Below are 94,907 nucleotides of genomic sequence, written 5' to 3' on the forward strand. Positions count from 1 at the left end.
AGATGATTTGAACCTCGGATAATGTCGGGGTGTTACCTGAAACATTCAGCTTGCCGCGCGCGACAGCGGCGCCGAACCCGCCTTCGCCTGCTTCAGCAAAGCTAATGTAAACGAACTTGTTTTTCGCAAAGTCGGGATGGAGAATGACATCACCCAAGCCGCCTTGTCCGCCATAGGCGACTGCGGGTACGCCCGCGACGTCGACAGCGGCACTGTCCTTTTTCCAAAGCTTCAGCTTACCTTTTTTCTCCGTCACCAGCGCATATGGCGTGCCGGGAACGAATGTCATCGCCCAAGGCTCTTCAAAGTCCGCCATCACCGTGACATCGAACGGTTGCGATGCACTATCGGTGGGTGCTGCATCACTCACGGATGGCTGGCAGGCCGCTGCCAAAAAAGACGCGCCAATTAGGAATGATAATTTCGACATGTATAAGTGCTCCTCAAATATCCGCTTAGCGCAGTTGGGTACTGACCGGCTTATATGCAAGAGGCTTGCATATAAGAGAGTTCGGCGCTATACGGCTGTCATCCTTACATTGTGAGAACTTGGAAGGGCTAGCGCCACTAGGGGCTGGCAGCCAGAAGCTTTGCATGCCGTATAGAAAGACTAAATTTGCCTGACCTCAATACACTGACCGCGTTGATCGCACCCGAAGCAGAAGCGCTCGGCTTTGCGCTGGTGCGTGTCGCGTGGTTTGAAACCGGCGGGCAGGGCAGCGACGAGCCAACCTTGCAGGTGATGGCCGAGCGCCCCGATACGCGGCAGCTTGGCATCGATGACTGTGCGGCGTTGTCGCACCGTATATCGGACAAATTTGACGAGCTTGACCCAATTGTCGAAGCGTACAGGCTTGAAGTTAGCTCGCCCGGTATTGACCGTCCATTGACCCGCCTTGCCGATTTTACCGATTGGGCAGGCCATGAGGTTAAGGTTGAGCTGGCAGAACCAATGGATGGCCGCAAGAATATCCGTGGCGATATTGTTGGCGTTGACGGTGACAATATTCATGTCGATGACCGCAAATCCGGACGACTGACATTCGCCTTTTCCAATATGGGCAGCGCCAAGCTGCTCTTGACAGACCGCCTTATTGCGTCGACTGCCCCCATCAACAGCGATGGGGCCGACGAAGTTGAGGCAGACCCCATTCACGACGAAGCACAGGAAGACTAAGAACATGGCTAACACGATTGCCGCGAACAAGGCCGAATTGCTTGCAATTGCCAATGCGGTTGCTGCCGAAAAGATGATCGACAAAGCTATTGTCATTGAGGCGTTGGAAGAAGCCATCCAGCGCGCTGCCCGTGCACGTTACGGCGCAGAAAACGACATTCGCGCGAAACTGGATACGCAGACCGGCGATCTTCGCCTGTGGCGCGTTGTGGAAGTTGTTGAAAACGTCGAAGATTACTTCAAGCAAGTTGACCTGAAGCAAGCAGACAAGTTGCAAAAGGGCGCCGTTGTTGGTGACTTTATTGTTGACCCGCTGCCAGCGGTTGATCTGGGCCGTATCGATGCGCAGTCTGCAAAGCAGGTTATCTTCCAAAAGGTGCGCGATGCAGAGCGCGAGCGTCAGTTTGAAGAGTTTAAGGACCGCACCGGTGAAATCATCACCGGCGTCGTAAAGTCGGTTGAGTTCGGCCATGTTGTTGTCGACCTTGGTCGCGCAGAAGGCGTTATCCGCCGTGACCAGCAAATTCCGCGTGAAGTTGTCCGTGGCGGCGACCGCGTCCGGGCGCTGATTATGAAGGTGCAGCGCGAAAATCGTGGCCCGCAAATCCTGTTGAGCCGTGCGCATCCTGACTTCATGAAGAAGCTGTTTGCGCAGGAAGTTCCTGAAATTTACGACGGCGTCATCGAAATCAAGGCCGCCGCACGTGACCCCGGCAGCCGCGCCAAAATTGGCGTTATCAGCCACGATAGCAGCATCGATCCCGTCGGCGCATGTGTCGGTATGAAGGGCAGCCGCGTTCAGGCCGTCGTTCAGGAAATGCAGGGCGAGAAAATCGACATCATTCCATGGTCGGAAGATACCGCGACGTTCATCGTAAACGCACTGCAGCCTGCGACCGTGAGCCGCGTTGTCATCGATGAAGAAGAAGGTCGCATCGAAGTTGTCGTTCCTGACGATCAGTTGAGCCTTGCCATTGGCCGTCGTGGCCAGAACGTTCGTTTGGCTTCGCAGCTGACCGGCCGTGGTATCGACATCATGACCGAAGCGGAATCGAGCGAAAAGCGTCAGAAAGAATTTGTTGAGCGTTCGGAAATGTTCCAGCAAGAGCTGGATGTGGACGAAACCTTGGCGCAGCTTCTGGTTGCTGAAGGCTTTAGCGAGCTTGAAGAGGTTGCTTATGTCGATCCATCTGAAATCGCTGCCATCGAAGGCTTCGACGAAGGTCTGGCTGAAGAGCTTCAGAGCCGCGCACAAGAAGCGCTTGATCGCCGTGAAGAAGCCAACCGGAATGAACGCCGCGAACTGGGCGTTGACGACGCATTGGCCGAGCTCCCCATTCTGACGGAAGCGATGCTTGTTGTCCTGGGTAAGGCCGGCATCAAGACGCTTGATGATCTCGCTGACTTGGCGACCGACGAACTGATCCAAAAGGCACGTGAGCCGCGCCGCAACGAACGTAGCGACCGCGAAATGCGCCGCAACCGTACGGAAGATAAGGCTGGCGTCTTGGCGGTGTTCGGATTGTCTGAAGAACAGGGCAATGAAATCATCATGGCCGCACGCGCACACTGGTTCGACGACGAAGACAGCGCGCCAGCTTCGGATATCATAGAGGAGGACGCGGTTGCAGCGGACGACTCCCAATGAGAACCGACACTCCCCAATAAGGAAGTGCATATTGTCAGGTGAGCATGGGACTCGTGCCCAGCTCATCCGGCTTGCCCTCGGGCCCGATGGCAGCATCGCGCCTGATCTATTTGCCAAGGCCCCGGGCCGTGGCGCGTGGATTGGTGTATCCGGGGCAGAACTGACAAAGGCGCAGGAAAAGGGCAAGCTTGCTGGCTTGCTGCGCCGCGCCTTCAAAACCGACAAGATTGACATCATTGATGACCTGAGCGGCCGCATCGACCGTGGGCTTGAAAAGGCTTTTCTGGACCGGCTCGGGTTGGAAGCGCGGGCAGGGCACCTTATCTTAGGTGCTGAGAAGATCGACTCTGCATCACGCAGCGGTCAGGTTCGTTTGCTTTTGCATGCGGCCGATGCCAGCGCCGACGGCAGTGGCAAACGCGACCAAGCTTGGCGCGTTGGTGAAGATGCCGAAGGGACCGGCAAGGGTGGTTTGAAGCTGCCTGTCGACCGTGACGCATTGTCTGCAGCGCTTGGACGGTCAAATGCCGTTCATGTCGCATTGATTGACCAAAAAGCGGCAGATAGGGTGATGCATCATCTTGGACGCTGGCTAAATTTCAAAGGATGCAGTAATGCGCCCCTCGATTCCGCAGCTTCGGTTGCGGACGTGCGGGGCCATATTTCTGACGTCTCCGCAATTGACTGAGTAAGGACGGGTTCTGTTTCGATGAGTGATGATACCAACAATAAACCGACATTAACGCGCAAGCCGCTCACTTTGAGCCGCTCGCTCGAGTCTGGTGAAGTCAAACAGACCTTTAGCCATGGCCGCACAAACAAAGTTGTTGTCGAGGTTAAGCGCAAGAAACTCGTCGGTAAGCCCGGTTACGCGCCTGAGGCTGAAGTAGCCGCGCCACCACCACCTCCGCCGCCACCCGCTGCGCCTGTAGCGGCAGCACCTGCGCCGGCCCCGGCTGCACCAGCACCGCGTCCGACGGGCAATGACATGCTGAGCCGTCAAGAGCGTCAGGCAAAGCTGCTTCGCGAAGCTGAAGAAGCGCGTTTGGCCATGCTGGAAGAAAGCAGCCGCCGTGAAGCTGAACAGCGTGCACAGCGCGCCGAAGAAGAGCGTCAGCGCGCGCAAGCCAATCGTGAGGAAGCCGCCGCTCCGCCGCCTCCACCGCCAGCTGCAGCAGCGCCCGTTGAGCCTGAAACATTTGAACCTGCTGCTGAAGAAGCCAGCAAGGATACTGCCGCACCTGCGCCGCGTCGTTTTACGCCTGTTGAAGCGCCCAAGCGTCCTGAGCGCGAGCGTGAAGAGGTTAAGAAGGCTCCAAATCGTCCAACCCGTGGCGCAGCGGATGATCGCCGCCAGTCGGGCAAGCTAACCGTTACCCGCGCGCTTGAGGGCGATGATGGTGCCCGTGCGCGTTCACTCGCTGCGCTGAAGCGTGCGCGTGAAAAGGAAAAGCGTTTGCATGGCGGCGGTAACCGTCAGGCACAGGTGAAGCAGACCCGTGACGTCGTTGTCCCTGAAACAATTACTGTTCAGGAACTGGCCAACCGTATGGCTGAAAAGGGCAGTGACCTGGTCAAGGCACTGTTCAAAATGGGCATGCCCGTCACGATCAACGAGACTATCGACCAAGATACGGCAGAATTGCTCGTCGAGGAGTTTGGCCACAACATCACCCGCGTTTCCGACGCTGACGTCGACATCGTTCATGACGAAGACGTTGATGCCCCAGAAACGTTGAAGGCGCGTCCGCCCGTTGTTACGGTCATGGGCCATGTCGACCATGGTAAGACATCGCTGCTTGACGCCTTGCGCGGCGCAAATGTGGTTTCGGGTGAAGCTGGCGGTATTACGCAGCATATCGGTGCGTATCAGGTGAAGACAAAGGATGGCTCGCTCATCACTTTCCTCGATACCCCGGGCCATGAAGCATTCACGCAAATGCGCCAACGCGGTGCCTCGGTTACCGATATCGTCATTCTGGTGGTTGCGGCCGATGACGGTCTTATGCCGCAGACGATCGAAGCCATTAAGCATGCCAAGGCAGCCAATGTGCCGATGATTGTTGCGATCAACAAGATCGACAAGGAAGGCGCAAACCCGCAGAAGGTGCGTGAACGTCTGCTTGAACATGAAGTCGTTGTCGAAGCGATGGGCGGCGATGTTCAGGACGTGGAAGTCTCCGCGCTCAAGAAAACTGGCTTGGACGACCTGCTCGACAAGTTGGCGCTTCAGGCTGAAGTTATGGAACTCAAGTCCAATCCTGATCGTGCGGCGGAAGCCGTTGTGGTTGAGGCGCAGCTTGATAAGGGCCGCGGCGCGGTTGCGACCGTGCTGGTAAAGCGCGGCACGTTGAAGCGTGGCGATATCTTCGTTGTCGGCGCAGAAAGCGGCAAGGTCCGCGCGCTGATTAATGACAAGGGCCAACAGGTACCCGAAGCGGGCCCGGCAACGCCGGTCGAAGTGCTCGGCCTGACGGGTGTGCCATCTGCTGGTGACGTCTTGACCGTCGTAGAAAACGAAGCGCGTGCCCGCGAAGTTGCCCTGTACCGCAAGGAACAGTCAACGAAGGTGCGTACAGCGCAAGTTACGCCAAATCTTGAAAACCTGTTTGATAATTTGTCCGCCACGCGGGCGAAGGAATATCCTGTCGTCATCAAGGGCGATGTGCAGGGTTCTGTCGAAGCCATTGTGACGGCGCTCAACAATATCTCCACAGACGAGATCAAGGTGCGCGTTCTGTTGGCTGGCGTTGGCGGTATTACGGAATCGGATATGCTGCTTGCTGCCGCGTCCAATGCGCCGCTGATCGGCTTTAACGTGCGTCCGAACAGCAAGGCTGCAGCGCTTGCGAAGCGTGACCGCGTCCGGTTGAAATATTTCGATGTGATTTATCACCTTACGGCAGACATCGCCAAGGAAATGGCGGGCGAGCTTGGTCCGGAAATCATCGAAACCGTTGTTGGCCGCGCAGAGGTCAAGGACGTGTTCAAGTCCGGCAAGCGCGACAAGGCCGCTGGTTTGCTGGTCACCGAAGGCATCATCAAAAAGGGCCTTCATGCACGTCTTACCCGCGAAGACGTTATCGTGTCGAAAACCACGATTGCTTCGCTTCGCCGGTTCAAGGACAATATCGACGAAGTGCGTGCTGGTCTCGAATGTGGTGTCGTGTTGGCGGATACCAACGACGTCAAGGCGGGCGATATGCTCGAGGTCTTTGAAGTCGAGGAACGTGAACGGACGTTGTGAGCTTAGCTCGAACCTGAAAGGGGAGCTGTATGGCCAAACATAACGACACTGGTACCGAGGGCCGTTCCGTGCGGTTGCTGCGCGTTGGCGAACAATTCCGGCACATATTGTCGGAACTGCTCGCGCGCGGCGAAGTGCATGACGATGTTCTTAACAGCCACAGTGTCAGCGTGACCGAAGTGCGGATGTCCCCGGATTTACGCCATGCAACGGCATTCATTAAGCCGCTGCTGGGCGCAAATGAAGAAAAGGTGCTGAAAGCACTGCGCACCAATACGGCGTTTTTCCAAAAGGAAGTCGCCTCGCGGGTGAGCATGAAATATGCGGCGAAGCTGAAATTTCTGGCCGACGATAGCTTCGACCAAGCCACACATATCGAAGGCTTATTGGCGCAGCCCAAGGTGCAACAAGATTTGACCGACGACGCAGAATAATGGCCAAGTTATATTTCTACTACGCGTCAATGAACGCAGGCAAATCGACGACCTTGCTGCAGGCGGCATTCAATTATGGCGAGCGCGGCATGCAGGTGATGCTGTGGACCGCCGCTATTGATGATCGCCCGGGTTTCGGTGCGATCAGCTCGCGCATTGGTCTCGCAGGCGATGCCAGCCGCTTTGAAAGCAACACGGACATCGAAAGCGCAGTCCTTGCCAAACACGCAGAAACGCCGCTCGCGTGCGTGCTGATCGACGAAGCGCAGTTTTTGACCAAAGAGCAGGTTTGGCAGGCTGCAAGCTTAGCCGACAAGGCCGGTATTCCGGTCGTTTGCTATGGCTTGCGCACGGATTTTCAGGGCGAACTTTTTCCCGGCTCCGCTGCATTGCTTGGCATCGCGGACAGCCTGGTTGAATTAAAAGGCGTGTGTGACTGCGGTCGCAAAGCGACGATGAATTTGCGCGTTGATGAGACCGGCAAAGCCGTTGTCGATGGCGCACAAACCGAAATCGGTGGCGATGACCGTTACGTCGCAATGTGCCGAAAGCATTTTAATGAGGCACGCGGCTTAGGCTGACTTTTCATGTGCCGTTCATCCAGAAAGGCATATCGTCGGGCCTATGATGAAAAAAGCCTTGCTCTCATTGTCGGTCGCCGCGGCAATCGCGGCGCCCGCGCATTCCAAAAGGCCGGAGCCCTATGTGTGGCCCGAAGTCGGCGTGGAAACCAAGATCAATTTCCCTAACCAAGGCGCGATCCGCAATTTCGAAGCCGATGGCAATGACGGCATATGGCTGGAGGACCGGCAGCGGCGTTGGTATTATGCTGAGTTGCTTGGTGGATGCCAGGAACTTGATTTCGCGCAAGCGATTGGTTTTGATACGCGCGGTTCGGCGACTTTCGACAGGTTCAGCACGATCGTCGTGGCTGGCGACAAATGCCAATTGGCCAGCCTTGTGACCGCCAAAAAGCCATTGCCCCGCAAAGAGCGCCTAAAGCTCCGCAAGCAAACATTGGCCGCAGGCAGGGAAGCCGCCGCGCCTTCAAATTGACTTGATGCTATGCCGCGCCCTAAAGGGCGGGCATGCATGGCTGGATCATCCTCGATAAACCGCTTGGTCTGGGTTCAACGCAGGCCGTTGCAGCGGTAAAGCGCAACTTGCGATCTGCCGGCTTTGGTAAGGTCAAGGTTGGGCATGGCGGTACGCTTGATCCGCTCGCCACCGGTGTTCTGCCCATCGCATTGGGTGAGGCGACCAAATTATGTGGCCGGATGCTCGACGCGTCCAAGACATATGATTTTACCATCTGCTTTGGGGCAGAGACCAGCGGCCTAGATGCCGAGGGCGAGGTTGTTGCAACTTCGGATGTGCGGCCCACGCTGGAACAGGTGCAGCAAGCACTGGCGCAATTCACAGGGCCGATTGAACAGATCCCACCTGCTTATTCGGCGATCAAAATCGATGGCAAGCGCGCGTATGATCTGGCGCGGGCAGGGGAAGTGGTCGAGATGAAGTCGCGAGGCGTCACGATATACGCGCTTTCGGTCCAGCAGCCGGACGCTCTCCCTCGCAGCGACGCGCTTTTGGGTTCGGTCACACTGACTGCCGACGTTTCCAAAGGCACGTACATACGCAGCTTGGCGCGGGATATTGCATATGCTTTGGGTACTGTCGGCCATGTCTCTATGCTGCGCCGCGTGCGCGCAGGTCCGTTTGCCCTGAATGGCGCGATTTCGCTGGACAAACTCAATGCATTCGGCCAAGGGGCAGCCCAAGAAGACATTATCTTGCCGATAGAGGCAGGGCTGGTCGACATCCCGGCTCTTGATCTCTCCCCGGAACAGGCAAGGGCGATCCAACAGGGTCGCGTCTTGACCGGGATTGCCATGAAAGATGGGCTACATTGGGCGAGGGACGCAGATTTGCGGCCTATTGCACTGGTGGAGAACATCGACGGTGCTTTAAAAACCGTCCGTGGCTTTAACCTAACTCCATGATGTTCGAAGGAAAAATATGTCAATTACTGCAGAACGTAAAGCACAGGTCATCAAAGAGCACGCACGCGAGCCAAATGATACCGGATCACCAGAAGTGCAGGTTGCAATCCTGACTGACCGTATCAACACGCTGACCAGCCACTTTAAAGACCACCACAAGGACAATCATTCGCGTCGTGGTCTTCTTCAGATGGTCAACAAGCGTCGTTCGCTTTTGGATTACCTGAAAAAAATCGATGGCGACCGTTACGCGGCGCTCATCGCGAAGCTCGGCCTTCGTAAGTAAATTTAAAAGCGGCCTCAATCGGGGCCGCTTTTTGCATGGGGGGTCCGGCAATGAGGCTGGACTGCCATGGGGGCTTTGAAATGCCCCGGCCGTTTGCGGATCGGATCATCCGCTCAATTGAGGCCCCGCATCGCATAGGGCATGCGGGTCAAAGGAAAATCTATGTTTAATACGAAAACTGTATCAATCGAGTGGGGCGGACAAACCCTGACACTCGAAACGGGTAAGGTTGCCCGTCAAGCTGACGGCGCTGTTATGGCGTCTTTGGGCGAAACTGTTGTACTTTGCGCGGTTACCGCGGCGAAGTCGGTAAAGGATGGTCAGGATTTCTTCCCATTGACCGTTCACTATCAAGAAAAATATTCGGCAGCTGGCCGTATCCCCGGTGGCTTCTTTAAGCGGGAACGCGGCGCGACTGAAAAGGAAACTTTGGTTTCCCGTTTGATCGACCGTCCATTGCGTCCGTTGTTCCCAGAAGGTTTCTACAACGAAATCAACGCAATTGCACAAGTTCTTAGCTATGACGGCGAGAATGAGCCGGACATTTTGGCGCTTGTTGCAGCATCGGCTGCGATGACCATTTCGGGCGTTCCTTTCATGGGCCCAATCGGCGCAGCACGCGTTGGTTACCTGAACGGCGAATATATCCTGAACCCAACGGATGAGCAGGTTGCAGAAGGTGATCTCGACCTTGTTGTTGCAGCGACATATGACGCCGTGATGATGGTTGAATCCGAAGCCAATGAGCTTTCGGAAGAAGTCATGCTTGGTGCCGTCCTGTTTGCGCATGACGCATGTAAGGAAGTCGTTAAGGCAATCATCAAGCTTGCTGAACAAGCTGCCAAGGATCCTTGGGCAATGGCGGAGCAGGCTGACCTGACCGCTGCGAAGGACAAGCTTAAGAAGCTGATCGGCAAGGATATTGCTGCAGCCTATAAGCTGACCGACAAGTCGGAACGCAGCAACGCGTTGAACGTTGCACGCGCAAAGGCGAAGGAAGCGTTTGTTGATGCCGCGCCTCAGGATCAGCTTGCCGCTGGCAAGTTGATGAAGAAGCTTGAAGCTGAAATCGTTCGCGGCGCCATCCTGAAGGACGGCACCCGTATCGACGGTCGCAGCACCACGCAAATCCGTCCAATCGTCTCGGAAACGCATTTCTTGCCACGCGCACATGGTTCTGCCTTGTTCACACGCGGCGAAACGCAAACCATCGCAACCTGCACCTTGGGCACCAAGGATGCAGAGCAGATGATCGACGGTCTTGGCGGTCTGCATTATGAAAACTTCATGCTGCATTATAACTTCCCACCGTACAGCGTTGGTGAAGTTGGCCGTTTCGGTGCGCCCGGTCGCCGCGAAGTGGGACATGGTAAGCTTGCATGGCGTGCGCTGCACCCCGTGCTGCCAACCAAGGACGAGTTCCCGTACACAATCCGTTTGACCAGCGACATCACAGAGTCGAACGGCTCTTCGTCGATGGCGTCGGTTTGCGGTGGCAGCCTCGCCATGATGGACGCAGGCGTACCTATCAAGCGTCCGGTTTCGGGTATCGCAATGGGTCTTATCCTTGAAGGTAAGGATTTCGCGATCCTTTCGGACATCTTGGGTGATGAAGATCATCTCGGCGATATGGATTTCAAGGTTGCTGGAACGTCAGAAGGCATCACCACGATGCAGATGGACATCAAGATTGCCGGTATTACCCGTGAAATCTTCGAAGCTGCATTGAACCAAGCCAAGGAAGGCCGCGCGCATATCCTTGGTGAAATGGCAAAAGCTTTGGGCGAAGCCCGCGGTGAATTGTCGGCGCACGCACCACGCATCGAAACCATGCAGATCGACAAAGCGAAGATCCGCGACATCATCGGTACCGGTGGTAAGGTTATTCGTGAAATCGTCGCCACCACTGGCGCGAAGGTCGACATCGATGATGAAGGTCTTATCAAGATCTCGTCGTCCGACGTTGCCCAGATCGAAGCCGCACGTAAGTGGATTTCCGGCATCGTTGAAGAAGCTGAAGTCGGCAAAATCTACGACGGCAAGGTCGTCAATCTCGTCGATTTCGGTGCGTTCGTAAACTTCATGGGTGGCAAGGACGGTCTCGTCCACGTCAGCGAAATGCGCAACGAGCGCGTTGAGAAGGTTACCGACGTCGTCAGCGAAGGCATGGACGTTAAGGTCAAGGTTCTTGAAATCGATCCACGTGGCAAGGTTCGCCTTTCCATGCGCGTCGTTGATCAGGAAACCGGTGAAGAACTGGAAGATACACGCCCGCCACGTGAAAAGAGCGAGCGCAGCGATCGTGGTCCCCGTCGTGAAGGCGGCGGTGGCGGACGCGGCGAAGGCCGTGGCGATCGCGGACCGCGTCGTGATGGCGGTCGGGGCGAAGGCCGCGGCGACCGTGGTCCACGCCAAGAGCGTTCAGAAGGCGGAAACAATGGCGGGGGCGATCCCGACCATGTTCCAGCATTCCTGAAGGACTAGGCCCGCGCGGCAAACAGAACATCCTGCAAAAGGATTGGAGAGGAAAAGGGGTCGCTACGGTGGCCCCTTTTTCGTTGTGGGCATTCGCCGCCGTAAATGGGCAAAGCCGGTTGCCCCCGACGCTGTCTCGGCTTCAGTTCATGCCCGATATAGCATCTCGCACTAACATGCGCAAAACCCTTGGCGACGGCCACAAGAGTATCTAAGGACAATCCCATGAACAGAAAAATCCTTGTGTCCGCTGGCCTGCTGGCTTCGGTTTCCATGCTTTCCGGTTGCGCTATGCTTGGCCTTGGCGGCGGCGGTGCAAAGCCGGGTAGCAACACCCGTTATGTCGCACGTGACGTCAACACGTTATATACTGCGGCAAAGGACAAGCTGGATAACAAGCAATATGAAGTTGCTGCCGCTTTGTTTGACGAAGTCGAACGCCAGCATCCATATTCGCCATGGGCGCGCCGCGCGCAGCTGATGAGCGCATTTAGCTATTACATGGCGCAGAAATATAACGAATCGATTCAATCGTCGCGCCGGTTCCTGTCGATCCATCCGGGTAACAAAGATGCGGCTTATGCATATTATCTGATCGCCTTGTCTTATTATGAACAGATGAGCGATGTGACCCACGATCAGAAGATTTCGGAGCAGGCATTGGCCGCATTGGGTGAAGTGCAGCGTCGCTATCCCACTTCGCGCTATTCCGCTGACGCCACGCTGAAAATGGACCTTGTGCGCGATCATTTGGCGGGCAAGGAAATGGAAATCGGCCGTTTCTATCAACGTCGTGCCTTGTGGCTCGCATCCTCTTTGCGTTTCCGCGAAGTTATCGACAAGTTTGATACGACAACGCATACGCCAGAGGCTTTGTACCGCCTGACCGAAAGCTATTTGGCGATGGGCGTGCCTGAAGAGGCGAAGAAAGCTGCGGCCGTGCTGGGTGCCAATTACCCCGGTAGCAAATGGTATCAGCGCGCCTATGACCTGATGCAGAAGAACGCGCCCGCCGCGTAATGACATGCTAACGGGGCTGTCGATCCGCGATGTGGTGCTGATCGAGGCGCTAGACCTTGAATTTGCAAACGGCCTTGGTGTGTTAACCGGGGAGACGGGCGCTGGTAAGTCTATCTTGCTGGACGCTCTGGGCCTTGCACTGGGTGCGCGTGCCGATAGCGGCCTGGTGCGTGCAGGCGCTGATAAAGCGCAAGTGACAGCAAGCTTTGATGCGCCAGCCAATGTGGTCGCGTTGCTTGGCGAAAATGACATTGAAATTGGCGTAGGCGAACCGCTGCTGATCCGCCGTTCGGTCAAGGCCGATGGTGGAAGTAAGGCCTTCATAAATGATCAGCCATGCTCCGCGGCTTTGTTGCGCGATGTCGGCGCATCTTTGGTTGAAATACACGGACAGCATGATGATCGCGGTTTGTTAAATCCGCGCGGACACCGGGCGCTGCTTGACGCCTTTGGTCGATGCGACACCGCAACAGTCGCGGCCAATTTTACGTCATGGCATGAGGCGAAAGTGCGGCTTGATATCGCACGCGAAGCTCTGGAAAATGCGGCGCGCGATCAAGAGTGGCTTGAACATGCGGTGGCTGAACTTGCTGCCTTTAATCCGCAACCGGGCGAGGAAGAGGAACTGGCTGGTGAGCGGTCGGACATGCAAAAGGGCGAACGTATCGCCGAAGATTTGAAGGCTGTGCTCGAAAGCTTTGACGGCCCCAAAAGCGGCCTCGCGCTTATCCGGTCTGCGGCACGCAAGCTTGACCGCTTGGCGGACGCGCATCCATTGCTGGCAGAAGCGCTGACATCACTTGACCGTGCCGTGATTGAGGCAAGCGAAGCTGAGGACAAATTGAATGCGGCTGCGCGGGCGATTGAATATGAACCAGCACGTCTCGATGAAATTGAGGAGCGCCTGTTCGAATTGCGCGCGCTGGCCCGTAAGCACAATGTCGCACCGGACGGCATCATTGCCCTGCAGGAGCGTCTGACGGCGCAGCTTCAGTCCATTGAGGCAGGGGGCGAGGGGCTCGCTCTGTTAGAGGCTGAGGTCGCTGCAAAGCACGCGGCCTATGTCACGTCCGCCACGGCACTGTCGGAGACGCGGCGCGCGTCAGCAGCGAAGCTCGATGCCGCGGTTAAGGTGGAATTGGCGCCGTTAAAGCTGGATGCCGCACAGTTCCGAACATCTGTCGAGCAGCTTCCCGAAGAGCGCTGGGCCGCGTCGGGCATGGACCGCGTCGAGTTTTTGATTTCGACAAATCCCGGCGCGCCATTTGCGCCGCTGGCCAAAATCGCATCGGGCGGCGAACTGTCCCGCTTCATCCTCGCGCTGAAAGTCGCGTTGGCGGAAGAGGGCGGGGCCGCGACGATTATCTTTGATGAAATCGACCGCGGCGTCGGCGGCGCGGTGGCGGCTGCCATTGGTGAGCGGCTTGCGCGCTTGGCCCAACATACGCAGTTGCTGGCGGTCACGCACAGTCCGCAGGTCGCGGCCAAAGGCAAGGCGCATTACTTCATCGCCAAATCCAGCCAAGGGACGGTGACGCGCACGGGCGTCGTCTTGCTGGATCATGAAGCGCGCAGCCAAGAAATCGCCCGGATGCTTTCGGGCGCGGAAGTGACGGACGAAGCGCGCGCGCAAGCAAAACGCCTTTTGGAGGTTGTGTGAAGAAAATAGGTTTGATTTTGGCGTTGTCGCTGACTGGCTGCACGACCACGGAACCCGCTGCCCTGCCGGCCGACGGATTTTTTCGTGAACTTTCCGCGCTGTGCGGCAAGTCATTTGAAGGCAAATTGGCGGCGGGCGACGACAGCGACGCTAGCTTTAATTCCGCCAAGATGCATGCGCACGTCCGCGAATGTTCATCGCGCGAAGTTCGGATCGCATTTGATGTTGGCGAAGATAAATCGCGCACATGGATTATCAGCAGGACAGACACCGGCCTGCGCTTGAAACATCGCCATATGCTAAAGGATGGGACCGAAGACCCTGTATCCCAATATGGCGGCGATACCGTGACGTCTGGCAGCGTCATGCGGCAAGAATTTCCTGTGGATGCTTTTTCCAAAGACATGTTCACCAAAGAAGGCCGTACTGTATCAAATGCCAATGTCTGGGCGTTTGAAGTCATGCCACGACAAGTCCTGACATATGAACTGGCAAGGCCGGGGCGGTTGTTTCGGGTTTCATTTGACCTGACAAAGCCAGTTTCTGGAGCCGGTGAGTGACAGAAGCAGACGCTGCCAATGAGCTTATGCGGTTGGCGAAACAGATTGCCTATCACAACAAGCGCTACCATGCCGAAGACACGCCCGAGATCTCGGACGCGGAATATGATGCGTTGGTGCGGCGCAATAATGAGTTAGAGGCCGCTTTCCCGCATCTCGTGCGCGCCGATAGCCCCAATAAATTGGTTGGCGCGGCTGTAGACGGTTCGGGGCTTAAGAAAATCACGCATGCCAAGCGTATGATGAGCCTCGACAATGCGTTTGAGGCGCAGGATGTCCATGATTTTGTGGCGCGTGTCCGGCGCTTTCTAAACCTCGGCCCCGATGCGGATGTTGCGTTGACGGCGGAGGACAAGATTGACGGCCTTTCGTTGTCGTTGCGTTATGAAAAAGGGCATCTGATTCAGGCCGCAACACGCGGCGACGGCAGCGTCGGGGAGGATGTGACCGCCAATGTCGCCTATATCCCTGACATTCCGCAGCAGTTGCACGGTGATGTGCCCGATATCTTCGAGATACGCGGCGAAGTCTATATGGCCAAGTCTGACTTTGCGGCGATAAACGAAGCGCAAAAGGCGAAGGATGGGAAGCTGTTCGCCAACCCGCGCAATGCGGCGGCGGGATCATTGCGGCAGAAAGATGCCAAGGTTACCGCGTCGCGGCCATTGCGGTTCTTTGCGCATGGATGGGGTGAAGTCAGTGGCTTGCCGGCCGAGACGCAAAGCGGCGTGATGGCGGCCATCGCCGCGTGGGGCGTGCCGGTTTCACCATTGCTCGTCCGCGTGCCGCATAGCGATGATGCGCTGGCCCATTATGCCAGTATCGAACGTCAGCGGGCGGATTTACCCTATGATATTGACGGCGTTGTCTACAAGGTTGACCGGCTTGAATGGCAGGAACGGCTTGGCTTTGTCGCAAAATCCCCGCGCTGGGCGATTGCGCATAAATTTCCCGCTGAACAGGCTGAAACAACGCTTGAGCTTATCGATATTCAGGTCGGACGAACGGGCAAGTTGACGCCCGTGGGTCGCCTGACCCCAGTGACGGTGGGCGGCGTCGTGGTCTCCAACGTAACCCTGCACAACCGCGATGAAATTGCCCGATTGGGTGTGCGCCCCGGGGATCGCATTGTTGTGCAAAGGGCAGGGGACGTTATTCCCCAGATCGTCGAAAACCTGACGCGCGATGCAGAACGCGCGCCTTATACATTTCCGTCGCAATGCCCCGAATGCGGTTCCGAAGCCGTCGCCGAAGAGGGCGAAGTCGATGTGCGTTGCACGGGCGGACTGATTTGCCCCGCCCAGCGCGTCCAGCGGCTGATTCACTTTGTCAGCCGTGGTGCGCTGGATATTGAGGGGCTTGGCGAGAAAACCATTCAAGAGTTTTTCGATTTGGGATGGCTCGAAAGTCCGGCAGATATTTTCCGGTTGAAGGCCCGCCGCGCAGATATTTTATCGCGCGATGGATGGCAGGATAAGTCTGTGGATAACCTGTTGGCAGCGATTGAGGCGAAGCGCGCGCCCGATGGCGCCAAATTGCTCTTTGGCCTCGGGATTCGCCATATTGGTGCGGTCACTGCGCGCGATCTGTTTAAGGCTTTTGGGACGGTACAAGAGGTCGGGAACGTCGGGCTACGTTTGGCGCAGGGTGATGAAGCGGCTGTCGCAGACATTACCGCGATTGACGGCGTTGGCGGCGCGGTTGCCGAGGCACTTGGCGATTTCTTCCACGAACCGCACAATAGGTCGGTGTGGAATGATCTTTTGAGCGAAATCGCGCCGCCCGCTTATGTTTCAAATGTCCGTGAAAGCGCGTGGACGGGCAAAACCATCGTGTTCACTGGAAAGCTTGAAACCATGAGCCGGGATGAGGCGAAGGCCCAAGCGGAAGCACTTGGCGCAAAATCTGCTGGATCGGTGAGTGCAAAGACCGACTTGGTCGTGGCTGGCCCGGGCGCAGGATCGAAGCTGAAACAGGCCACGGCCCTTGGCATTCAAGTCATTGATGAGGCCGAATGGGCCCGCATTGTGGCGGAGGCTTAGCGGGGACTAGCAAGGCCTTGTAGCCTGATGAGATCGCGACCAACGCGGTTGATGCAAAACAGTTTCAAGTGTAACCAATTGCCATGGATAGCTCGAGCCATGTTTATGACGCGCCGCCTGCCGGCGCAAATGCCGATTGGACCGTGCCCCAGAATTGGGACGCCTTTGGCGCTGATGACCATGCGATGTGGGACCGGCTTTTTGCGCGCCAAACCGCGATGCTACCGGGCCGTGCGGCGGACGCGTTTCTGCGCGGGATCGACGTTCTAAAGCTAACACGCCCCGGTATTCCGGATTATCGCGAATTGAACGCGCGTTTGATGGCGGCCACCGGTTGGCAAATCGTTGCCGTGCCGGGCTTGGTTCCCGACGACGTGTTTTTTGACCATCTCGCCAATCGCCGTTTTCCGGCAGGCAATTTTATCCGGACGCCGGAGCAGCTGGATTATCTGCAAGAGCCAGATATTTTCCATGATGTGTTCGGGCATGTGCCCATGTTGGCTGACCCCGTATTCGCCGATTATATGGTGGCTTATGGCAAGGGCGGATTGCGCTCGCTCGGTTTTGGGGCGCTTGACCATCTCGCGCGGCTATATTGGTATACGGTGGAGTTCGGCCTTATTCAGCAGGCCGATGGCTTGCGGATTTACGGCGCGGGAATTGTTTCAAGCTATGCAGAGAGCATTTTTGCGCTGGAGGACCCAAGTCCCAACCGGATCGCATTCGACCTGCTGCGCGTGATGCGTAGCCATTACCGCATTGATGATTTTCAGCAGAACTATTTTGTGGTCTCGAGCATGGAACAGTTGCTTCAGGTGACCGTCGAGACCGATTTCGCGCCATTGTACGAGCGGCTTGAATCATTGCCCGACATATTGGTTGGCGAAACCATTGCCGAAGATGCGCTTGTCACCAAGGGTACGCAGGAATATGTGAAGGGTGCCAGCCGTTACCAGGTTCCAAAGTCACCCGGCGGCTGACTGGTGCGGCCTGACGCGCGCAGCGGTCGTTTCCAGCCATAATTGCGGCGCTTGACGAGCCACAGGCATGGCCAATCGCCCATATCCTTGCGTTTTTGCAGTCGAAAACCGTGCAGGCGATATGCGCGCGTGACGGCTTCTGCCTGTGTATTCAGCAAGCCTGCCAATATCAGCGAGCCACCTTCGCGCAATATCGCCGATAGCGACGGCGCAAGCTCGATTAACGGGCCCGCCAAAATATTGGCGATGACCAAGTCATAAGGTGCGCGGGCGGTGATAAGGTCGTGCGCTGTCCCCGCGGCAACACACAACGCCAACTGGCCCTGCGCAACGCCGCAAGGGACGTTGTTGACCACGGCATTGGCCGCAGTGACATCAATGCTGACGGGGTCGATATCCGATGCCGTCAAATATGCTTTCGGCCACAGCACATGGGCGGCAAAAGCCAGCAGGCCAGTGCCGGTCCCGATGTCGGCAATCAGGTCAAAGCGTTTGCCGGCACGTTTCATTCGGTCGAGCATATCAAGACAGCCGCTGGTCGTTTCATGTCCGCCCGTGCCAAAGGCGCGGCTAGCCTCGATTTGGAACGGGGTTGCGCCGAAAGGCACTGTGCCTTTGTTGGCCATTGTATGGACGTAAAAGCGCCCGGCATGCACCGGCTGAAGCCCTTGTTGGCTCATCACGACCCAATCGGCGTCGGGAAGTTCTTCAACCACCGCCTTTGCGTTGACGGCGCTGGGCAAGCGGATTTGGATGGCGGCGATCACCTGAGCGTTTGGCTTCTCGTTAAAATAGGCTTCAAGCCGCCATTTTTCGTCATTGAAGGCTTCGACTTCGTCCGCAACGATTGTCGGCATGGGTTCCAATGCGGCCAACCACTCATCGTCATTGTGCAGCTCTTCCGCTTCATTGCGGGTGCAGGGCAGGGTAACCTTCCAGTTCATTGTACTGCTTCTTTGGCTAACCGGGCGTCAAGCCGCTCCATGGCTGCTTTCGCATAATTTGCACAGCCTGCAGGGTCGGCGAGAGGTTCCTTGCCCGAAATGCGGTCAAAGAAACGCGATTGCGCGGGGTGCGGGGCAATCAGGACGTCGCATGGTTGTAGCTCAGATACCCGTTTCATGGTCGCCCTTAACACCGCGACATATTCTGGGTGGTCCGTAAATCGGTACGCATCACCAGACACAGCGCCAAGGCTGTCGGCGAAAACAAATTGATGACAGGTCGCACCCTCACATGATTTCCAGGTCCAACTGGTTCCACCCGGGGAATGGCCGGGCGTGGCGATGGCGGTCATTTTTATCGGGCCAAGGGTGATGGTTTCGCCGTCGCGGACGATTTGGTCGACCTTCATGCCCACAAAGGGCGGCAATATTGCCAATTGCGGGTCCGTTGGATCCGAAATACCCGTTTCCAGACTTTTGCGCGCTTCCGCTCGCGCCAGCATGCGGGCACCGGTAATGCTCTTTAGCGCGGCAAGCCCGCCAACATGATCATAATGTTCATGACTGCTGACCAGATATTTTACATCGGTCGGTTGGAAACCAAGGTCGCGGATATTGTCGGCAATGAATGGGGCAGCTTCGGCGGTCGCGCCGTCGATGAGGATATGACCTTTGGGTGACGTGACGAGCAAAGACACGATGCCACATGTGCCCACCATATACACATTCGCGAAAACATGTGCGGGCGGGGTAGGGTCGCTCCAGCCGTCACGGCCGTGGCACTGTGATGCGAGTGTGGCTCCGCTGCTAAGGGGTTTGACCGTTGGCAGCGGCGCGCAGGCCGTCAGTGCCAATGCCAATAGGGCGCCAAGCTTAGCGTACATAGCTCGCGCCATTTATATCCAATACCGCACCGGTCATCGAAGGCGGCGCATCCAGTGCACAGAATTTCACCATCGCCGCGACCTCTTCGGGATCAGCGACCTTGCCGAGCGGAATATCGGCGAGCAGCTTATCGCCGCCGCGGCTTGCGAGATAATCGTCCGCCATGCCGGTCATGGTAAATCCAGGGCATATGGCAAAGGCATAGATTTTTTGCGCAGCGTAAGCGCGGGCAATCGTCTTGGTCATTGCGACCATGCCGGCCTTTGATGCCGCATAATGCCAATGGGCTGGACTATCCCCGCGATGCGCGGCGCGGCTGGCGATGTTGATGATCCTGCCGCTCGCGTTCGATACTTGCCAATGCAGGACGGCGCGGCGGCACAAGTCCGCACTGGCCGTCAGGTTGATCTGCATGGTCCGGTTCCAATTGGCGAGCCATTCCTCGTCCGAGGCCGAAATCGGGTTTTGCTCAAATATCCCGGCATTGTTGATCAACACATCCACACGACCGTCCAGGCGATCAAGCGCTTGCGCCCACAGCCGTTTTGGCGTGGCGGGATCGCTAAGATCACCATCCTTGCTGGACAGTGCCAGCACATTAGTCGTTGCAGGGTCAAAGCTGGCGGCTGCAGCAGCGCCGATGCCGCGTGATGCGCCGGTGATAAGGATATGGGTTTTCATCCGCGCTGCTTTTCACAGCGCCGACAAAATTTCAACCGAAGTTATCGGATGAGGTTTCCAACAAATCGCGTGGCATTGGCTTGAAGCGATGAGATTTTCTCATTTACTTCGCTAAATCCGCCCTCAAGCTGCATGATTTCCGACACCACATTTTCCGTATCGCTGCGGATGGCAGAGATGGTGTTCGACATTAAATCGGCCGCCAGCGCGGTTTCATCAACGGATGCGGTAATCATTGTAACCGTTTGTGCTTGGTCCTCCATCGCCCGCCGGATGCGCTCGGCAGACATGCGCACTTCGTCAACGGTTTCGCGGATGGATGCGTTCGATTCAACCGACGCCTTGGTCGCACTTTGAATGGATGAAATCTTCTGCGCAATTTCGTCGGTTGCCTGCGCTGTTTGATTTGCGAGACTTTTCACTTCCTGTGCGACCACGGCGAAACCGCGGCCCGCATCGCCTGCGCGCGCGGCTTCGATTGTGGCGTTCAACGCCAGCAAGTTGGTTTGCCCGGCGATGTCGCGGATAAGCCCCAATATAGACTCAATGGATTGGGATTGTTCGGACAGTGTATCGGTCGCGACGGCACCCTTCGTTGCCACGGCGGCGGCGCGGTTTGCAACGTCGGCGGCGGTCTCCACTTCTGTTCGTGCATCTTCAATTGCGCGGATGAGGCCTGCGGCCGTCTGGGCTGCTTCGCGCATGGCGACCGCCGATTGTTCAGACGCTGCAGCAACTTCGGATGCCTTGGACAGCATGCCGACCGCCATTTGCGAGCTGCTCGCGGCTTGTTGGCGCAATACGGCGGTGCGGTCTGCAACGTCATGTGCAGCAATGCCAATGTCTGATTCAAACTGCGCCGATTGTTCGCGGCGGCGTGTCACGTTCTGATTGGCGCGATATGACGTATAGCACATCGCCATGATGGACAGTTCCAGACCGGTTGCCGTCAGAACGGCCGCTGCCAGATCCTGATAATCTTCCTGTTCAAAGCCATATATTTCACCAAGCAATTTTAGCGTGAAGCTGTTGACGCGGGTGGACGCTGCATTAACATTCTCGAGTGGAATGCCGCGTTGGCACGAATCCATGATCTGACGGGTGAGAAACTTTGACCATTCAGCGCCTTCGATATCGCTAAGGCGCTTCTCAATAAAGGCCGCTGTTTTGACCCGGGCTTTTTCAACATTTTCGGAATCCTGCATTTCAGGAAACTTGCCCATGTTGATCCAATAATCCCAATAATAGCTGCTAATGTCATATAGCCGGTCTTTTAACAGCTCACCGACTTTGCGGCAGCGGGGCGCAAAGCTTTTGTCTTCGACAAACACATCAATAATCGCCTGAACGTCCGATGGTTCAATGTCCCGTTTCTCTGCCATACTCGCATTCCTGTGTCATGGTCTTCCGCAATGCGGACCGATTTCACATGTTTAAGCGGCAAATGGTTAATAGGCGGTTATTGCTCAACGCCTCCGATGCTCTTGCGCAGATTTTGTGTAAAGTTGTGATTGAACAAATCCATCATCTCAATGCGTGATTCTGACCGTGCAGGCCTTGCGCCACGCCATTAAACGATTAAAGAGCGACGCTTAATACAGGCCGCGCTTAAATGAAGGACGCTGAAATCATGGCGAAAAACCCGAACCGCCCGTTATCACCGCATTTGCAGGTGTATCGCTGGTCACCGCAGATGGCGATTTCGATTTTCCACCGCGCAACAGGATTCATTCTCGCGACGGTAGGAATGATCACCTTGCTTTGGTGGTTGTCGGCGATTGGTGGTGGCGCGGAAAGCTATGCGACCTTCCAAAAATATGTTGTCTCCGCAGGCGAAAGCGCAACCGGGTTTGAAACGGCCGTCAACTGGTTCTTCCGGCTTTTGGGCCTTGCTGTTACCTTCAGCTTTTTCCAGCATCTCGCCTCGGGCATTCGCCACCTCGTTTTGGATATTGGCGCTGGTTACGAATTGAAGACGAACCGGACCTGGGCTTCGGCTGCATTCATTGCGGCCTTTTTTGCAACTGCATTCGTTGTCCTGTTTGTGGCATCGCGCTTTCTTGGAGTTTGATGATGGACAGTAGAACATATATCGGGCGCGTGCGCGGGCTGGGTTCAGCAAAGCATGGCGGCGAACATTGGTTGAAACAGCGCCTGACCGCGATTGGCAATATCTCGCTGACCACGTGGCTCGTCGTCTCACTGCTTCTCATGCCGAATTTTGATCAAGCAACTTTGGCGCAATGGCTGGCTCAGCCAACGGTTGCGGTCCCGATGATATTGATGATCGTCAACATTTTTTCGCACGCGCGCCTTGGTCTTCAGGTTTTGATTGAAGATTATGTGCATGACGAAGGATTGAAGTTTGGCGCAATGGCGCTTCTCAACTTCTATGTCGTCGCGAGCGCCGTGTTCGGCATTTTCGTCGTAGCAAAATTAGCATTTACCGGAGCATCCGCCTGATGTCAGACGCTTACAAGATTATCGACCATACCTATGACACGGTTGTTGTTGGAGCCGGCGGCTCTGGCTTGCGCGCCACGATGGGCAGCGCTGAAGCTGGTTTGAAAACAGCCTGTATCACCAAGGTTTTCCCTACCCGTTCGCATACTGTTGCGGCACAGGGCGGCATTGCGGCGTCGCTTGGCAACAACTCGCCGGACCATTGGACCTGGCACATGTACGACACCGTAAAGGGGTCGGACTGGTTGGGTGACCAAGACGCGATCGAATATATGGTGCGTGAAGCGCCAGCTGCGGTGTATGAGCTTGAGCATGCTGGCGTTCCATTTAGCCGCAATGCCGACGGCACAATTTATCAGCGCCCCTTTGGTGGCCACATGCAGAATATGGGCGAAGGCCCCCCCGTTCAGCGTACGGCCGCAGCGGCCGACCGCACCGGTCACGCCATGTTGCACAGCCTGTATCAGCAGAGCCTGAAATATGACGCGGATTTCTTCATTGAGTATTTCGCACTCGATCTGATTATGGAAAATGGCGAATGCCGCGGCGTTATCGCCATGTGCATGGAAGATGGCACCATTCACCGTTTCAAGAGCCATGCCGTCGTGCTGGCAACTGGCGGATATGGCCGTGCGTATTTCTCCGCAACTTCGGCGCATACCTGCACCGGTGACGGTGGCGGCATGGTGCTGCGCGCCGGGCTTCCGCTTCAGGATATGGAATTCGTGCAATTCCACCCCACCGGCATTTACGGCGCTGGCGTGCTGATTACCGAAGGTGCACGCGGCGAGGGCGGATATCTGACCAACAGCGAAGGTGAGCGCTTCATGGAGCGTTATGCACCGTCGGCTAAGGACTTGGCATCACGCGACGTTGTCAGCCGTTCGATGGCACTTGAAATGCGCGAAGGCCGCGGTGTCGGCCCGCATAAGGACCATATCTACCTACATCTCGACCATATCGATCCCAAGGTTTTGGCGCAGCGTCTGCCCGGCATTACCGAAAGCGGAAAGATTTTCGCTGGCGTCGATCTGACACGCCAACCGCTGCCAGTGACACCAACGGTGCACTACAATATGGGCGGAATTCCCTGCAATTATCATGGTCAGGTGGTCACTAAGGTTGGTGATGATCCTGAAGTCATCGTACCGGGCCTTTACGCGGTTGGCGAAGCAGCATGTGTTTCGGTGCATGGTGCGAACCGGCTTGGATCAAACTCGTTGATCGACTTGGTCGTATTCGGACGGGCAACGGGCTTGCATTTGAAATCGTCATTGACGCCCGGTGCACCGCACAAGGCGCTGCCGAAAGATGCCGCCGATTTGGCGCTGACCCGCGTCGACAAGTTCCGTGCAGCAAAGGGCGGTTCGCCGACTGCGGACATTCGTCTACAAATGCAGCGGACAATGCAAAAGCACGCTGCGGTGTTCCGCGACACAGCACTGCTGGCCGAAGGCGTTACCGAGATGCAAAAGGTCAATCAGCGTCTCGCCGACGTGCACGTCACCGACCGCAGCATGATTTGGAACACCGACCTCATCGAAACGCTGGAGCTCGACAATTTGATGGCGCAGGCCGTCTGCACCATTGAAAGCGCCAACAACCGCAAGGAAAGCCGCGGCGCGCATGCGCATGAGGATTATCCAGAGCGCGATGACGCAAATTGGATGAAGCACACCGCTTCATGGTTTGAAGGTTGGGGCGGTTCCGGCGGCGCGGTGAAAATCGACTACCGCCCAGTGCATGATTATACGCTGACCGACGAGGCAGAGTATATCAAGCCGAAGCCACGCGTTTACTAAGCTCCGCGAAAACGGAGGCTGTTATATCCAGGCTCCGTTTTCGTTTTTCATGATCGAAAACCGAACCGGCGACGATGATTTCGTCTGCTTGCGTGCGCGCCAAAAACGCTTTGACGCCCGCCTTCACAGTGTCAACGGAGCCGATGGCGCTGGCCGATAATATGTCGTTCAACGCTGACGTAAATTGCGGCGGCAGTGACGCCACATAGCCTTCGACCGGCGGCGGCATTTGGCGCGGGTTGCCGGTGCGTAAGGCGATGAAGCTTTGCATGAGCGAGCTCGCCAAAAACTCGGCTTCCGCATCGGTTTCGCCTGCGATAATGTTGAATGCGGCCATCGCATAGGGCTTGTCCAATATAGCGCTTGGCCGGAAATGGCTGCGGTAGATGTGCAAGGCTTCGTCGAGCATTTGCGGCGCAAAATGGCTGGCGAACGCGAAGGGAAGGCCGAGCGCAGCGGCCACTTGCGCGCCGTAGAGGCTGCTGCCCAATATATAGAGCTGCACATTCGCGCCCGCGCCGGGTGTCGCGACGATGCCGGTTTTGCCGTCATCGGCGAAATAGCTTTGTAGTTCCATCACATCGCGCGGGAACGCGTTCGGGTCGCTGTCGAGCGTGCGACGTATTGCTGCGGCAACGCGTTGGTCGCTGCCGGGCGCACGGCCCAATCCAAGGTCGATCCTGCCTGGGTAAAGCGCGTCCAAGGTGCCAAATTGTTCGGCAATGACTAAAGGCGCATGGTTGGGCAACATGATGCCGCCTGAACCAACGCGGATGGATTTGGTCGCTGCGGCAATATGCCCGATGACGACGCTGGTGGCCGCGCTGGCGATGCCGCGCATCCCATGATGTTCGGCAACCCAATAGCGGCTGAAGCCCAGACTTTCGGCGTGGGCCGCAAGGTCTGCGGCATTGGCGAGCGCGCCAGCCACTGAGCCACCTTCGACAACGGGAACAAGGTCAAGCAAAGAGTAATTGGTCATGAACCCTAAATGGGTGTGTTGACGCGTAATGCCAAGCGCAATCGACTATCGGGTGAAGGCGTGTATAAAATGCGGATGATCACCGCGCTGTTCCTTCCCTTTATTATCACCACAATGCTGATTGAACTGACCCCAGGACCGAACATGGCATGGCTTGCATTGACCAGCGCGACGCAAGGGAAGCGGTCGGGTTTCGCTGCGGTCGCGGGAATTGCAACGGGCCTTGCGATTCTTGCGTTGGCTTCGGCAATGGGGCTTGCCGCGCTCGCAGCCCGTTCACCTTTTGCCTTTAGTTTGCTGCGCTACGCAGGTGCGGCCTATTTGCTCTGGCTGGCATGGCAAACATGGGTTGGGGAGCAAGAAGTTGCGACCGGTGAAATAGACACGACGGCCATGGCAGCATGGTTCCGCCATGGCTTGCTGCTAAACTTACTGAACCCAAAGGCCGCGGTGTTTTTTGTCACGGTCCTGCCAGCCTATATCGTAACCAATGCACCGATTGCGCCACAAACCATTCTGCTGTCGGCATGCTATGTTGCCATTGCAACAGCGATGCACCTCGTCATCGTTGCATTGGCGGCGCAAGCGCATGGATGGATGACTGTGGGCAACCGCCGGAACCAAGTGCGCCGCATATTTGCGGTTCTATTGGCGATGGTCGCAATCTGGTTCTTGGTGAGCACCGCCTAACGCTGTTTTCCTGACGTTGCAGGGGCGCGCAAAAGCCTTAGCGATAGCGCAACATAGAGCGGTTAAGCTCCGCGACGGATTTGACACCCATCAACCGCATGTCCCGATCAATTTCGTCGCGCAATTTGCCAACGATACGTTCAACACCCGGTTGGCCGGCTGCGGCCAATGCGTACAGATACAGCCGCCCGCCTGAGCATGCTGTGGCGCCTGCTGCCAGCGCCTTTAATACATGGCTGCCGCGCTGCACGCCGCCGTCGCAGATGATGTCGATTTTACCGCCAACGGCGTCGGCGATTTCGGAAATCTGGTCGAATGGCGACCGCGACCCGTCCAATTGCCGCCCGCCATGGTTGGACACCATGATCGCCGTCGCGCCTATGTCGACAGCCCGCTTTGCATCATCAACGGACATGATACCCTTTAAGCAGAATTCGCCGCCCCAGTCGGACCGGACTTTCTCCGCCATTTTCCAATCCATCGACGTGTCGAGCATAGTATTGAAATATTCGGCCACAGACACCGCGACATTGGTGCCGGCGTCAACATGTGTCTGCAGATTGGGAAGCGCGAATTTCTCCCGGAACATATAGTTCAGCGCCCATGATGGATGGATCGCGTAGCTCAGCACCGATGCAGGCGTGAAGCGTGGGGGTGAGGTGAACCCACTGCGCAGGCAGCGTTCCCGGTTGCCCGATACGATCGTATCGACGGTCAACGCGATGGCATCAAATTTCGCGGCTTTACAGCGTTCGATCATCGACGCGTTCAGGCCTTTGTCTTTGTGGATATAGAGCTGAAACAGCTTGGGCGTCTTGATGCGTTCGCCGACTTCCTCGATGCTGACCGTGGCAAGCGAAGAAATGCCGAACCATGTGTTAAACTGCTGCGCCACAGCGGCAACGGCGCGTTCACCTTGCCAATGGAATAAGCGTTGCAACGCGGTCGGCGATAGCATGAGCGGCATGGCAATGTCTTTGCCCATGACACGCACTTTTGTGTCGATATCTGAAACGCCCGCGAGCACATTGGGCACAAGGTCGCAGTCGTCGAACGCCGAACTGTTGCGACCTTTCGTCCGCTCATCATCGGCTGCGCCGTCGATATAGTTGAAGATAGGTGACGGCAGGCGCGACTTCGCCAGCTGGCGAAAATCGGCGACATTATGACAATCATTCAAACGCATGCAGCGCTTATGACAGGCCTTTTAGATAATTGCACCTATTTGGTCTTGGCATTCTGCCATATTGTCCTGCACCAACATTGCGTTTAGCGATGTATAACGCAAATAATGATCATCCCTAATGCAAAGGCTATCTCCCATGTTCCTCCAAGGCAAAACGGCGCTTATCACTGGTTCAACATCTGGCATTGGTCTGGGTTATGCGCGCGCACTGGCGGCCGAGGGCGCCAATGTGATGATCAACGGTTTTGGTGATGCGGATGCCATTGAAGGCTATGTGGCGGAACTCGCCGCTGCAAGTGGTGGGAAAGCACTCAATTCTGGCGCTGATATGATGAAGCCAGATGAAATCAGGGCGATGGTCGCCGAATGTAGCGAGAAACTGGGATCGCCTGATATTTTGATCAATAATGCGGGTATCCAGCATGTTGCGCCGGTTGATGAATTCCCTGAAGATAAATGGGACGCCATCATGTCGATCATTTTGTCGTCCGCGTTCCATACCACGAAAGCTGCCTTGCCCGCGATGAAGGCAAAGCGGTGGGGCAGGGTCATCAACACCGGTTCGATGCACAGCCTTGTCGCGTCACCGTTTAAGTCGGCGTATAATGCGGCAAAGCACGGCCTTGCGGGCTTTAGCAAAACCGTTGCGCTTGAGGTCGCGACGCAAGGCATAACCGTCAACAATATCTGCCCGGGATATGTGTGGACGTCCTTGGTTGAAAACCAAATTCCCGACACGATGAAGGCACGCGGATTGACGCGCGAACAGGTTATCAACGATGTGTTGCTGGCCAACCAGCCGCAGAAAAAATTTGTTCAGGTTGAACAATTGGCGGCTTTGGCGGTGTTTCTGTGCCGGGATGAGGCCAGCGCGATTACCGGAACGAACCTATCGGTCGATGGTGGCTGGACCGCCCAATAAATCTTGGCTTCTGGGTTAGCGGCCAAAGGGCGCGTTAGTCGCCATCGCCCTCTCGTCTAGGGCAGCTGCGCCCGGCACGGCAAATACCGGCGGTGTATAGCCAATTTTGTTCTTTCGGGGTGTGTCCGGATTTTCTCTGTCTGATCGCGGAGATACGCCAAATGGCAACCCGAAATCAGCTTGAATTGGCCGGCCGTCAATGGTTGGCGCGCCGGTTATAAATTCAACAGAAACCCCCGAATCGAATGGAACAGGCGGCGGGGATGGTGGCGGAGAGGGGAACGGTGCTGTTGGCTCGGGCGGCGGCGCGTTAACTTCCGGGTTCGCTATGTCTGCGGCTTCGCGGGGCGCCACGGGATTGCCCTGCGGAATGACCACGGTGATGAACCCGGTGACCGACAGAACCCCAAGCAACAGTTTTAGAGTATTATCCACGTGCCCCAGCCTGTTTGGTTGCACGGGGGGTATACCAACGGCCTTAAGAAAATATTAGCGACAATGCGTTGGCCCATAGAAAAAACCGCCGACATTCCTGCCGGCGGTTAGGTGTTTTCCTCCCCAGGAAAACTCGTAAAATATAACTGCGGTTATTTGCCGCCTGCGCTCCCCAAACGGTGGTAGAGGCGGGCAAATTTAATCGACTCCGGCTGATCCTTTATCGCTTCCAGATAGTGGACCAAGGCCTGCCTCAAAAGTGTGAGGTCCTCGGTCGACAAAACGGCGCGTGCGCGTGCTGGCTCGCTCATGACTTCACCTTTCTTACGCTGCGTTGCTGAACTGGTTCATGGTGTTGTCTTTACCACCGGCCTTAAGCGCGGCTTCACCAGCGAAATATTCCTTATGTTCGTCGCCAATGTCGGAACCCGACATATTCTGGTGCTTAACACAGGCGATACCTTGGCGGATTTCCTTGCGCTGAACGCCGGCAACATAGCCAAGCATACCCATTTCGCCGAAATAATCCTTCGCCAGATTGTCCGTGCTCAATGCCGCGGTGTGATATGTTGGCAAGGTGATTAGGTGGTGGAAAATGCCCGCACGCTTGGCAGAATCGCGCTGGAAATTCTGGATCCACATGTCGGCTTGGGCGCCCAATTCGGTTTCGTCATATGACGCGCTCATCAGGTTTGCGCGGTCGTAAGCCGACACGTCCTTACCTTCTGCAGCCCAGGCGTCGAACACTTGCTGACGGAAATTGAGCGTCCAGTTGAAGCTTGGCGAGTTGTTATACGCCAATTTGGCGTTGGGAACGACTTCGCGGATACGGTCGACCATGCCGGCAATCTGTTCGATGTGCGGCTTTTCGGTTTCGATCCAGATAAGGTCAGCGCCGTTCTGCAGTGATGTGATGCAATCCAGCACGCAGCGGTCTTCGCCTGTGCCTGAACGGAACTGGAAAAGGTTCGAAGGCAAACGCTTTGGCTTCAAAAGCTTCCCATTGCGGTTCAGGATGACATCGCCATTCTGCGCTGTGCTCGGGTCGATTTCTTCGCAGTCGAGGAAGCTGTTGTACAAGTCGCCAAGGTCGCCAGCTTCTTTCGATACCGCGATCTGCTTGGTAAGGCCTGCACCCAAGGAGTCCGTGCGCGCAACGATGATGCCTTCAGGAACGCCCAGTTCGAGGAACGCGTAGCGGCAGGCCCGAATTTTTTGCAGAAAATCTTCGTGCGGGACGGTAACCTTGCCATCTTGGTGGCCACATTGTTTTTCGTCCGAAACCTGATTTTCGATCTGCAAGGCGCATGCACCCGCTTCGATCATCTTCTTGGCCAGAAGATAGGTCGCCTCGGCATTGCCGAAACCTGCGTCAATGTCCGCGATGATCGGCACGACGTGGGTTTCATGATTTTCGATTTTGGCAAGCGCCTGCGCTTCCTTGGCCGCATCATTAGCTGCGCGTGCGTCATCAAGGTCCTTGAACAGAAGGTTGAGCTCACGGCTGTCTGCCTGACGCAGGAATGTGTAGAGTTCGCCGATCAGGGCAGGGACGCTCGTCTTTTCATGCATCGATTGGTCGGGCAATGGGCCGAACTCGCTGCGTAGGGCCGCAATCATCCAGCCCGACAGATAAAGATAACGCTTTTTGGTTGTGCCGAAATGCTTCTTGATCGAAATCATCTTCTGCTGGGCAATGAACCCGTGCCAGCAACCGAGCGACTGCGTATACTGCGCAGGGTCTGCATCATAAGCCGCCATGTCTTCGCGCATAATTTTTGCGGTGTAGCGCGCAATGTCGAGGCCCGTCTGAAAACGGTTTTGCAACTGCATACGCGCCACGGACTCTGCGCTAATCGAGTCCCAAGTGCCATTGTTCGCGGCTATGTGCGTGCTGTTTTCAGCAATGAGCGACTGGTACGACATTTACAATTCCTTCGGTAACCTGATTTATGCTGCAGTTATGCGGTTGTAATGGTCAAAGGACGAGTCAATTTTGTAATATTTGTTGTGTTATGGTGCGGATAATCTAAGGTTTAATTGTAAATCTGTAATATAACTTACAAGGCACTGCCATGAGTGAACAAAAGCTATTTGCCGGTCATGCCGTCCGCAGAATCCGTCGCGCAAACGGACTGACACAAGGGGCTATGGCTGATGCGCTCGCGATATCGGCGTCTTACCTAAACCTGATTGAGCGCAACCAGCGGCCACTCACGGCCACCTTGTTGCTGAAACTCGCGCAGTCATATGACTTCGACCCACGCACACTGACTGGCACAACCCCCGGCGGCGGCGTTGAGGCCATTCGCCGCCGGTTGAGCGATCCCATGTTTGCCGATTTGTCCGTCGACCGAACACAGGTGGAAGAATGGATTGCCGCCAGCCCTGACGCAGCCGAAGCGTTTGCCCGCGCGTTTGACCGCTTGTCGGGCGGTTCGCATGGCGCGGCGGGCACATTGCAAGGCGGCGCAAGCATTGAACCTGAATCCATCGCATCGGCGCGGCGCGAGATAGAACGCTGGCGCAACCATTTTGCAGATTTGGATTCGCAAGCTGAAAATCTCGCGGATGAGCTGCGTCTTAATAATGCGGACCTGTATGGCGCGATTACTGAACGGCTGCGCGTGAAGCATCAGTTGTCGATACGGATATTGCCGTTCGATGTAATGCCTGACCGATTGCGCCGGTTGGACCTCCATGCCCGGCAATTGCAGTTGTCGGAGCTATTGGATCCGGCAAGCCGCACATTCGCCGCCGCCTTGCAACTTGGTATGTTGGAGGCAAAGGCGGAGGTTGAGGCGCTCGTTTCCGGCGCCTCATTCACCGAACGGGCAGGGGAACGTCTCTACCGACGCCATTTGCACAGCTATTTCGCGGCAGCCGTCATGATGCCTTACGCCCGCTTCCTGCGCGCCTGCGAAGCGACTGGCTATGATCTTATCTTGCTGCAACGCCGGTTTGGGGCGGGTTTTGAACACGTTGTGCACCGCCTAACGACTTTGCAGCGGGTGGGGCAGCGCGGGTTGCCATTTTTCATGCTGCGGATTGATCGGGCCGGGCAGAGCAGTAAGCGTTATGCAGGGGCGAGTGCATCACCGTTGGTGGAGACGGACCGTCGGTGTCCCTTGTGGCACGTGCACAATGTTTTTGCACGACCGGGCACGCTGTTGCCGCATCTGGTTGAGCTGGAGGACAAAAGCCGCTGGTTCACGCTGTCGCGCACGGTGCACCCACAAACGGCTGTGAGTGGCGGCGTTGAAGCTGAATTCGCCATTTGTTTGGGTATCGATGCCAAGCTGGCGGCACCCTTGGCCGCGGCGCGGGGCTGGGATTTAGGGGACGCGGCAGCGACGCCGATCGGATTGGGCTGTCCTGCGTGCACGCGATCGGACTGCCCGCAACGCAGCGCGCCGCCCGCGGGACGCGTGCTTGTTTTCAACGAGCGCGAGCGCGGGTTGTCGCCATTTGCCTTTGATCAACAGGCATAACCATTAAGGCCGGTCGAAAACATAGCCTGCCGACCGAACCGTACGGATAGGGTCTGGACTGCCAACCTGGACAAAGGCTTTGCGCAGGCGACCAACCCATACGTTCACAGTTTTATCGTCAACTATGTCGCCATCTTTGCCGAGAACTCGAATGAGGTGCTGGCGTGAAAAAACGCGATCGGGATTAGCTGCAAAATGGGCCAATAAGCGAAATTCTGTCGGTCCAAGAGGCAGGGATTGGCCGTTATATTGGGCTCTAAAGGTCGCTGTGTCGACGATCAGCCGTCCATGAATATATTTGTGGAGGTCGTGGCCTGCGTTTCGCGCAGACAACTGAAGCGCAAGCCTGCGGCTTAGCGTTTTAGCGTCGAACGGCCCAATGATATAATCGTCTGCGCCGGCGTCCAGCGCGCGCCGCTGGCTGGTTTCGTCTGCATGTTCCAGGACAAGCGTCGTATGACATTGCTGGCCAACGTCGGTGGCTTTTAACTGGCGGCAAAACTCTAGACCGGACTTGTCAGGAAGAATCCAATCAACAAAGCAGAGAATGTTTTGCGTTTCGGGCAGAGATATAATGTCGGACGATCCGGTCAAAAACCGAACGTCTGGGTACTCTGCGGTCATGTCAGCTATCAGTTCCGCATCGCCGCCTGCGATTAATACATAAATATCGTCGTTCATGTTCATCCACCCGGTTCTGCGGATGAGATGCAGATAGCTAATGACAAGTTCGTGACCGTTATGCGTCACTTTGGTGTCGACTTTTTTCTGTAACGTTGGCGTCACCAAAGTGTCGGTGAAGTGTCGCGGGGGTGCAACTCACGACGTCTAGCGACCTCCTTGCAAATGCACCCGGGGCGAATCGAAATGAATTCAAGCGTCCCGACAACGATTAGCAACAGGGATTTATTATGAAGCGCACCGTCTCTCTCCATCTGGTTTCGTTGGCTGCGATCGCCGCTTTCCAGACCACTACGCCCGTATTCGCGGCGGTCGATGACGCTACCCGGCAGGACAATTCCGGCCTGGTCGACATTGTGGTAACGGCGACGAAGCGTGAAACCAATCTACAGGACACGCCGATTGCTATCGCGGTCATGAGCGACGAAGATTTGAAGAAGCGCCAGGTACAAAGCTTGTTGGATCTCGCAGATGGCGGAATACCATCGCTGCGCGTGGCGACATTTGAATCACGTCAAACAGCGCTAACAGTCGGCATGCGGGGTATTGTTCCCGGTGACGCCAATCAACCCGCCCGCGAACAAGGCGTAGGCGTCTATATTGACGGTGTGTATTTGGGGCGCCAGCATGGTCTGAACGCTGGCTTTTGGATGTACAGCGCATTGAGGTTCTGAAAGGTCCGCAAGGAACCTTGTTTGGACGCAATACCGAAGGTGGCGCAGTTAACATTGTCACGCGCGCTCCAACTGGTGAGTTCGGTGGTCGTGCGTCCGCCGGTATGGGCAATTTCGGTGCATATAGCGGCCAGATACGTATCGATCTTCCTGAAGTCGCTGGTTTCGCGTTCAAAATTGACGCCGGTCTGCAACATCAGGATGCAACGACCAAAAACCCATTGGAGGGACAAGTCGGGTGGAATTATTTCCATCGCTATGGCGGTCGGATAGCGGCACGGTGGGAACCGACGAACACGATTACAGCCGATTTTTCGGCCGATCTCGGTCGCGATCAAAACACCGCATTTCTTAGCCAGCTGATCAATTATAATCCCACCAATCGCCCCATTGCGACGCTTGCGCAGATTGTAGCCAACAGCAACCGCCTTCCTTCGGGCTTTGTTGCGCCGCTTCCTTCGTTGTTGAAGGTGCAACCTGACCGCGTTAGCACCGCTGACATCGGCGTGCCGCAACAGCCCAGCGTGGGCAAAACCTTCGGCGTTGTCAGCAACATCAAATGGCGGCCGTTTGACGGTATCGAAATTCGCTCGATTACAGCATGGCGCACCGTCAGCGACCGTCAGTTTGATAATTCCGGCGGTGCTAACCGGACTCCGACATTCCTTCCGAATGCCACGTTCAGCCGCTATAGCCTTGCGACGTTAGACCAACGTCAGTTCAGCCAGGAAATACAAGCTGTCGGTAATACCGATACCGTCGATTATGTTCTGGGCCTCTATTATTTCAATGAACGGGCCAACGACACTGCCCGTACCCCGAATACGAACCGTTGGAATGCCGACGGAACAGCGTTCAGCATTGTTGATCCGGCGACCTATCCACTTGCGGTTACAGCACGTGCGAGCATCGCATTTGCCAAAAGCTACGCCATATATGGGCAGGCTACCTACACGCCCGAACAATTGGAAAGCTTGCATGTGACGGTCGGTGGTCGCATTACGCGTGATGACAAGAACGGACAGTTGTTCACGGTAAATGGTGCATCCACCAACTTCACCTTCGACCAACGCAATACGCGTATTGATCCGTTGGTGACAGTCGCTTGGGATGCCTCAGATGCCGTCAATCTATACGCAAAATATGCGACGGGTTACCGTGCGGGTGGCGCAAGTTCACGTTCTTTGAACTACCGCGCATTCGGCCCTGAGTCCGTAAAGTCTTATGAAATTGGCGCAAAAACCGAATTGTTTGATCGCCTCGTCCGATTGAATCTTGCCGGTTATATCATGGACCGGACCGACAGTCAGGTCGATTTCAACTTCTTCATTCCGCAAACCAATGGGACAGTCCGCAACACGCTGGAAACCGTAAATGCGGAAGGCGTAACCAAGATTAAGGGTATTGAGGCGGACTTGACCGTCAGGCCCACCGACAGCCTGTCTTTCGGTGTATCTTATGCGTACACCGACGTGAAGATTCCACCCGCACGCAATACCGTGCAGGAACAGCTTAACGCGTCGCTGACACCCGCGGTGACTACGCCAGTGTTTCAGGACGTCTATGTCGTATATACACCCAAGCACGCTGTATCAGGGTCGATTGACTTTGAAACACCAGTGGGCGGAGCAGGCGCAGCGGCAAAGCTTCACTTGGACGCCAACTACAGCTCGCCATCCTTCACGTTCGATAATGAAAACGTCAAAAATGAAAAAGCGTTTCTTATGAACGGCCGGCTGTCACTTGCAGACATTCCAATGTCCGGAAATGGCCAGCTGTTAACGGTCGCTTTATGGGCGCGTAACATGTTTAATGAATCGCATATCTATCGTCGTTCAAATGCAAATGGTCCGGTTCTGGGCGATTATGCGAACTTCAATGCGCCGCGCACGATAGGCGTTGAAGCTACCGTCAACTTCTAAGGGTACGTCCCCCAAGACTAAGGGGTGCTGCAGCAATGCCGCACCCTTTTTTTTGACGTGACTGCAGACTGTAAAATTAATCGACACTTTACCATTGCCCGTTAGCAAAGCCGACATGGACGCGGCGCGATGATACGGCTTTTTAGGCATTACATACCTTATGGGGTGCTTTTTCTGGCACTTATCGACCTAGTTCTTCTCGTTGCCGCGGCAGAAACCGCATGGGCTATGCACGCGCATCAGATCGGGATGCAAGTCGGCCATATCGTAGATTATGTTGAGAAGCTTGGCACAAGCGAAGTCGTGCTCGCGTTGGTAGATCGACGAAATGCATTGTGGCTGGATGGTGCACGGTAAATGATTGCGCTGCTTTCATCGGTATCATTATGGGGTCATTTGACGGCGGGCTTCGCATACACTGCGCTCGCGATTTGGTTGATTCACCAATATTCGGTTAAAAACCGTGCCCAAGCGCACTTGATATGCGCCATGGCGCTGACCGCTATGTGGGCATATGTGGCAACGTTCGTCGGGCCATTCAGTCTACCGGCGCAAATGGCAGAAACCGCGCGCAATCTGGCGTGGCTTGGCTTCATGTTTTATCTACTGCGCAGTAGCGACGGTCAGCAGCAGCCGCGCACAATCAACATGATTTATGCTGCGCTCTTATTTGTATTAATCTCGCAGCCGATTTTTGATGCTTTGGCCGGGGGCCTCGTTATCGGAAGCCAAGGGGCGGCATATGCGATGCAATCCGCCATATTGATGCGTATGATTTTCGGCGCCGGTGCGCTGGTCTTGGTCCACAACCTGTATTCGGTATCTGCACCCGGAACGCGTTCGGGCATGAGCCTACCTATGGCTGCTTTGGCGGCGATGTGGACGTTTGATCTCAATCTTTACACGATCAGCTATTTGACATCCGAAATCTCGGCGGAGCTTGTGTCAGCGCGCGGTTTAGCATCGGCGTTGTTGGCACCGATATTCGTGATAGCCACGCTGCGTAACAGTGACTGGCGCCTCCAACTGTCGCGCACGGTCGCATTTCATTCCGCGTCTCTGCTTGCCATTGGCGCATATTTGATAGCGATGGTTGTCCTTGCGTCAGCCATCGAAATAATCGGCGGTACATATGCTGGCCTTGCCCAACTGACCTTGATATTTGGCATGTCGATTTCGGCGCTGTTGATCCTGCCCTCGGGGCGCTTCAAGGCATGGCTGAACGTCATTATCGTGAAAAATTTTTTCCAGCATCGTTATGATTATCGGTCGGAATGGATGCGCTTTGCAGACACCATTGGTTTCCCGTCGCACGATGCAGCGCCATTTTATGAACGAGTCATCAAATCGCTGGCCGATATCTTTGACAGCCCGGGCGGGCTCATATTTGTGCCCAACGATGAAGGGCGGCTAACGCTGCAAGCGCGATGGAACTGGTCAACAGCGCAGATCCCCGCAAGCTGTGTAACGTCTCAGACGATGCCCTTTTTTGAATCGACTGGGTATATCTTGGCAATGGATGATGTGCGGGCGGGAAAAGACGTTCGCTGTGACCCTCGGGCCGTGCCGCAATGGCTATATGACGAGGATCGCGCATGGGCGGTCGTCCCTCTCGTGCATTTCGGAAAGCTTGCTGGCCTTGCTGTGTTATCGCGGCCACGCCTTCCGCGTGCTCTCGATTGGGAAGATCTGGATATGCTGCGGGTTGTTGGGCGGCAGCTGGCCAGCTATCTGGCCGAGGCGGCAAGCCAGCAAGCGCTTGCGGAAAATCGTCAATTCGAACAATTCAACCGGCGCTTTGCGTTCGTGATGCATGACATCAAAAATCTGGTGAGCCAGTTAAGCATATTGGCGCGCAATGCTGAAAAGCATGCGGATAAGCCGGAATTTCAAGCGGACATGGTCGACACATTACGATCTTCGGTCGACAAGATGAATGAGTTATTGGCGCGACTTTCCCAGCACAACAAAACCAAACATAATCCGCCCATCGCCGTTGATATTGGTGAGACGGTTATGAATGCGGTGCACAACACCCGGCTTGTTTATCCGGTCGAGGTGCAGCTTGCGCGCGGGTTATTCGTATTAGCTGATCCATCGCGTGTTGAAACTATCATTGGCCATCTCGTGCAAAACGCGATTGAGGCGACACCCGACGGAGCGCCTGTAAAAATCACATGCAGAGCGCAGGGCAACCAAGCGGCGGTGAACATAATCGACACAGGTATAGGGATGTCCGAAAGCTTCATTGCCGACCAGCTGTTCAAACCGTTTGAGTCCACTAAAAAAAGTGGTTTTGGCATTGGCGCTTACGAGGCCCGCGCCTTGGCGCTGTCCATGGGCGGCAATCTGCGGGTGAACAGCAGACCGGGCAAGGGCACAGTCTTCACGCTGCTGTTGCCCTCGGTCATCGCACATAGCGACAGCGCCTCACACCAGGAACCAGCATAAATGACCGAACACCGGCAAAAGCTACTCATTGTGGAAGATGACCTTGGTCTTCAGAAGCAGCTCAAATGGTCGTATGAAGGGTTTGACGTCTTTTGCGCGTCCAATCGCGAAGACGCGCTGACCTTACTGCGTGCGGAAGAGCCTGATGTGGTCACGCTAGACCTCGGACTGCCGCCTGATCCCGATGGCGTTACCGAAGGCTTCGCCGCCCTCGACGAAATGTTGAAACTGAAGCCTGATACGAAAATCATTGTCGCCTCGGGACATGGCGCACGCGAGAGCGCGCTGCAGGCTATTTCGGCTGGTGCTTGGGATTTTTATCATAAGCCCTTGGATATTGACGAGCTTCACCTGATCGTTCGGCGGGCATTTCATGTGCGTGAGCTGGAGGTGCAGAACGCATTGTTGCAGCAACCCGATAGCGACGGTGCGTTGTTGCTGGGAACAATACTCACAGCATCGCCGGAGATGGTGAAGGTCGCACGTACCATAGAGCGGATAGCCCCAGCCGATATCTCGGTTTTGCTGCTGGGTGCCAGCGGCACGGGAAAGGAATTGCTGGCGCGCGGTTTGCACAATGCCAGCGGTCGGCGCGATAAGCCATTCGTCGCCATAAATTGTGGCGCAATACCTGATAATTTGCTGGAATCCGAATTGTTCGGGCATGAAAAAGGTGCGTTTACCGGCGCTGTTAAAACGACCGAGGGCAAGATTGAGCTGGCACATGGCGGAACGCTCTTTTTGGATGAAGTGGGCGACATCCCGTTAGCGCTGCAGGTAAAACTGCTTCGTTTTCTTCAGGAGCGCAATATTGAGCGTATTGGAGGCCGCAAAGCTATTCCCATTGATGTCCGTGTGGTCTGTGCCACACATCGCAATCTCAGCGAGATGATATCGGATCAAACTTTCCGCGATGATTTGTTTTACAGATTGGCGGAAGTCACCATCAATATTCCACCGCTTACCGCGCGCACGGGGGACGCAATTTTGTTGGCCAAGCATTTCGTAAGCAAATTTGCGCGCGAGATGAACCCGACGATTAAAGGCATGTCGACCGGCGCATTAGCCGCGATTGATGTTTGGAAGTGGCCGGGAAATGTCCGCGAACTTGAAAACCGCATAAAGCGGGCTGTTATCATGGCAGAGGGAAAATTCGTTACGGCGGATGACCTCGACTTTAGCGACGGGGATGAAGACGATCTGTTGCTCAACTTGAAGGCTGCGCGCGAGGCATCTGACCGCAAGGCGATTAAAAGGGCTGTTGCGCGGACAGAAGGCAATATTTCTAGCGCAGCGAAGTTACTGGGGATTAGCCGTCCGACGCTGTACGATCTGTTGAAGCAGTATGATCTGCATGTGTAGTGGGATGATAATAAAGCAAAAGCTGCGGTAAAAAAGTCAGCTAAGCGCCAGTAATTCGGCCGGATCGATACCGGCACGCTGCATTTGGGCTTTTACGTCAGGCCAAATATTGTGCATGAAATTGTCGCGCTCGAAACTGCGAAGCTTCGAAATCGCACCATTCGCAACAAACAAACCGACACCGCGCTTGACGTCCACGAGCCCGCTGTCCTGAAAAAGCTGATAGGCTTTAGCGACCGTCAACGGGTTTGCGCCTTGGTCAGCAGCAAATGCGCGAACCGAAGGCAACATGTCGCCTTCCTTATACGCACCGTCCAAAATGGCGGCGGCAATCACATCGCGCAATTTCAAATATACGGGTTTAACGTCGTTTTTCATTACGTGCTTACTGCCATAATACAGTAGGTCGCGTCAAGGCAGCACTTTTACGGCCATTGCCGAATGATATGCGACGGGTCGGGGCGTGGCCGCTCTTCAAGAGGCAGGGCCGGCGACCCCATGAAGAATAGCCCGGCAATTTGTTCGTCGCCGGTGCAAATCGCTTTGCGCACGCTGTCGTCGTAGGTCGCCCATCCGGTAATCCAGCTTCCGACAAAGCCATGTGCGTGGGCTGCATGCAGCAGGTTCATGCCGACTGCGCCAACGCTAAGTTGCTGTTCCCATGAAGGAATTTTTGCGCTTGGCTGGGGCGCATATATCAACAGAACCAACGTTGGAGCCATGCGCGATGGTGATACCGCCGCGCCAATTTGCGCAGGCCGTGCATCGGGATTGGCAGCGGTGAAGGCATGGGTGAGGAGTTCAGCAAAGGCGCTGCGGTCGGTGATCGCGACAAAACGCCACGGAAATAGCTTGCCATGGTCGGGGGTGCGCATAGCGGTCTGCAATATGCGGTTAAGTGTGGCTTGGTCGGGGCCGGGGTCCACCATATCGCGTGGTTTGCCGGACCGGCGGGTTTCGAGATAGCGCGTTACGGAGGAGAGGTCGTTGAACATTCTACTCCCATCGACGAATTTTGACGGTATCCGCAATTAAATTCTTCACACGCGCAATTTTTTCGGTAGGTTCGCCGCCAATCGTTCCTTTCAATGGAATATCAAACATAACAGAAATGAGGGGTTTCGCTCGATGGCGACATCATATGCGCAAGATGGAGATGCAGCAGGGACATTCCTTGGCCATCCCAAAGGTCTTTTCGTTCTATTCTTTGCCGAAATGTGGGAGCGCTTTTCCTATTATGGAATGCGCGCACTGCTGATTTTTTATCTGACAAAGCATTGGCTTTTTTCAGATGAAAAATCGGGTGTCATTTATGGCGCTTACACGGCGTTGGTATATATCACGCCGGTACTTGGCGGCTATTTGGCGGACCGATGGCTCGGACAACGAAAGGCGGTAACCTATGGCGCTGTATTGTTGACCTTTGGGCATCTGCTCATGGGCTTTGAAGGCACGGGCGGACAGGATGCTGCCTCGTTGAACATCTTCTGGCTCGCGTTGGCGTTCATTATCGTGGGATCGGGCTTTTTGAAGGCCAATATTTCCGTGATTGTCGGGCAACTCTACCCACGCACCGACGTGCGCCGCGACGGTGCATATACCATTTTCTACATGGGCATTAACTTGGGCGCCGCGCTCGGTTCACTATTGTGCGGCTATTTGGGCGAAACCTATGGCTGGTCTTATGGCTTCGGCGCAGCGGGCGTTGGCATGCTTCTCGGTCTGGTTGTCTTTATCGTCTTTAAACCTTTGTTGCTTGGCCGTGGTGAACCTTCCAACCCGGACGCTTTGGCAAAGCCTGTCATGGGCATTAAATTTGAATGGCTGTTATATGTTGTTGGCTTGGTGGCTGTGGTCATTTGCTGGTGGCTTGTACAAAATCAGGCTGTCGTTGGAACGTTGCTCGGCATCGCCGGTGCCACTCTGGTTGCTTATGTTTTGTGGACCGCCGTTCGTAAACTTGAACCCCATGACCGTGACCGCATTTTCGCGGCGATGTTCCTGATTATTGGTTCGATCCTGTTCTGGGCCTTGTTTGAACAAGCTGGATCGTCGCTTAATCTGTTTACGGACCGCCATGTCGATCGTGCAGGTGTTCCCGCATCAGTGTTCCAGTCGTTGAACGCCATTTACATCGTCCTGCTTGCGCCGCTGTTTGCGTGGCTTTGGACGGCGCTTGGCCGCAAGGGACTTGAACCTTCTGCACCGGCGAAGTTCGGTCTGGGCATTGTGCAACTCGGAATTGGTTTCCTCGTTCTGGTCGCAGGTTCTGCAGCCGCGGGCGCGGACAGCATGGTTCCTGTGTTGTTCATTTTCCTGATCTACCTGTTCCACACAACCGGCGAATTGTGCCTGTCGCCCGTGGGGCTTAGCGCCATGAACCGCCTCGCGCCTGCGCATCTTGCGTCGTTGATCATGGGAACATGGTTCTTCGCATCGGCTACCGGTAACTTCGCAGCGGGCCTCATCGCCTCTGCAACGGGTTCGGAAGCTGCATCGGGTGAAGGTGCTGGCCGCGAAGTCGTCATGGCTGTGTATAGCCAAATCGGCTGGATCGCGATTGGCGTCGGTGTTGCGGTTGTCGTAATTTCGCCGCTTATCAAGAAACTGATGCACCTCGACACCTTGCGTGATGACGGGCATCTTGAAGGTCAGGCATAAGCAGGCGAGGCTGCTGCCGCTGGCATTCGCCCCACAAACTGGAGTTAAGTGATGGCAAAGTTTAATGCATTGCGCAGCGCATATCTTGTGCTGCCGCTGGCTCTTATGGCCTGTTCAAACGCGGAAGGCCCAAAGACGGCTTCCGCTGCGCCTGTTGCAAATCCGGCGGAAAAGGCACCGGTGCCGTTCCCGTCGACATATAAGGCGTATCCCGGCGTTGCGACCGCCATCCGTAATGTCACCATTTACGATGGCGAAGGTGGCAAAATCGAAAATGGCGTTGTCTTCATTTCGGGCGGTAAGATTAGCAGCGTCGGCGGGCCGGACACTGTTATACCTTCGGGTACGGTTGTTGTGGACGGTGCAGGCAAGTTTGTAACACCAGGCATAATCGATATTCACTCGCACCTCGGCGATTATCCCACGCCATCGGTGGAAGCCCATAGCGACGGGAACGAAGCGACATCGCCGACTACCCCCGAAGTTTGGGCGGAACACAGCGTGTGGCCACAGGATCCGGGCTTTAGCCGCGCACTCACCAATGGTGGCATAACCGCGCTTCAGATTTTGCCCGGCTCGGCTAACCTGATGGGTGGCCGATCTGTGGTGCTGAAAAATGTCTATGCGCGCACGGTGCAGGGCATGAAGTTCCCGGGTGCGCCGTACGGTATGAAAATGGCCTGCGGCGAAAATCCGAAGCGTGTGTATGGCAGCAAGGGGCGCATGCCTTCAACCCGCATGGGCAACATCGCCGTCAATCGTCAGACATGGATTAAGGCGCAGGATTACAAGAAAAAGCGGGACAGCGGCAAGGAATATACCCGCGATCTCGGGCTTGAAACGCTTGCTGGTGTTCTGGATGGCGACATCTCGATCCAAAACCACTGCTATCGCGCGGACGAAATGGCGCTCGTTCTCGATATGGCGAAGGAATTTGGCTACAAAGTCTCGACATTCCACCACGCCGTTGAGAGTTACAAAATCGCTGATTTGTTGCGCGACAATGGCGTGTGTTCCGCCGTTTGGGCGGACTGGTGGGGTTTCAAGATGGAAGCCTATGACGCAATCCCTGAAAATGCCGCGATATTGCACAACACGGGCGCGTGCGTGATCATTCACTCGGATGATGAAAACCAGATTCAGCGTTTGAACCAAGAGGCGGCAAAGGCGCAGGCCGATGGTCGCAGAATGGGCATCAATATCAGCGATGCTGAAGTCATTAAGTGGCTGACATATAACCCAGCCAAGGCGCTTGGCATTTCGGACAACACCGGCAGTTTAAAGCCCGGTAAAATGGCCGATCTGGTGTTGTGGAATGGCAATCCGCTGAGCGTATACGCGCGTCCAGACAAGGTCTGGATCGACGGCGCGTTGATGTTTGATGCAAGCAACCCCAAAATACGTCCGGTCAGCGACTTTGAGCTTGGCCAACCCGGTGAAGGAGATGTGAAATGAGGCATTTCCTCTATGCTGCTGCCGCGCTTGCGGCTTTTGCGACACCCGTTTCGGCTGAAACCATAGCCATTACCGGCGGCCGCGTCGTCATCGGCGATGGCAGTGCACCCATTGATGGCGGCACTGTGGTCGTGCGTGATGGCGTTGTCGTTGCTGCTGGTACCGGCGTTGCAGTTCCGTCGGGCGCACGTCGCATCGACGCTTCAGGCAAATGGGTAACCCCTGGCGTTTTCGCTGGCTTTACCCGTTTGGGCCTCGCTGAAGTCGATGCCGTTAACGGCACGAACGACAAAAGTGGTGGTCGCAGCGGTTTTTCCGCAGCCATTGACGTTGCACCTGCAATTGATCCGTTCCGGTCGCCATTTGCGGTTAACCGTTCCGCCGGCGTAACGCGCGCAGTCGTGGCACCTGAAGGTGCTGCTTCTATTTTTGCAGGGCAGGGCGCCATTGCGGATCTGGGTGCGGACAGTAATCCGGTTACCAAGGCACGTGCGTTTCAGTTTGCCGAATTCGGTGAGGAGGGGGCGGATGCCGCTGGCGGAAGCCGTGCTGGAACGCATCTGCATTTCCGCGCGATGTTGCGCGAAGCGCAGGATTATGCCGCAGGGCGTGGTACCTTTGATGATGACTTGCTAAAGGCAGAAGACGCCAAGGCGTTGTTGTCTGTGCTTCGCGGCGAAACGCGTCTTTTGATCCATGTCGAAGGCGCAAATGATATGCTTCGGCTCATTGAGCTGAAACGCGACTTCCCATCGATCAAAATGGTATTTGTTGGTGTTAGCGAAGGATGGCGGGTGGCACCGCAACTGGCGCAAGCCCGTATTCCCGTTATCGCGTCGGCTTTGAACGATTTGCCAGCATCGTTTGAAATGCTGGGCGCCACGCAGAGCAATATCGGTCGCATGAAAGATGCCGGTGTGCAGGTTGCCATCGGCATGATCAATGACCGGGATTCGCACCAATTGCGGTACACGACGCAATATGCAGGCAATATCGTAAGCCTTGAGCGCGTGCCCGGTGCGACTGGCCTGACATGGGATGAGGCATTTGCAGCCATCAGCTCGGTTCCTGCAGATATCATGGGTGTTGGTGACCGTTTGGGTAGCCTCAAGGCCGGCAAAGCCGCTGACGTCGTTGTTTGGGATGGCGATCCGCTTGAGCTGTCCTCTGCGCCGACGACAGTGATCATCGACGGTGTCGAACAGCCATTGGGCAATCGCCAAAACCGACTGCGTGACCGCTATGCGCGGCCAACAGAAGGCAATTTGCCAAAGGCATATGATCGTTGACGTAATGGTCTGCTATTGAGCGAACACATCCGGGGGCGGGAGTAGAGGTTATGAGCGAATATGTGTTATTGGCTGCCGCCGCCATATTGTTTGTCGGTAGCCATTTCCTCATGTCGCATCCTTGGCGCGCGGATATGGTCAGGAGATTCGGTGCAAACGGGTTTCTGGGGCTTTATTCGCTCGTCTCGTTCGCGACATTTGGCTGGATGCTTTTTGAATTTGGGCGAGTAGCAAAAGGTGATGTGCTGTGGCCAGCGCGTGACGGCGTGTGGATGGCTGCAAGCGTGCTGACTTTGGTCGCCGCAGTTTTGTTTTCCGGATCGTTCATTCGCAATCCGTCATTGCCGGGTGTGCCCGACGCTATGGCGGGGCAAGCACCCTTTGGCGTGTTCAAGGCTACCCGTCACCCGATGATGTGGGGCTTTGCACTGTGGGGCATTGCACATATTTTGGTAGCGCCGAGGATCGACAATTTCATTTTTGCCGGAAGCTTGGTTTTCCTCGCGCTGGTGGGCTCCAAGGCGCAGGAAATCAAGAAACGCAAGCTTATTGGCGCCGAATGGGACGCGTGGCTGCGCAGGACGCATTTTGCCATCCACCCCGTGGCTTTGTTCCAAGTCGGGATCGGTCCGTGGGTTGCGGGGATAATCCTCTGGGCCGCCGCAACTTGGGCGCACCCATATTGGAATGTCGCTGGCGCTGGCTTGTTCCGGTGGTTCAGCTTTTAAAGCCGAACCATCCGCATGCCACGTTCACCGTAACGCGGACCTGCTGTCCCGCCACGCGGAGCTGCTAAATCGAGCTTGGCAAGATCGTCGGCATCAAGCGTAACATCAACGGCTTTCGCGCTATCCTCCATTGTCACGCGGCGCTTAAAGCCGGGGATCGGAACAATGTCGGTGCCTTGCGCCAATATCCATGCCAGCGCGATTTGCGCGTGTGATGCATTGTGCTTGGCCGCAATTTCACCCACGACGTCGACAATAGCCAGGTTGGCAGCAAAGTTATCACCCTGAAACCGTGGGTCTTGCCGCCGCCAATCATTCTCGGGCAGTTCGTCAAGGCTACGGAATGAACCGGTCAGGAAGCCGCGACCCAATGGCGAATAAGGCACAAAGCCTATGCCAAGTTCGCGGCAGGTTGGCAGGATTTCGTCTTCGATATCGCGTTCCCACAGCGAATATTCACTTTGCAGGGCAGAGATCGGCGCAACTGCCGCTGCACGGCGGAGCGTTTCGGGGCCTGCTTCGGACAGGCCGATATGCTTGATTTTGCCTTCGGTGATTAAATCCGCCATTGCGCCAACGGTCTCTTCGATCGGCACAGCAGGGTCGACGCGGTGCTGGTAATAAAGATCAAGGCAGTCGATGCCCAAGCGCTTCAACGTGCCTTCGACAGCTGATTTTGCATTGGTTGCAGAGCCATCCACGCCGACGATATTTCCGCCGTCGAATTTGAAACCGAATTTGCTGGCGATAACCAACCCGTCGCGTTTGCCTCTGATAGCTTCGCCGACCAGTTCTTCATTCTGGAACGGGCCATAAATTTGCGCCGTGTCGAAAAAGGTGATGCCCATGTCGATCGCGCGATGGATCGTTTTGATCGCCTCATCGGGATCGGCATCTTCACCATAAGTGATGTTGCCGCCTTTGATCATCGGCATACAACCGACGCCAATGGCGGAGACTTTCAGGCCGTGGTCAAGTTCACGATATTGCATGGGCGTTTTCCTTTTCGGGGGCTTCAATGACGGTAGCGAGCGCAACATCCATCTGCACATTGCCCGTTGTCCGGAAAATATCCGGCAGTGTTTCGACCGCGATTAACAAGGCGAGTGGTTCCACGGGAATGCCAAGCGCAATACATATTGGCGCGATTGAGGTCACAAAGCTGACCGTTCCGGGAAGACTTACCGCGCCCATTGACGTCAGTGCGGCGATAAAAATTGCGGCACCATAATCGAACGCGTCAAGCTTTATGCCAAACCAGTTTGCAACATAAAGCGCGACGGCAAGGTTCATTGCAGGGCCCGTGGCACGCAACAATGCCACCGCCATCGGCAGCACAAGGCCTGCAGTGGACTCTCGAACGCCCAACGCTTCTGACTTCTTCAACATCAACGGAAGGCTGGCCAACGAAGACTGCGTCGAAACGGCAAAGGCTTGAACAGGAGCAATCTGACGGGCAAAATCGCGCAAGCGCACTTTGCCGGCAAAAACCGCAATTGGATAAGCAAACGCGCCGACGATAATGCCGACGATGGAGACCGTGACGATATAATGCGCAACGGCGCCCAACGCGGCCAATCCAGATCGCGCGCCAACGACAAATGCCAAAGCAAACACACCGATGGGTGCGAGCTTTAGCACCCATTCGATCACGAGGATCATCGCGTCGGCAAGCGCGCTGAAAAATCCAGCCATGTGCGCCCGCGGCTCTTGCGCAAGGCGCGTTACGGCAAAGGCAAAGACGAGCGTGAAAATCAGAAGTGGCAAGATGGAGTCACTTGCGGCTGCTGAAATCGGATTGGTTGGCACCAACGCAACGACGAAATCGCGCAAACTGGGTTGTTCAGCTACCGCTGGCGCCGTTGTCAGCGCCGACCGTAAAGCGTCCGCACTTTCTTGTGGCATGGGCCAAAGTGAAAGCACCATTGGCGTCAACAGTGCGCCCAACGCAGCCGACATGAACATCATCACGACTATCCAGCTGATGGTGCGCGCTGCCATCGGCCCGGCCCGCGCGGCTTCCGCGCTTTTGACTATTCCAGTTATCACCAATGCGACCACCAACGGAACAACAGTCATGCGCAGGCCGTTGAGCCATAATGTTCCTACAATATCGAGGATCAAATCCAGCTTTTCGCCAGCGGCAGAGAACTGCGCGGTCACGAAAATGCCGAGGGCAAGGCCAATAACAAGGGCGATAAGAATACGGGTAGCGTTTGACATAGGATCGGGTCTTGCCAGCCCATCGCTCCCTATGCAAGGGAGAGGCTTAGCAGCGTGGAAATTCACAATGTGAACCGCAGAACGGCAGGAAGCAAAATGGCGCGCAAATATTTCGGGACGGATGGCATCAGAGGTCGCACCAATACGGGCGCGATGACACCGGAAATGGCGATGAAGGTTGGGCAAGCCGCAGGCACCCACTTCTTGCGCGGTGGGCATAAGCACCGGGTCGTCATCGGGAAAGATACGCGCTTATCGGGCTATATGATCGAAAACGCGCTCGTGGCTGGATTTACGAGCGTGGGCATGGATGTCGTCCAGTTCGGTCCGATTCCGACCCCCGCCGTTGCGCTTCTGACGCGGTCCATGCGCGCAGACCTTGGCGTGATGATCTCTGCCAGCCATAATCCTTATGAAGACAATGGCATCAAGCTGTTTGGACCTGATGGATATAAATTATCGGATGCCGATGAGCTGGCGATTGAGGCATTGCTGGGCGAAAAGCTGACGCTTGCTGATGCCCCCGATATTGGCCGCGCACGCCGTATCGAAGACAGCCGTGGACGGTATATCCATGCGGTGAAGGCGTCGGTGCCGGAACATATCCGTTTCGATGGACTACATGTCGTGCTCGATTGCGCAAATGGAGCAGCATATCAGGTCGCACCAACGGCCATTTGGGAGCTGGGTGCTAAGGTCACCTCCATCGGCGTTGAACCGAATGGCAAGAACATCAACGACAAGGTTGGGTCAACGCATGTTGCGACGCTTCAGGAAACCGTTGTTGCTTCGGGCGCGGATATCGGGATTGCGCTTGACGGTGATGCCGACCGGTTGATCGTTGTCGACGAACATGGCCAAGTGGTCGACGGTGACCAGATCATGGCTTTGCTTGGCTGTGCCATGAGCCGCGCAGGCAAACTTGCGGGCGATGGTATCGTTGCGACGGTGATGTCCAATCTCGGGCTAGAGCGCTATTTGGAGAGCCAGCATTTAAAGCTCATCCGCGCAAAAGTCGGTGACCGTTATGTCCTCGAAGAAATGCGCAAGCACGGCATCAACGTTGGTGGCGAACAATCTGGGCATATGATCCTTTTGGACCACGCGACCACGGGTGACGGTACGATTGCTGCGCTTCAAGTATTGGCGCAGCTGGTCGAAAGCGGGAAACCAGCCAGTGAAGTGCTGCACCTGTTTGATCCGGTGCCACAGCTTTTGAAGAATGTCCGCTTTTCAGGCGGGAAGCCGTTGGAGGATGCGCGCGTTCAGCAGGTGATCGCCGATGCTGAAGCCGAATTGGCTGGCACAGGCAGGCTGGTCATTCGCCCGTCGGGCACTGAACCCGTCATCCGTGTGATGGCGGAGGGCGATGATGCTGCACAGGTCGAGCGGATCGTTGACGGCATATGCGACGCTGTGAGGGCAGCTGCGGCCTGATGCCTCAAAATACACCCGCGCGCGTTCTAATCATCGCTGGGTCCGACAGCGGCGGCGGCGCCGGTATTCAGGCGGATATCAAGACGGTAACCATGCTCGGCGCGCATGCGATGACTGCGATTACGGCAATCACTGCGCAGAACACGCTAGGTGTCGATGCGGTGCATATGGTGCCAACGCAGATGGTCATCGACCAGATCGCCGCCGTCGTGAGCGATATTGGCGTGGATGCCGTAAAAATCGGTATGATTGGCAATGCGGCCACGGCACATGCCGTTGCGGACAGCCTTTCGCAGCTGTCATGTCCGATCATATTCGACCCCGTCATGGTGGCAACGAGTGGCGCTGTGCTGGCGGATGCCGATACCATCTCCGCATTTGAACGGCTTATGCGGCTTTCGACACTGACGACGCCCAATCTGCCCGAACTGCAGGCGCTCGGCGGGAAGGATAGCTTGCTGGAGCGGCGCATATCGTTGCTTATCAAAGGCGGGCATGCGGATGGCGACCAGATTGTCGATGAACTGCACCTCGCGCCGGGCCACAACGAAAGCTGGAGTGACGCGCGGATTGAAACACGCAGCACGCACGGAACCGGTTGCACTTTGGCCACGGCCATAGCGACGGGGTTGGGGCAGGGCATGGAGCTTATCCCTGCCATTGAACGTGCGCGCGTGTTCGTGCGTTTGGCGCTACTCGACGCGCCGGCCCTTGGCCAAGGTCATGGGCCGATGGGGCACCAAGCTGTACGCGAAGATGCGATGGTTGCCGGGCCGTCGCTCAATCAGGTCACCGTTGGTTGCCGCAATTATGCGGCCTCTGTTGATTTTTACAAAGCACTCGGTCTTCAACAGATCGTCGATAGCCCTGACAACGGCTACGCGCGGTTTGAAATGCCCAATGGCGTTACCTTTTCGATCCACCAACATGATGACTGCGCGACATCGACCGTGGTGTATTTTGAAAGCAAGCGGTTGGATGCATGGGTGACCGAACTCACCAGCCAAGGATATATTTTCGAACAAATGCCGCAGGACGAAAGCTGGGGTTGGCGCGAGGCGCGGTTGCTTGATCCTGCCGGGAATATGGTGTGTCTATATCATGCGGGCGAGAACCGGCGATATCCGGCCTGGCGCATATGATATTTGGTGTCGACGAGGCGGGGCGCGGGCCACTTGCGGGGCCAGTGGTGGCTGCCGCAGTATTATTATGCAAACCGCGCCCGTCTGGATTGGATGACAGCAAGAAACTCAGCGCCGCGCGCCGTGCCGCGTTGGAAGAAACCATCAAGCGCCGGTGCCAATGGGCGGTGGGCATTGTGGATGTTGATGACATCGACCGGTTGAACATATTCGGCGCGACGATGTTGGCGATGACGCGCGCGGTTGAGGGCTTGTGTGCTAAGATCGGGTGCGATCCAACGGAAGTGCTGGTCGATGGCAATATGACGCCGTCGGGCCGTCGGCCCGAATGGCGGTGGAATGCGCGGGCCATTGTGGGCGGCGATGCCCTTGAGCCTTGCATTTCTGCGGCATCCATCATCGCGAAAGAACATCGTGACCGGATGATGTGCGAAGCGGCGCAGCAGCATCAACATTATGGTTGGGAACGGAACAAGGGATATGGAACGCCCGACCATTTGGCCGCTTTGCGTCTGCACGGGCCAACGCCGCTGCACCGCAAAAGCTTCGCGCCCGTGTCACAAATGCTTTTGCTGTGAGTTTTTTGTGTCAGTGAGTCATTCGGGCAACACCACTACCGGTTGAGTCCCGTGGGAATCGCAAGACTCCATATCTTGTGCCGGACTCCTTTCGTTCCATATAAATGGCCTTAGATCGTGCGACTCGCGATGAATCCTTATGTTATGAACGTCCTTGACCTTGCCCCCGCGCTGACTCATCGCAGTTTCATTCAGTTTTGAGGAGTGAGCCGTGGGCGTCATCGAGAAAATCAGACCAGCAGTAAAGTCGAAGCCGGTTGAGGTCCATGACCTGCCGCGGAACCAGATTTTGCGGATGGACTGCATCGAAGCCATGCGTTCGTTGCCCGATTGCTCCATCGACATGGTGTTCGCTGACCCGCCCTATAATCTTCAGCTCGGCGGAGATTTGCTGCGTCCTGACAACAGCAAGGTCGACGCCGTAAATGACGAGTGGGACAAGTTTGCCAGCTTTGCCATTTACGACAAGTTTACACGCGAATGGCTTGCCGAGGCGCGCCGCATTTTGAAACCCGATGGTTCTTTGTGGGTGATCGGCAGCTATCACAATATTTTCCGTGTCGGTACCGCTGTGCAAGATGCCGGATACTGGATTTTGAACGATATCGTCTGGCGCAAGTCCAACCCGATGCCCAATTTCAAAGGCACGCGCTTCACCAACGCCCATGAGACGCTAATCTGGGCATCGAAAAGCGAGAAGTCGAAATACACATTCAACTATCGCGCAATGAAGACGTTGAATGATGAGCTTCAGATGCGTTCCGACTGGTTGATCCCCATTTGCGGCGGACAAGAACGGTTGAAGCGCAATGGTACCAAGGCGCACCCAACGCAAAAGCCAGAAGCACTGCTGTACCGCATATTGCTCGCTTGCACGAAACCCGGCGACGTCGTGCTTGATCCGTTTTTCGGCACAGGCACAACTGGCGCGGTTGCGCGCCGTTTGGGTCGTGACTGGATTGGTTGTGAACGCGAATCTGTTTATTGCGAAGTCGCTGAAGAGCGTATCGCCGTCTCACTGCCGTTGGACGAAAGCGCCATCAAAACCATGCAGTCGCCAAAGTCTGCACCAAAGGTCGCCTTTGGCCAATTGGTTGAGGCGGGTTATCTGAACCCCGGCACAAAAATCTTTGACCGGAAGCGCAATTTTGAAGCCGTTGTTCGTGCGGATGGGTCGATCCTGTGCGGGGCCGTTGATGGCTCCATCCACAAGGTTGGTTCGACCATTCAAAATGCACCGAGCTGCAATGGATGGACATACTGGCATTATGCCGCAGCTGACGGCGCGTTGAAGCCGATTGACGATTTGCGTCAGACCTATTTGCTCGCCACGGAACCATGAACAAAATCTATCTTCGTCCCACCGGCTTTGTGGAAAGCCCCCAGCGGCACGAAGGTGAATGCTTGCGGCTCGCGGGCCATATGCTGTGGTTCTCGCAATTTGAAGTTATCCAGCGAACCGCATCGTCAACGCAGCGGCAGATGGTATCCGTCCGCCAATGGAACAAATTTGCGGACGCACTTCCTGACGAGGAGCGCCAAAAGGCGGCCATATTATTCGAACGCATCACTGCGGCCCGGCCAGCATTGCACATGGGAACGCGGACCATCAGGCTGGATCAGCCGCATGTGATGGGCATCATTAACGCCACGCCCGATAGCTTCTCTGACGGGGGGAAGAATGTTGACGTTGATGTCGCCGCCGAAGCTGCCTTCGCGATGTTGAGCGCGGGGGCTTCGATTATTGACATTGGTGGTGAATCCACACGCCCCGGCGCGCCACTGGTGTGGGAAGGTGATGAACTTGCCCGCGTGGAGCCGCTCATCCACCGATTGTCGGGGGCAGGGACTGCGGTTTCCATCGATACGCGTAAAGCCTCGGTTATGGAGGGCGCGGTTCGCGCTGGCGCGGCGATGATTAACGATATTTCTGCGTTGCTATATGACGATCAGGCGCTTGAAGTCGCACGTGTCAGCGACGTTCCCGTTGTTCTGATGCACGCGCCTAGCCAGAGCAGTGACCCGCATAAAAACGGTGTCTATGACGATGTTGTTTGCGATGTATTTGACTGGCTTGAACAACGCATCGCCGACGTCGAAGCGTCGGGCATAAAACGCGACAAAATACTTGTCGATCCGGGCATTGGCTTTGGAAAGTCGCTGACCGAAAATCTCGCGATCATTAACAATCTGTCTGTCTACCATGGATTGGGCTGCGCGATATTGTTTGGCGCGAGCAGGAAGCGTTTGATCGGTGCACTGTCCAATGAATCGGATGCGCAACACCGCTTGGGTGGCTCCATTTTTCTGGCGATGAAGGCGGTGGAACAAGGCGCGCATATCATTCGGGTGCATGATGCCGCCGAAACGGTTCAAGCCGTGCAGGTATGGCGCGGACTGCGCGATGCGGCGTTGACCGCAAGTGTCTAAGCTACCGTTATTTAGCTGTCTTGTTGACAGGGACACCGTGACGCAACAGTTTATGTTCAGGGAGGAACCAAGATGCTCTTGAAATATATAGTTGGTTACATCGCCACCGGGCTTGCGTTCGCGATGATCGACAGCATTTGGTTGCGCAATATGTACACGCGCCTTTACCAGCCAGAGATTGGTGAGCTGCTGATGAAGGGCGGCTTCCGCATGGGGCCGGCCATCATATTCTATATCTTATACATATTGGGCATGATGATCTTTGCCGTGGGGCCTGCGCTGCATTCGGGCAAATGGCAGACCGCATTGCTGTGGGGCGCGATGCTCGGCTTCTTTTGCTATATGACCTATGATCTGACAAACTTTGCCACGTTGAAAGTGTGGAGCACCAAAGTCACCATACTCGACATCATCTGGGGCACGTTTTTGACAGGTTCGACGTCGCTTGCTGGATTTTGGATTACACAGGCGTTGCTCGGCAAAAGCACCTAAGCCGCGTCGCTGATCCCAAGGTCGGCGAGCTTGCGGTACAGGGTCGAACGTCCAATGCCGAGGCGGCGGGCGACTTCGGTCATTCTGCCGCGATAATGCCCTATCGCCAGCCGGATAACGTCCGCTTCGATTTCTTCGAGCGGACGCATATTCCCGTCGTTTTCGTACAGCGTCACGCCGATGCCATCATTGGTGCCGGCACCGCCCGATCCACCATTGTCGGGAACGCCAACGGCCGCCGATATCTGCGGAAATTCTTCGGGTGTAAGCGCGTCGCGTTCGCACAGGACCGCGGCGCGGAACAGCGCGCTTTGCAGCTGGCGGACATTACCCGGCCATTCATATCCGCGCAGCATCGTCAATGCCTCATCAGTGATGCCAAGGCTGCGAAGCCCGGGCTGGCTTGCCATGCGTCCAAGAAAATGACGGGCAAGCGCGGGTATGTCTGACGTCCGCTCGCGCAAAGGCGGAATCGTCAGCTGCACCACATTCAATCGATAATATAGGTCTTCGCGAAATTGACCGTCAGCCAATTTGTTCGCCAATGATGCGTTGCTGGCCGACAAAATACGGACATCAATGCGATAGCTATGCGCAGCACCCAGTGGAGAAATTTCACCTTGGGTGAGCAGGCGCACCAGCCTAATCTGCGTTTCCGGGGGCAGCAAATCCACCTCATCCAGAAATACCGTCCCGCCCTCAGCCTGCTGAAATATACCGATGCGGCGGTCAAAGGCGCCCGCGAACGCGTCTTTTTCATGGCCGAACAATAAAGAGTCGAGCAGATTGGATGCAATCGCGCCGCAATTGACCTTTAGATAAGGAAGCTTCGCGCGCGGGCTTGCGGCTTGAATGGCGTCGGCAACGACCTCTTTGCCAACCCCATGCTCGCCTTCGATGAAGATCGGCGCACGGCTGCGCGCGGCCTTTGCGGCAATCGCAAGCGCTGTGCGCAATGCTGGCGCGGAGCCGATGATTTCTTCGAACGCCAATGGTTGGGTGATTTTCTCGGTCAGCGGGTGAAGTTCACCCAATTCTTTGCTTTTGTCCGCCGCCATGGTCAGCGCGGCAATCAGGCGTTCGGGGGCAACGGGCTTGATGATATAGTCAGAGGCACCGGCGCGCATGGCATCGATGGCCGCTTCGTTCGAGCCGATGGATGTCATCAAAAGGATCGGGAGTGCAGGGCGTCGCGATTTAAGTTCGGAAATCAGCGAGGCAGAATCCGCCCCCGGGACCCATTGATCCAAGATGATAGCGTCCAACATCATGCCATCTTGCGTGCCAAGCATCGCGATCGCGGTTTCTGCATCACGTGCAAAAACCGTTCTCCATCCGGCGCGTGATGCGATAGCCGACACCAACCTGCATTGGGCAGGCTCATCATCGACAAGCATCAACAATCTGGTTTCTTGTTCCTGCATTCACTGTCCGCCAATGTTCATGGACAGCCGTGATAAGACAAATGGGTAAAGACCCGATTAAGCAGTGCATGTATTTTCTTTGCCCATGCCGCTTGAGCATTGGAAAATCACAAGTTAAGGCTGCAACGTAATAAAAGTTTATATGGAGGCTGTTTTGGCACAAGATCACGATTTGGGACCTGCAAAAGAAACCTATGCCGGTTTCATCGCATTGTTCAAATGGGGCACTGTAGTTGCCGTTGTTGCCACCGCTTTGGTGGTCCTCATCATCGCTAGCCGCGCGGCTTAAGTGGTAAAGATCGCTGTACTGAAAGAGACCGCTCCGGGCGAAACGCGGGTTTCCGCATCGCCCGAAACGGTGAAAAAATTCATCGCATTGGGGGCATCGGTCTCCGTCGAGAATGACGCCGGGGCCACGGCCTCTATCGGTAACAGCGATTATGAAAGCGCGGGCGCTTCAGTCGGAAGCTTGTCTTCGGTTCTGAAGGACGCTGACATCATCCTTGGCGTTCAGGGGCCTGACCCCAAGGCCTTGGTCGGCATGAAGGCCGGTGCTTGGCTGGTTGCGGGACTTGATCCATTTGGTCAGCGGTCCCGTGTTGACGCCTATGCCAAGGCCGGCGTGGATGCGCTTGCCATGGAATTCATGCCGCGCATCACGCGCGCACAGTCGATGGACATATTGTCGTCGCAGTCGAACCTTTCGGGTTACAAGGCCGTGATCGAAGCTGCGTCGATATACGGCCGCGCCTTTCCAATGATGATGACCGCTGCTGGCACGGTAAGTGCAGCCAAGGCGTTCATCATGGGGGTTGGTGTTGCCGGGCTTCAAGCCATTGCAACAGCCCGCCGTTTGGGTGCGCAGGTTTCGGCGACCGACGTTCGTTCCGCGACGAAAGAACAGATCGAATCGCTCGGTGCCAAGGCAATCTTCGTTGAGAATGTCGCCGGTATCGAAGGTGAAGGCGCCGGCGGCTATGCAACCGAAATGTCCGACGAATATAAAGCGGCGCAGGCCGAGCTGGTTTCCGCACATATCGCGAAGCAAGATATCGTAATTACGACCGCGTTAATCCCCGGTCGTCCCGCACCGCGGCTTATCTCGGATGCGCAGATTGCGACAATGAAGCCGGGTTCGGTGATATTCGACCTTGCGGTCGCGCAAGGTGGAAATGTCGAAGGTTCAAAGCCCGACGAGATTGTCGTTAAGCACGGCGTCAAAATTGTCGGCTATTCCAACACACCAGCGCATTTGGCCGCGGATACATCCGCACTGTTTTCGCGCAATTTGTACAACTTCCTATCCGCATTTTGGGACAAGGACGCGGGCAGGCCCGTACTACCTGATGACGACGAAATTACCGCAGCCATTCGCCTGACCAAAGATGGCAAGGTCGTGAATGATCGCCTGTTGGCGTAAGGGGGCACCATGGACTTTATTTCAATTTTATCCATCTTCGTGATGGCGTGTTTCGTGGGCTATTATGTCGTTTGGTCGGTTACACCGGCACTGCATACGCCGTTGATGGCGGTTACGAACGCAATTTCTTCGGTCATCATTGTGGGCGCGCTGATCGCATCGGCAGCGGGTGGTTCGCCGACCGCGAAATGGCTGGGTCTGATTGCGGTTGCGCTCGCAAGCGTGAATATCTTCGGTGGCTTTGCGGTTACCGCACGCATGCTCGCAATGTACAAGAAAAAGGAGCGTTAAGTTGGAACATGCTGCTCCTCCCGCATGGGTGATGCTCGCGTATTTGATATCGGGCGTCTTTTTCATTCTGGCTTTGCGCGGGCTTTCGTCGCCGGCCACATCACAACAGGGCAACCGGTTCGGTATGGCCGGTATGCTGATTGCCGTTGTGACGACCTTGGTCACGCATGAAGTCGCGTCATTGCCTGAAATTTTGGGTGCGATTTTTATCGGTGGCGGGATCGGTTGGGTGACTGCACGCAAAATTGCGATGACGGATATGCCGCAACTGGTTGCCGCGTTTCACAGCCTTGTCGGTATGGCCGCAGTCCTTGTTGCCGCTGCCGCGTTTTTGAACCCTGAAGCTTTCGGCATCAATGGCGCGGACGGCCTGATAAACCCCGTCAGCCGCGTTGAAATGGGCTTGGGCATCGCGATCGGTGCGATTACATTCTCGGGTTCGGTAATCGCGTTCCTGAAGCTCGCGGGGAAAATGTCCGGTGCGCCGATCATGTTGCCTATGCGACATGTGATCAATCTGGGCACGCTGACGGCGATCTTGGGTCTCATCGGCTACTTCACGGTTGATCAAAGCCCGTGGATATTCTGGACGATTACGGCACTCGCATTTGTGATCGGCTTCTTGCTTATCATTCCAATCGGCGGCGCGGACATGCCTGTCGTGGTGTCAATGCTGAACAGCTATTCGGGCTGGGCAGCAGCGGCCATGGGCTTCACGTTGCATAATACAGCAATGATCATCACCGGCGCTTTGGTTGGCTCGTCTGGCGCGATTTTGTCGTACATCATGTGCAAGGCCATGAACCGCAGTTTCATTAGCGTTATCGCTGGCGGCTTTGGTGCAGAGGCAGCCGCCACCGGTGGCCCTGCGAAAGAGCAGCGCCCATGGAAGCGCGGTTCCGCCGAAGATGCTGCCTATATGATGCAGCAGGCCGAAAGCGTCATCATTGTCCCCGGTTACGGCATGGCGGTTGCACAGGCGCAGCATATCTTGCGCGAAATGGCCGATGTACTGAAGAAGCAAGGCGTTTCCGTGAAATACGCCATTCACCCGGTCGCCGGACGCATGCCCGGGCATATGAACGTGCTGCTGGCCGAAGCGCAGGTACCTTATGATGAGGTATTCGAGCTTGAGGACATCAACAGCGAATTTGCGCAAACCGATGTTGCGTTCATCATCGGTGCGAATGACGTTGTTAACCCGGCGGCGAAAACCGACAAGACATCGCCCATTTACGGCATGCCCGTTTTTGATGTCGACAAGGCAAAGACCGTGTTCTTCGTAAAGCGCTCAATGGGCGGTGTGGGCTACGCCGGCGTCGACAATGACGTGTTCTACATGGACCAAACGATGATGCTTCTGGCTGATGCCAAGAAGATGTGCGAAGACATCGTCAAAGCCTTGCAGCACTAGGTCACTTCACGCTATCGACGAACAAAGGCCGCCCTGAGCAATCTTGGGGCGGTATTTGTTTCATGTCAGGGGTAGCGAATATGCGTAAACTGGGGTTGATCGGCGGACTGAGCTGGTATTCGACCGAACTTTATTACGCCCGCATCAATAAACAGGTGCTTCGCCGGACAAACGGCACGTGCAACGCGCCTTTGCTGATCGAGAGCCTCAATTTCTGTGATGTCGGCAAAGCGAGCACGGATGAAGACTGGGCCCATGTTGCAGACGTGCTCACCGCCTCTGCCCAACGTTTGGAGCAAGCAGGCGCCACCGCCATCCTCATCTGTGCCAACAGCATGCATAAAGTGTTCGACACGGTTGCTGCGGCGGTGTCCATTCCTCTCATCCATATCGCAGATGCGGTGGGTGCCAAGATGAAGGCGGACGCCGTGCAATCGGCTGCATTGCTGGGAACTGCAAATGTCATGGCCGAAAACTGGTATCGTCAGCGCCTCGTAAAACATGGTGTATCGTTGCTGCCCGCCGAAATGGATGACGTGAAAGAACTGGACCGCATCATATATGACGAGTTGATGCACGGCGTCGTAAAGCGGGATTCGGAGCGGACATTGAAAACGCTCATCACCGAAATCGACCAAGAAGGCATCAAGGCGGTTGTGCTGGGATGCACCGAATTGAGCATGATCATCGACACCAAAGCCAATGTTTTGCCGATCTATGACAGCACAGAAATCCACGCCGACGCTGGCGTTGATTGGATACTGAACACCCAATCCTAATCCCGCTTGCAATTATCATTCTCTAAGGCATGTTGCGCCGATGAGGATAAGAGAGCTGCTATTCGTTGGCGCTGCATTTTGCGCGCTCGTTCAACCTGCTTCGGCAAAGACCATCGCCGTCTCGCCCGGTGAAGGCGCGCAGGAGCGTTTGCAAGAGGCGCTGATAGCTGCGGAGCCGGGTGACGTTGTCGAGCTTGCCGCCGGGCGTTTCAAGCTGTCTGACGGGCTGTCGCTTGACGTCAACAAGGTGACGGTAAAAGGGCAGGGCGGTTCAGTAACCATCCTTGATTTCTCCGGTCAGCAAGGCGCAGGCGAAGGATTGTTGGTAACCTCCGATGACGTTGTGCTGAAAGACTTTGCCGTGGAGAACAGCAAGGGCGATGGCATCAAGTCAAAGGGTGCGGACCGCATCGTCTATCACAAATTGCGCGTGGAATGGACGGGCGGACCATTGGCCACCAATGGCGCATATGGGATCTATCCTGTCGAAAGCAAAGATGTCCTGATTGACTCGGTATTTGTGCGCGGCGCGTCGGATGCGGGCATTTATGTCGGGCAGTCGCGCAATATCGTGGTGCGCCATTCAACGGCGGTTGAAAATGTCGCGGGCATTGAAATCGAAAACAGCTTCGACGCGGATGTTCATGATAATATCGCGACCCGCAATACAGGCGGCGTTTTGGTATTCGACCTACCCAATTTGCCGCAAATGGGCGGACATAATGTCCGGATATTTGGCAATATCATTGTCAACAACATGACCCCGAATTTCGCGCCGAAGGGGAATATCGTGGCCAACGTCCCAACCGGAACGGGCGTCATGGTCATGGCCAACCGCAGAGTTGAAATTTTTGACAATGTCATTGGCGAAAACGGCACGACCAACATCATGATCGTTGGCTATCGTTTTCCTTTTCAGGATCCCAAATATGACCCGTTACCCCGCGAGGTCAGCATCTGGGACAACCAACATAGCCGGGCGGGGTGGGACCCCAAGTTTCGCGGCGGCACCGAAATTGCAGCCGCCATGGGCGGAAGCTTCCCAGCGATATTCTGGGACGGCGCTGGTGGATCCGAATATACGCCGGTCATTCAGGACGACGTCCCCGCGCTATCGCTTGGGCTGAAAGACATTGCCGCCGACACCGCAATGGCGCAACCGGCACCATTGGCCCGTGCAACATCGCGGCCTGCCAGATTGCCCGCGATCATTATGCCCGAAGCAATGGAAGCTGCCATCCGCTAATGCGTTTTGTAGTGCCGTTTGTGCTGGCTTTTGCAGCCGCCGTGGCAACGTCGGCTGCGTCGGATGATCCGGCAGCTATTGCCATTGCTGGTCCGCAAAATCCGGCGACTTTATCGGCTTTCGGATTTTTCGATGGCGGCGCAGAACGGCCATCGCCCCGACTGATACCTTATGAACTGCGTACCCCGCTGTTCAGCGATTATGCCGCAAAACAACGCTTCATCTATGTGCCCGAGGGCACCCAAATTGGTGCGGATGCCGACGGCAAACTGATCTTCCCGGTCGGTAGCGCCCTTATCAAAAGCTTCGGTTATCCGGCAAAGTCGGGTGGTCTGAATGTCATTGAAACCCGGGTCTTGTTGCATCAGGCGCAGGGCTGGGTTGCCTTGCCCTATGTGTGGCGTGCGGATGGTAAAGATGCGGATTTACGCGTTGGCGGTACAAGGGTGCCGGTTACGTTCGCCCATGGTGGCAATGATCTGTCGGTAAATTACAGCGTGCCGAACAAGAACCAGTGCAAGCAATGCCACTCGGCGGCAGGAAATATCATGCCGATAGGGCCAGTATGGCAAAATATGGCGTTTCCACGGGCGGCCGACGCACGCGCTATCGTAAAGGCAGTGCCTTCGCTGGCGCGGCTTCAGCCATATCCGAAATGGGATGACAGCCGCACGGGGTCATTGGAAGACAGGGCGCGACAATATCTAAAGGTGAATTGCGGCCACTGTCATGCACCCCAAGGCTCCGCAAGCAATAGCGGCCTGTTTCTGGATGGTTCTGCGACAGGCGCTGCGGCACTAGGTATCGGCAAAAGGCCAGTCGCGGCGGGCAGGGCAAGCGGCGATCTTGATTTCATCATCGCACCCGGTCAGCCCGACCAGTCCATTTTGATAAAACGCATGGAAAGCACTGATCCGGGCATCGCGATGCCAGAGCTTGGGCGCTCAACGGTGCATGAAGAGGGCGTGGAATTGTTACGGCAATGGATCGCCGCCATGCCGTCCAATACTCACTGACGCATTAAGCGCTTTAACTTATACTGGTTGCCATCCCAACCTTCAAACACCGCGCCAATGCCGGGGTGGCTGACCGGCCCTTGTTCGCGGTCTGGCAGCAAATTTTGCTGGCTAACATACGCGATATAGCTGCTTTCGGCATTTTCCGCGAACAGGTGATAAAATGGCTGATTTTTGATCGGCCGAATGGGTTCGGGTATTGATTCATACCACTCGTCGCTGTTGGCGAACACCGGATCGATGTCGAAAACAACACCGCGAAAGTCAAAAATGCGGTGGCGGACCACATCACCGATGGAAAATGCGGCTTCAGCTTGTTCGGGAAGAGGAATTTGTGACGTCATGAGACTAATATCATGCCTAATGCCCTGCAAATCAACCTTCAGTCTTGGCAAAGCGAAAAACATCAGTTAATGGCCCCGCTCTGTCATCAGGACGCGCCGGTTTGCCGGCAACGACCAGTCCTAATGATTTGCGGAGAGATGGCTGAGTGGTCGAAAGCACCGCACTCGAAATGCGGCGTGCCGGTGACGGTACCTAGGGTTCGAATCCCTATCTCTCCGCCACATTTTTAAAAAGCCTAGGAAGCCCGCAAACCCTTGTCTAGTAACGGGTTTGTGACTACTCAACTAGTACAGTTGGGTGGTACAGAGGGGGTGTCAGAGCTTGTCTAGAACAACGGGGCTGCAACGTAGGCAAGGTGGTATTTACTATCTGCGTAGGGCTGTGCCGCAGGATTTGCGGGTGAACTTTGGACGCAGGGAAATAGTTCGTTCCTTGCGTACGGCTAATCATGCAGAAGCTCGAAGCGCGTTCGCACGCGAATGGCACTCGCTTGATGACGAATTCAACCAAGTTCGCGAAGCTAACGTCCAGAGATCAGAGGGTGCAGCCCTTACAGCCGAACAATTGGATGCTATGACGGCGTCGTACTTTGCGGATTTGGATAGGCGCTTAGGCGAGCAGTTAGGGGAGTACTCTCCCGATGACATTGGCGAATACGTTCAGCTGCTACGGCAGGAAATAGATGATCATCGCGTTTCAAATGACGAATGTCGGCACGTTCAACCTGTAGCGGTGCAACTGTTGCAAAATGCCTATCGCTCGGATTTGTTAGGGCAGCCAAGCTTTTGGACGCTTTGTCATCGCCTGAATGACGCATACATTGAGGCGCTAGAAAGGCAGTGCCACCGTGTGAGCGGTCGTCGGGAGCCCATTCCATTGTTTACTTGGCTCGAAGGAGGGGGGCGGTCGAATAATCCCAGCGTAACCCCACGTAGGGGGGTGGGTGTTCAATCTCGGTCTGGGTCCGGTATAACTCTTGCCGCTGTTATTGAGGCTCATGATAGCGATCCCAGCCGTAGGGCTAATGAACGGACCAGAACCCATAACGCAACTGCGATGCGTGCTCTGACTGAAGTAGTGGGACCTGAAACGCCTATCGCGGACGTTACGCGCTCCCATGTGATAGCGGTGAGAGATTTGCTTTTGCGGACGCCCTCTAATGCCACCCAACGCTATCCGGGTCTAACGCTAGAAGCTGCCGCTGAACATGAGGCCCAGCAAGCCAACTCGAGGACGCTGGACCGAAGCACCGTTAACACCCAAATTAATTGGGTAACAGGACTTTTTGCATTTGCAGTTCGGGAGCAGTTTGTAGCCAGTAACCCGGCCCAACGTCTTTCGCTTCCGTTGATAGGCGATAGAACCAATAAGCGCGAAGTTTGGAAACCGGAAGAGCTCAACCTTCTCTTTGGCCAACCGATTTACTCTGGCTGTCAGGATGGCGACCGCAATTGGAAAAATCCCGGGAACGCTCGTCCGCGGCAAGGACGCTTTTGGGTACCCCTTTTATGCCTATTTCAGGGACTACGCATGAACGAGGCATGCCGCCTCTACGCAGATGATTTATCGAACGAAGGTGATATTTGGATACTACGTATTGCTCACAATCCAGAGCGCAATCAGAGGGTCAAGAATGATACGACTGCCAGCGTTCCACTGCACCCTATGCTCGTTAAGCTCGGTTTCCCATCCTTCGCACAGCAGAACGGGTCGGAACTCTTTCCCGAATTGAGGCTCGACCGAAATGGCTACGCCTCAAACTACTTCTCTAAGTGGTTCGCGGCGCTGCAGAAGGCGGCTGGCGTTCGCAGGAAAGGACTATATTTCCACTCGTTCAGACATAACTTCAGGGACGCGCTCAGACAGGCGAGGGTGCCTATGGACCGTTCTCACGCACTAGGGCGATGGTCTGACGGCGGAAGTGCTGCTGAGCGGTATGGCGAAGGTTTTCGCCCTATTGATCTTGCTCAGGACATTTCGCTTGTTGAGTATCCGGGGCTGGACATACGACATCTTATCGCCGAACACTTTTAAAGTATTACGAATGGGGTGGGGGCCTCTATAGAGTGCAACGAACGAGCACGTTTTCAAAGTATCCGAACACCGTCTGCAATGCAGTTTGCAACGGGTTGCAAATTCCATGATCACACTAGGTGATTTTGGACGGCCAACCGTCACTGCGGATTCAGCACAAATCGACAAGCTTGTCCTTCGTACTACCGGCAGCATCAGGTGGCTTTCATCCAGCGTGCTGGGCGGTGCGCCGGTCTCTGAACTTGTGGGCTGGCTGGTGGGGCGGCGTTCGATCTTTGGGCGAAGGATGGCACGACACTTTAGGCTTGTTCGGTCCAATCGGTTTGACGCTACTCGGCTTACGCTGGCCGACCTCCCATCGGGAGAAGAGTGGTGCTTTGGGGTAGACCTCCAGCTGCATCCCCCTCGAGCGAGCGCACCCGATGTTGTGGGATACACTTTGATTGTTACGCTTAACCCGACGCGTCAGCTTGCGGCGACGGATGGACGCACGCCACGTATAGGAGCGATTGATTCCCTAAGATCATCGCAATCCGGAGGAGGAGCTAGTTGGACGGCGTCCAACGTGCTTCCCGAACGAATTGCAATGCACCCCGTTGCAGATTGGCACTGGGTGGATGCTGCTCGCGACGTTGCAGATGACACCATGGCATTCGTGACAGAGCAGCTTTTTGGCGATGGGGTGGGCAACACCCCCGAGCGGTTATGGGAAGTAAATACTTCTCCCATTACCATTTCGGAGATTGAGTGCTTCTGGGAATTTCGCGACGCGCAACCACGTCAGACAGTGCAACAACTATGCGGTGCGTTTACAGGAGGTGGCGCGGTAAGTGCCGCAAATCGCTACACCGTTAGCTATGAGGGCATGTCCTTATCGCTCCGCTCCCGCATTCGCCAATCCGTTGAGGCGGTGCTTTATCCGAAGAATGATGAAAGAGTCAGATTAGAGGTACGCTATGGACAGGTTTCCCGCGCCGGGCTCCGTTTGAGCGAACTGAACTTGCATGACAAGTTTCGTGTTATCGCAGATGACGCGGCCGCGAGAGCAGGGGTAGTCCTGCGGACGGTGGCGCCGTACTTCAGGGCATCATCGCAGCGTGCCAGCCCAATTCGATATGCAGAGTTGGCGGGGGAGATTGCATATGTAGTAGGAGGGCAGCCGCGTCGCATTACCGACGTAATGACCGAGCTCCTCTTAAGAGGCGGGATTACTGCTGGGGATGGACATCTTCTCTCCCTGAACGAAGCTGCAAGACTTGTGCGTGCGAATGTCTTAGCCCGCCGAAGGATGTCTCGAAGCAGGCACGGGCGTTCTTTTCAACTAGGCTATTACTTCTTACCTTTATGCCGAACTGAGCCTCTGGCTTCGTCAACTCCTTGATCCGTTTATCGTGATACTCGTTTTCTTCTACCCTAGGGAGAGATTGCATTCTGTTCGATTGGTGTTACATAAGCAGCAACGTCCGTTGTTGTTAATGTTACAATTATCGTGCAACGGGGTGCAAAATCAGCGGGTGCTCATCAACATCTGTATCATGCTGATCACTTATTCGGTCGTGCGGCAACGCTAGCCGAACCCCGGTCCTGAAGGCTCCCGTCTGCGGAGATATGGGCGCAAAAGATTCGGTTAGGTGGAGCTCTGACAAACCCGCATCATAATAGGGGCGTGGTCGAAAATATGAGTGAGAGCGTAACTACGACTGCGCATCTCGTCGCCTCATGTCGCGCCATCGATCCGGAACGGTACGGAGTGTACTCGCCCACCGTTTTTCCTTTGCTAGATCGTCCTTGTTGGCTGTAATTCATATCGATCAATGTTGGGAAACAGCCATTGCTGTTAGCCAAAGTTGATGGTCGTTTTTCCACTAGCGAATGCAGACTGTTGACGACTTAGCACGTTACAAGTTGACTTTCCGGATCGTCCAACATTACTGCTTATGTCGCGAACAACCAGCGTCCGCTGTCAGCAGGGTATGACATAACCTCAATTGACCGACGTTGGGGGCAAAGCTGCCGTTCGGCACTTGGGTATTTGCTCGTACCGTATACAAAACCCGAGCCGCTGGGCATGATAGGACTTTGTGCAACGGGTTTCAAAATGCCTCGGTCAGAATGGTCTAGGAAGAGTTCGGAGCATATTACAATTTTGACCTAGGAACACATAAAAGGGTTGGTTGCAGAATACGACCTGTTGCTCTCGGAAGTCCGTCTGACGGGGAGGGGCGGTCGAAAACTCTTACCGAACGTTGGCGTGCCCCCTGCTGTGATATGTCCCATCCGCTGCGACCGCAAATTCGTTGCTGCGCCAACGTACCATCGGGGAGCAAGTCATCGGTATCGGCCGGCGGAGTGTCCACTCGGTCAGTGTGCCATTCGACCTAGCTTTTTGCAACCACTGGCAAAATCCGGTTACGTAGAAGTCGTCCCGCGTTGGCGGTAGTCAGGGAACGAAGCGTGACCAGTAAAAATCAAAATGCAATTATCATAAATCGAACTTAAGTTCGGTCTGTCGTGACCCAACTAGGTCGATTTGCGTGAGTAGTGAAGCAAGAGGCGACAAAGAATTATCAGTTTTCAAAACACGCAGAATATGCTATAGAAATTGCTATAGAATGTGCGAAAAGGTTGTATATAAAACATTGTTTTATATTGATCTTTATCAATAGGCTCGTTTCCAGCCCCGCCACGATGCAAAGAAGCTAAATTTCTGCATTATATAAGTCTTCTTGCGAAAATTGATAACGTTACGACATTTTGCTCTGTGAGGATTTGCTATTTTCTGCGATCCATGAATAACAAGACTGATAGTGTAACCGAAAGTTTAATGCGTCGGTCTTGGCTAACCCCATCAACGTTGTGCCCCAAAATAGCGGAGGCGTCCCACAAGGGTCTTGTTTTTCGATCGCTTATGGCTCGAAGTGGCATCGCAGCCATAGGGCCTGGGAAACTTAAGTGCCGTTTTTCACCGCGCACCTAGCGTCGTTCGGCTGACCGTTTACGCTAAGCCGTAACGCGGGAAATGGGCCAAAAGCCGACTGAATGCTGCGTGTGACGAAAAAACAGAAAACGACCTTTTCCACCAACCGAGCCACCGAGCCCTTCGTCAACACTTTGAGCGAACAGACGAAAGTACGAAAAGACACAATTGTTAACTTTACCCAATACAAAATTGGGTCACTATATTAATTATGGGTAAAATAACGTTGAAGGGTATCTTGCCGTGAGGGCACAATTCGTTGGCGTCGTCGTCTTGGCGATGACAGGCCTGTCTGCTCAGGCCGTGCCACTTGCGCGGCAGCCCTTGCCTCATCAAGTAAGTTGTGTTGTGTTGCCGGGCCAACAGGTCATGGTCGCTAGTTCATCGCCTGGAATCGTCCGGGCAGTTTTGGTCCAGCGCGGGCAATTTGTGCGTAAAGGACAGCCCTTGCTGCGGGTTGGTTCTGAGATGGAATCTGCGCAAAAGCGCTTGGCAGCCACGAAGGCGGAAGCGGCCCGCCGGAAGCTGCAACGTTTTTCCGAGGCTATAGAACAGCAACTTATTTCTGAACTTGAACGTGACCAGCTGGAAGCTGAGTCTCGGCTTGCCCAACAGGAATTTGAAATCGCTAGCCGTGCTGTTCAGCAGAAAACGACCCTCAGCCCCATTTCTGGGGTGGTCGCCAATCGCAAGGTTGAGCCGGGTCAATATGTAGGCACAGAGCCCGCATTCGAACTGGCGTCGCTTGATCCGTTACGGGTTGAGCTGGTGTTTAAGGGTAAAGCGTTTGGGACGGTTCGCCGAGGAAGCAAGGTCAACGTCATGTTGGGCGCCCCGGTGCAAGGCGTTCGGCAAGGGACTGTGACAATTGTTGACCGATCCCTCGACGCCCGCAGCGGCACATTCGGAGTTCGGATTTTGCTGCCAAACCCTAGGTTGAAAATTCCATCTGGGGTTCAGTGTAAAGCATCGACGTAACTCCACCAGTTAGGGCTCTCGGGGCGATGCCATGTGTTCGCGTAAGCTTTTTAGTTTTGGGACGATTTAGGGGGAATAAGTGATGGTAAAGCGAGTGGCTTTTGCTGCCGCGCGGGCGATGCTAGCGGCCAGTGCGACGTTAGTTCTGGCCAACGCCCATGCCGTCCATGCTGAAACGCTCATGGATGTCGTGCAGTCAGCCCAAGAAAACGATCCTGAATACCGGGCTGCACGTTTTCAGAACCAGGCCGACGCTGAGGCGACACGTCAAGCGTGGGCGCGTTTCAAGCCGCAGGTACGTGCATCGGCTGCAACAAACCTGACGCGTCAGGAAATCATAAGCAGCGACAATTCAGTTTATGACATCGGCAAAAATAGTTATCCCGATTATGGTTATGAGGTCCGGATCGACCAATCCCTGTTCGATTTTCAGAATTGGGCTGGCCTCCGTGCCGCACGAACTCTGCGTCGCCAATCAAGTGCGCAGTTTGAAGTCGCCAAACAGGATTTATTGCTGCGGGTAGTCGAGCGTTATTTTACGTTGCTTGCAGCGCAGGAAGCTGCATCGGCAGCACGCGCAGAAGTTCGCGCGATTGACGCGCATGTGAAGCTTGTATCTAGCAAATATGCGCGCGGGGCGGTGCGATATGCCGAGCTGCTCGACGTACAGGCGCGGTACCAGATGGTCTTGGCGAAACAAATTCAGACAGAATCTGGGATTCGGGATGCGGCAATTGCGATTAAGGAAGTTACGGGAGTTTACCCCGGCAGTCTCGATGACTTGTCTGATGCGATGACAGTTGCCACCGTTACGCCAGATGAGCCGCAACATTGGGTTGATCTGGCCGTGCAGAATAACCCGCGAATTATTGCCGCAGCACATGCCGCGCGGCGGGGTGATCAGCTAATCGCCGTCGAAAAGGCTGCCGGATATCCCACGCTCAATCTTCAGATGTTTCATGATCGGCGCAAGACCGAAGGTTCGTTATTCGGCGGCGGCAGCGACATCAGCCAGCTAGGCGCACGAGTCCGGTTGGACGTTCCCATTTCAGCGGGTGGACAAGTTCGCTCTCGCGTCAATGAAGCGCGCGCGCTTTACGAAAAGGCCGTAGCGGAATCAGTGCGGACATCCCGTGGTGTCGAGCGGCAGACACTTTTGTCGATCGACAGCATCAATACAGCCGCCGCACGTGTTGGGGCGCTTAAGGCTTCGTTGGACGCTCAAGAAAAGGTTGTTCAGCAATTAAATGCGGCATTCCGTGCAGGCGTTTCTGCGTCGGTCGATTATCTTGATTCCGAACGGGACTTATTCCAAGCGCGCGCCGAATATTTGCGGGCTCGCTACGATTTCGCCCTGAACACGGTTCGGCTTAGGCACGCCCTCGGGTTGCTTTCGATCGATGATATCGCTGAGCTCTCCGGGAAAATGGCACCCGTGGCTCCGAGCGACGGCGGTTAAAAAGCCTTGTCGGTTCCACTCCCTTCTGTTCAAGCTTATGGGTATGCGGACCATTTAACTGCGTTTGTTCGTGGCGTTGCTAACGCAGCCGGCGTTGAGAAGTCAGTGAAGGCAACCCCTGGAGGCGTGGAATCGGACCGGTTTCTGCTGTCTTGGGCCGCGGACGGCGCGGGGAGTGGGGACCTTCTGAATCTTTTCGACGACCTCGCCTTGCCCGGCGAGGCTCAGGATGAAATTGTTGCGGACATTCCAACCGGTGCATTTTTTCACCTTGGGTATGAAGGTGCCGCAGCGCCTAGGGTCAAATTTTATTGCGAACATAAATCGGCGGTCGCTGCATCCCGAATGACGCTTTACACCGCGTGGAAATGGCGTCCGCAGGCCCCCCATGTGGTTTCTGTCGACGAATATCGGGAACGCCGCGTTGAATCACAGCAGGCGGCCGAAGAAACCATTCTTGCGACCTTTGGCGGCAAAGCAGGCGAAATCGAACAAGGATTTCTGGACGTCTTGAAGCAGTGCGCGGCAAGCGGCGAAATCCCACTGCTGCTTGACGTGCGCCGCCGGGGTGGCGGGCGGAACTCTTTTGATATGCGCTGCTATGGCTCGCAGCTTCGCGTGCATAACATTTCTACTCTAATTGACTCTGCCGATCGCGAGCTGGAATGCCGGGGGCAGTTCGCGCAGGCGCTCGAGGCGCATGCCGACGCTGAGTTGGGGCATATTGCAGGCGGTATCGATGACGACGGCACGGCGTTTTTGACGATCTATTATGGGGCGAGGGCCCTGTCATGACATTGGCGCTGAGCGACTTTCCGATCGAACGGATGCGAGCCGACGACCCATTCCGTGATTTTTGTCTGTGGGATTATGTTCCACCCCGGCCGCCAGCAGCAGACGCCATAAGTGGCGTAAACCTGCTCTACGCGGCTGCGGCCATATCGGATAGTGCCCACGACTATCGGGATCTAGCAGCTACTCTGCGACGATCGGTCGGATCATTCCGGACGGTGTGGGGGGTAAAGTGGCACAGCGGCATAGCATCGGCTGAATTTTATTTTTACGACTACGCTCGGACCGACCGTGCGGTACCATTTAAACATATCGCTGCTGCGTTCGCGCCTGTCGCGAACGTGACTATATGCCCGAGCGAGGCGTTGCCGTATTTCATGGCATCCATCGAAGTGCCCTTCGCTGTTCCGGCGCATCGCCCTGAGGTCCGTGCTATCGACATTTATGTGGGGAATCCGGACGAATCCGGGATCAGTTCGGGGCTCTGCTATGAGGTTACCGAAGACGCAATCCAGTTCAAGAATCTGTATTACTTCTTCGATGCGCGTAGTGACTGGGATTCCGTTCTGGCAAAGGCTGCATGTTCTGCACACGTGCCGCTGGGATCCGTGCGGGCCGAAGCTGTTTTCCCGGATTGGTTACGTGAAGCACGCGTCGTCGTGGTCGCGAATAAGCGGCTCACCGATGGAGTATATTTTTCCGGCATCAGCGTCGATGCGCTGATCCAGTTTATGGAGCAGTTTGCCTATCCGGGTGAGCTAATCAGCTTCGCCCGGGAAACCCGCGATCGATTGGCCCATCTCTTGTTTGACGTGGGTTATGATTACCGGGTGGAGAACGGCCGCGTCGTTTTTGGCAAAAGTAGTATCTACAATGTATTGTGACCAAGGCTCTTTCGATGCGCGCTGGCCACAGCGTAGTTGGGCGGACAGCCGGAACTACATATCGTGTACAATGGAGTTTCGCTGCAATTTTGCCTGCACCCATTGCATGATCGAAGACACAATGGATTGGCTCGAGCCCCAATCTGAAGCAGCCTTTGCGGAATTGTTGGAGCGCAACGCGTCAGAACGAAAGTGGGATGGTATCATCCTGACTGGGTCGGAAATTACGCTCAACCGAAACCTGCCTGACATGGCAAGGCGCGCACGAGACGCGGGCTTCGCGCATGTGCGTATCCAGACTCACGGTATGCATTTGGCAAATCCCGCCTTTGCTCAGCGTTTGATCGACGCCGGCGTGGATGAATTTTTTATCAGCGTAACGGCAGGGGACCATGAAACCCACGACGCCATTACCGGTCGGCCTGGTTCGTTTGAGAAAATTCTTGCGGGCATGGCGATCATAGATGCGTATGACGTTGTGATCATCACAAATACTGTGCTTACCGCCAACAGTTTTCGCAGTGCGCCGGCGCTCGTCGATCGATTGGCGGGGCTAAAGCGCCTGCGGCAAATGGAATTCTGGAATTATTGGCCGATGGCCGAAACCGATCGGAAGAGCCTGCTGATCCGTTTCCCCGATCTTATACCTGTGTTGAAGAACGCAATCGAACGCGCCCACGCCTATGGCCGTCGGGTAGAAGTCAAAAACGTCCCGGAATGCCTGCTGGGCGCTTATCAAGAGTGCTTAGTGAACGATCAGCCCGAGTTGATGATCGATCCGCGGTTTTGGGGTGAGTTTGGCCGCAACGGATTTGACCAATGCGTGCATCGAAACCAATGCGCTTCCAAGCAATGCTTGGGAGTGGGAACAGCTTATGCACAACGGTTCGGTTGGGAAGCTGACATCCTTGCGCCCCTTACCGAACACAACCATTTCAACAGTCGAGAAAACAATGAAAAAACTTCTTATTTATAATGACGTTAAGCCGGTCGTCCGCCGGCAACATGCCAATCTTTCGTTGAAAAAGGGAACGACGTTTGAGTTCGCGCGCGAGACAAACGCGGTGCCGCTGGTGATAGCCGAATTTGGCCGGGCGAGCCAGGATTTCGCAATCGTTTTTACCGCGACCGATGAAGGCGTGATACCAACGGCGGTTCTTGGTGTGCGTAACAACGAAAACGCATTCGTTGCAGAGGATGGCGCTTGGCAGGCTTCTTATGTACCGGCCTTTATCCGTCGCTATCCCTTTGTATTTGCGTCGGATGGTAACTCCACAACGTTCACGTTGATGATCGACGAGAAATATTCGGGATTTAATGAGGAAAACCGGGGCGAGCGGCTTTTTGACTCAGACGGCGAAAATACTGGGTTTCTTGATCAAACTCTGGCGTTTCTTAAGGACTATCAAACGCACTTTGAGCGCACCCGCGCCTTTGGTGAGAAATTGGCCGAACTCGATCTGCTGGAAGCTGTCGAAGCGCGCCTGCCCATGCCGGATGATCCCGAGCGTCGCCTAACAGGCTTTAAGGTTGTAAACCGCGATAAGCTAAAAACGTTGTCTGATGACGTGTTGGCGCAACTTGTGCGCGACGATTTCCTGGAACTGATCTTCCTACACCTGTTCTCGCTCAACAATTTGACGAAATTGCACGGCAGACTTCTTGATGATGTCGGTGAAGAGATTGCTCCACCGTTGGAGAAGGCACCGCCGAGTCCGAAAGCGAGAGGAAAGAAGGCTTCGGCCTGATCGCCACATGATTACAGAGGCGGAAAATATATGAAGCGGGCGTTGCGGAATTTTTGGTCCCCACAGCCGACCGAGGGAGGGGAGACTTTCTCGCCCTTGTCGGTGCGCGATGTGCTTGCACGGTTCGCACGCCGAGCTCCGCCTGCTGTAGTTCCAGCTCTTCGTCCTGACCGTTTCCGCCTTGAGAGCCTTGAAGCGCGATTACTAATGTCGGCATCGCCTCTGGTTATACCGGAGGCGGCCAATGGCGGTGCCACGTCGTCCCAAATTCGGCTTATCAAAAACGATCCTGTCGATGGGAAGGACTATATTCAGGTCGTCAATCTCGGCAATAACGCCGTAATTGGTCAGTTTGATGCCTCGGTAACGAGCGTTATCGATGTCACGGGTACGTCTGGCAATGACACGCTGACGATTGATGGTTCGTTGGCCGCCTACAGCAAAAGCCTCACGGTCAACTTCGATGGTGGATCCGGAACCGATACCCTTAACGGAGCCTCTGCGGATACAAGCTGGGCACTCAGTGGGAACAAATCAGGCTCGGCGACAATCCGGCATGGCGGCGATACGGGTACCGAATATGCCCTCACCATTCAGTTCACGAACATCTCCGCGATTTCAGGGTCCACCGGCAGCGATCGTCTTACCGGGCCAGCTGGAAAGCAGACTTGGACGATCAAGGATGCAGGAGCCGTTGACCTAGCTGGCATATCCACAAGTGGCATCGATGTATTGATCGGCGGCCCGACCGACGCGCTGGATTTCTCGGCACTGAAAATCGGCGTTACGGTTGATTTGAGCGCCAATTCGGCGACCGGGTTTGACTACATCTCCGGCTTTGCCGATATCACCGGCACTGAGCAGGCCGATAACCTTTACGGCAACTCTTCGGCCAACAAAATTGATGCCTTGGGCGGTGACGATGTCATTGGCGGACGTGGCAGCACAAGCGCCAAGGATAATTTGATAGGTGGCGCGGGCGTTAATACGCTGGTCGAAGACGGCGATTTTGATCTAGCGCTCACCAATAGCAGTGCAACATTCACTGACGCGGTGACCCGGGTCACATCGATTTCCGATATTTCGGGCTTTAGCTCTGCAGTGATTTACGGCGGGCAATCGGCCAACATCATAGACGCCCGGGGTTTCACATTAGGGGGTGTGACCCTTTACGGGGGTGGTGGGAACGATACGCTTTACGGAACGGCCCAATCTGACCGACTTAGCGGTGGTTCTGGCACCGATATTATCAGTGGCGGTTCGGGCGGTACGGACGTGCTGTTTGAAACGCGCGCGGCCAACATCGTGTTGACCAACACTAGCCTAGCAGTCGGTAGTGGCGAGGTTGATACAATTTCCGGCATTGGTAGTGCCGAACTTGCCGTTGCCGGAAACGTACATTTGCTGAGTTTTGCTGGGGTCACCGGTGGGACATATCGGTTATCAGTTGATGGCATAGAGACAGATGCCTTGGCGTATGATGCGACGGCGGCGCAGATCCAAGCGTCGCTCGCATCGCTTCCGACCGTTGGCCGAGATAATGTGCGCGTTACCGGCACACAGGGTGCCTGGTCCATCTTGCTAGAAGGTAGAGCAGCAAATGGCCTAGCATCCCCGATCTCGATTGTGTCCAGCCTCACCGGCGGCACTGCTTCCGTGGAAATGGGTGCGCCCAGCGGTTATGCGATCGACGCGAGTGCGTTTACCTTAGGCGGCGTTACGCTTGTTGGCGGCGAGGGGGCGGATACTTTAATAGGCGGCTCCGGCAACGACCTGCTGCGCGGTAATGGCGGAGCAGACACCATCAAAGGCGGTGCCGGAACTGATACACTAAGTGAATTCGGGTTCCGCCGGATTGTCGTCAGTGCTCAGAACGAGGTGCAGCGCCTGGAACTGCAGAATGCGACTAGCGGGACGTTCAAGCTTTCATATGCGGGGCAAACCACTGGCGATATCGCCTTTGATGCGAGCGCAGCGATCATCCAAGCAGCGCTGCAAGGCCTTTCCACCATTGGCGCCGGTAATGTTCTCGTTTCTGTTGCTGCTCCTTCGGGGAATGAGACCGCCTTTGCCTTGACTTTTACCGGTGCCTTGGCGGCCAACAACGTGGCTGCCATCGCGGTCACTAATTCGCTCAACGTCGATGCGACAGTTTCGGTTTCTACACAGGTTCAGGGCGGAGGCAGCGTCGAACTCGGACAGGGTCTGAACACCATACAGACATTGTCGACGGTCGGAGCCACCAGCGGCACCTTCACAATTTCGCTGATTGGCGAAACTTCGACGCCGTTAAATTACAACGCCACCTCGGTACAGATTGAAGCCGCTCTTGCCCGGCTTTCCAGCATCGGCATGAACAATGTGCAGGTCACGGCAGGGCAAGCGTCTGGGACGTTTGTTATTAAATTCATCGGGCGCCTTTCGGGGTCGAGCGTCGATCTGCTTACGATTAGCAGTTCCGTCAACGGCACTGCCCCGTCAATTCAACTGACGCAGGTCGGCACTCCCACTTTTTATAGTCTCGACGGCATTGAAACGGTCGACCTGACCGGGTCGCGCGGGGGCGATTTGCTAGACGTCTCGCGTTTTGCGGGCACTGCGACAATTAGGGGGTCCGACGGCGACGACGTCTTAATTGCCGGCGGCGGAAATTCGCAGTTAGTTGGGGGTACCGGCGACGATCGCCTGATCCTTGGCGCGGGGACTGCAGTTGTTGACGGCGGCTATGGGGTGGACACGCTCGTTGCTTCGGGCACCGCCATTACCCTTACGAATACCACTCTCACCGTCAGCGGCACGGCGTCGACACTTGCGGGTATCGATCGGGCCGAACTGATCGGTACCAGCGGCAACGATAGCATTAATGCGTCCGCTTTTAATGGCCGCAGCAAAAGCACCGCCCTATACTCTATTATCGGCGGCGAAGCTGTGTTGGCGAAGACCGAAGCCAACCCATCGGGTGCTGACATTGTCATCAGGCTGAAAGATGGCAGTGTGATCAACGTGGATTTGTCCGGTGCGCGCATAATCGGAGAAGTCGAGACGTTGCTCGCCTCAGCGGTTGGAACCAAGGCTCGGATACAGTTCTCGGAAGAAATCGGTGCCTTTACGACGACCGACCTTACGACTGGTGCAGGCACGACGTCTATTTCAGACTATGTCGTGGCAGGTACAGGAGAAACATCTGGCATCGCCGCTGCGCTCGGCCTGACAGCTTCCGTTTCCACACCCGTGTTGGGGCTCGGTGTTGTCATCAACGCTGGGGGTGGCGCTGACACCATCGTCGGCTCGTCTAGTGACGATATTATTACCGTACGAGCGGCTGGTACCGTGTCAGGTGGCGGTGGGGCTGACCACGTTATTGTCACGGATATTGTCGCAGCGTCTGCGACGCTTTCGGGTACTGCGGCCGCCAGCACGGTAACTGCAGGTACTTCCAGCCTTGGCCTAACCGCAATTCAGCACGTAGAACTAGTAGGTGCAGCGGGCGCCCAAACACTAGATGCATCATCATTTTCGGGAACGGCGACTCTCGCAGGCAGTGGCGGCGCTGACATCCTGAAAGGTGGTACTGGCGCGAATGTTTATCGAATAGATGTTTCAGGGCTCGCGGCCTCCGAACAAGTGACTGTCACAGCGCAGGCGACCGCCGTACGCAACGATGCGTTGATGGTTAATTTTAACCAAAATGTTACCAATAGCCTGATGCAAAAGGTGGTCTGGGACGGCGCCGCCGGCGGATACCGCTTGAGCGACGGGAGAGGGCTAAACGTTACAGAAAACCTCCACAGCTATGGAAAAGACCTGTCGCTGGAATCGGCTGAAGGTACTGTCACCATCAGCACCGGGGCGGTGATTACGACCGCTTTGAATGGTAAGGTTGGCGATCTGTCGATCACCGCGCGCAACGTTAATATTACCGGCGGTGCAAAGTTGGACACCAGCCTGGCCGCCGGGATCGGAGTGGCGACTGATGCACAGCTAGCCACCGCCGGCAACATCACCATAAAGGCAAGAGCAGGCAATCCGCCGTCGTATCAAGGCTTCTGGAACGCAAAATATCTCGACGCGAAAGTTTCCATCGGCGATGCTGCTATAAGCGGCAAGACGATCTTTATTCAGAGTGATACGACGCCTGGGACCTACGTTTCATCTGAGGCGACATCTTCCTTGTTCGGCGATTTGCTTGGCGGGCCAGTCGCTAGTTACACCAACGGAATGATGGCGTTGATGGAGAAAGTCTCAATCTTCTCCGCCATCGACAAGGTAACTTCAGTTTCTACCGTTGAAATCTTGGCGGGGGCCAAGATCCGTGGCGTAGATTTGACGGCAATTGCGACCACACAAACCAGCGCAGGCAGCAAGCCGTTCGCATTGGTGATTGGTGGTACCACTGCTGTTATCGATTCCAAAGCCGAGCTTACGGTTGCTGGCGATATACGGGTCACGCGTGACGCGGTCTTGCAAGCCCGCGGCGAAAACACAGCCAATGTCGTTGCTGGAAGCATACCATTCAAAGGCATAGCAATTTCGGCAGCTGTTTCGCTTGTCACATCCAATGTTACTGCGTCAGTCACGTCGTTAGCGAAGATAGACGTGGGCAGAGATTTCACGCTTTCGGCGGATACTTTAAATCGTACGTTCACAATGTCGCGGGCCTATGTCACCAATATAGGGACGTTGGCGCTTTCCGCTGCCGTACAACTTGAAGAGAATATAACGCGCGCGACCCTTGATGGTAATGTAACTGTTGGTCGCGATCTTTCAGTACAATCCTCATTCGAGCGCAGCGGCGTGCCTACCAGCCGTTTCGGTATTGATCCCGGCGAAAGCGAGGGAATTAGTTCGGAAGCCATTATCGGCAGGTCTACTGGCGATGTTCTTGATGATACATCTAAACTGATCAACACTAAATTGCTGGAGGCGACCGGAGCGAAGGGTGTCATTGATGCCGTCGTCGACAAGATCAAGATCTTCCTCGGGTTCGATCCAAAAGCTGCTCCTACAGCCCCGAGTTTTGCAGGCGCGGGCAGCGTGGCCTTCTCAAGTAAAGTCGACACGACGATTGCTGAGCTTGGCAATGGTACGGCAGCGAACGAAGCCGTGCGGTCCGTAATTGTTGTTCAAGGCAATGTTTCCGTTACCGCCACAACGGAGGACCAGCCCAATGTAACATCCGGCTCGAGCATTTCGCCCGTGCCGCTTTCGGAAGATCTGGCGGGGGACTTTTACAAGAAGAATGATCCCGCGTCCGCTTCCGCTGCTACGGCAAACAAGCAAACGGCTGGGTCGCTTGCCTTTGCCTACGCTGCCGATACCCTGACGGCAAAAGCATATATCAATTCTGACGTTACAGTTGATGCAGCAAAGACTATTGATGTCAACGCGCACGCAAACAATGCGGTCAACATCAAATCCATGTTTGGCGCGGAAGCCTATGCCAAATTTGCAGGGCTCAGCGTCACCAACGCGGATTTTCTGAGCACCCAGACCGGCGCCAAGGTAGACCAGGGAAAAATTGTCCAGGTCGGTGGACTTTATTACGCTTATACAGGCACAGCAGCTCAGACTACCCTTGGTTCTGGCACCAACTACACCGATAAGACGAATTGGACGCTTGTCACACAGATGATGCGACCTGACTTTTTCTCCAGCCAAATCGGGAAAGAAGTTGTAAAGGATCAAACGGTGCAAGTAGCCGCCGGTCACAAGGGCGGTGGCGATGTTGGCCTGTTTTACCGGTACATTGGCGCCGCGCCCAAATACACCCTCACGGCCGATACCGACTATTCCAACACAACATTGTTCAAGGCTGTTGAAGGCGTTTACAAAGAGGCGCTCTCTGGTCTGTTCGATGTCCTTGGAAATTATTTAAATAGCGATGGTGGTCTTAGAACGCTTTTCAGCGATTGGTCACAGGCTACTGCGAGCGGCGCTTCCAAAGTCGGCGTCGCACTTTCGGGATCGTTCTTCCAAGTTGAAACTAACGCAGAAGCGGTGATCCGCAATGGTGCGCGGGTTAATAAGACTGTGGGATTTGCACCTACGGATTCCGATGTCCGTGTGAATGCGCTCAATACCAATCAAATTGTCAACTTCCTTGGCACAATCGAGACGCCAGGTGTGGGGAGCGATTCCAGCAAATTCAGCCTCAGCCTTGAACCAGGCATCCTCGGCAAAAATGCGTGGAACAAGGATAACGCCGCAGCAAACGGCGTTGGCGCAGTGTTCGGCTATTACAAACTTAAGAGCGATGCGCTCGCTGAAATCGAGAGTGGCGCATCAGTCTACGCCGACAGTTTGAACGTTACGAGCCACAATGATGTCTTCGACCTGACATTCGGCGCGGCCGGTGGTCCAGCCGGAAACATCGGTTTCAATGGCGCAGGTGTCTATCATGTAGTCGACAATAGCTCTATTGCTCGGATTGGCGCCGATGCAGACATCACCGTGGGCTCGGGCCATGTGACAGACACCGATATCACGTCGCCATCGCTTAATATTAAGGCGACCGACAAGGTTTTTTCAATCGCCTTTGCAGGTGCAGTGACCACTGCTGGAAACACGGGCGTTGGCGCGTCCTTCACGTTTAACGATATTAAGCGGAACACGCGTGCCGGAATCGGCAACGGAACTGTGCTGGGTACATCGAACGCGCCTCTCGCCGTTGGTGGTGACATCAGTATCGCTGCCGTAAATAGCGGCTTTGTTGGCGGGTTCGCTGTCTCCGGTTCCAGTGTATCGTCGAAGCCTGATGCCGCCGAACCAGCTTCGACAACCGCAGGTTCGCCGAGCGGAACGGGGCTGACAAACAAGGATGGCACCTCGGTTTCCGATGTGGGTAATTTGTCCAATGGGACCACCACAGTGGCAACAAAGCTGGACGAGGGAAATACTACCTCGGCTGGTTCCACACAGACACCATCGGCTGGCGCTGCGCCTAAGACAGGCGGATCAGGTATCGGCATTTCTGGCGCCGTCACCGTCAATATGATGCGTGACAATGCAGAGGCGACGGTTTGGGCTGCTCGTGCGTTAACCGCCTCCGCTTTGAACATTACCGCATCAAACAACACGTCAGCGGCGTCGGTCGCCGGCTCTGTTGCCTATGCTAATGCAGGCGCTGGCAAGACATCAGTAGGAATTGCCGGTGCCGCGGCGGTCAACCTTTCTGAAGGCACCACCGCGGCGTTTGTCGCCGCGATGGCGTCGATTCAGGTCAGTAAACTGGGCGTCCTGGCTGATCGCTCAGGTGTGATCGTCACGCTGGCAGCGGGCGGAGCGGGCGCGCCCGGACGCAATGGTTATGCGGTTGCAGGCTCTGTTGCCGTCGCACAGATGCGCAACACCGTTACCGCCGAGGTGCGCGATGTTGTGAATCTTACCACAACCGGCACGATCTCGATCGAAGCACAAAATAGGCTTACTAATGTGCTGGTGGCCGGTGCTGCAGCTGTTGGCGGCAAAGTTGGCATTGGTCTGGGCGTAGCTGTTGGGCTGATCGACGATAGCGTAACGGCTCGGTTAAGCGGTTCTTCGGTCAGCCACGGGGGCGACGTAACGGTCAAAGCAACGAACGATGCCCAAACAGTGTCCGTTGCCGCTGCCGCTGGCATTGCTTCGGGTACCGACAATGCAGTGGGGCTAGCGGGAACATTTTCGGTCAATATCGTTGAGTCCGATACGGCAGCTGAAATTATTAATTCCACGCTGAGCAATAGCAGCACAACAGATGGCGACATCATCGTCAACGCAACCGACAGTCAGGGTATCGTGTCGTTCTCGGGCGCTTTCGCTTTCGGCCGTACCGTCGGCTTCGGCGCAGCTATGTCGCTAAATTTCCTGACAATGACCACCAATGCGACTGTGCGTGGTAGCACCACCGGCGACAGCACCAAAAAGGCGCAGTCGCTTTCGGTAAAAGCGCGAACGGATGGTGCAATCGTCGCGATCGCGGCTAGTGGTGCAGGTGGCGAAAAAGCGGGTCTTGCAGGATCGGTTGCGCTGACCAGGTCAAACGGTACGACCCAAGCCAGCGTGACCGATGGCTCCGTCCTGCGTACACGCGGTGCGATATTGGTCGATGCCTCTGAAGGCTATAGCGCATTCGCATTTGCAGGTACCGGGGCATTATCCAAAACCACAGCGGTCGGAGCAAGCGTCGCGATCAATATACTTACCGATACGGTTCGCGCCCGCGTGTCAGCTTCCACTCTGGATTCGTCTGCAGGCGCTGCTACTGTCCAAGCACAAGCCGACAATGTGCTCAACGGTGTTGCGATTGCAGGTGCCGGAGGAAAACAATTTGCCCTTGGCGCATCCGTTGTCGTTAACACATTCGGTGGGACGCTTGAGGCACTGGTTGAAGCGGCGAATGTCGCTGGATCCTTGCAGGGGTCGTCGGTCACAGGTCGGACGGGTGCCAGCGTTAAGGCCATTGATGACACGACTATAAACGGTGTCGCGGGCGGACTTGCAGTGTCCAATGAGATTGCTGCCGGGGCTGCTGTAGTGACCAATCTGATGTCCGCCGCAGTGCGGGCGAAGGTGTCAGGATCAGTGCTAGAGTCGAGCGATGGCGCAGCTTTGGTTCAGGCAACTACCAATGATGATCTCGTTGGTGCAGCTTTGGGAGGTGCGCTTGCTAATTCTGTAGCCCTAGCCGGTTCCGTGGTTGTGAACACTTTCAGTGGTTCGGTTGAGGCACAAGCCGTGGGGGTCGCCAATGGGGCCTCCATCTTGGGTGCCACAGTTCGAGGCAAGACCGGCGCAACGGTTAAGGCTAGCGATGATACGACAATCACTGGCGCCGCGGGCGGTCTCGCAGCGAGCGGCAAGGTTGCAGTGGGCGCAGGCGTCGTCACCAACGTGATGTCCGGCTCGGTTCGTGCCATTGCAGCGGGCGCGACGGTTGAATCGAGCGATGGTTCCGTCACAATCGAGGCGACCACCAATGATGATATAATCGGTGTTTCCTTAGGCGGCGCTGGCGCAGGGAATTATGCCGCTGGCGGATCAGTGGTGGTCAACACATTTAGTGGCACGGTGGAAGCGCTTGCGAAGACCGTGGCAAATGGCTCAGCCGTGCAGGGTTCAGAGGTGCGCGGTAAAACCGGCGTCACGATCAAGGCCAATGACGATACGGCGATAACGGGGACCGCTGGCGTAGTGGCTGCTGGCGGCACCGGTGCGTTCGGCGCGGCGGTTGTTACGAATCTCATGTCAGGCACCGTACGGGCGGGGGCAGGCGGATCGACCGTGGTGTCCGGCAGTGGCGCAGTGGTCATTCAGGCGCTCACCAATGATGACATCAACGGGATTGCCGTTGGCGGGGCAGCAGCGGGTAACACTGCAATAGCTGGTTCGGTGGTAGTGAACACCTTTAGCGGAACATTAGAGGCGCTGGCGCTTGCCGAGGGTGGACTGGCTTCATCGATAAGCGGCCAGACAGGCGTCACAATCAGCGCCGCTGACGATTCTGCAATCCTTGGCTTCACAGGTGTCGGCGCCGGCGGCGGAACTGGCGCCGTCGGAGCCGCCAGCTCGACCAACGTCATGTCAGGCAACATCCGCGCCAAATTGGCTGGATCCGCTGCGACTTCGGCGGCGGGCACTGTTTCCATTAAGGCCTCAGCGAATGATGAACTGATCGGCGTGGCTGTAGGTGCTGCTGTGGCCGGAACTGGTGCACTTCAAGGTGCCGTTACTACCAACATTATGAGTGGTGCAATTGAGGCTCTGGTCGCTTCGGGGGCCACGGTCACCGGACAGGCTGGCGTGTCTGTCGAAGCTGCGGATTCTACAGCCAGCATCGTCGTCGCGGGCGCTGGAGCCGGTTCAGGCAATGCCGCGGTTGGCGCAGCCGTTGGTGTCACGAAGCTGGACAAGGCAATTAAGGCCAATATCGATTCAAGTAGCGTCACGTCGGCAGCGGGGGCGATTGTGGTTCGTGCCGGATTTGAACGGCCAACCGATAGCGCCAATCAAATCAATCTTGCGTCACGAGGTGTAACCGATCTGCCGTCTGCGGTGGATACGAATGTTCAGATCGTCAATGTTACAGTTGCGGGATCGGGTGCCGGCACCTCGGCTTTTGGGGCTGCTGTATCGCTAAACTGGCTCCGCAATACAGTCGAGGCCTCAGTCACCGGCGGCAGTTCGGTAATCGCGCATGGGAATGTAGCGGTTGAGGCGAAGAATAAGGCCTCAATGACATCGGTCGCGGTCGGCGTTGCTGTTGGTGGTACCAATGCCGCGGGCGCGGCATTGTCTTATAACTTTATCGGCGGGGATCCCGGTGATCCAACGAGGAACATTGCAGTAGACCGCAATGCTCCGACGACGGGGCAGATCATTGCGAAAATCGATGGCGCCAGTACGGTAGTAACGTCTCAGACGGGATCCGTGACCGTCGGTGCGCATTCCATTGCCAAAATGCTCAACGTTACGGTCGGCGCTGCGGGTTCTGGCACGAACGCTTTGGCCGGGTCGTTTTCGATCAACTTCATGAAGGAGGACGTGGACGCGTCGGTCCGCGGCGGCGCGCGGGTAACGGGTTTTGGTGACGTCATCGTCGAGGCAAGCGATGCGCCAATCCTTTTGGCAGTGGCGGGCGCCGCTGCGGGTGCCGGTACTGTAGCTGCAGGCATTGCGAGTGTTGTCGCCGACGTGCGCTCGAACGTGGTTGCACGCGTCGAAGGCGCGAACACGCGCGTTAGTGCGACGACCGGAAACGTTACGGTCCGTGCGGACCTGTTGAATAACGCTGATCTTCCCGGCAAAACATCCGGGATCGGATCAGCGGTTGCCCCAACGGCAGGCAATGCAAGTGCTAATCCGTTTGACACCCAAATCTGGTCACTTGCGGTTGGCGGCGCCGGTGCGGGCACTGCTGCTGCGGCGGGTTCGCTCTCGCTTAATTGGCTTCGCGTAACGGTCGATGCACATGTCGCCTCGGGTGCAACTGTTACTGCCGCACAAAGGGTCGTCGTTCACGCGCAGGATACATCGCGCATCAGTTCGATCGCTGGCGGCATTGCCGTGGGCGGTACTATGGGTCTGGGCGCTGCGGTTTCGTACAACTATCTTGGCGGAAATCCCGATGATCCGGCATCGAGCGATACCAATGTCACCAAGGCTTATGTATCTGGCGCCACCGTCAACGCCTCTAGCCTGCTGGTCGAAGCGCTTTCCACCGGTGCAATCAGCGCATATGCGGTTTCGATCACTGGATCTGGAACGTTTGCCGGTGCGGGTTCGCTGTCGCTGAACTGGACCCGCAAAACCGTCGATGCCTATGTTTCAGATGGAGCTGCTGTCAATCTTAGCGCGGCCGCGACGATAACAGCGCAAGACGGCTCAACAATTTCAAGCGGCGCTGGGCAAGGTGGCATTGCAGGCAACGTAGCCATTGGTGCGGCAGTGGCCTATAATGAAATCGCCAACTCGGTGCGCGGACGTGTCCTGAGCGGCGCCGACATCATTGTGTCCGGCGCAGCCAACGTAACCATAGAGGCCGCATCACAATCGACAATCACTTCCGTTGCGGCGGGCGTTTCTGGAGGCGGCACCGCTGCGCTAGCTGGTTCTTCCGTGGCGAATTTGGTGGCGAATACGGTAGAGGCAATCGTTAGCGGCACCGGCACAACGGTCTCGACACTCGGTAGCATGCTGGTTGGTGCGCGATCAAATAACAGTTTTCAAATAAACGGTGGAACGATCGCAGTTTCAGGCATGTTGGGTGCCGGTGGCACCGCAATGGTCAATCAGGATAAGAGCAATACGAAGGCATCAATCAACAGTGATGCCGCTGTTACCGCGCTTGGCGGTAGTACGATGACCGTAGCACGCTGGACGAATGATAATGCCGGAACTGAGGCAGTCCAAACAGGCTTTGCCGGCCTTGCAGTCGTCGCAACCAGCAAGGAAACTATCAACACTACCGCAGTGACGGCGGCGGTAAGTGGCGCGGTCGGCGTTGGCTTAAATGCGATTGTTAACACATTGAGTGGCACAACGCTGGCCGAGATTAACGATTCTGCCGTCAACGTGGCCAACCAAGGCAAGGACGTCGCCGTTCGCGCCTACCACAAGGCAAGCATCCTCAGTGCGTCAGGGACGGCGGGCATTGGTATGAGCACCGCTGGTATTGGCGCGGCGGTTGATACCAACATTATCGATCACAATACCACCGCACGCATCGTTGATGGTGACAGTGCAACGGATGTCGATGCAATTTTCGGGGGTAACGTAGAAGTGACAGCACTCTCTCGTGAGAGCGTCACTGACTATGTGGTGGGCGTCGCCGCTGGGCTCTGGGCCGGTATTGGTGGGGGTAGTTCGGTTTATCGCAGCACATCTGATACCAAAGCGCTGGTTGAGAGCGCCCGTGTGACATCAAAGGGCGCAGTAACCGTGGGCGCCGATGCTCGCGGGACAGCGGAATCGACGGTTATGGTGGTAGCTGGCGGCGCCGTAGGAGCCGGAGGCAGCGTTGGCATCGCGCTTATTGAGCGCGAGGTGACTAGCGCAGTGCGTGGTTCCCAGGTCGTCGCTGACGGAACCGTCGCAATTACCGCCAATGAAAGGCAAACGCTGGATGCTATAGTCGGTTCGGCGGCTGGCGGAGCGGGCGCATTGGCCGGTGCGGTTACAGTTGCTTCGACTGGCTCAACGATCACAGCTGAAATAGCGGCCAGCGGTGGAACTAATTCGACGGTAACAGCAGGTGATGACGTTACTGTGCAGGCGGACAGCACGATTGAGCTTAACCGCAATAAGGCTGCTGCAGCAACCGGCGCCGTTGCGATTGGTGGGAGCGGTTTTGGCGCCTCTGTTGAGGTTCTGATAGTCAAGCCTGCGACCGTGGCTCGTATTGCAAATGGCGAGACCGTGACTGCCGCTGATACCGTGACAGTCGATGCGAATGCTTCGCGCAATATCGATTCCACCGTCGTGGCGTTTGCGGGCGGCCTCGGATCATCGCTTGGCGGCGCGGTGTCTGTAATCAACGTTGGATCAGGCATGGGCGAGAAAGGCAGCGATCTTACCGCGAACCTGAACTCGGGCGTAACGAGTGAGGGCGGAAAGTCCGAAGGCCTTACTGACCGGGCCGATGCTGGTGTCACCGGTATGAACAACGATGCAGTCGGTCAACGCGCGAGCCAGGCTGGTGGTGGCGTTACGTTCAGCTTGGCAAAAGATGACGTCGCGCGTGATACCTCGGCTTATATTGGGGCCAACGCTGTTGTTACAGCTGGACGCGGCGTTTCGACGGGCGACATCCTTGTTAAAGCTGACGAAACGATTGACATCGATAGCAAGACTGGTGCGGTTGCTTTGAGCTGGAGTGGCGCCGCTGCTGGCGGTGCTGTCACTATCGTTAACGTTAATAGCGCGCTTACATCATATGTCGGTGAAGGCTCCACTCTGGAAACTAGCGACGCGATAGAAGTTGGCGCTACATTGTCATCTACAGGTGATTTTGCAGCCTATGGTGGCGCCGCCGGAGCAGTCGGTTTGGGTGCGCAGGTAGTTGTAATTACAGATAGCTCGGCCCAGTCCGCTTACCTTGCCGATGGTGCCTCCGTGACCAACGGTGTAAAAGTGGAAAAAGCTAGTAGCGTCGGTGTAAAAGCGCAGGCGACGCGGGACTATGAATTACAGGCCAAGGGCGCTTCGGCCGGACTTCTGGCGGCCGGTGCTGCCATTGCAACCTTGGATGTGACGGGCAACACTCAAGCCTATATTGGTTCTTATGCCACTATCGGTAGGGCAGGTGTTAACGGACCCACCGTTGGAACCGTGACTGTGCTCGCAACCAGCAACATTTCCGCGTCCACCGATGTACTTGCGGTTGCGGCGGGTATTGGCGCCGGCCAAGGGAATGAGTCCCGGATCACAGTAAGCGGCAGCGTAAAGGCCTGGATTGGCAATAACGCCGTTGTTACGGCTAGCGGTGCGGTCAATGTGACGGCGTCGATGACGCCAAAACTTAGTACGCAAGGCCTTGGGGTGAGCGCTGCCGGGCTGGCAGTTGGCGTTTCATTATCTAAAATTGTCGCGACGCCGACTATCGTAGCTTCGCTGGGCACGCCGACAGATGTTTCATCAGCCAATCCATATGGACTGAACAATTCCCTTGCGACGGGCGCCCCGGTAACGGTGACCGCTGGTAGCGTATCGGTCGATGCTCAATTGATCCGGCCAGCTAATGATGCCTACACCGCGGATTCCAATGCTACGGGTGCCGTCGGCGCGCTAATCGGCGTGAATGCCACAGTATCCGATGTAACGTTGGCCGCGTTGGTTAGCGGTTTCATTGGCGGCGGCAGCACCTTGAATGTTAATGGTGCAGTTTCCGTTGTTGCGCGCAATGATCCCCGCAATCGTGCGCGCGGCACAGCGGTGGTAGGTGCGTTGATTGCAGCTGGCGCTGTCAAATCGACCATAAGCACTACGACCGACACCTATGCTTTCGTAGGCGGCAGCGCGAATATTGTCGCGCAGTCGCTGCGCCTTGATGCGGCAAGCACGCCTGATAGCATGGTTGAAGCGGTTGCGGGCAGTGGCGGCGTTTATGCAGGAGCAGGCGCCGGAGCGAATATCACTGCCGTTGGGCAAACTAAGGCACTGCTGCTTGCTACAGGCGGGTCCAGCAGGATCACATTGCTGGGCGGTGCGGGTTCCTTGTCTTTGCAGGCGACTGCAAACCACACCGTCAATGCTAAGATTAAAACAGCATCAGGCGGTCTGTATTCTGGCAGCGGTGCTGAACAGATCAACAGCGTGACCTCCGACGTGGTCGCGGGGACCGCGGCAGGGACGCAAGGCGCGCATGTCATCATCGACGCCCTCTCTGCAACGGTGCAGGCAGGAAATACCATCACCAAGCCTGATATCGGCACCAACGTCAGCGGTACCACCGTCGGCGCGATTACCGCGGCTGGAGCGAGATCGAAGACGACGTTCGATTTCGAGACGATCGCGACCATCGGTGCTTATACCGATCTTGAATTGGTTGCGCCGCTCTCGCTACGCAACACCTTGTCAGATACGCAGGGCAGCATTGCATCGGCACTTCAGGCATTTGGTTTACGGACACTTCCGACCAGTGCTGACCGTAACACGGACGCTAGCTTGCGCTCCGCACTCAGCGCAATCGAGTCCGCCGTAACAGGTGTTGCCAACAGCAGCACCGTTGCCAACGCTTTGAATACTGCGCTTGCCTCGCTCACGTCGGCCCGCACGCAGTTAGTTGCCGTTCGCCCCACCGAGCAAACGATCATCGCTCGGATTGATGCGGCAATTGCTGCAGTCAAGGCGGCTCAAGTTCGCTTGTCCGCTGGTAATCCAGACGGTGACCCAGGTAATTTGGTGGTTTCCGCACGTAATGCTTTAGACGTTCACGACAAAGTTGCGCTGCTTGCCGGGGGGGCAATTGCGGGCGGTGGAATCACTTCCACAATAGACGACATCCAGAATTTGGCGAAGGTCCAAATTGGCGACGGCGCCAGCGTGGTGAGTGCAGGCGGCATAACGTTGAAGGCAAATGGCGGCGGCACCGCGGTTGCTAAGGTCGATCTCGATACTTACGGCGCGGCCAGCGTTGGTGTAGCTGAATCCACAGCGGACATCGATCCCGTCAACACAATATCGATTGAAGGCAGTGCGATCGTCACATCGCAGGATAATTTCTTCCTGCTGGCTGGTGACAATGAAAATTATGTACGAGACGCTTATACAATCGAGGCCACGACAGATAGCGTTGCGGGCAGCTTAATTCCGCTTAACTTGATAGATGCTCAAGCTCATATCGAGCAGACCAACACGGTAACAGTTGCAGCGCAAGCGCAGTTGAAGACCGGCGGTAACTTTTACGTCTTTGCCGAAAGCGATGGCTTCGCTAATCTGAGGGGGCAGGCCAAGGGCACCAGCTGGCTCACCGCAGCGGCAGGTGCCATCGATTCTATTCTGGGCGGCGGTGGCGCGGAAGTTTACGATGGCGCATCCTCCTCCAAGGCCACTTCCACAGTGCGTATCGACGGTTCTCTGACGACCGGCATCGGACGTGTTAAAGGGCTTGATATCACTGGCTACAACGCGGCAGCAGGTACGGTCACCGTTGCACCAATCGCACTAATTGAAGATGTGCGTCTGGTTAACGGCAAATCGTTTGATAATACCCCGCTGACGCTTTCGAATGTTGTGATCACCGTCGCGCCCGCCGACAACTATACTGGCGTATTTACCAGCGAGACCGCTTACGACATCTACGGACCGAACGGACTTAAAGTAGGGTCCGGCCAGATTGGTCAGGTGTTTAATGTTGCTGGCGTTATGTCGTTCAAAATCGACGGCGTTGCCGCGAAGGATGACAAGTTCACACTCGCGCCGTCTTCTGCGATCAGCCACCGGGTTGAACGTCGGCTGCTTGAATCGAGCCTAGAACTTCAGTGGCGCAGCGCACAGGCGTCGCTTGCTGAATTCCAGAGCACGGGTAACACCACGCTCATAAATTATTATACAGGTGAAATCGCACGCTTGCGCGGCGAAATGCTCGCTCAAGGGATCCTTACGGCCGCGGATCCAGACCATCCTATCCGGCAATATGGCGTTGTAGTTAGTGTAAATCCCGTCACGGCCACGGCCGGTGTCATCGATATTCGCGCGCGGGTTCTTGCAGGCGCCAGCACGGGGCAGTTAAATGCGCCGAGCGACGCACAGGTTGTAATTACCAACAACACACCTGTGTCGCTCGATTTTTCGGCGATCACTATTCCGGCTTCAACAGGCGGTGTAACGCTCAACGGCGCCCAGATTCCACAGAATACTGCCTTTTTGGGCAAGTTTTCGACCAATCCGGTTAATCAGGTCGACAACACAGCCATTGCGACAAAACCCCGTATCGTAATTAGCACTATTATTGATGATCTTGCTTATCCGTCCTACCCTGCACCGAACATTACGTTTAATGGTGCGGTTTATAATCCCACGGGTGAAGTGAACATCACTGGCACAGGAAAAAGTTTCGGTGCTGTTCTAAAAAATGCAACCTTCGTTTCTAACAGCGAAAATCTCCAAACAAGCGGTAGCCTGATCATTTCAGGTTTGACGAGCTATTCTGTTGCGGGCGAGATTTATACGGCATTTAATGCAAGGACCAGTGGCGGTGTATCGGCGCTGAGCGCGGATGCCGGCAAGACAATGGCCCAAACCGTCAAATCGATACTTGATAATAACTACAAGGGTATCTCACTTTACGCTGCGGATATATCGATTAAGGCGCAGTATATTAACATAAACGGCGCCATGCAGAGCGGCCGCGATACGCTGACGTTGACGCTGGGTATCCCTGTCGCGGATGAAATTCGTTCGATAATCTCCAGCGGCGCAGCGGGCTTGCAAAAGCTGACCTCGTTCAACAACACCGACTTTACCGTTTATTTTGACACGTCGATGCGGCGAATAGTGGTAATGCCGGTAGCTACTTCAGGCGGTAAGATTGAGCTACAAGGTACAATCGTGTCGCCAGGTAACGGCAACATCAAGGTCCTTGGCGGCTACAGTACCATTTCGGTTATCAACAACACACCTTATGATATGGTCGTCAACGATGTTGATGCGTCCAAACAGGGTGCTGGCAAACTAGTCATCGCCGATTTGGGGCAAGGCTGGCAGAAGACAAGCAACGTCACAGGCAGCAACGGCAGTCAGACAATCACGGTGGCGACTTGGGCGGGCGCTGTAACCAATCCCGTTCGGATGCGTGTATATAGTTCAGAGGGTGCGTTTAAAGGCTATGCGTGGGTGACCGGCGTTAGCACGGTTTCTAACGGCTATGCCCTAACGGTTAACACTGGAACGACGATAGGTTCGGGGACTAATCCTCCTAAAACTGGCAATGCCTCCACGATTACTGTGGTCAACGGCGATTATGTGGTCGCTGGCATCTACTCGACCGTTTATTCGTACGAAAATGGAAAGGTGAAGACTGAAATCACCAACGGGTTTGGCGAAACATCGACTCCGGTGGTGGACGCAGTGAGCACATATGCACCATCATCGCTGTTTCGTTATGGGTGGTCTGTCGCGCAGGATTATCGTGTTCAGGCTTACAAAACCTTTGGCCAGTCGAACTGGTTAGGCATTGACGCGCTCGCGAAGGACCCGAGCGACGTCAGTTGGGGCGTTACCCAGCCGATCGGCGTAGCTAGAATTTCGGGCAGCGGACCCTATTTCTATGCTTCGCAAGATACCTCGGCTTATACCCATACCCTTAACACCTATAACAGCGCTACTGTCGACACCTACCGGGTCTCGAGCTGGACGGAGAGTAGCTGGTACGGAAAGAAAACTTATTACGAAACTTGGGTTAGGGAACAGAACAAACAGGACGTACACACCCATACGATCCGGGTGAACGAGCCCATCAAAATCGAATTTACCGGCAGCGCTACCCCAGCCGTTTCCCTCTCATCGACAGTTACCGGTAAGGACATATTGTTGAGCGGTTCGGTCAATGCCGGGGTCGGCAGCGCAAATATTGTTTCGGGCGGCGACATCCTCGTGCTTAGCGACCGCGCGGGGGTTGTTGGTAACTCGATTGCTTTAAGTGCAAATGGCAATATCGGTAGTCCACCTGCCAAGCGGCCGGACGAAGTTACCCCGAGCGCGTCTACCATCAGCGCGGCGGCGCTTCAGATCAAGCAGGTTGCCAATACCGCGGGATCTGTGGGTACACTGGATATCACAACCACCGGGGGCGGCATCATCAACGTTGCCAGCAAGGAGTCCGCTTTGCGCGTTGGCCGTATCGTGGCCAACGGTGGGGCGAGCGTTTTCCTGACCGCGAAAGGCGCGATCACCGCAGCTGGAAACGCACAGTCTAATGATATAACAGGCGGTGCACTAACGCTGACGTCGCAGACTGGCAGCATTGGGACGAGCAGTAATAGTATTCGACTGGGACGCAGCAGCCTTGTGTTATCGGCCAATCCCACTGCGGACATGGTAAAAATCAACGCAGACACGGGGATTTTTATCCAGCAAGTGAGCGGCAATCTTAACCTTTACAACGCCACCAGCCGGACGGGTAATATCCGGATTGACGTCGCTTCCGGAGCGTTGATCGACGCGAATACCAATCAGGTAGAAGATACGCGCACCATTGAAGAATTGCGTTCAGGATACTGGACCACTCTGCAAATGACTGGGCAGGCGGCGCAAGAAAAAATCGCATCTTCCATCAAAAGCTTTGAGTCTGCCCGTACGCGCGAATATGAGACATATTGGTCTATCCGCAACAGTTTCGGGGGGACTTACTCTGATACTCAGGTTGTAACGCTAACGACGCAGCAAAGGGCTGATTACAGAGAAGCGCTGCGCTCCGAAAGGCAGGCGGATGGCACGCCGCTCACGGAGCAACAAATAGACGCGCGGCTTGACACGATTGAGCTGCAACAGACAGCGGAATACCAACGCTTACATCAGCTCTATGGTGACGCGCCGCAGTATGTTTCTTCGTACAGATATGTTGCCACTGCTGACCAGCGTGCGGCCATAACGAGTTCGATCCGTGTGTGGACCGAGGATGAACTGCTGAACATGATCGGGACTGGTCTGCTCAAGCCCGTGACTGACACGCAAACCGTTATTGAGGATGCGAATGTCGATACCGCCGGAAATATCTGGCTAAAGGCGTCTGGAGCAAAGGGCACCATCGGTTCTACCGCCCGCGATCCGATGATCATCTCCCTGACGAAAGACCCGGTTACTAACAGGGTCAATTTCAGCCCGGACGAACGCATTGCGTTGGCCGCTGCCGAACGTTCGGACGTTAGTTTTCTTACGAGCAATCTCGTAGAAATGCAGGTCGAGATTAATCGCACAACATCCTCCATCACACGGACCGATGGTGGGACGTGGAGTGGATATCGCCCAGGATCTTGGGTGATGGTCAGCGGCTATTCCGTAAACGAGACTGTCAACGCACAATATTATCAAGTCGGTTCCGTTACCAACAATGGCTGGACTATCATTCTTGCGCCCACAGATATCTGGAATTCGGGCATTTTGCCTGCCCAGCTACAAGCGAACGAAGCGGGCGTAACGCTCAAATTTGCGACGGTAGCGCTCGGCCCTAGCGATAACGGGTATCTGGCGTCCATCGACACAGCCGAACTTTCATTCAATAAAGACGCAAGGACGATATCCCGCGTTGATAACACCAGTTGGAGCGGCTTTGCCGTCGGTGACCGGCTGTGGTTAGGTGCGGAAACGACCAATAAGACAATTGGCTCCGACTATCTCACTATCACCGCAATTAGCGGAGATAATAAGACCGTTACTGTGGCGGCGGCTTCGGAAGAGGACTCGATCGGTGGCTTGAAGAGCACGGAAACGGTTGCGGCGGTTCGGCTGTCGCGTGTTCTAAACGCTAACATTCTCAACATCGCAGTCGACTTCCGCAATGATGTGGACATCAATGCTCAAGGTACTTTTGGTTTTGAATCAGCTGGTACGGCGTTCATCGGGTCGGAACGCGACATCCGATTAGTTAGCTCGACCTCGGGTGGAGAAACACGCCTAAAAACGAGCGGCTCGATCGTTGCGGACACAGCATTAACCGTTTTAACGAGCCGCGGAAACTTAGTACTTGAGGCCGCAGACGGCAAAATTGGCTATGCTGTGGCGCAAGGCAGTTTGCAGCCACTCAAGCTCGATATTGCAAACGGGGGTGCCCGCAACAACACCCTGACGGCGCGTGCGGGCGATGCCATCAATCTCGAGCAGACCACGGGTAACCTTTATCTGGAGGGCGTGTATTCGGCGACCGGAACCGTTGAGCTGACGGCGAATGACGCTACAACTAGCGATCCCGCCAGCAAGAGTGCGTCAATCCTTGACGGGACGGGCACTGACTATACCAAGATCGAAGCCAATGGTATCTCGCTGCGAGCGCCGAACGGTTCGATCGGTACAGCGAGCAACGCTCTGGAAACTAACCTAAGAGCCGGAATGCTCAGCGCCACCGCGCAGCGTGACGTTTACCTGATTGAAGTAGAGGGCGACCTGACATTGGGTGCCATCGATGTAACAAACGGTGATGCCCATGTAAAAGCTGCGGGGTCGATATTGAATGGTACGCCCGGCCTAACAGGCTTCAATATTCGGGCCAATTCGATTTATCTGACCTCGCTGGGCGGTGATATTGGTGCTGTAAGTCCAAATGCCGGGATTGAGAATTATTTGCGCATAGACAGTGCCCGTAACGGTTCGGGTTCCGTTACCATCACGGCTGACGTTGGCAATGTGCGGTTAGTTGAAACTAGTGGAGACCTGAACCTTGCGGCCGTTTCGGCTCAGCTCGGCAACGTGTATTTGGTTTCGTTCGGCAGCATTCTCAACGGAGCGCCGCAGGGAACTCAGGTCCTTCTGTCTGGCCATGTCAGCTTGGTTGCAACGGAAGGGATCGGCACGGAGAGCAAATATATATCTTCGCGTATTCAGTCCGTCGAAGCCAAGTCGCTTAATAGTAAGGTATGGCTAGAAAATTATGGCCGCCTAGTCGTTAGCAACTCAGGAATTACGTCAGACCGGGGCGTTTCACTCGTCGCACACAGCCCGCTCGAAATAACGGCATCCATAGTAGTCACCAGTGGCGACATCACGCTTGTCGCTGAAGACAACACGACAAACACGGGTACGGGCGCTGCTGAAACCACCGGTGATGACAATATCTCCATCGCTTCGAATATCATCCTCCATGCGTTCACAGGATCAATTTTCCTCGATGCCGGCGATAATGTGAGCATTGGCTCGGGAGCCTTGCTTGTTGCCAGCATCGGTCGGATCGTGATCGTCGGCAACAAGGGCGATGCTGACCAGCGCGGCACCACGATCGACATAAAAGGCGAATTGAATGCCGGCGGCGGAGTTCTAATTTCTGCAAGTGACTATGCGGACGTCGTCAACATCGGCGACAGGATTGTGGCGGGTCAAATTTCCGTCAACATGGGTACGGTTGCGTCAGCTGGCCAAAGCGATGCACTGACAGCCACAGGCGGATGGGAAACACGAAGCGGCAGCCTGTCCCTTGGATCGGGTGCGCAGGCGCGTACGCTGACATTCTCGGGAACGGGTGGCATGACCGTCACATCGGGATCTGGCTCGGACAGCCTGACGACGGGCGGTGCTTGGTTGGCGAGCGGCGCGATTGCGGTCAACCTTGGCGATGGCGACAATGCTGCGACCTTTGGCAACACGGTGACAGGTTCTGAGATCGGCGTCACTACAGGGCTGGGTACGGATTATCTGACCGCGATGGCAGCTTGGCGTTCGACCGTTGGCAACGTCACGGTCAATATGGACGACGGGGCCAACACGATTGATCTGCGTGCCTCTGTTACTGCAGCGACGAGCCTGTCGCTGTCGACGGGATCTGGGTTGGACAGCCTGACCGCTGTGGATAGCCTGACCGCTGGTGGTGCGCTTTCGATAAGCCTTGGCGCAGGCGTTAACACAGCGGTGCTGAACGGCGCGCTGAACGGCGGGACGATCAG

68 protein-coding genes, 1 tRNA gene and 1 pseudogene (1 of these 70 running past the window's edge) are annotated in these 94,907 nt (G+C 55.6%); 53 read left to right on the forward strand and 17 right to left on the reverse strand.

Annotated features, from left to right (window positions below; translation table 11 throughout):
* Nucleotides 1-430, reverse strand: partial view of a PQQ-dependent sugar dehydrogenase gene (locus tag GGR91_RS04420; protein ID WP_183940432.1) — the start only. Its footprint begins 704 nt before the window's first position; 430 of the gene's 1,134 nt are visible here — the first part of the coding sequence; it begins with the start codon at nucleotides 428-430; its stop codon lies off the left edge, out of view.
* 186 nt (nucleotides 431-616) lie between these two features.
* Here GGR91_RS04420 and rimP point away from each other — a divergent pair, with 186 nt between their 5' ends.
* The 15 genes from rimP (at nucleotide 617) to phhA (ending at nucleotide 17,532) form a co-directional block, all read left to right on the forward strand.
* Nucleotides 617-1,177, forward strand: a complete 561-nt coding sequence (gene rimP, locus GGR91_RS04425) for a ribosome maturation protein RimP (protein WP_183940434.1) — start codon at nucleotides 617-619, stop codon at nucleotides 1,175-1,177.
* Between the two features lie 4 nt (nucleotides 1,178-1,181).
* The gene (nusA, locus tag GGR91_RS04430; protein ID WP_183940436.1) at nucleotides 1,182-2,825 is read left to right on the forward strand and encodes a transcription termination factor NusA; all 1,644 of its coding nucleotides are present in this window, start codon (nucleotides 1,182-1,184) and stop codon (nucleotides 2,823-2,825) included.
* Nucleotides 2,826-2,856: 31 nt separating this feature from the next.
* A complete protein-coding gene (locus GGR91_RS04435; RefSeq protein ID WP_246337045.1) occupies nucleotides 2,857-3,513 on the forward strand; it encodes a DUF448 domain-containing protein in 657 nt (218 codons plus the stop codon).
* Nucleotides 3,514-3,534: 21 nt separating this feature from the next.
* Entirely contained in the window at nucleotides 3,535-6,072 is a 2,538-nt protein-coding gene (infB, locus tag GGR91_RS04440; protein WP_183940440.1) for a translation initiation factor IF-2, read from the forward strand.
* A gap of 29 nt (nucleotides 6,073-6,101) precedes the next feature.
* Complete coding sequence (gene rbfA, locus GGR91_RS04445; RefSeq protein ID WP_183940442.1) at nucleotides 6,102-6,506, forward strand: 30S ribosome-binding factor RbfA; 405 nt, start codon at nucleotides 6,102-6,104, stop codon at nucleotides 6,504-6,506.
* Nucleotides 6,506-7,087 (forward strand): thymidine kinase, encoded by a 582-nt coding sequence (locus tag GGR91_RS04450; protein ID WP_183940444.1) that lies wholly within the window; start codon nucleotides 6,506-6,508, stop codon nucleotides 7,085-7,087. The genes rbfA and GGR91_RS04450 overlap by 1 nt, the downstream gene beginning before the upstream one ends.
* Nucleotides 7,088-7,130: 43 nt before the next feature.
* Nucleotides 7,131-7,562: a DUF6491 family protein gene (locus tag GGR91_RS04455; protein WP_183940445.1), complete on the forward strand. Its 432-nt coding sequence runs from the start codon at nucleotides 7,131-7,133 to the stop codon at nucleotides 7,560-7,562.
* A gap of 32 nt (nucleotides 7,563-7,594) precedes the next feature.
* A complete protein-coding gene (gene truB, locus GGR91_RS04460; RefSeq protein WP_183940449.1) occupies nucleotides 7,595-8,509 on the forward strand; it encodes a tRNA pseudouridine(55) synthase TruB in 915 nt (304 codons plus the stop codon).
* 16 nt (nucleotides 8,510-8,525) lie between these two features.
* Nucleotides 8,526-8,795, forward strand: coding sequence for a 30S ribosomal protein S15 (rpsO, locus tag GGR91_RS04465; protein WP_183940457.1), 270 nt, complete (start codon nucleotides 8,526-8,528; stop codon nucleotides 8,793-8,795).
* Nucleotides 8,796-8,957: 162 nt separating this feature from the next.
* Nucleotides 8,958-11,279, forward strand: coding sequence for a polyribonucleotide nucleotidyltransferase (gene pnp / locus GGR91_RS04470; RefSeq protein ID WP_183940459.1), 2,322 nt, complete (start codon nucleotides 8,958-8,960; stop codon nucleotides 11,277-11,279).
* A 216-nt stretch (nucleotides 11,280-11,495) separates the two neighbouring features.
* The gene (locus GGR91_RS04475) at nucleotides 11,496-12,290 is read left to right on the forward strand and encodes an outer membrane protein assembly factor BamD (RefSeq protein WP_183940461.1); all 795 of its coding nucleotides are present in this window, start codon (nucleotides 11,496-11,498) and stop codon (nucleotides 12,288-12,290) included.
* A 4-nt stretch (nucleotides 12,291-12,294) separates the two neighbouring features.
* The gene (recN, locus tag GGR91_RS04480) at nucleotides 12,295-13,950 is read left to right on the forward strand and encodes a DNA repair protein RecN (RefSeq protein WP_183940463.1); all 1,656 of its coding nucleotides are present in this window, start codon (nucleotides 12,295-12,297) and stop codon (nucleotides 13,948-13,950) included.
* Nucleotides 13,947-14,510: a hypothetical protein gene (locus tag GGR91_RS04485; protein WP_183940465.1), complete on the forward strand. Its 564-nt coding sequence runs from the start codon at nucleotides 13,947-13,949 to the stop codon at nucleotides 14,508-14,510. Before recN ends, GGR91_RS04485 begins: the two co-directional genes overlap by 4 nt.
* Before the next feature lie 26 nt (nucleotides 14,511-14,536).
* Complete coding sequence (gene ligA / locus GGR91_RS04490; RefSeq protein ID WP_183941552.1) at nucleotides 14,537-16,552, forward strand: NAD-dependent DNA ligase LigA; 2,016 nt, start codon at nucleotides 14,537-14,539, stop codon at nucleotides 16,550-16,552.
* 83 nt (nucleotides 16,553-16,635) lie between these two features.
* On the forward strand, nucleotides 16,636-17,532 hold the full coding sequence (phhA, locus tag GGR91_RS04495) for a phenylalanine 4-monooxygenase (RefSeq protein ID WP_183940467.1): 897 nt from the start codon (nucleotides 16,636-16,638) through the stop codon (nucleotides 17,530-17,532).
* Here the strand turns inward: phhA and GGR91_RS04500 are convergent.
* From GGR91_RS04500 to GGR91_RS04515, 4 genes are read right to left on the reverse strand one after another with little or no spacing between them, the layout of a single operon-like run.
* Nucleotides 17,502-18,476 carry a 50S ribosomal protein L11 methyltransferase gene (locus GGR91_RS04500; protein WP_183940470.1) on the reverse strand — a complete coding sequence of 325 codons (975 nt, stop codon included), beginning with the start codon at nucleotides 18,474-18,476 and terminating at the stop codon, nucleotides 17,502-17,504. The genes phhA and GGR91_RS04500 overlap by 31 nt on opposite strands.
* A complete protein-coding gene (gene bla, locus GGR91_RS04505) occupies nucleotides 18,473-19,360 on the reverse strand; it encodes a subclass B3 metallo-beta-lactamase (protein ID WP_183940472.1) in 888 nt (295 codons plus the stop codon). The genes GGR91_RS04500 and bla overlap by 4 nt, the downstream gene beginning before the upstream one ends.
* On the reverse strand, nucleotides 19,350-20,042 hold the full coding sequence (locus tag GGR91_RS04510; RefSeq protein WP_183940475.1) for an SDR family NAD(P)-dependent oxidoreductase: 693 nt from the start codon (nucleotides 20,040-20,042) through the stop codon (nucleotides 19,350-19,352). Before GGR91_RS04510 ends, bla begins: the two co-directional genes overlap by 11 nt.
* A 41-nt stretch (nucleotides 20,043-20,083) precedes the next feature.
* A complete protein-coding gene (locus GGR91_RS04515) occupies nucleotides 20,084-21,424 on the reverse strand; it encodes a methyl-accepting chemotaxis protein (protein WP_183940477.1) in 1,341 nt (446 codons plus the stop codon).
* Nucleotides 21,425-21,654: 230 nt separating this feature from the next.
* Between GGR91_RS04515 and sdhC the strand changes: the two genes are divergently transcribed.
* The 3 genes from sdhC to sdhA are packed head-to-tail and all read left to right on the forward strand — an operon-like array spanning nucleotide 21,655 to nucleotide 24,307.
* A complete protein-coding gene (gene sdhC, locus GGR91_RS04520; RefSeq protein ID WP_246337046.1) occupies nucleotides 21,655-22,113 on the forward strand; it encodes a succinate dehydrogenase, cytochrome b556 subunit in 459 nt (152 codons plus the stop codon).
* 2 nt (nucleotides 22,114-22,115) lie between these two features.
* A complete protein-coding gene (sdhD, locus tag GGR91_RS04525) occupies nucleotides 22,116-22,505 on the forward strand; it encodes a succinate dehydrogenase, hydrophobic membrane anchor protein (protein WP_183941554.1) in 390 nt (129 codons plus the stop codon).
* A complete protein-coding gene (gene sdhA / locus GGR91_RS04530; RefSeq protein ID WP_183940479.1) occupies nucleotides 22,505-24,307 on the forward strand; it encodes a succinate dehydrogenase flavoprotein subunit in 1,803 nt (600 codons plus the stop codon). Before sdhD ends, sdhA begins: the two co-directional genes overlap by 1 nt.
* Here sdhA and GGR91_RS04535 read toward each other — a convergent pair.
* Nucleotides 24,282-25,289 (reverse strand): LLM class flavin-dependent oxidoreductase, encoded by a 1,008-nt coding sequence (locus GGR91_RS04535; protein ID WP_183940481.1) that lies wholly within the window; start codon nucleotides 25,287-25,289, stop codon nucleotides 24,282-24,284. The genes sdhA and GGR91_RS04535 overlap by 26 nt on opposite strands.
* Before the next feature lie 9 nt (nucleotides 25,290-25,298).
* Between GGR91_RS04535 and GGR91_RS04540 the strand changes: the two genes are divergently transcribed.
* Nucleotides 25,299-25,979: a LysE family translocator gene (locus GGR91_RS04540; RefSeq protein WP_221204215.1), complete on the forward strand. Its 681-nt coding sequence runs from the start codon at nucleotides 25,299-25,301 to the stop codon at nucleotides 25,977-25,979.
* Between the two features lie 37 nt (nucleotides 25,980-26,016).
* Here GGR91_RS04540 and GGR91_RS04545 read toward each other — a convergent pair whose 3' ends face one another.
* Nucleotides 26,017-27,165 (reverse strand): alpha-hydroxy acid oxidase, encoded by a 1,149-nt coding sequence (locus GGR91_RS04545; protein WP_183940483.1) that lies wholly within the window; start codon nucleotides 27,163-27,165, stop codon nucleotides 26,017-26,019.
* A gap of 136 nt (nucleotides 27,166-27,301) precedes the next feature.
* Here GGR91_RS04545 and GGR91_RS04550 point away from each other — a divergent pair, with 136 nt between their 5' ends.
* A complete protein-coding gene (locus tag GGR91_RS04550; protein WP_183940485.1) occupies nucleotides 27,302-28,087 on the forward strand; it encodes a 3-hydroxybutyrate dehydrogenase in 786 nt (261 codons plus the stop codon).
* 15 nt (nucleotides 28,088-28,102) lie between these two features.
* On the opposite strand, the gene GGR91_RS04555 is transcribed toward GGR91_RS04550, so the two are convergent.
* The 3 genes from GGR91_RS04555 to GGR91_RS04565 form a co-directional block, all read right to left on the reverse strand.
* Nucleotides 28,103-28,522: a hypothetical protein gene (locus tag GGR91_RS04555; protein WP_183940487.1), complete on the reverse strand. Its 420-nt coding sequence runs from the start codon at nucleotides 28,520-28,522 to the stop codon at nucleotides 28,103-28,105.
* Nucleotides 28,523-28,674: 152 nt separating this feature from the next.
* Nucleotides 28,675-28,833, reverse strand: a complete 159-nt coding sequence (locus tag GGR91_RS04560; RefSeq protein WP_183940489.1) for a hypothetical protein — start codon at nucleotides 28,831-28,833, stop codon at nucleotides 28,675-28,677.
* Nucleotides 28,834-28,846: 13 nt separating this feature from the next.
* On the reverse strand, nucleotides 28,847-30,448 hold the full coding sequence (locus GGR91_RS04565; protein WP_183940491.1) for an isocitrate lyase: 1,602 nt from the start codon (nucleotides 30,446-30,448) through the stop codon (nucleotides 28,847-28,849).
* Nucleotides 30,449-30,597: 149 nt separating this feature from the next.
* Here GGR91_RS04565 and GGR91_RS04570 point away from each other — a divergent pair, with 149 nt between their 5' ends.
* Entirely contained in the window at nucleotides 30,598-32,013 is a 1,416-nt protein-coding gene (locus tag GGR91_RS04570) for a helix-turn-helix domain-containing protein (protein ID WP_183940493.1), read from the forward strand.
* A gap of 3 nt (nucleotides 32,014-32,016) precedes the next feature.
* Here GGR91_RS04570 and GGR91_RS04575 read toward each other — a convergent pair whose 3' ends face one another.
* On the reverse strand, nucleotides 32,017-32,694 hold the full coding sequence (locus GGR91_RS04575; protein ID WP_183940495.1) for a response regulator transcription factor: 678 nt from the start codon (nucleotides 32,692-32,694) through the stop codon (nucleotides 32,017-32,019).
* Between the two features lie 230 nt (nucleotides 32,695-32,924).
* Here GGR91_RS04575 and GGR91_RS11615 point away from each other — a divergent pair, with 230 nt between their 5' ends.
* The 5 genes from GGR91_RS11615 to prsR all read left to right on the forward strand — a co-directional run bounded on the left by GGR91_RS11615 (nucleotide 32,925) and on the right by prsR (nucleotide 39,103).
* The gene (locus GGR91_RS11615; RefSeq protein ID WP_246337047.1) at nucleotides 32,925-33,368 is read left to right on the forward strand and encodes a TonB-dependent receptor plug domain-containing protein; all 444 of its coding nucleotides are present in this window, start codon (nucleotides 32,925-32,927) and stop codon (nucleotides 33,366-33,368) included.
* On the forward strand, nucleotides 33,341-35,290 hold the full coding sequence (locus GGR91_RS04580; protein ID WP_246337048.1) for a TonB-dependent receptor: 1,950 nt from the start codon (nucleotides 33,341-33,343) through the stop codon (nucleotides 35,288-35,290). The genes GGR91_RS11615 and GGR91_RS04580 overlap by 28 nt, the downstream gene beginning before the upstream one ends.
* 129 nt (nucleotides 35,291-35,419) lie before the next feature.
* Nucleotides 35,420-35,647, forward strand: a complete 228-nt coding sequence (locus GGR91_RS04585) for a hypothetical protein (protein ID WP_183940497.1) — start codon at nucleotides 35,420-35,422, stop codon at nucleotides 35,645-35,647.
* Nucleotides 35,648-37,741 (forward strand): XrtA/PEP-CTERM system histidine kinase PrsK, encoded by a 2,094-nt coding sequence (prsK, locus tag GGR91_RS04590; protein ID WP_246337049.1) that lies wholly within the window; start codon nucleotides 35,648-35,650, stop codon nucleotides 37,739-37,741.
* Nucleotides 37,742-39,103, forward strand: coding sequence for a PEP-CTERM-box response regulator transcription factor (gene prsR, locus GGR91_RS04595; RefSeq protein ID WP_183940499.1), 1,362 nt, complete (start codon nucleotides 37,742-37,744; stop codon nucleotides 39,101-39,103).
* A gap of 36 nt (nucleotides 39,104-39,139) precedes the next feature.
* On the opposite strand, the gene GGR91_RS04600 is transcribed toward prsR, so the two are convergent.
* Nucleotides 39,140-39,481 carry a GntR family transcriptional regulator gene (locus GGR91_RS04600; protein ID WP_183940501.1) on the reverse strand — a complete coding sequence of 114 codons (342 nt, stop codon included), beginning with the start codon at nucleotides 39,479-39,481 and terminating at the stop codon, nucleotides 39,140-39,142.
* A 47-nt stretch (nucleotides 39,482-39,528) separates the two neighbouring features.
* Nucleotides 39,529-40,098 (reverse strand): nitroreductase family protein, encoded by a 570-nt coding sequence (locus GGR91_RS04605; protein ID WP_183940503.1) that lies wholly within the window; start codon nucleotides 40,096-40,098, stop codon nucleotides 39,529-39,531.
* Nucleotides 40,099-40,231: 133 nt separating this feature from the next.
* Here GGR91_RS04605 and GGR91_RS04610 point away from each other — a divergent pair, with 133 nt between their 5' ends.
* From GGR91_RS04610 to GGR91_RS04625, 4 genes are read left to right on the forward strand one after another with little or no spacing between them, the layout of a single operon-like run.
* Nucleotides 40,232-41,764 carry a peptide MFS transporter gene (locus tag GGR91_RS04610; protein WP_183940505.1) on the forward strand — a complete coding sequence of 511 codons (1,533 nt, stop codon included), beginning with the start codon at nucleotides 40,232-40,234 and terminating at the stop codon, nucleotides 41,762-41,764.
* A gap of 51 nt (nucleotides 41,765-41,815) precedes the next feature.
* A complete protein-coding gene (locus GGR91_RS04615; protein ID WP_183940507.1) occupies nucleotides 41,816-43,219 on the forward strand; it encodes an amidohydrolase in 1,404 nt (467 codons plus the stop codon).
* Nucleotides 43,216-44,508 carry an amidohydrolase family protein gene (locus GGR91_RS04620; protein ID WP_183940509.1) on the forward strand — a complete coding sequence of 431 codons (1,293 nt, stop codon included), beginning with the start codon at nucleotides 43,216-43,218 and terminating at the stop codon, nucleotides 44,506-44,508. Before GGR91_RS04615 ends, GGR91_RS04620 begins: the two co-directional genes overlap by 4 nt.
* A 50-nt stretch (nucleotides 44,509-44,558) precedes the next feature.
* Nucleotides 44,559-45,236 carry an NnrU family protein gene (locus GGR91_RS04625; RefSeq protein WP_183940511.1) on the forward strand — a complete coding sequence of 226 codons (678 nt, stop codon included), beginning with the start codon at nucleotides 44,559-44,561 and terminating at the stop codon, nucleotides 45,234-45,236.
* Here the strand turns inward: GGR91_RS04625 and GGR91_RS04630 are convergent.
* Nucleotides 45,233-46,228 (reverse strand): aldo/keto reductase, encoded by a 996-nt coding sequence (locus GGR91_RS04630; RefSeq protein ID WP_183940513.1) that lies wholly within the window; start codon nucleotides 46,226-46,228, stop codon nucleotides 45,233-45,235. The two genes, GGR91_RS04625 and GGR91_RS04630, sit on opposite strands and share 4 nt — an antisense overlap.
* Nucleotides 46,215-47,459, reverse strand: a complete 1,245-nt coding sequence (locus GGR91_RS04635; RefSeq protein ID WP_183940515.1) for a dicarboxylate/amino acid:cation symporter — start codon at nucleotides 47,457-47,459, stop codon at nucleotides 46,215-46,217. Before GGR91_RS04635 ends, GGR91_RS04630 begins: the two co-directional genes overlap by 14 nt.
* Nucleotides 47,460-47,555: 96 nt before the next feature.
* On the opposite strand from GGR91_RS04635, the gene glmM reads away from it, so the two are divergent.
* From glmM to GGR91_RS04665, 6 genes are all read left to right on the forward strand, one after another.
* Nucleotides 47,556-48,896: a phosphoglucosamine mutase gene (gene glmM, locus GGR91_RS04640; protein WP_183940517.1), complete on the forward strand. Its 1,341-nt coding sequence runs from the start codon at nucleotides 47,556-47,558 to the stop codon at nucleotides 48,894-48,896.
* Nucleotides 48,896-50,038 carry a bifunctional hydroxymethylpyrimidine kinase/phosphomethylpyrimidine kinase gene (thiD, locus tag GGR91_RS04645; protein ID WP_183940519.1) on the forward strand — a complete coding sequence of 381 codons (1,143 nt, stop codon included), beginning with the start codon at nucleotides 48,896-48,898 and terminating at the stop codon, nucleotides 50,036-50,038. The genes glmM and thiD overlap by 1 nt, the downstream gene beginning before the upstream one ends.
* Nucleotides 50,035-50,616, forward strand: coding sequence for a ribonuclease HII (locus GGR91_RS04650; protein WP_183940520.1), 582 nt, complete (start codon nucleotides 50,035-50,037; stop codon nucleotides 50,614-50,616). The genes thiD and GGR91_RS04650 overlap by 4 nt, the downstream gene beginning before the upstream one ends.
* A 211-nt stretch (nucleotides 50,617-50,827) precedes the next feature.
* On the forward strand, nucleotides 50,828-51,958 hold the full coding sequence (locus tag GGR91_RS04655; protein WP_322788768.1) for a site-specific DNA-methyltransferase: 1,131 nt from the start codon (nucleotides 50,828-50,830) through the stop codon (nucleotides 51,956-51,958).
* Entirely contained in the window at nucleotides 51,955-53,046 is a 1,092-nt protein-coding gene (gene folP / locus GGR91_RS04660; RefSeq protein WP_183940522.1) for a dihydropteroate synthase, read from the forward strand. Before GGR91_RS04655 ends, folP begins: the two co-directional genes overlap by 4 nt.
* Before the next feature lie 72 nt (nucleotides 53,047-53,118).
* Nucleotides 53,119-53,538 carry a DUF2177 family protein gene (locus GGR91_RS04665; protein ID WP_183940524.1) on the forward strand — a complete coding sequence of 140 codons (420 nt, stop codon included), beginning with the start codon at nucleotides 53,119-53,121 and terminating at the stop codon, nucleotides 53,536-53,538.
* Here the strand turns inward: GGR91_RS04665 and GGR91_RS04670 are convergent.
* On the reverse strand, nucleotides 53,535-54,962 hold the full coding sequence (locus GGR91_RS04670) for a sigma-54-dependent transcriptional regulator (protein WP_183940526.1): 1,428 nt from the start codon (nucleotides 54,960-54,962) through the stop codon (nucleotides 53,535-53,537). The two genes, GGR91_RS04665 and GGR91_RS04670, sit on opposite strands and share 4 nt — an antisense overlap.
* A 154-nt stretch (nucleotides 54,963-55,116) precedes the next feature.
* Between GGR91_RS04670 and GGR91_RS04675 the strand changes: the two genes are divergently transcribed.
* From GGR91_RS04675 to GGR91_RS04705, 7 genes are all read left to right on the forward strand, one after another.
* Complete coding sequence (locus tag GGR91_RS04675) at nucleotides 55,117-55,251, forward strand: aa3-type cytochrome c oxidase subunit IV (RefSeq protein ID WP_183940528.1); 135 nt, start codon at nucleotides 55,117-55,119, stop codon at nucleotides 55,249-55,251.
* On the forward strand, nucleotides 55,252-56,382 hold the full coding sequence (locus GGR91_RS04680; RefSeq protein ID WP_183940529.1) for an NAD(P) transhydrogenase subunit alpha: 1,131 nt from the start codon (nucleotides 55,252-55,254) through the stop codon (nucleotides 56,380-56,382). It begins immediately after the preceding gene.
* Between the two features lie 9 nt (nucleotides 56,383-56,391).
* Nucleotides 56,392-56,673, forward strand: a complete 282-nt coding sequence (locus GGR91_RS04685) for an NAD(P) transhydrogenase subunit alpha (RefSeq protein ID WP_183940531.1) — start codon at nucleotides 56,392-56,394, stop codon at nucleotides 56,671-56,673.
* Between the two features lie 31 nt (nucleotides 56,674-56,704).
* Nucleotides 56,705-58,087, forward strand: a complete 1,383-nt coding sequence (locus tag GGR91_RS04690) for an NAD(P)(+) transhydrogenase (Re/Si-specific) subunit beta (RefSeq protein WP_183941558.1) — start codon at nucleotides 56,705-56,707, stop codon at nucleotides 58,085-58,087.
* Nucleotides 58,088-58,167: 80 nt separating this feature from the next.
* Nucleotides 58,168-58,866: an aspartate/glutamate racemase family protein gene (locus GGR91_RS04695; protein WP_183940533.1), complete on the forward strand. Its 699-nt coding sequence runs from the start codon at nucleotides 58,168-58,170 to the stop codon at nucleotides 58,864-58,866.
* A gap of 40 nt (nucleotides 58,867-58,906) precedes the next feature.
* Entirely contained in the window at nucleotides 58,907-60,112 is a 1,206-nt protein-coding gene (locus GGR91_RS04700) for a parallel beta-helix domain-containing protein (protein ID WP_183940535.1), read from the forward strand.
* Nucleotides 60,112-61,128, forward strand: a complete 1,017-nt coding sequence (locus GGR91_RS04705; protein ID WP_183940537.1) for an SO2930 family diheme c-type cytochrome — start codon at nucleotides 60,112-60,114, stop codon at nucleotides 61,126-61,128. Before GGR91_RS04700 ends, GGR91_RS04705 begins: the two co-directional genes overlap by 1 nt.
* On the opposite strand, the gene hspQ is transcribed toward GGR91_RS04705, so the two are convergent.
* Nucleotides 61,122-61,472 carry a heat shock protein HspQ gene (gene hspQ / locus GGR91_RS04710; RefSeq protein ID WP_183940539.1) on the reverse strand — a complete coding sequence of 117 codons (351 nt, stop codon included), beginning with the start codon at nucleotides 61,470-61,472 and terminating at the stop codon, nucleotides 61,122-61,124. The two genes, GGR91_RS04705 and hspQ, sit on opposite strands and share 7 nt — an antisense overlap.
* Before the next feature lie 132 nt (nucleotides 61,473-61,604).
* On the opposite strand from hspQ, the gene GGR91_RS04715 reads away from it, so the two are divergent.
* The 10 genes and pseudogenes from GGR91_RS04715 to GGR91_RS04755 all read left to right on the forward strand — a co-directional run.
* A tRNA-Ser gene (locus GGR91_RS04715) sits at nucleotides 61,605-61,694 on the forward strand.
* 76 nt (nucleotides 61,695-61,770) lie between these two features.
* Nucleotides 61,771-61,977, forward strand: a pseudogene (locus GGR91_RS11765) (DUF6538 domain-containing protein); the annotation flags it as partial.
* Nucleotides 61,978-62,529: 552 nt separating this feature from the next.
* The gene (locus GGR91_RS04720; RefSeq protein WP_183940541.1) at nucleotides 62,530-63,507 is read left to right on the forward strand and encodes a site-specific integrase; all 978 of its coding nucleotides are present in this window, start codon (nucleotides 62,530-62,532) and stop codon (nucleotides 63,505-63,507) included.
* A gap of 3,256 nt (nucleotides 63,508-66,763) precedes the next feature.
* Nucleotides 66,764-67,462, forward strand: coding sequence for an efflux RND transporter periplasmic adaptor subunit (locus GGR91_RS04725; RefSeq protein ID WP_246337096.1), 699 nt, complete (start codon nucleotides 66,764-66,766; stop codon nucleotides 67,460-67,462).
* Between the two features lie 82 nt (nucleotides 67,463-67,544).
* Nucleotides 67,545-68,921: a TolC family protein gene (locus GGR91_RS04730; protein WP_183940545.1), complete on the forward strand. Its 1,377-nt coding sequence runs from the start codon at nucleotides 67,545-67,547 to the stop codon at nucleotides 68,919-68,921.
* Nucleotides 68,922-69,026: 105 nt separating this feature from the next.
* Nucleotides 69,027-69,716, forward strand: coding sequence for a hypothetical protein (locus GGR91_RS04735; RefSeq protein ID WP_183940547.1), 690 nt, complete (start codon nucleotides 69,027-69,029; stop codon nucleotides 69,714-69,716).
* Nucleotides 69,713-70,597, forward strand: coding sequence for a hypothetical protein (locus tag GGR91_RS04740; RefSeq protein WP_183940549.1), 885 nt, complete (start codon nucleotides 69,713-69,715; stop codon nucleotides 70,595-70,597). The genes GGR91_RS04735 and GGR91_RS04740 overlap by 4 nt, the downstream gene beginning before the upstream one ends.
* A 70-nt stretch (nucleotides 70,598-70,667) precedes the next feature.
* Nucleotides 70,668-71,573, forward strand: a complete 906-nt coding sequence (locus GGR91_RS04745) for a radical SAM protein (protein WP_281370181.1) — start codon at nucleotides 70,668-70,670, stop codon at nucleotides 71,571-71,573.
* The gene (locus GGR91_RS04750) at nucleotides 71,551-72,345 is read left to right on the forward strand and encodes a SapC family protein (protein WP_183940551.1); all 795 of its coding nucleotides are present in this window, start codon (nucleotides 71,551-71,553) and stop codon (nucleotides 72,343-72,345) included. The genes GGR91_RS04745 and GGR91_RS04750 overlap by 23 nt, the downstream gene beginning before the upstream one ends.
* A gap of 207 nt (nucleotides 72,346-72,552) precedes the next feature.
* Nucleotides 72,553-94,907 (forward strand): beta strand repeat-containing protein (locus GGR91_RS04755; protein ID WP_183940553.1); only part of this gene is annotated, 22,355 nt, incomplete at its 3' end.

This window comes from Sphingorhabdus rigui (assembly GCF_014196595.1).
Classification (GTDB): Bacteria; Pseudomonadota; Alphaproteobacteria; order Sphingomonadales; family Sphingomonadaceae; genus Sphingorhabdus_B; species Sphingorhabdus_B rigui.

Excerpts from the sequence above, each read along its gene's own strand:
- nusA (WP_183940436.1), top strand. The coding sequence starts at position 1,182 with ATGGCTAACACGATTGCCGCGAACAAGGCCGAATTGCTTGCAATTGCC.
- infB (WP_183940440.1), top strand. The coding sequence starts at position 3,535 with ATGAGTGATGATACCAACAATAAACCGACATTAACGCGCAAGCCGCTC.
- rbfA (WP_183940442.1), top strand. The coding sequence starts at position 6,102 with ATGGCCAAACATAACGACACTGGTACCGAGGGCCGTTCCGTGCGGTTG.
- GGR91_RS04450 (WP_183940444.1), top strand. The coding sequence starts at position 6,506 with ATGGCCAAGTTATATTTCTACTACGCGTCAATGAACGCAGGCAAATCG.
- GGR91_RS04455 (WP_183940445.1), top strand. The coding sequence starts at position 7,131 with ATGATGAAAAAAGCCTTGCTCTCATTGTCGGTCGCCGCGGCAATCGCG.
- truB (WP_183940449.1), top strand. The coding sequence starts at position 7,595 with ATGCATGGCTGGATCATCCTCGATAAACCGCTTGGTCTGGGTTCAACG.
- rpsO (WP_183940457.1), top strand. The coding sequence starts at position 8,526 with ATGTCAATTACTGCAGAACGTAAAGCACAGGTCATCAAAGAGCACGCA.
- pnp (WP_183940459.1), top strand. The coding sequence starts at position 8,958 with ATGTTTAATACGAAAACTGTATCAATCGAGTGGGGCGGACAAACCCTG.
- GGR91_RS04475 (WP_183940461.1), top strand. The coding sequence starts at position 11,496 with ATGAACAGAAAAATCCTTGTGTCCGCTGGCCTGCTGGCTTCGGTTTCC.
- recN (WP_183940463.1), top strand. The coding sequence starts at position 12,295 with ATGCTAACGGGGCTGTCGATCCGCGATGTGGTGCTGATCGAGGCGCTA.
- ligA (WP_183941552.1), top strand. The coding sequence starts at position 14,537 with ATGCGGTTGGCGAAACAGATTGCCTATCACAACAAGCGCTACCATGCC.
- phhA (WP_183940467.1), top strand. The coding sequence starts at position 16,636 with ATGGATAGCTCGAGCCATGTTTATGACGCGCCGCCTGCCGGCGCAAAT.
- GGR91_RS04500 (WP_183940470.1), bottom strand. The coding sequence starts at position 18,476 with ATGAACTGGAAGGTTACCCTGCCCTGCACCCGCAATGAAGCGGAAGAG.
- bla (WP_183940472.1), bottom strand. The coding sequence starts at position 19,360 with ATGTACGCTAAGCTTGGCGCCCTATTGGCATTGGCACTGACGGCCTGC.
- GGR91_RS04510 (WP_183940475.1), bottom strand. The coding sequence starts at position 20,042 with ATGAAAACCCATATCCTTATCACCGGCGCATCACGCGGCATCGGCGCT.
- GGR91_RS04515 (WP_183940477.1), bottom strand. The coding sequence starts at position 21,424 with ATGGCAGAGAAACGGGACATTGAACCATCGGACGTTCAGGCGATTATT.
- sdhC (WP_246337046.1), top strand. The coding sequence starts at position 21,655 with ATGAAGGACGCTGAAATCATGGCGAAAAACCCGAACCGCCCGTTATCA.
- sdhD (WP_183941554.1), top strand. The coding sequence starts at position 22,116 with ATGGACAGTAGAACATATATCGGGCGCGTGCGCGGGCTGGGTTCAGCA.
- sdhA (WP_183940479.1), top strand. The coding sequence starts at position 22,505 with ATGTCAGACGCTTACAAGATTATCGACCATACCTATGACACGGTTGTT.
- GGR91_RS04535 (WP_183940481.1), bottom strand. The coding sequence starts at position 25,289 with ATGACCAATTACTCTTTGCTTGACCTTGTTCCCGTTGTCGAAGGTGGC.
- GGR91_RS04540 (WP_221204215.1), top strand. The coding sequence starts at position 25,299 with ATGGGTGTGTTGACGCGTAATGCCAAGCGCAATCGACTATCGGGTGAA.
- GGR91_RS04545 (WP_183940483.1), bottom strand. The coding sequence starts at position 27,165 with ATGCGTTTGAATGATTGTCATAATGTCGCCGATTTTCGCCAGCTGGCG.
- GGR91_RS04550 (WP_183940485.1), top strand. The coding sequence starts at position 27,302 with ATGTTCCTCCAAGGCAAAACGGCGCTTATCACTGGTTCAACATCTGGC.
- GGR91_RS04560 (WP_183940489.1), bottom strand. The coding sequence starts at position 28,833 with ATGAGCGAGCCAGCACGCGCACGCGCCGTTTTGTCGACCGAGGACCTC.
- GGR91_RS04565 (WP_183940491.1), bottom strand. The coding sequence starts at position 30,448 with ATGTCGTACCAGTCGCTCATTGCTGAAAACAGCACGCACATAGCCGCG.
- GGR91_RS04570 (WP_183940493.1), top strand. The coding sequence starts at position 30,598 with ATGAGTGAACAAAAGCTATTTGCCGGTCATGCCGTCCGCAGAATCCGT.
- GGR91_RS04575 (WP_183940495.1), bottom strand. The coding sequence starts at position 32,694 with ATGAACGACGATATTTATGTATTAATCGCAGGCGGCGATGCGGAACTG.
- GGR91_RS11615 (WP_246337047.1), top strand. The coding sequence starts at position 32,925 with ATGAAGCGCACCGTCTCTCTCCATCTGGTTTCGTTGGCTGCGATCGCC.
- GGR91_RS04585 (WP_183940497.1), top strand. The coding sequence starts at position 35,420 with ATGATACGGCTTTTTAGGCATTACATACCTTATGGGGTGCTTTTTCTG.
- prsK (WP_246337049.1), top strand. The coding sequence starts at position 35,648 with ATGATTGCGCTGCTTTCATCGGTATCATTATGGGGTCATTTGACGGCG.
- prsR (WP_183940499.1), top strand. The coding sequence starts at position 37,742 with ATGACCGAACACCGGCAAAAGCTACTCATTGTGGAAGATGACCTTGGT.
- GGR91_RS04600 (WP_183940501.1), bottom strand. The coding sequence starts at position 39,481 with ATGAAAAACGACGTTAAACCCGTATATTTGAAATTGCGCGATGTGATT.
- GGR91_RS04605 (WP_183940503.1), bottom strand. The coding sequence starts at position 40,098 with ATGTTCAACGACCTCTCCTCCGTAACGCGCTATCTCGAAACCCGCCGG.
- GGR91_RS04610 (WP_183940505.1), top strand. The coding sequence starts at position 40,232 with ATGGCGACATCATATGCGCAAGATGGAGATGCAGCAGGGACATTCCTT.
- GGR91_RS04615 (WP_183940507.1), top strand. The coding sequence starts at position 41,816 with ATGGCAAAGTTTAATGCATTGCGCAGCGCATATCTTGTGCTGCCGCTG.
- GGR91_RS04620 (WP_183940509.1), top strand. The coding sequence starts at position 43,216 with ATGAGGCATTTCCTCTATGCTGCTGCCGCGCTTGCGGCTTTTGCGACA.
- GGR91_RS04625 (WP_183940511.1), top strand. The coding sequence starts at position 44,559 with ATGAGCGAATATGTGTTATTGGCTGCCGCCGCCATATTGTTTGTCGGT.
- GGR91_RS04630 (WP_183940513.1), bottom strand. The coding sequence starts at position 46,228 with ATGCAATATCGTGAACTTGACCACGGCCTGAAAGTCTCCGCCATTGGC.
- GGR91_RS04635 (WP_183940515.1), bottom strand. The coding sequence starts at position 47,459 with ATGTCAAACGCTACCCGTATTCTTATCGCCCTTGTTATTGGCCTTGCC.
- glmM (WP_183940517.1), top strand. The coding sequence starts at position 47,556 with ATGGCGCGCAAATATTTCGGGACGGATGGCATCAGAGGTCGCACCAAT.
- thiD (WP_183940519.1), top strand. The coding sequence starts at position 48,896 with ATGCCTCAAAATACACCCGCGCGCGTTCTAATCATCGCTGGGTCCGAC.
- GGR91_RS04650 (WP_183940520.1), top strand. The coding sequence starts at position 50,035 with ATGATATTTGGTGTCGACGAGGCGGGGCGCGGGCCACTTGCGGGGCCA.
- folP (WP_183940522.1), top strand. The coding sequence starts at position 51,955 with ATGAACAAAATCTATCTTCGTCCCACCGGCTTTGTGGAAAGCCCCCAG.
- GGR91_RS04665 (WP_183940524.1), top strand. The coding sequence starts at position 53,119 with ATGCTCTTGAAATATATAGTTGGTTACATCGCCACCGGGCTTGCGTTC.
- GGR91_RS04670 (WP_183940526.1), bottom strand. The coding sequence starts at position 54,962 with ATGCAGGAACAAGAAACCAGATTGTTGATGCTTGTCGATGATGAGCCT.
- GGR91_RS04685 (WP_183940531.1), top strand. The coding sequence starts at position 56,392 with ATGGACTTTATTTCAATTTTATCCATCTTCGTGATGGCGTGTTTCGTG.
- GGR91_RS04690 (WP_183941558.1), top strand. The coding sequence starts at position 56,705 with ATGCTCGCGTATTTGATATCGGGCGTCTTTTTCATTCTGGCTTTGCGC.
- GGR91_RS04695 (WP_183940533.1), top strand. The coding sequence starts at position 58,168 with ATGCGTAAACTGGGGTTGATCGGCGGACTGAGCTGGTATTCGACCGAA.
- GGR91_RS04700 (WP_183940535.1), top strand. The coding sequence starts at position 58,907 with ATGAGGATAAGAGAGCTGCTATTCGTTGGCGCTGCATTTTGCGCGCTC.
- GGR91_RS04705 (WP_183940537.1), top strand. The coding sequence starts at position 60,112 with ATGCGTTTTGTAGTGCCGTTTGTGCTGGCTTTTGCAGCCGCCGTGGCA.
- hspQ (WP_183940539.1), bottom strand. The coding sequence starts at position 61,472 with ATGACGTCACAAATTCCTCTTCCCGAACAAGCTGAAGCCGCATTTTCC.
- GGR91_RS04720 (WP_183940541.1), top strand. The coding sequence starts at position 62,530 with ATGCGTGCTCTGACTGAAGTAGTGGGACCTGAAACGCCTATCGCGGAC.
- GGR91_RS04725 (WP_246337096.1), top strand. The coding sequence starts at position 66,764 with ATGACAGGCCTGTCTGCTCAGGCCGTGCCACTTGCGCGGCAGCCCTTG.
- GGR91_RS04730 (WP_183940545.1), top strand. The coding sequence starts at position 67,545 with ATGGTAAAGCGAGTGGCTTTTGCTGCCGCGCGGGCGATGCTAGCGGCC.
- GGR91_RS04740 (WP_183940549.1), top strand. The coding sequence starts at position 69,713 with ATGACATTGGCGCTGAGCGACTTTCCGATCGAACGGATGCGAGCCGAC.
- GGR91_RS04745 (WP_281370181.1), top strand. The coding sequence starts at position 70,668 with ATGGAGTTTCGCTGCAATTTTGCCTGCACCCATTGCATGATCGAAGAC.
- GGR91_RS04750 (WP_183940551.1), top strand. The coding sequence starts at position 71,551 with ATGAAAAAACTTCTTATTTATAATGACGTTAAGCCGGTCGTCCGCCGG.